This window comes from Celerinatantimonas diazotrophica (assembly GCF_004339545.1).
Classification (GTDB): Bacteria; Pseudomonadota; Gammaproteobacteria; order Enterobacterales; family Celerinatantimonadaceae; genus Celerinatantimonas; species Celerinatantimonas diazotrophica.
Genome location: NZ_SMGD01000017.1, coordinates 57,672 through 173,014, shown reverse-complemented (window position 1 = coordinate 173,014; position 115,343 = coordinate 57,672). Strand labels below are relative to the sequence as shown.

The following is a 115,343-nucleotide window of genomic DNA, read 5'->3' as shown; positions in this document are numbered from 1 at the left end:
TTGTTAAACAATAGCGCTATTATACGTATTCAGTCGATTAACCGATAACAAAAAGTCGGTCAATGATAACAGTTCAAATATCAGAGGATACATGAGTATTCGTCTTTTAATTCATGTCAATATACCTGCTTCCCCCATCGAAAATGAAGATTAATTAAGTAATACCGAATAGCCACTATAATTTGATTCAACTTTGACTCTCTCTTCGATTGCACCATAATAGCACCATTGCAGACGCGCCAAGCACTATCTTTGAGTCTACCTAAGCCCCCCGTAATTATATTCGAAAGGTTATTCATTACGATCGAAACTAATAATTGATTAATCACATATTTAAATGTAAGTAATTATGTAAAAGATGGCATTGAATTAAATGCAGTTTGAAATGACTTTACTATAATAACAAGCAAATTCGCGACCAACACTCTCAACTAATCTTTAGCGAAAATAGACAAATACGAACTCGAACCAAAATCTGCGCTCTTGAGCAATCCGGCTTAAGTGGGGCTTCCTAATGTTGAAAAAGAGTTATTGAATTAATTATCTATACTTCGAAATAGGAAAAAGCGATAAACTGCATCAAAAGCAGCTATTAAATCTAGACTAACTAGATTTAATCTTAAATGTGAGTCGCAGTGATGGTCAATAAGTCATGGAGAAGTGATGGAAAAACAAAATAGGATTTTACTTCCCTGCGTTAATCTGAATCAGGATGACATAGGGAGCAGTGAAGAAACCTTCGAAATCTGGCGAGCAAGTGTTACACCCTATTTTCAATGCTATCCTATTTCGAATTTTTCTGAAAACCAGAAACTGTCTTTCACGCTGATAAATGCCGGGAAATTCCTTTACTCAGATGTAACGATGCCCGCTCAGCAATATACACGCAACCATAAAACCCACAAAGATTTTACAGAAGCCGATCATATATTATTGGATACATATGCAGCCGGATATAACTGTGTCCGGAATGGGAACTCTGATTTTATTGAAGATGGCGGCATCTCAGCAATTAACTTGAGCCAGACCATTGAGGCCTCGAGTAATGAAAATGCAAGAAGTATAGCCATTGTCCTACCAAGACCATGGGTGTTGGAAAATATTCCCCGTTTGGCGTTAGCAACCGGTCATATTTTTGAACGTCATAGCATTCACGAGCGGCTATTCAAAGACTTTATTACTATGATGAAGGAGCAGTTACTAATAGCCGATGCCAAAGAATCTTTAATCCTAGCGGATAGTTTAATGGCAATGTTAGATGTACTTTGTTTGAAAAACGACTTTGATGCCTCTGAATCTATTGGTGACAGTATAAAATGGTCTATCAAAAAATATATAAATGAGCATATTGGTGAACTATCACTAACGGCTGATACAATTTGTAACCAATTTTTTATGTCGCGCTCGACATTATATCGACTTTTTAAAGAAGAAGGGGGTATCACAGCGTTTATCCGCGAGTGTCGATTAGCAGCTTGCTTTAAAGCGCTTCATAATCCAATCAATATGGGAAATAGCGTTGCTGAAATTGCATTAAAATGTGGTCTGTCTAATAGTAATTATTTAAGTAGCCAATTCCGAGAAAAGTACGGCTTAACACCACGACAAATTCGAGAGAGGCAACATGAAGTCGAGTGGTCTAACAAATATCGGCTCCCCACAGATAAGAGAGCAGAGCAGGTTATCAATCAGATGATTCATTGGGCCCGATGCTTAAGCTAATGGCCAAGAAAACCCCAGAAATATTCTCTTCACATCTATTCTGGGAAAAGGAATATATTCACAGCTCGATTAGATCGCCAACGCGATCCAAATGAGTTAAAAATGTTCGTGAGCTCGCTCTCAATACCATGAGCGACTCTATTGTAAACAACCGAAACTTACTTACTGCTTAGGTTATCCGTTCGGATGCTCTATCTGCGTCATTCTGGCAAACCAGCGTTTGTTATAAAACCAATAATGGGCTATCAAAGTCACACCACGGGCTAGCATAAAGCAACATAACGCAAACCACAGCCCATGGTTCCCAAAGCTACGAGTCAACCACCAAACGGGGAAAAAAATTACAAATGTGGAGATGATCATACCGTTGCGCATGACATTCCCTTTGGTTAAGGCGACATAAACGCCATCAAAGATATAACTCCACACCGCCACAATAGGCATAAAGACCAGCCATGGAAGATATTTATCGGCGCTTTGCCGAATAGCATCAATACTGGTGAGTAATGCAACAATCTGCTCGCCAAAGATCTGATAGATAATAGCAAACGCAATACTAATTAACAGCGCCACCGACAGTGTTGCAAAGACACTTTGATTAAATTGCTGGCGATCTTTACGCCCCACCGCATCGCCTGCCAGCGCTTCGACCGCATAGGCTAGACCATCAAGCGCATAGGAGGCAAACATCATAAAGTTCATCAACACCGCATTGGTAGCAACGATTACCGTTCCCAGTTTCGCACCTTCAAAGGTGATAAAACTAAAACATATTTGCAAAGATAAGGTACGCAAAAATATATCGCGATTTAAACGCAATAATTCATTGAACTGTGACCACCGTAAAAATCCAAGCCAGTGATTAGGCAGCAACGATTCACCGCGATTACGCCAAGCGCGATGTAGTAACCATAACCCAAGCAAAGCTCCGGTATAATCGGCAATTAATGAAGCACTAGCCGCGCCAGCCACATTCAGCTGTAACCCCATGACCAATACCAAATCCAAAGCGATATTGACGACATTTGTCACAATTAACAAGAACATCGGTATTTTCGCGCGCTTCATTCCCAGCAAGCACCCTAGCGTCGCATAATTAAGTAAGGCCGCCGGGGCTCCCCAGATTCGAATCAGATAATAAACATGGGCATACTCGGCAACCTTGGGATCAGCCCCCGCTAATTTAGCGGCGAACAGCCAGATAGGGTATTGGCAAACAATCAGTACGGCAGCAATAAGCAATCCCATGCAGGCACTATGACGCCATGTTTGAATCGCATGAGCATTGTCATTGCGACCAATAGCTTGAGCAACTGTGCCAGTGGTCGACATTCTTAAAAAGCCGGCCATCCAAAATAAAAAACTAATAATAGTCGCCCCAACTGCGACGCCACCTAAGTAATAACTATGCGAAAGATGTCCAACAACAGCCGTATCAACAAGTCCCAGCAAAGGAACAGTGATATTGGATAAAATCATAGGGATAGCTATGGCAAAAATAGCTTTAAGCTGTTGGCGGTCAAATAGTTTCATTACAACCTATTGCATTGCGTAAGATAAAACAAAACGCTGCCAAAGCAGCGTTCGTGACGCGAAAAATCATGCCGACAAAGCAACTAGAACCAGTCGCTATTTCGAATAATACCAACCGCTAGCCCTTCGATCGCTAATTCCTCACAAGAGGGGTCAACAACAATCGGAGCAAAATCATCATTTTCGGGATACAACATAACTTTATCAGATTGTTTTTCAAAACGTTTTACCGTGACATCATCCCCGACACGGGCAACGACAACCTGACCATTGTATATATCCTGCGTTTTGTGGACCGCCAGCAGATCCCCATCCATAATACCGATGTTCTTCATACTTTCACCACGAACTCGTAGTAAAAAATCAGCATGAGGATGAAACAAAGCAGGATCAACTTTATAGTGCGACTCAATGTGCTGCTGAGCTAAAATAGGTTCACCCGCGGCAACCTGCCCCACCAGCGGCAGCCCTTGCTCATCATTGGCGGCCGTCGATTCTTGCACCAAGTCACGATGGGCATCCAGCTCTTTCTCAACGAGGCGAATGCCACGGGAAGCCCCCGGAACCATAGTGATCACGCCTTTACGAGCTAACGCTTTAAGATGTTCTTCCGCCGCATTGGCCGACCGAAATCCTAACTCTTTTGCGATTTCAACTCGAGTCGGCGGCATCCCCGTTTCGCTTAAATGGGTTTTAATTATATCCAAAACCTGACTTTGACGTTTAGTAAGAGCTTTCATATCGAACCTGTTTTTTTATACAGCAACTGTTAGTATATACAGTAGTTCATGAAGTGCAACTATTTAAAATCATGTTCACTGAACAATTAAATTTCCCTATAAACAAATAAGTTAGCTTGTGATCGACGATTACAGAGGGTACAAAGATGAAATTTTTCGCAATTGGCGATAAAATAAACGTATTCATCATTAATTTGTCATGGTTATGATTATAAAAGGTCGCGTGATTGATGTAGCCCAGAATAACCTTACTATTTGCCCTAGAGCGAAGAAACAGTGGATCCGCTGCAGTTATATCGCCCTAGCCAATAAGCAAGTTATTGAAGGGCCATTACAGATGAGCGAACAAGTTTATCAGGCGTTGCAAAGCGGGCAGAGTGTTGAATTCCATTTAGGCCATAGGCATACCCGCAAAGCCGTAACCCGTGTTCGCTTAGAAGATGGAACGACTGTCGGGCGCCATAATTTTTTAAGTGCGCGACTCGCTTTGTCGGTACTCACCGTTAGCTTATTTTACTCGGTTATTCGTGGGATTTTGCTGCATCTTGGTTAACCCGAACTGAACGTCTCATGCCAGGAAGTTCTGAGCGCTCCCAACCTCCCCCTAATGCAGCAATGAGTTGCACACTATTAATCAGCTGTGTTTGTTGTAGTGATAACAGGCTCTGCTGCTGATTGAGGCTAGTTGCCTGCGTTGTTGCCACGTTCAGATAATCAATCATTCCTGCCACATATTGGTTATACGTAATTCGAGCTGACTCTTTTGCTGAAGCCGTTGCTTGTTGCTGTTCTTTGAGCTCCTGAGCCAAAACGTGCGATTCGATCAAATAGTCTTCAACCTCTTTTATCGCATTAAGCACACTCTGACGGTAGCTGGCAACACTCGCACGATAACTGGCCTTGGCTTGACGAACTTCGGCGCGGGTTCGGCCAAAATCTAACAGCGTTTCGGTAATACTTGGCCCAATCGACCACATCCTCGCAGGCCATTTTAGCAAATCCGCCCAATGTGAACTGGAAAAGCCGCCACTGGCACTTAAGGTAACATCCGGGAAGTAGCCTGCTATCGCGACCCCAACAGCTGCATTGGCCGCGGCAACATTGCGTTCAGCCTGAGCGATATCGGGCCGTCGCTGCAACAACTGCGATGGCAGCGCGGTTGGGATCTTGGGTAACTCATATTTAAAGTCCACCGGTTTTATTGAAAAGTTCGAAGCAGAGCGGCCAATTAACACCGCAATAGCATTCTCCATCTGCGCCCGCTGCCAAACTAAATTTAATTTTGATGAGCGCGCACCATGCAACTGAGTACGAGCCTGAGCAAGGGCATCGCGAGTCTCTTTGCCAGCTTTATACTGATTTTCAACAACGTTTAGATAACGCTGGTAGATCTCAATATTCTGCTGATAAAGCTTAATTTTTGCATCGAAAATACGCAGCTCAAAATAATCCTGTGCCAACTCAGACTGTGCGCTTAATGTGGCTGATGCCAACTCGGCAGCACTTGACTGAGCACTAGCACGTTCCTCTTGGCGTGTTCGGCGAAGTTTCCCCCACAAGTCAACTTCCCAGCTCACATTCCCTTGTAACGAATGGTTATTACTGAGTATTTGTCCTTTCTGCGCGCGAGAAGAGCTTAAAGATAACGACACGTTCGGAGCTAAATTAGCCCCAGCGGCTTGGGCTAGCGCTCGCGCTTTTTGATACTGAGCCAGATATTGCGCAACATTTTGGTTATTGATCGCGACCTGCTTCATTAACTTATTAAGCGTTGCATCGTGATAAACCTGCCACCATGGGCCTTTATTTTGTGCAGCTTGCGGTGTTGCAACCGACCAGCCTTTCGCCGCTTTGTATTGGTTGCCAAGAGTGACCGTTTTTGGCGGCTTATAATCTGGCCCAACCATTGCACACCCTGTTAGGCTCGCCATAACAAGCCCCAGAATAGTCAGGCGCCCTAATGCGGTTATTGTTTGCAATCTGTTATCTTTCATAACTTAATGGTTCTCTATGGACAATACGCCGCCATAAGCGCCGAGTATTAAAGCTGAGTTTATCCATATACAGATAAACCACTGGCGTGGTAAACAACGTTAACAGCTGACTGAGCACCAACCCCCCACAAATAGCAATACCGAGTGGACTACGCATGTCTGCATCGCCTCCATGTTCGATGGCCATTGGCAATGCCCCAAAAAAGGCTGCTAATGATGTCATCAGAATGGGCCGAAACCGCTGACAACACGCCTCATAAATCGCCTCTTCAGGGCTGAGATTCTGCTGACGCTGAGCCGCGAGCGCAAAATCAATCATCATAATGGCATTTTTCTTCACCACGCCAATCAGCAATAAAATACCAATAAGCGCCACAACCGTCAGTGGTGTTCCGGTCATTTCCATCAATAGCAACGCCCCTACACCAGCTGATGGCAGAGTCGAGAGAATGGTTAATGGATGGATATAACTCTCATAAAGCACTCCCAATACAATATAAACAGCCGCTAACGCAGCCAATAATAGCCAGGGAATATTGCCAACAAACTGATTAAACAGCATCGCATTCCCCGCAAAATCAGCGACAACATCACTTGGCATCCCAAGTTTAGCAATGGCGGTTTTAATAGCCTGCTGAGCGGCCTGAAATGTGACGCCATCAGCGGTATTAAAGGATACCGTAATCGTTGCTGCATGGCCTTCATGGTGAACAGATAAAGGGGCATTAGAGCTCGTTAAAGAGACAAAATCCTTAATCGGGATCACCTTCCCATCGCTATTCACAATTTTAAGATGGTTAAGCACGTCGCTGTTATCGGTGTAGTCGCTGGTCAACCCCATCACAACCGAATATTGGTTAAGTGGCTCATAGATATTGGCAATCTGTCGCTGACTAAACGAGTTATTCAAAAACGCATCGATATCTCTAACAGAAACCCCCAAGCGTTTCGCGGCAGCGCGATCGATCACCAACTTAATCTGTTGCCCACCCGTTTGCTGGTTAGAGTCAACGCCAGATAGTTGCGGTAATTTCGCGAGTGCTGCACGCACTTTGGGAGCCCATTGGCGTAATCGCGTTAGGCTGTCTGACTGTAAACTTAACTGATAGCTGGCGTTAGAGTCCCGCCCACCAAACATGATATCGCTGACCGCCATCAGAAACAGATCGCCACCAGCCATCTTCTTTGATTTCGCATACAATCGATTGGCAACCTCAGATGCCGAAGCTTTGCGTTGCGATAGCGGCTTCAAACGCACAAAAAAACGCCCTGAGTTACTTCCCCCTCGGCCACTACTGCTGACCGAGCTCATCACACTTGCTACCGCCGGGTCACTTAAAATAAGCGCTGTATAACGGCGCAATCGCGGTTTCATCTGAGCAAATGAGGTACTTTGATCGGCGCTCAATTCCCCCCAAATCATGCCGGTATCCTGAGTAGGGAAAAAGCCTTTAGGCACCACGGCAAACAGATAAAAGTTAAGACCAATCGTCACCAACAAAGACAATAAAGTAATCCGGCGATGTTTTAAACACCAGCGCAATCCTCGCTGATAGATCCACTGCATCCCGTTAAAACCACGCTCAATCCACTGATACAGACGTGGTTGGGCACAGCCCTGTTGTCGACGCCGTAACATTCTGGAACACAGCATGGGAGTGAGAGTCAACGAGATCAGCATCGAAATGAGCAAAGATACAGTCAGAGTCACCGCAAATTCGCGGAATAATCGACCTATAATTCCCCCCATCAAGAGCAGCGGAATAAACACCGCAATCAGCGATAAGGTCATCGACAAAACAGTAAAACCGACCTCTTTGGCCCCACGCAGTGAAGCTCGAATCGGCCCATACCCATCTTCGAGGTGGCGCGAAATATTCTCCAGCACGACAATCGCATCATCCACAACAAAGCCGGTTGCCACAATCAGCGCCATTAATGAGAAGTTATCTAAGCTGTAGCCAAGTAGATACATGACCGCAAAGGTGCCAACCAACGACAACGGCAGAGCAACGGCGGGGATCAATAACGCTCGGCCATTGCGCAGAAACAGAAAAACCACCGCAATCACTAATGACACCGCAATAATCAGCGTCCGTTCAGTCTCATGTAACGATGAGCGAATCGTTGGAGAACGATCTAGAGTCGTATGTAATTGCACGTCACCGGGTAGGATCTTATGAAACATCGGTAACTTTGATTTAATTGCATCAATCGTTGAGAGCATATTGGCACCAGCCGCCAATGTGATCCCAATGTTGATCGACGGTTGGTTATTGTAATAACCGACATTAAAACGGTTTTGCACCGAATCATAGACATTGGCAACATCTTTAAGGCGAATCGCAGCCCCATTTTTATAGGCAATAATCAACGGCCGATACTGGCTGGCTTTCGTCAATTGTCCATTAGAATTAATCATCCAGGCAAAGCGGTTGCCTTGAATCACACCTTTGGGATAAACATTCGTCGCGCCAACAATTTTCTGGCGCACAGTATCCAGCGAGATACCATAATGGGTGAGCGCCTGAGGATGCAGGTCAATACGCACTGCCGGCAAAGAAGCCCCATATAAGTTCACTTCACCGACCCCTTTCACCTGTGCAATACGCTGCTCTAGCTGACTGGAAGCTAAATCATACATTTGCCCAGTCGATAGTTCATTGGAGGTGAGTGATAACATTAAGACCGGTGCAGCAGCAGAGTTTGCTTTAAAATAGCTCGGCAAGGTGCGCATACTACTTGGTAATAGGCTACGAGAGGCGTTAATTGCAGCCTGAACATCACGGGCTGCACCGTTAATATCGCGGTCTAAATCAAATTGTAAAAAGATGCGAGTCGACCCTTGAGAGCTGGTCGAACTCATCTCATTCACCCCAGCGATCTCTCCAAATGCCCGCTCAAGTGGGGTGGCAACTGTTGCCGCCATGGTTTCAGGATTTGCCCCAGGAATCGATGCGCGCACAATAATGACCGGGAATGACACCTGCGGCAACGGCGCCACAGGTAATAACCGAAAACCAATGACTCCCATAGCCATCAGCGACAAACTTAAAAGCCACGTCGCAACTGGTCGCAGAATAAACGGACGAGAAATATTCACCCGTGCCTCCGCCGGCGCGTTAGACGATCAAAGAACAAATAAATTACCGGAGTGGTAAAGAGCGTCAGCACTTGGCTCAAGATCAACCCACCGACAATAACCACGCCTAATGGCGAGCGCAGCTCTGCCCCAGAACCGTGGGCGAACATCAAAGGCAAAGCCCCTAACAAGGCGGCCATCGTCGTCATTAAAATTGGTCGAAATCGCAGAGAACAAGCTTGTGCGATGGCCTCTTTGGGCGATAGTCGTTGTTTTTGTTCAGCCTCTAACGCAAAATCGATCATCATAATGGCATTTTTCTTCACAATCCCAATCAACAGGATGACCCCAATTAACGCGATCATACTAAACTCTGAATGATCAAAAATTAGTGCTAAAAATGCCCCTACCGCCGCTGTTGGTAATGATGACAAAATGGTCACTGGATGAATAAAACTTTCGTATAAAATACCCAGCACCACATACATGGTTAAAAGTGCCGCCAGAATCAGATACAAAGTATTGCCAGTTGCTCTATCAAACGCCGATGCAGCCCCCTGATAAGTCAGGCTCATTCCAGCTGGCAAATTCAGCCGTTGGCTCATCGCACTCAGCTGCTGCTGGGCCTGTTCAATTGACTTATCAGCCGGCAAATTAAATGACACCGTAACCGTAGGGATCTGATTTAAGCGCGCCTGCATCAGCGAGCCGGTTTCCAGCTTGACCGATGCAACGTCAGTCAAACGGATCATAGGAGTTGAACTTGCCCCTGAACTGTTCGATGAGAGGTTCTCTCCGGCGAGATAAATATCTTTCAAACTGCTCGGATTCAATTGCTCATTTGGACTAACTTCAAGCACCACTCGATACTGATTAGACTGGGTAAAAATGGTCGAAATCAAACGCTGACCAAAGGCATTGTATAGTGCTAAATCGATATCATCGGCGGTAATGCCGTAACGAGCCGCAATATCACGATGAATATGAATATAAGCAATTCGCCCTTGCGTCTGTAGATTGCTTACGACATCTTTAAACAAGCCAGTTTGACGCATCGCAGCTATCAATTTAGGTGTCCACGTCACTAATTCACTACTATCGGTATCAGATAGGTTAAATTGATACTGGCTTGGCGTGACCTGGTCATCAACAGTTAAATCCTGGAGCGACTGCAAATACAAATGGATTCCAGGAATATCAGCAACTTCTTTATCCATCCTTTTAATAATCGCTGGCGCGCGCTCGGAACGCTTGTCAAAAGGCTTTAAGTTAATCAGTAATCGTCCCCGATTTAAGCTGACATTTTGGCCATCGACGCCAACGGTTGTACTAATACTCGCCACTGCTGGATCTTTTAACAGCTTATCGACGATTAACTGTTGCCGACGCGCCATCTCTTTAAAGGAAACATCATTGCTGGCAATCGTAATACCACGCAAAGCGCCTGTATCCTGCGAAGGGAAAAATCCTTTGGGGATCCACCAATATAAGACGGCGGTCAACCCCAATAAAAAGACGAAAACCCCTAGTGTAATACGTTGATGATTAAGAACCACATCGAGACATTTCTCATAACCATGCAACAATTTATCAAACAGTTGCCCGCCTTTTTTATAAAACTTACTCTGCTGATCTTCTGGAATATGACGCAATAAATAAGCACACAGCATCGGGGTTAGCGTCAGCGATATGACCATCGAAACGGCAATCGCTACCGCCAAAGTAATGGCAAATTCACGGAACAATCGTCCAACGACATCGCCCATAAACAACAGTGGGATCAGCACCGCGATCAAAGAGAACGTCAGCGAAATAATAGTAAAACCGATCTGCTTTGAACCTTTAAGGGCGGCATTCATGGGAGTTTCGCCCTGTTCAAGGTAACGAGCAATGTTTTCCACTACCACAATCGCATCGTCAATCACAAACCCAGTGGCAATGGTGAGCGCCATCAACGTCAGGTTATTTAGGCTGAAGCCAGCCAGATACATCACGCCAAAAGTCCCAATCAAAGATAAAGGGACCGCCACACTGGGAATAAAAGTTGCGGCGATATTGCGCAAAAACAGAAAGGTGACCATGACGACCAACGCAATGGATAGCATCATTTCAAACTGCACATCAGAGATAGATGCCTGAATGGTCTGCGTACGATCAGAGAGAATCGTCATTTTGACACTGCCGGGCAACAGCTGCCTTAAGTGCGGCAACAGTTGTTTTATCCGAGAGACAACCTCAATAACATTGGCCCCAGGCTGACGTTTAATCTGAATAATAATGGCCGGTTTACCATTCGCCGTCGCCGACTGATACTCATCCTCACTGCCATAAGTAACTTTAGCAACATCCTTTATCCGCAGTGCTGAGCCATTTTCATACTTAATGATGAGATTGGCATATTGCTGAGGATCGTGTAATTGATCGTTCGCATCAATGCTGACGGAGTGATACTTGCCGTCAAACCCACCTTTGGAACCATTAACATTTTGCTGGTTAATAACGGCGTAGATATTTTCAAGCGTCAGATGATGCGCGGCTAATGCCATGGGATTAGCCTGAATGCGCACAGCCAGTTGGTGTCCTCCGGCTAAGGAAACCATCCCAACCCCAGAGACCTGAGAGATTTTCAAGGCAATTCGCGAGTTCACCAAATCCTGCACTTTATTTAATGCCATCGAAGGAGAGGTCACGGCGATCGTCATTATGTCGCTATCAGCTGGGTTCACCTTTTTATAAGTCGGAGGGGTCGGTAGATCACCAGGGAGCAGTGAATCTGCAGCATTCAGCGCTGCTTGTACTTCTTGTTCAGCAATATCCAGTTGGAGTGACAAATTAAATTTTAGCGTGATAATCGACGCCCCATTGGAGCTGGTTGAATACATCTGATTCAACCCCGCCATCTCCCCTAACGCGCGTTCAAGCGGCGCGGTCACGGCAGTTTCCATCACCTGAGAACTGGCTCCCGGATAAAGCGTTGTCACTTGAATCGTCGGATAATCAACCTGTGGCAGCGCCGAAACAGGCAACATTTTGTATGCCAATAATCCACTTAATAACACCCCGACCATCAACAAAATGGTCGCAACAGGCCGATTGATGAATAATCGGGAAGGATTCATTGAACATCCTTGGACGGTGCTTTGACAATTGTCACTTGACTACCTTCGAAGAGATCATCGATCCCAGTGGTGGCAACCTGCTGCCCCGCTTTAAGTCCTTTAACAATCACAATCCGATCATCCCCATCAGGGGGACCAGTAACGACCACTTTCTTATGGGCTTTATCTTTTTTATCAATCACATATACAAATTTGCCAGAGCTACTTAACTGCACTGCGGCCTGCGGTGCAACAATCGCATCTTTTAAAGTCTTAATTTGCAATCGCACATTAACGAATTGATTGGGATAAAGGATATTTTTGCGGTTGGGGAAAATGGCTTTGAGCTTCACAGTTCCCGTACTTGAATCAATCTGGTTACTGACAAACTTAAGTTGGCCCTGACCTAATAACTTTTTCCCTGTCTGATTGTAAGCATTTACGGGGAAAGTGTCCCCTTTACGAAGCCCAGGCACCACATCAGATAGATTGGCCTGTGCAATGGAAAAGACCACTGCAATCGGACGAGTTTGTGACACATTCAAAATCTCAGTGTTATCAGCATTAACCAAATTACCTGGGTCCGTCAATCGCAACCCCGCATAACCACTAATAGGAGAATGAATGCGAGAATAATCAATGTTCAGCTTTGCCGAATCAATCTGCGCCTGATCCGCCTCTACCAATCCAAGATACTGACCAACTTCGGCGATCTGTCCTTGCAGATCCTGCTTAGACAGTGAATCTTGCTGATAGAGCTTTTTATAACGTGTTAGGGTCAGTTTGGCATTTTGCAATAACGCTTGATGTTGGGCTAAATTTCCTTGGTACTGTTTTAAAGTCGCTTGAAAAGCGCGGTCATCAATGCGCGCCAAAAGCTGGCCTTTTTTCACATATTGCCCTTCCGTGAAATAAACCTGCTCAAGCGTACCACTCACTCGGCTCGTAATGGTGACCGAAGAGTTCGCTTGCACACTGCCTAACGCATTAAGATACACCGGCACATTCGCCATTGTGACAGCCCCGACATAAACAGGCTGAGCTTGTCTCATGCCCATTCGATGCTTATGCCCACGCCCTTTGGCCTTGTTTTGCTGGGTTTGTGCTGACGATGTCGTTTGCGTATCACTCTGGTGATACCAATACCAACTCCCGCCTGCCACAATCATGATTAAGACAACAATAACAGGCAATAAAATCTTTCCAGATGATCGATAAGAATTTGTTTGCATTACAATCCTTTTTGGCGCCATGGACTATCAAGAATCGATAAACAAGACGAGTTATTAGGCATATAACTATAGTGATATGGCCACAGGGAAACATCAAAGAAAATAACAATTAGAGGCTATATTTTACGCTCCTTCGCCGCCATTATAAATGGCTTAAAATCGATGCATTTCGCTTGCTGTGAACGATTTTAACGATCAATGAGTGTTTTCATCACTAAATGTGTACGCACTAAGGTCACCCCATTTAATTGTTCAAGCTCAACGCGAATTTGCTCTAAGCGACTCATTTTAAAGGTCTCGACATAGATCATTAAATCAATCTGACCACTAATAAACTGACAACTGCGCACCTCAGGAATACTCGCTATCAGAGACTGGTAATCATCCCACTGACACTCATGGGCGTGTACCTCAAAATAGGCACATAACGCTTCACCATGCTCCGGATCGAGCACTTTAGCATGATAGCCCGCCAAAATTCCCTTGCGTTCGAGTTGGTGGATCCGCTCTTGAGTTGCCGAACGCGACAAGTTAATCGAACGCGCAATCGCACTGACAGAAAGCCGAGCATCTTGAGCTAATAGCGCAACAATCTGTTGATCAAATTTATCCATATTATTTTTCGCCACGGTTTTATCTCTTATAACAAGGCCTTAGAAGTGTATCAAGAGGCCTTTTTACACTCACCAACAATTTGCAGCCCAAAGACGCCAAATTCATTACTAAAACCGCAAATTTAACGCCTATGAATCGGTTCAAAATCGCTTATCATTCTCCCATATTTTTTTTATTCAACATGCTGGAATTGGAACGTTAATCATGAGTCGTCTGAAACCCCAATTAGGCCTATTCCAAGGCATTGCAATGCTAGCCACAACTATGCTTGGGACCGGCATTTTTGTCGTCCCTGCCATTACCGCTGAGCAGACTGGCGCAGTCTCTCTATTGGCCTGGGGTGTCTTACTCATTTTAACATTGCCAATTGCGTTTACCTTTGCCGCATTAGGTAAAAAAGATCCTCACGCTGGCGGGGTTCCTCATATTGTCGGTAAGGCTCTCGGACGTTCCAGTGAAAGACTAACTGCATTTTTATTTTTTACTATTTTACCCGTCGGCATGCCGGCATCACTGGTCATTGGCAGCCATTTTGTGCAAGCTTTAATTCCCTTAAATGCTTGGCAAGACTTACTGCTGCAGTTAGCAATGCTCGCGGCTATGTTCGTATTAGGATTAATTGGTGCTAAAGCAAGCGGTCAATTGCAGGTGCTGATCGCTGGTTTAATCATCACTCTCGTGGGGGCATTGTGGATCACAATGGCTCCTCATGGTGTGGATTTTGAGGTTCCTTCTTTGAGTCACGCTGGCTCATTAATGGATGCACTGGGGCTGATGTTCTGGTGTGTTATTGGCATAGAAGCCTTTTCGCATATGGGAGAAGAGTTCAAACGTCCCGAGAGAGATTTCCCGCTAGCTTTGATTATAGGGACTCTCGTCACGCTATTCATCTACTGGGCAGCCAGCGTACTGATACTCAAAGATTTACCGCTACTGGCAGGAACCCCGAGCTCAGCATCACTTGGAAAAATGGCCACTATTCATTTAGGACCAGTCACTGGCTCATTGGTTACCGTGCTTGGTTTTTTTGCTTGCTTTGCCAGCACCAATGTCTATGTACAGGGGTATGCTCGATTATTATGGAGTTTGGCCGATGAAGGTAAACTGCCAAGATATTTGGCACAACTCAACCACAACAAAGTGCCGGTCGTCTCGCTCATGACCATTTGTGGATTATCGTTCATTGTCGTTATTAGTGTGTGGGCATTAGGGCTTAAACTGCCGCAGCTGTTACTTTATACCAATGGCAATTTTGTGGTGATCTATCTGCTGGCAATGATAGCCGGAGTCATCATGCTAAAAGGACTCCAACGTTTGGTTGCGCTACTTGCTGCGATTGTCACATTCATATTCTGTTACAGTCTTGGCCAGTCGATAAGCTATGTCATCTATTTGAGCATTGCTTTTTTAATCGCAGTCAAACTCTGGCAACTATTTAAGCATTTGGGGCAAAACGCGTCGCAGCAAAACAATTAAGTAATCGATGCATCGCATAGACGGCCATCAGCCCCAAAAAGGCAGCAACCGCCACACTCGTAAAGCGATATAATGCGCTAAAGAAGATATCACCACCGGCAGAAAGATACTGACCAAATAAGATCCCGGTGGTGGTCATGGCTGAAAAGCCAATTCCCGTGCCTTTGCCCTCTTTAAGATGAGCATGACAAAACCAGAAAATCCCGCCCCACAACAATGGCGCATAGAGTAATAACGAATTGTTGTGGTTATATAAAAGCAGTTGTACACACAATCCAAAAGAGACGCCAATTAATGTGCCTAGAGTCCGTTTTCGCGCGTACGTTAGTGAGCCATTCCAGTGCATGGGAAACAACAGTAAAATAGTGGTGACCTGGGCAGAGAGTGAATCTTTAAGATCAAAGATCTGAAACGCTAAAAACGACCCCGTTGCCACAACCGAGCCCATTAATATTTCGTGACGCACCCGCTGCACATTTTTATCAGGCTTAGGGGGCAAAGCGGGTCGCTCAATGGGCGGAATCAACTGTATCAGTACGAGCGCAATGGCACTGGTAACGACCGAAGCCCACAGGTTGTTAGCGATCATATTGTTGACATCTACATTGTGATAACTGGCAAAATGCAACAATACGCTTAAATAAAGGACCCCATTACAACCAAATGTCATAAACCCTTGGGACATCATCCAGAACCAGAAAACAAACATTGCAAAGGCTAAAAGAGTCATTGCCAATGGATGAGAGCCAAATATCCCAGCAATAATCCCTGCCTGTAAACAGGCAACAACCGCCGAAGTAATATTTTCTTTGACCGTTCGCCAAGTAAATACAGGCACTACTGCCAGCAACAGCACCGGCGTGACCGTATAGAACACGCCATAATGCCAGTTCATCGTCTGACAGAGAAGAAAACCAAACATACAGCCAAAAGCGACCCGCAACATGCGCCGCAGTTCATCATCGCCAAGTGCTCGTTGCCATTGTTGCATCCATACACTCCACAATTAGTAAATAAAATGTAAGGCACTAATGGCCCAGATTTGCGCCTTGGCAACCGCTGACAGGAGCATGGAAGATGGTAACAATTGCACAGTCGCTCGAGCGCCTGATGCCAGCTCCGGCATATCTTTCACTTTTAAGTGCACTCGCAGACGCTGTGCATCGCGAACCCAACGATTCGATGTACTCGGCGTTGCCAAAACTCCATTTGCACTAAACTGGCCGCTGCTCACCCCGGCATCAATCCCCTCTACGGTGGCGTCATAAAGCACGCCAGGATGAGAGTCAAAGGCAACCAGCGCTTTTGAGCCAGCAATCACATGGCGCAGATTTTTTTCACGAAAATCAGCTACGACATCGATTTTATCGGCCACTATGGCAAGTAGCGGTTTCCCTGAATCAGCCATCGTTCCCGTTTGTAATTGCATATTACTGACGACACCAGCTTGCGAAGCTTTAACCTCGGTGTACGACAAATTCAGCTTGGCACTCTCTAACTGATTATGTGCCTGCTGCAGTAACAAATTATTCGGTCCCTTAATCCCGCGCTGAACGGTCAAACCTTGTAATTTAGCAACCGCCATATCATAAGAAGCCTTTGCGGTTTGTTCTTCGCTAATCGCTTGATCTTCACGCGATGAAGAAACTGCATGCTGGCGGTAAAGTTTGGCAATTCGCTGGGCATCACGTTGCCGCTGATGCAATACTGCGGCAGTTGATTTAATTTCTGCCCGAGCCGATTGAATCGACGCATCTAATTCATCATTCGTCAATTTGGCCTGACGCAAAGCCAATTTAGCCTTATCGAGTGCCAACTGATAAGGCCGGGCATCAATAGAGAATAACAGCTCCCCAGCTTTGACCTTCTGGTTGTTCACCACATCAACCCGCGTCACATTGCCACTCACCTGTGGGCTGACCTGAATCACAGGACGCTCCACCATAGCCTGCGGTGTCACTGGCATTTTAAGGTCGGCAATCAGGTAATAAACAAATAGCAGGCAAAATAAAATACAAACACGCCGAACCCAGCGACTAAATTGCTGGTCAGCCGTTAATTGAGGTTTTGTCATAAAAATTTTAGATAACTTATAGTTCTTTATCGAGGCTCAGAGCATTACTAGAGAGTTGTGCAAGAACGGCTTCAAACTCTTTGAGTTGGCATTCATCAATATTCTTAAGCAGTGCTCTACGTATTTTCAAGATACGCTGGGCAATTTCACCGAGTAGCTCGGCGCCTTGCTCCGTCATGCAGACGATCCGAGCACGTTTATCATGTGGGCTGATATGGCGAATAATATAACCTTGCTCTTCGAGTTGTCCGAGCGTGCGCATCAGAGAAGGCAGCTCGATTTCGAGTGCTTCGGCTAAGCGTTTTTGGGTTACCTCACCTTCGAGGCGCGCCAATTTCCACAAGGCAGTCCAACGAGGATGCGTCAGTCCCAGCGGGTGCAGACCACGGTCAGCGACACTGCGCCATAACCGACTGGCACGCCCTAATTTTTCCGCCAAGGCATGCTCCATTAATTGGTCAGATGCTAATTCATCCAAGCTCATTACGATCTCTCATGTGTTACAGAGGGTAGCATTATAATTAATTAGCAAGCTAAGTAAATAACTAGTTAAAAAATTATCTATTCAGACAATACGGTCACCATAAAATAACGACTAAAATATTAACTCGCTGTTTTTTTATTCAAAATTAAGTATTCCTATGAACGATTTATGTTCATTTACTGATATCAAATAGATTAATTGAGAATAATAATCATTATTATAACTAATTGATTTTATTAAATTTTATATTTTTTAACTTGGTTGTAACAAAATAGTCGGTATGCTAGTGTAATGTACATATTTTACCCTTTAGGAGGCCTCTATGCAGGGAAATCCACAGGTCGTTCAGTTACTCAATAAAGTTCTGACCTACGAGCTAACATCGATCAACCAATTCTTCCTCCATGCCCGAATGTTTGGTAATTGGGGATTTGAAGAGCTCAACAAAGCTTGCTACAAAAAATCGATTAAAGATATGAAGCAAGCAGACAAACTCATTGAGCGGATTTTATTTCTCGAAGGGTTGCCGAACCTGCAAGCCTTAGGGGCTCTGAGGATTGGCGAGCAAAGCAAAGAAATGCTCGAATGTAATCTGCAGTTTCTAAATGACCAATTGCCTTTGTTAGCTCAGGCGATCAGCCTTTGTGAACAACAAACAGACTATGTCAGCCGCGACCTTCTTCAGGATATTATTCATGAAGAAGAGGAACACATCGACTGGCTAGAAGCTCAGCTTTACCAAATCTCGATACTCGGAGAAGAAAAATACCTACAAACAAAAATTTCGGAGGATGAGTAATTATGCAAGGCAAACCCGTGGTTATTGATGCACTGAATCGATTACTTGCCAATGAACTGACGGCAATGGATCAGTATTTAATCCATTCGCGGATGTATGACGATTGGGGATATACCAAGTTATTTGAAAGAATTGAACATGAATCACTTGAAGAGCGCGAACATATCTCCATCCTCATCGAGCGGATCTTGTTTTTAGAAGGTACACCCGATATGGCAACTCGTGATCCAATTAAGGTCGGTCACGATGTTCCCAGCATGCTAGATAATGATCTACAGGTTGAATATCGCGTCGATGATATGCTTAAAGAAACAATGCAATTGTGTGAAAAAGAACAGGATTATGTCACCAAAAAAGCACTTCAACGCCTAATTGATGACACTGAAACTGATCACGCACACTGGTTAGAACAACAGCTCAGACAGATAAAACTGTTGGGGCTTGAAATATATTTACAAGCTCAGTTATAGCCCAATAGCAGACGGTTCTTCTACCGTCTGCTCTATTTTATTAGGCTGAAATAAGACATCCCATTGCCACTGCCACGAAAATAATCATCCCTGCGTAATTATTATTTAAAAAAGCTCTAAAACAGTTTTCTCGCTCCCGAAAGCGAGCTAAATACTGCTGATAAACGAACATGCCAGCCGCGGCGAGTAACCCCACAAAATACACTGGAGAAAGGCCATGTAACTCCCCGACCACCGCCAGTAATAGTAGGGTCGTCAGTTGTAAAACAGCAATCATCAGTTTATCGAAGCGTCCAAATAATACCGCTGTCGACTTAATGCCAACTTTTATATCATCATCGCGATCCACCATCGCATAGAAGGTGTCGTAAGCCACCGTCCAGCAAAAATTAGCGACTAACAACAACCAGGCTTCAAGTGGCAAATGACCACTTTGTGCTGCATAAGCCATCGGAATCGCCCAGCTATAGGCAAGTCCTAAAAACATCTGCGGCAAATTCGTATACCGCTTCATAAATGGATAAATCGCTGCCAACACCACGGCAATGAACGATAACTCAATCGTCAGTCGATTCTGAGTCAATACCATTAAAAACGAGGCCACAACCAGAGCCCCAAATAAACAAAGCGCTTGCCAAGTTGCGATCTGCCCCGATGGGAAAGGCCGAGAACTAGTTCGTTTAACAAAACCATCTATTTTACGATCGGCAAAATCATTGATGACACATCCGGCCGAACGCATCATCACCACCCCAAGAACAAAAACAATCAGAACCCCTGGATTAGGAAATCCATCGGCAGCCAGCCATAATGCCCATAGTGTCGGCCACAGCAGCAACAAAGAGCCAATGGGTTTATTCAATCGCATCAGTTGCACATATACCAACCACCTGGGTTGTTCACTGACCATTAACATGCCTCCTATACGCCGGACTTTCTGGTAAAAACAATTCCTGAACTAACACCGGAATACTCCGATATGAATAGATACTTAAACGTGCCCACAATGTCTGTTCAGCGAGCTCGAGATAACCATAATGGCGGGCAACATTTCCCTTCTGCTCACTGGCAAATAAGAGTGAACCGAGTGGCTGATTCGCCAATTCATTTAAAACTGTACAAGGTGCCACGTCGGGCCACAAGCTCCGAGCAAAAATCCAGTCAACCCCATCACCTTGTAGATAAACTTCTCTTGACCGATAGTGCGAAAAATCCCCGAGCAGTGCAACCTCATACTCATATGGTTTGGCGTGCTGAACGGGTATCTGACGTACCGCAAATTGCTCACAGCATGATTTTAAACGCATCGTTAACGAGCCTTTGTCACTGAGCCAGTGGCAAAGGGTTGGTGCAATCTTCACCGGCAATGAACTTTGCCAATGAATAGAGGTAAATAGTGATGAATAGTTTTCGTGGCTCATCCGCTCTGTTATCTTAAGTTTATTAAACTTTCATGTCAGATAATGCAAGCCTAATCGTTGTCCGATGCAGCGTCAAGAAGAGCGCTGAGGAGGTTAATGCTATTGGCTGTAGGCAATATTTTACAATTTATGCTTTAATAAATCCTGAAGATGAACTTAAAGTATTGACCTCAAGAAGATATCAGCGACAATACAGCGCAATTTATCCAACGACAGGTAGAGCAATCAATGAAATGGTTTAAGTGGATGTTTTTATTTGGGGTGTTAGCCACAACCAGCATACCGGCCAGCTTTGCCGCTGATGATCAACAAGCGCAGGATTCATATGCCTATTACAGCCTCGAACCGGATATTGTGACCAACTATATCACCGCTGGTAAATCATTAGGCTATATTCGCGCTAGCATTGAGCTTCGCGTTTATCACGAGAGTAAGCTCAAAGAAGTCGAACATAATGCGCCACTCTTACGGGATGCCATCATTGAAATTCTGGGGTCGATGGACTCGCAACAGATCAAATCGCTATCTGGTCGTGAGAAACTCAAAACGCAATGTCTTAACGCCGTGAATAATCTGTTATTTCAGGAAACTGGCGACAAAGATGTTGTCGCCGATCTCATTTTCACGAAATATCTTTATCAGTAAGTCGATCAAAGCCGGCCTGCACACAGCCAACAATCAGACCAAACAGGTGGGCAAGATTGGCTGTTGCCGGAAGCAGCCCTTGACTTGAGGAACTGAGTGATGTGATGAAAAAGCCAAATACCATCCATAGAAGCATAAAGCCGACAATCATTCGATTGAGATGAATACCGACATGCGGCCGTAACCAAGCTGTCCACCATAAATATCCCAGCAACGCATAGACGACCCCCGATAAACCACCAAATAACGGCCCTGTTGACCAAAATTGCATAAAGTTAGGAATAATCCCACTAACCAGTGTGAGAATAATCAATTTACCAGTGCCCAACTTGCGCTCAATCTCACCGCCAAACTCCCACCACCACAGCAAGTTAAAGAGAATATGGGTAATACTAAAATGCAATAGAATGGGGGTAATAATACGCCACGGCTGTGCGTAAAACGCGGCCATTGAACTGGGGAAAAACAGCGCCTGATAGACACTATTGCCCATAAACATCTCGGCTAAATAAACCGCAACGGCAGCCGCTATCATAAGCAGCGTAAATGGTCCGCTATGGGCTAAAAATCGCTGTTTAATTAATGAGGATGAGCTGCCATAACTGAACCGAACTTGATGCTGATCGCCCACCTGCCAAGATGCTTGCTGATATTTGCGCGCCATCGGGTCATGCACAAAAGCCTGCCATTCACGTTGAACCTGTTGCAAATGAGCGTCATCGACCAACCAGATAACCACCCCCTGCTCATGGGCACTGAGTTGACAGGTAATTTTCTGGGTCGCCATATAATCGACAAACGACTGCGCTAAACGGGGATTATCGACAATTGCTAACTGCTGCATTACTAATCAGATCCTGTGACTGGATAAATTTTGGCCCACGCTTCAAAGCCACCATCGAGCGAGTAAACCTTTTCTAACCCTTGGGTTAATAAATACTGGGCTGCCCCTTGGCTGCTAATGCCGTGATAACACATGACAATGACGGGAGCATCAGGGTCGTGCTCCTCAATCAACTGTATCAGAGTCTGATTAGTCAGATGCATCGCACCTGGAGCATGGCCGCTAAGATACGACTTTTCATCGCGAATATCGGCCAACAGAGCACCTTGCTCATCTAGTAGTTTTTTGGCTGCAATCACATCGATATGCTCAAACTGTTCCATAGGCTCTCCAACATTAGATTAAAACTCATTGTAACCTGTTTTAAGATGAAGGGAACCGCACAAACGCGATGGCCTCGCCAAGCTTTGTTAGTATGATGCACTCGCGCCGTGAAGAGAGTAATCGGCCGCGAACTGCTGGACGCTTTGATAGAGAACCTGCCAACCTATCGCCAGATCATTGGCCGTCACCGCTTCGCTAGGGTGATGACTAATGCCTTTTGCACAGCGTAAAAAGAGCATAGCCACCGGACACAGTTTGGCGATTGCCATCGCATCATGCCCCGCGCCACTGGAAAGTGTCATGGAACGTCCTTGTATCTTTTCACAGGCATCGTTCAGCAGTTTTTGCAAATAACTATCACACTCAGTGGCATCTGACTGATAAAAACAGTGTTGAGAAAACTCAAGCGAACGATGAACCGCTATCTCACGGGCACGCTCAATAATTTGAGCGAGGACCCGGTCACGATGCGCATCGTCACTCGAGCGAATATCTAAGCTAAATTGCACTTGTCCCGGAATGACATTGACTGAATCAGGCAAGCACTGCAATTGACCAACGGTTGCCACAACTTGTTGCTCTTTAGCAATTTGCTCAATGCACAGCACTATTTCACTTGCCCCCACCAACGCATCTTGACGCATATTCATGGGCACCGTGCCCGCATGTCCTGCCTGACCAGTGACACTCATCTGCATGCGTTTCGCCCCATTAATCGCACTGACTACACCAGCGGCTAGATTAGCGCACTCTAATTGCGGTCCCTGCTCAATATGCACTTCCATATAACCGATGAAATCATCAGCCGAACGCGTCGCTTGGGCAATTTTTTCAGGAGCCAAACCAAATGTTTCGAGCGCTTGGGCAATGGTGATTTTTTCAGCGTCTGGTAATTGCAACCATTGCGGTTGCCATTGGCCAGTCAAACCGCGGCTTCCCAACAATGTCGAACCAAACCGCGTCCCTTCTTCGTCGGCAAATCCGACGACTTCAATGGCAAATGGAAGGCGAATATCCAATTGCTGTAACTTGCCAACAACCTCAATGGCGGTCAATACGCCCGCAATACCGTCGTATTTTCCAGCATTGCGCACGGTATCTAAATGGGAACCAAGCAGTAACGCTGGTGCACCACTTGTTTGACCTTCATAGCGAGCGCACAAATTGCCAACTGCATCTTGCCAGGTGCTCATTCCAGCTTCATGCATCCAGCGCGCCACTTGCTGATTACACTGCGCATGCTCTTTAGACAGATAAACACGAGTCAGTTTGTCGCTAGATTCGGAAAACTTGGCCAGCTTCTGACAACGCGCATAAATGCGCTCACCGATCTCTTTAGTATGCCAGTTATTGTCCATAGTGATCCCAAGCTGCCTGCAGAGCAGCGCCTTCGTTTGCCACATATCCGAGATGGCGCAACACCGCTTCCAGTGCGGCTAAAGTTGTCAATACGGTATCTTTACGAGCGTTATAGCCCATCACCCCAATACGCCAAATTTTTCCATGTAGCGGCCCGAAAGAAGTGCCGATCTCAATCCCAAAATCATTCAGCAATAACTGGCGTACCTGTTCCCCGTTAATCCCTTCTGGAATAATCACTCCGGTCACATTACTCATTTTATGGCTCAGATCGCCAAATAGCTCAAGTCCCATCGCGCTGAGCCCTTTGTCCAAAGCAGCGCCGTGTAACTGGTGGCGGGCCACACAAACATCGATGCCTTCTTGGGCAATAATGCGAGCACATTCACGGGCTGCAAATAACATGGAGGTTGCTTCAGTATGATGATTCAACCGCTCTGGTCCCCAGTAATCCATGATCATGCCCAGATCGAAATAATTGGAGTAAATCATTTCATCTTCACCGTCTTGATGCTGCGCCGATTTAATCCCCTGTTCAATATGCCGCCGGGCTCGAACTTGTTGGACAAACGCATCACTTAACGTCACTGGAGCACTGCCTGATGGGCCACCTAAACATTTTTGTAGGCCCGCCGAAACCGCATCTAAGTGCCACAAGTCAGTCTTTAATGGATTCCCTGCAATCGAGGCAGTCGCATCGCAATAAAATAAGACCTGGTGTCGCTGGCAAATTTCCCCTAACTGCTCCAATGGCTGTAACATGGTGGTTGAAGTATCACCTTGCACCGTCAATAAGATGCGTGGATGAACCGTTTTAATCGCATCTTCAATCTGCTGTGGATCAAAGACTTCTCCCCATGGAATTTCCAGTGTATGAACCTCTGCACGGCAACGCCGAGCAATTTCACATAATAGATGGCCAAACCGCCCAAAAATCGGGACTAAAACTTTATCGCCAGGGCGAATAATCGATACCAGCACGGCTTCAATACCGGAACGAGAGGTTCCATCGACGAGCATGGTCCATTCGTTATTTGTACGAAAAACCTGCCGATAAAGCGCCATCGTTTGGTTCATATATTCGGTCATAGCGGGGTCGTACTGCCCCACTAATTGGCTTGACATGGCTCTTAACACACGCGGATCGGCATTGATGGGGCCGGGGCCCATCAACAACCGAGCAGGTGGATTTATCTGTTCCAGAGAACTCTTGGTTAACATATGCTGTCCTTAATTCTGTTATTTGATTAATGCCAAACCATCACTGCGCGGATCACTTGCCGCGGCTATTACTTGGCGATGTTGAGTCACAATGGCCCCCGCATGGCCCATCATTTCGCTATGGATAGGAACGCTTTGGGTGCGGTGGCCCAAATGGCGCAAAGGCACTAAAACATCTTCTAGAGGCGCTTCAAGTTTTAGATCATAATTGCTCTGGCCCCAGGTTCTGCCCAACAACCAACGCGGTGCACTGATCGACTGCGCCAGAGATTGCCCTAAATGCAGATAACGCCATAAAATGGCGGCCTGCGTCTGCGGTTGTCCCTCACCCCCCATCGTGCCATAGACCATCGAGCGACCATCATAGAGGTTAGCTAATGCAGGGTTAAGCGTATGAAAAGGAAGACGTTTGGGAGCCAGAGCCAGTTGCGCATCGTTATCTAGTGAAAAACTCACGCCACGATTATTCCAGAGAAGTCCAAATTCAGGGATCACCACACCACTCCCAAATTCCCAATACAGGCTCTGGATAAAGCTCACCATACGACCTTGGTCATCACAGCAGCCCATCCAAACGGTATCCCCCGGTTTAGCGATTTGTGGCCAAGGTAGGGCTCGCTCAGGATCAATGGCTTTAGCCATCGAATCCAAGGCATCATCTGTGAGATAATCCGTAATGGGTTGACTGCAAATGGCGGGATCACAAACCCATCTATCACGAACGAGAAAAGCTTGCTTGGTTGCCTCAACCAACAGATGTATTTGCATCGCCTCGCTCTGATGAGGTTTCACAAGCCTATCCATCAAAGCAACAATAATCAGCGATGCACATCCCTGAGTTGGCAGTGGCAAATTGTAGAATTTCCCCATGCGGGTGGAAACACAAAGCGGCTGCATCATCTGTGCTTTATGTGCAGCAAGATCAACCTGGCGAAGTGGCGAACCACTACACTCTAATGCCCCTGCTATCTGTCGCGCGGCCTCCCCGCGATAAAAATCATCTAGGCCATGCTGCCCCAGATGCTCTAATAATGAGCCAAGCGCACCGTTACGAAATAGCTCCCCGGTTTTAAGTGTTTGGCCGTTCGGTAAAAAACATTCGGCAAATGCGGGCAACTCCCCCAGTGCAGGATGCGTGAGTCGACTGGCTGATTGCAGACTCTCGCTGACCGTAATACCGCGGTGGGCCAGTTCAATAGCTGGTGCTAAAAGTTCCGCCAATGGTAGCGGCGTTTGCCAGTGTTGACTGAGCTCTAGCGCTTGCTGCCAAGCACTAATAGTGCCGGCCACACTCAGGGCACTGGCGCCACCGCGTTCTGGAATCGCCGAAAAACCTTGCTCGCGATACCAATCGATCGTTGCACTGGCGGCGCTTCGCCCCCCGCCATTGATGGCAATGGGTTGTTTTCCTGGTTCCTGAATGAGCCAAAAACTATCGCCACCTAAGCCATTCATATGAGGATACAACACGCTGATAGCAGCAGCGGCAGCAACCATGGCCTCAGTGGCTGACGCGCCCTGACGCAGCAATTCTAAACCAACTTCACTCGCCTGATGGTGTGGCGCACTAAATGCGATCTGATGTTTCATAATCTCACAACTGACTAAAAAGACGAGCGAGCGCTAACAGCTGCATATCACTATCGCGCGGCCCGATGATAGAGAAACCAAACGGTACCCCATCGCACGCCAGCAATGGTAGATGCAACTGCGGACAGCCTGCCAACCCTGCCATGGCGGTCATTCCCATCAACCGCATACGAAACTCACCAAGCGCCAAACTGTCAGCTGTGCGTAATGGAGAGAGATCAGGAGTGGTCGGGATAACAATAAAATGACTGAGGGCGAAACAACTGTGTAATTGAGAAAGCCATTGTTGACGTTTTTGCTCTGCATCGTGCTGTGCTGCTGCACTTAAAGTTGCAGTCCAACTTAACCGTTGATCAATATCTTTACCCAACGCATCTGGATGCATTTGATGCCAATGGTGATAGAGCGAAGCAATTTGACGGCCCTGCAATATTTGAAACACGTCACTTAATGCATCAATTTGCGCAGCAGAGAACGGCGCTGCAACTGTTGTAAACTGACTCGAGATTGATTTGAAAAAGCTTTGCCACAAGAGAGCTAATGGCTCAGGAAGTCGTGCGAATAAGGGCTCAACAATCGCCAATGAGGGAGCGTTTAGTGACGCTTTCGGCAGACCGAACAAAACGCTGCCAACCTGCTCTAGAGTTTGCGCATCTCGACTTAACCAGCCTGGCGTATCAAAACGCGGAGCCAGTGGCAAAACACCAGCCATGGGAAGTCGTCCATGAGTCGGACGCAGCGAATATAAGCTATTATAGGCGGCAGGGATACGAATCGAGCCACCAGTATCAGTGCCCAGAGCGAATTCAGCATCGCCGCGGGCAACGGCAACCGCACTGCCGCTAGATGATCCACCAGGTAAACGATCCGGGGTCATAGGGTTAATCGGTGTGCCGAAATGAACATTGCAACCATTTAAGCTATATGCCAGTTCATCGGTCTGCACCCGTCCAACCGCCATTGCCCCCGCATAACGCAGCATCTCGATAAGCGGAGCGGTGTAACTTGCCGGGGCGTGTTCTTGAAACCAGCTAGGGTTACCGGCGCCAGTTGTGAACCCTGCGACATCGTAGAGATCTTTGTAGACAAACCGCAGTCCATCCAGCGGCCCATCGGCAAGACTAGCTAACTGATGAGGGCCATGAGCACAGTAAACACTGTCATCATCCATTTTTCAGAAACCATTGCGACGTGATTCTTTATTAATACAACTTTGGTTTCTAATTGTAAATGAATAGAAATATAAATTTCTAGTTATCTAGAGATGACTCTAACTCGTCAAACTGCTGATAAAGTGCATCAATCGCCTCAATACGTGCCCGATGTTCACTCTCAAGACAGATGTTACATAATACACTCACCAGTGCCATCGCACTCGCATACGACGCGAACCCGCCCGGACTCAGTTGATGACAAGGCAGCGTCCAATTGGCGTAAGTTGTTAACGCTAATCCAGACGGATCGGTGATCAGTAACACTTTAGCAGGACGTATCGATAGCTCACGCATCAGTGCTTTGATCACTTTGGCTCGCCGCTGCAAAGCAATCACCACCACTAAATCAGAATCGGTTAAGTCAACGATCTCTTCAGCGAGCGTTTGCCCAGGTTGCGGAAACAGATACACATTTTCACGCATCTGAATTAACTGTTCCCGACAATGCAGAGCCACCGGATAACTATTGCGCAGTCCAAATAAAAAAACTCTTTTTGCGGTTTTAAAAGCGTCGCTAATCTGTTCCAGAGGCTGACTCTGTAAACCACTGAGGGTCTGTTGTAAGTTGCGCTTCTCTTGGGCAAAATGACTATTGAGCAGTTGGTTTAAATCTTCGTCAAGATCAACAAATTGTGGTGTCCCACTGGTGACCTGGCGGCGCAACGCTTCACGAACCTGGGCAAACCCATCATATCCTAATCGCTTAAAAAAACGACTGACAACCGGTTTAGAAACCTTTGCTAAACGTGCCATATCAGCGCTTGAATACATGGCCAATTCAGCTTCATGAGTTAACAAAAAGTCCGCCAGTAATCGCTCTTTAGGACTTAAATGGTCCAGACATGCCGAAATGCGTTGAACCAATTCTGAAGTTGGCATAGTTATATCCTTGTAAAATTAGTCAAATGCATAAAGCGGCTACGTTAACTTTTTAGAGTCGAAACATGCGCACTCACAATACGCCATTGCTGATCTATTTTAACCCAAGTCTGACTTTGACGCCCGAGAGGCTGGCCAGGACGGGAGAATATCACATGGGCACAGGCTAGTTGCTCTGAAAATGTGCTCACAGTGACTTTTTCAACCGTTCGCTGCAACCCTTTTGTTGGGCGATGAGAGCGAAACTGGGCAATGGCATCATAACCAAACAGATTCTCTGAGGCCCCTAAACGCACCGTATGAGCACTGTGCCAAAACAGTTCATTGAGCACAGCTATCTCATTATTAACCAATGCTTGTTCATAACGCATCACTTGCTGGGTCACCTCAGCAACAATTTCCGGTTCATTAATTTGCATCGTTCTTGTCCTCTCACCAAAAAGATCCACTCGCACTGATTTAGGGCGAAAAATATACCATTGCCCATTCGACTTTGAGAGCCAAAACCCGTGCATTCACTCACTTACTTACATGGTATATATATTGCTTTAGGATTGAAACTAAAGTTATTAATTTAGTTTTTTAAAAACTTTAGTTTCTTTTCCATGACCTACAACTAGGAGTTACTGATGAAATTCAGCCTAAGGACGCTACTGCGCAGTTCACTGTTACTAATTGCGCTAGTCACAAGTTATGCTCATGCCAATAAACTTAATGAAATCCATCAACGTGGGGTTCTCAAAGTCGCTGTCCCCCAAGACTTTCCGCCATTTGGCTCAGTCGGAACCGACATGAAGCCCCACGGCTATGATATCGATATGGCAACCTATCTAGCAAAACAGATGCATGTAAAACTCAAACTCATTCCGGTCAGCAGTGCCAACCGCATTCCTTATCTGCTTTCAGGACGAGCAGATCTAGTGATCTCCAGTTTGGGTAAAAATAAAAAACGCGCCAAAGTGATCGATTTCAGCCATGCCTATGCACCCTTCTTTCTCGGTGTGTTTGGTTTAAAAAGCATCGATGTCACGAAACCTTCTGAGCTAGCAGGAAAGACCATTGGTGTGACACGTGGCTCAATTGAAGATCTGCAGCTTAGTAAAGTAGCGCCACCCTCAACGACTATCAAACGCTTTGAAGACAACAACACAACTTTGTCCGCATATCTCTCTGGCCAAGTCAACCTGATCGCAACCGGTAATCTGGTGGTCGCATCCATTGCTCATCGCAACCCTGCACGAGTACCGAATGCAAAATTCCCACTCAAAAATTCGCCTTGCTATGTCGGACTGGCGAAACACGAACCAGCTCTTAAAGCCGAGGTCAACAAACTCATTCGTGAAGGACTCCAAAACGGTACATTGAACAAGATGTCTGAAAAGTGGCTTAAAGAACCACTACCCAAAAACTTCGGCCAGAATAGCTAAGGTAACAAATGAGTTATCATCTTAACTTTGTAGATCTTTTACCGTATTGGCCGCAGTTCCTCAAGGGACTGTGGCTAACCATTGAACTGACGGTAATCGCCACTATAGGTGGGCTAGTAATTGGAACCCTAACTGCAGGCGCTCGAGTCACCCGCAACAAATCGGCTCGAATAATTTCAGGTGTTTATGTCGAGCTCATTCGCAACACACCGTTCATTGTGCAGTTGTTTTTCATCTACTTTGGCATCCCATCGCTGGGCGTAAAACTCTCAGCTATGGAAGCAGGGTTAATTGCCATGGTAGTTAATCTTGGCGCTTACAGCACGGAGATTATTCGCTCAGGCATTGAAGCCACCCCACGCGGGCAGTATGAAGCTGGGCGAACGCTTGGCTTAAATCGTCTGCAAGTCTTTTGGCGAATCGTCATTCCACCTGCGTTTATGCGTATTTACACGCCGCTGATTAGCCAGTGCATTATTGTCATGCTAGGGTCCTCAGTCGTTTCACAGATCTCAGTTGAAGAGCTCACCTATTCTGCCGACTTTGTCCAGTCACGAACGTTTTTAAGCTTTGAATCCTATTTTGTCGCCACAGCGATATATCTCATCTTAGCCGTGCTAATGCGCCAATTATTGAATCGATTAGCCAAGCGCGCCTTTCGGGGGGCACCATTATGATGCAATTTAGTAACTGGGACATATTGCACAATCTGCTGATGGCAACCCGTTGGACACTGTTGTTATCGCTCATAGCATTTGTTGGTGGGTCCATCGTCGGGATGATTCTGACCTTCTTACGTCTTTCTCGCAGCCCGACATGGTCACGCCTCGTCCGACTTTATATAGAACTGTTTCAAGGCACCCCTTTGTTAATGCAGCTATTTTTGACATTCTTTGGATTGTCTTTAATTGGCATTGATGTCAGTGCCTGGACCGCTGCCAGCACCTCTCTCATATTATTTAGCAGTGCCTTTCTCTCTGATATCTGGACGGGTTCTGTTCAATCGCTTCCCAAAGGCCAGTGGGAAGCTTCTCGCTGCTTGGGCATTAACTTTATCCAAACCATGCGCCATGTCATTTTGCCCCAAGCTCTGCGAATTGCCCTCGCACCCACAGTTGGTTTCACGGTGCAAATTGTCAAAGAAACTGCACTAACCTCAATTATCGGCTTTGTGGAATTAACCAAAGCGGGAACCATGCTTAATAACGCGACATTTCAGCCGTTTAAAGTGTTCGCGATGGTTGCCTGTATTTATTTTATGATCTGCTATCCACTGTCATTATTTAGCTCGTACTTGGAGAAGAAGCTCAATGTCGCTCATTAGTATTGAACAAGTCCATAAATATTACTCAGATAATCACGTACTCAAGGGTGTTGATCTAAAAATTGATGCTGGTGAAGTGATCTCAATCATCGGTCGCAGTGGTTCGGGGAAAAGTACCTTATTACGCTGTATTAATGGTTTGGAACAGTTCAGTCAGGGGGCAATTATTATCGATAAAAAAGCGGTCGATAATGATGAAAAACACCTGTTAGAACTGAGCCGTAGTGTTGGCATGATCTTTCAAAATTTTAATTTATTTCCTCACTTAACTGTTGCGGAAAATATCATGTTGGCTCCCAAATTGGTGCTTAAGCTCTCAACCTCTAAGGCAAAAGAACTTGCCCAACAAGTTCTTGGCAAAGTGGGCCTCTCGGATAAAGCGGAACAATTCCCCGGCAATCTCTCAGGCGGACAACAACAGCGAGTAGCAATTGCACGAGCACTGGCTATGCAGCCTAAAGCGCTGTTATGTGATGAGATCACATCGGCATTAGACCCTGAATTGGTAGGCGAAGTCCTTAAAGTACTCGAGCAGCTTAAACGCGAAGGCATGACATTAATCCTCGTTACTCACGAGATGAATTTTGCTCGCGATGTCGGCGACCGCGTAGTGTTTATGCATCATGGTAAGGTCTGGGAAACTGGCCCGGCTAAAGAAGTGTTTAACAAGCCCCAGACCCCAGAGTTACAAAGCTTTTTAGCCGCTGTTTTATAAAAAGGTCTGTACAAATTCACTCACTAATAATATATATGTTATTATTACCAACCATGTTATTGACTTAGTCTTCAAAGGAACAACCAATCATGGGGTACTTAGTGCATTTCCAAGTTCTCATGCCTTACATACCACAGTTGTTAATTGGGTTAAATCAAACAATTCAGTTAACTATTCTAGCAATTATTAGTGGAGGTATTATAAGTATACTGATTTTATCACTCAGAGTCAGCCGATTTTTGCCGCTTCGAATCATAGCAGTAACATTCATAGAAGTTATTCGTAATATTCCATTTATTGTCCAGATGCTATTGCTGGAATATTTATATATTTATTATGCGAATATGCTTAACCCACTCAACTTACCTACTTATAATACTGAATTTATAGCCGGACTAATGGCAATGGTTTTAAATTTTAGCGCCTATAGTGCCGAGAGCATTTATCGGAGCATTCCTGTTTATAATAAAAAAGTAGGTAAATTCCAAATACTCGGTGAACCTTATAAAATTTCAATGTTTTGGAATTTTTTAATACCAGTTGCATTGAAACACAATTATTCCAAACTAGTCAGACAATGTGTCATCGTTATGCTCAGTTCGTCATTGTTATCCGTGATTGGAGTACACGAACTTACTTATCAAGCAAAATATATTGACTATCAGACATTAAACCCAGTTTTACCATATCTAGCTGCTGCTTTAATTTATCTCATTCTGGCCTGGCTGCTCCAATTTCTTTTAGGTCGTTTAGGTAAGCGGCTCTTCCAGGAGGAAAACCATGTTTAATGATAGAACTTGGATAATGATTCACCCACTACTACTTGCTAGCCGTTGGACACTATTACTAACGCTAATTAGTTTTATAGGGGCGGTTATATTAGCCTATTTGTTACTCAATGTGCGAATTTCTAAACTACCGATCCTTTCACATATTGCTTACCTATATATTGGGATTTTTCGGAATATTCCATTTATATTGCTATTATTTTTAGTATATTGGAACATCAGTTTTATAAATTCTAAAGAAAATTTATGGGTAATTGCGAGTATTGCACTCATTCTGAGCAACGGTTCAAAGATAGCAGAACTCTGGCTTAACTCGATAATATTAGGCCACAAGATAGAATCTAAAAAACATACTGCACTTCATATAAAAGATATTCTCTCACCTGATACATTCCGACATTTAATCTCGCCTTTAATCGGCAGTATCATCATGATTATTCATGATTCAGCAATTACATCCGTAATAGGATTTGTCGAATTAACTAAAGCCGGTTGGATTTGGTATAGCACAAATTTCAAACCAACATCACTCATCTGGGTAGCATGCATCTATTTTGTGATGTGTTATCCGCTGTCACTACTCAGTTCCTATTTCAGAAATAAACATCACGCTGACCGTCAGGAAGTTCTTGTTGAGGCTACACAGATACCATACAAAAGCAAAGAACAAAAAGCGAATCCATAGTCTAATCAGATAAGGGAGGTAACGTCCCTCCCGATAACCTCTATTTATTAAGAGCATGATAAGGATAATGTTCAGTCCAATAGCGCGCAATATCGATCCGCTGCGCTATCCAGACGTCGGGCTTACTCTGCACATAATCTAAAAATCGTTGTAGACCACTGATTCGACCGGGACGGCCACTGATTCGGCAATGCAACCCAACCGACATCATTTTGGGATGATCCGCACCTTCAGCATACAAGCAATCAAAACTATCTTTTAAATAATGAAAGAACTCATCCCCATGACTAAAACCATATGGTGAATAAAAGCGCATATCATTGTTATCAAGAGTATACGGGACAACGAGGTGCGCTCGATCTTCACCATCCTGTTGATAGGGCATCCAAAACGGCAAGTCATCCGCATACGAGTCTGAATCATAATAAAAGCCGCCTTCTTCGAGTAGCAGTTGGCGCGTATTCGGCGAGTCTCGTCCGGTATACCAGCCCAACGGACGAGAACCGGTTAATTGCTGATACAGTGTCAACGCTTGCTGCAAATGCTCTCGCTCCATCGCTTTGGAAACATTTTGGTAATGGATCCACTTTAGACCATGGCCACAGATCTCATGACCATTGGCGAGAAGTGCATTGGTGACGGGAGGATTTTTGGCTAAAGCCGTGGCAATGGCAAAGACCGTTAATGGCAACTGCCGCTGTTCAAATTCTTTGAGCAGCCGCCATACACCGGCCCTAGATCCATAATCGTAGAGCGATTCCATGCTGAGATGGCGATCGGCATAGGGCTCAGCCCCATAGATTTCCGACAAAAAAGTTTCAGCATGCGCATCACCATGCTGCACTGAATTTTCGCCACCTTCTTCATAATTGAGAACGAATTGCAGTGCTAACCGAGCTTGATTTGGCCACTGGACGACCGGGGGCTGCGCACCATATCCGACATAGTTCCGGTCATTGCCAAATTTTACCGCCATATTTCCTCCTAACGGTCACACCAATGTTGGTAACGACCGGTGAATAATTTCGGGTAAGCGGCGGCATACTGACCTCGTTTGGCCGCCTTTAATTGCAACGCATTAAGCGATTCAGCCAATTTCACCGCACAAACCACACCATCGATCACGGGTATCTGAAATTTATCCTGCAAACTCTGACACAGCGTTGCCATTCCCGCACATCCCAGAACAATCGCCTCGGCCCCGTCATCAATCGCTTTTTGACAGTCACTGAATAATAACTGTTGATAATGGCTGGATAGATCTTCCAAAGCCAACACAGGGATGTCACTGGCATACACACCACTACATTGCTGTGAAAATCCATAACGACTGAGCAATTCTTGTGCTGTCGCTATCGTGCGACGCATAGTGGTGACCACGGCAAACCGATAACTGATTAAACTGGCAAAATGAAATGCCGCCTGAGCAATTCCTATCACGGGAGCATCCGCAACTTCACGAGCGGCGCTGAGCGATGGATCGCCAAAACAAGCAATAATATGGGCATCAACCCCCTGCTCTTTTGCCCACTGGATTTCATCCAGCAACGCGGCCCCTGCGATGGCTTCATCTCGAGCTGACTCAATGGAAACAGGCCCATGCTGTGCAGTACTTGCAATAATCTGGGTATCCGATAAGGCAACATCTCTAGCAACCAACGTCATCTGTTCTGTCATAGCAGCACAGGTATTAGGATTGAGTAGCTGAATGCGCATATAGCTCTCCAATTAACTTAATGGGGTAAAAATGCGGGTAAAATCAACATCACGATCATGAGACGTCGCAAAATTAAGAGACGCTTTAATGGCCTGAAGATGCCCCCTCATCCATTGGATAGATGGTGCCACTTGCTGTTCATCTAACAGTGTCAAAAGCTCTTGATGATCACCGCAATCGCATCCAACACTGCGCCGAGAGCCATAAACAGCCACAACTAGAGACGAACGATAAGCCAATTGCTGAACAAAATCAGCCATCACCTGATTTCCTGATAAACTCGCTAATTCAATATGAAATTGCGCAGTTAAATCGATCTGTTCAGCTAAATCATCGGCATGTCGCGCTTGATGCTCAACATCAATGAGCTGCTGCAACCGGCATTTGGCTGATTCATTCCAGTGAGCAATAACCGCTTCAAGTAAAAGCGGCTCCAGCATAATTCGACTATCAATCACCTGAATGGCTTCTTCCACACTGGGCTCGCTCACATGAGCCCCTTTATTGGGTTCTATCGTGACGAATTTTTCTAATGCCAGACGTTGCAATACTTTGCGCACGCCCGTGCGACTAATCTCAAATGTCGTGGCCAATCTATCCTCGGGTAACCGAAGTCCAGGGGGAAGTTGATGCTCAACGATAGCTTTTAGCATCTGCTGATACATTTGTTGGTGACGATCTTTTCTCATATCGGATACGAATATTAGCTTTATTTTGTATACAATTTATCACAAATTATTCTTTCATGTCCTGCCATTTATTGGCTAATAAATTGTCTGACGATCCGGAAACGATCAAAAAAAGCACAAACCCGACCATTTAGTGTTCTATAAAAGTGCAATATCTGGCTCGATTTAATCCACTCCAAGCTAAAAATCATTGTTTTCATATCGTTATAAAAATGGCATCAGAATTGTATGTAATATTGTATACAATATACAAGGGTATGATTATGAATAAACAGCTTCAATCAATGAGTCCTCAATTAAGTAACGCTGACCTAGCCCCCGAAACAAATCAACAGTGGAGCTGGTATAGCATTTTCGCTTTTTGGATGTCAGATGTGCACAGCGTTGGAGGTTATGTTTTTGCTGCAAGTCTATTTGCACTAGGGTTAGCAGGATGGCAGGTATTTGTCTGCCTACTAGCCGGGATTATGATTGTTTATCTATTTGCTAACCTAATGGGCACTCCCGGGCAAAAAGCTGGCGTCCCCTTCCCTGTGGTCTGTCGTTTAGCCTTTGGGGTGAAAGGCGCTAATATCCCAGCCATTATTCGCGGCTGTATTGCTGTCGTGTGGTATGGGATCCAAACCTATTTAGCTTCCAGTTCTTTTATCATTCTTGCTTTGTACTTTTTCCCAGACCTGAAAGACCTGCAATCAGAAAGCTTTGTTGGCTTATCGTACCTAGGCTGGATGGGATTCTTATTCATGTGGATAGCTCAGGCACTGGTCTTTATGTTCGGGATGCCGATGATCCGCAAAGTCATTGATTACAGCGGCCCAGCAATTTATGTAGCAATGTTTGCCCTGTGTGGTTTTATGCTCTATCACACCGGCTGGGGAGCGATTCACTTTAACTTATCGAGTCACTCATTAGTCGGTTGGGACAATGTAAAAGAGATGGTGATAGCCATTGCCCTAGTCGCAGGCTATTTCGCAGGCCCAACACTTAATTTCAGTGATTTCGCTCGCTATTGCAAAAATAAGAAACAGATGAAAATAGGTAACTTACTCGGTCTGCCACTTAACTTTATTGTTTTCTCCATCTTTAGCGTATTGATTGTATCCGCATCCATTCCCATGTTTGGACAGATGATCACCGACCCCATAAAAACGGTTCAGATGCTGGATTCAGCCACAATTACCATACTTGGGGCTCTGACATTTATTCTAGCGACCATCGGCATTAACATCGTTGCGAATTTTGTCTCGCCCGCTTTTGACTTTTCGAATATTGCCCCGCAAAAAATCAGTTTTAAATGTGGCGGTTTTATCGCAGCCATTGCATCACTGCTAATGACACCATGGAACTTATTTAACAATCCAGACATGATCCATTACACGGTTGATTTACTTGCCGCCTTAATTGGCCCGTTATATGGCATCGTTTTAGTCGATTACTATAAAATTCGGAAACAAAAAATCCATCTTGCCGATCTCTATAATGACACAGCAAGTGGTCAATACTGGTACAACAATGGCTGGAATACTCGCGCGATTATTGCCCTCATCATCGCGGGATGCGCATCTATTTTGACCTCCTTTATCTTCACCGAACTGGCTAATTTCTCACTATTTATCAGTGGTGCAGTCGCCGCATTCAGCTACCATTGGCTGATGCTAAAGAGCACTGCATCTATTAGCATCATGAAAGCTGAAGCCAACCTTTAGCCATAAAAAAACCGGATAACTTTTGTTATCCGGTTTTTAGCTCAAAACTTGCCATCGATGTGGTCGCTTAATGCCTCAACGAGGTCACACCAATTATTTAACCTGTTTGACCTGGCCGTTTTCCACATGCAGCTTCGTTGAATAACGCTCAGTCGCTTCATCGTAGTTCAAATAGCCAGCGTTAACTTGGCGTTGTAGCATACGGGTCACAACATTCATCGCCCGTTGAGTCCGAAGTTCTGTGGTTTGTTCACTAGGTGAGAACACACTGATCACCGTAGTTGCAAGTTTCTTGGCCATTTGCGTATCGATAGTCATATCCACATTAGCAACCAAGTTCTTAGCCGTTCCCAGAACAATCCCTTGGAACCCTAATAAATCAACCATTTTAGGGTTAATTTTACCAACAGTGCCATTGCCACTAATAGAGATCTCTTTGCCGTTATCATCAATTTTCACCGGATCCCATTTGAATTTCATTCCTTGGTAGAGTGGTAAAAATTTCTTGGCGAGAATTTTATCTCTCTGATATCGTGGAGCTTTTTCAAATTCACTGCCTTCGTGAAAGATAGCAAGCAGGTTATCCATCGCCTTAATGTTAAGATTACTAGCGGTGATATTCGCCTGACCATCGGCAATCTTATGGCCTTTGATATCAACGTTGGATAATTTCCAATCTATTTTTGAGGTTAATGTTTTACCCTCAGTATTTGAGGACATGTCAACATTAACGCCACCAATTTGATAGGTATTATCATTACCTGAATAGTCTGCCTTGACCAATTTAGTCGGTGCAATGTGGATAGAATTGGAACCAACCCACACATATTTAGTGCCACTGACAAGACTTTGATTTGATTTAGAATCAACCGCACCCAGAGAAAAATCAGTCCTAACCTTCCCTGGAGCACTGGCTCTATAATCTTGGTAATGGAAACCATCCCAGTGGAATTTACTTTGTAATTTATCGTGTGCAGAATTGAAATGGAACATCAGCTGAGCGGCTTTAATTTCAAACACATCACCTTGCCCCTCATCCTTATTCGGTTCATGAATCGTACGAGGAGCAATGTTAATAGTGCCCTGATTCACATCCCCTGACCATCCCAAAACAGAGCTTGAAGTAATCGGAGAGCCACCTTTAAATAGCTCGCTAAACAGCTCATTTACACCAGGTTTATTTTTAAATAGAGGGTTATCGACAAATCCACATTTTGGATCTTGTGATTTAGCCAATAATTTCGAATCAACTTTCGCTAAATTACCCGAGAAAACCGTGCTATACCCAAAATCGAGTTTACTGCTAATATCAAAGCACAGAGAATCACTTGGATGATCGATACTGTGAATCATCACGCGAGTAACTGTATCAGCCGTTAAACCATGATCTTCATAGCTGACATCTTTTATTTCACCGGTTAACCCACGTTTAGCTAAATTATCCGCAATGTTTTTCGGAACTTGAATATTAGTCAACTTAGATTTAGCGATTGATTTAACAACATAAGGCGCTGCAACTAGCCCTGCTGCAACAACGACAACAACCGCTGCCGATATAGTAACTTTTTTATTCATATATATCTCTCACCAACATCCCTATCCAGATGGAGGGTCATCCGGTAAATGATGCAAATTGATCTTTTAATCCATTTATTTCTTAATTTTTTATTTTCTAAATTAGAGTAAAGCTCCATCTAATTAGAAAAGCGTCCTAAATAGCCCGAAATAACAAGCTATTAATTTAACCAACGGCATCATACCGACTAACCAATCGCATATCTATAGGTATATCTATAGAGTGGTGTATCAAAGGAACTGCTATAAAAATAATCAGCCCTTTTTAAAATCACAAAAATTCCTAATAAACAAAGAACTATATAGCTTATTAGTGAATCACAAAACATGAAAAATTTTTGCGCTAAACAAATCGCCGGAGCCTATATAAACTCCGGTTTTTACTCCGTATTCGTAACGCTATATTAACCGCCCAAATAGGCGTTTTGTACTTGAGGATTACTTAACAACCTCGCCCCGGTATCTTCTAAAACGATTCGGCCATTTTCTAAGACATAACCACGATCGGCGAGTTTCAAGGCTTGATTCGCATTTTGTTCGACCAAGAATATGGTCATCCCATCTTTGCGTAGCTTTTCAATCGTTTCAAAAATCTGCGCAATGATAATAGGGGCAAGCCCCAAAGACGGCTCATCCAATAGCAACAATTTAGGCTGACTCATCAATGCCCGAGCCACAGCCAGCATCTGCTGTTCACCTCCAGACATTGTTCCCGCACGCTGCGAGCGTCGCTCTTGCAATCGGGGGAAGAGATCAAACATCTGATGCATGAGTTCCTGCTTTTCACTCACAGTGGCAAAAAATGCCCCCATATAGAGGTTTTCTTCGACCGTTAACCGCGAAAATATGCGTCGACCTTCAGGCACAATCGCCACTTGAGAACGCATGATTTCAGCCGTTTGCTGATGAGTTATGTTGCGCTCACCCAGAAAAATATCACCGCTAGTGGCTCTCGGATCGCCACACAAGGTCATCAATAACGTGGTTTTCCCAGCGCCATTGGCACCGATCAAGCTGACAATTTCACCTTCTTCAACATGCAATGACACATCATCTAACGCCCGAATTTGTCCATAATGAGTCGATACATTCGTAAATCTCAGCATACTCATTATGATTCTCCCAAATAGGCTTTAATGACATCAGGATGAGCGCGAACATCCTCAGGCGTCCCATCGGCCAGAGGCCGCCCCTGATTGACCACATAAATATAATCAGAAATATCCATAACCAGTTTCATATCGTGTTCAATCAGCACAACTGATATTTTTTCATTTTCACGTAAACCGACAATTAGCTCATTTAAATCAGCCGTTTCTCGCGGGTTTAACCCTGCAGCAGGCTCATCCAACATCAATAGTTGCGGTCCGGTAACCATACATCGCGCAATTTCAAGCCGCCGCTGTTGACCATAAGCCAAATTGCCCGCCAAACGATTGGCGTAATCCAGTAAATCAACTTTTTTAAGCCAGTATTTGGCCTGTTCCAGCGCTTTTTTCTCACTTAAGCGAAAACTAGGTGTTTTAAATAATCCCGATAATAGATTGGTATTCAGATGATGATGCTGGGCAATCAGTAAGTTTTCAATGGCCGTCATCTCTTTAAACAAACGCACATGCTGAAAGGTGCGAACCATCCCTTTTCGAGCAATTTTATAGCCAGGTAAACCTTGTACCGCATCGCCATTAAAGAGAATTTCACCCGCAGTGGGTTTATAAAACCCAGTAATGCAGTTAAAAACGGTCGTTTTCCCCGCCCCATTAGGGCCTATAATTGAAACGACCTGCTGCGGGTTAATCTCAAGCGCCACGCCATCGACTGCGAGCAAGCCCCCAAAGCGCATGCTCAAGTCCGTAACTTTTAACAAACTTTCACTACTCATCGGCACTCAGCTCCATGCGAGGACGGCTCATTGGTAATAATCCTTGAGGTCGCCAGATCATCATCAATACCATCATCAAACCAAATAGAACCATCCGATATTCACTAAATTCACGCGCCAGCTCTGGCACCACCGTCATAATAATAGCGGCCAACACAACGCCAACCTGAGAGCCCATTCCCCCTAAGACGACAATCGCCAGAATGATCGCCGATTCCATAAAAGTGAACGATTCAGGACTAATAAAGCCCTGTCGAGCTGCGAAAAAGCTGCCAGCAAATCCGGCAAAACTTGCCCCAATAGTAAAGGCCGTCAGTTTAATGACCGTTGGATTTAAGCCTAATGAGCGACAGGCAATTTCATCATCGCGCAGTGCTTCCCAAGCACGGCCAATCGGCATTCTGAGCAGACGATTAATCACAAATAAGGTAAATACCACCAGCAACAATGCCATCAAATATAAAAAAATCACTTTATGATCGGAGTTATAATGCAGGCCAAAGAAATGATCAAAAGTATCCCATCCTCCATCACGAACATGACGGCTAAACTCCAGACCAAATAAGCTTGGCTTTGGAATGCCTCCAATCCCATTTGGGCCGCCGGTCAGTCCGGTTAAGTTATTGAGCATAATGCGAATAATTTCACCAAACCCGAGTGTCACAATCGCTAAGTAATCGCCCCGCAAACGCAAGACCGGAAAGCCCAATATAAAACCAAAGAATGCAGCTAAGACCCCCGCAATGGGCAAACAAGTCCAAAAACCGAAGCCTGCATAGTGGCTGAGCAACGCATAACCGTAGGCTCCGACCGCATAGAACCCGACATAACCTAGATCGAGTAATCCAGCCAAGCCGACCACGACATTCAACCCTAAACCAAGCATCACATAAATAAAGGTTAACGTAGCTAAATCAACCGCACCACGTGAGACAATAAAAGGCCAAACAATTGCAGCAGCAGCTAAAAAACTAATTAAATAACGGTAAAGTTTAGGAGCTTCTTGAGGCGATGGCACCTTGTATGATTTGCGGGGTTTGATATGTTGCCATCCATGCCGCAGCGGTTGGGCAAACAGTTGAAATAAAAAAACCAACACACAGCCCATACCCAGCAATAACCAGCGAGGGCCATCAGACCAGGCCAGCAGGAGTCCAGTCGGATTTTGTTCAAGACGGATTCCGAGTAACCATCCGGCTAAAACCAGAAAAACGAGCACCGAGATCAGCGCTGACTTAACATTTAAATGCGTCATACTTTTTCAACCTCCGGATGACCCAGAATGCCCGTTGGCATAAACAACAGAACAAAGCACAACAGCAAAAATGAAACGACATCCGAATATTCAGGGCTTAAGTAACCGGCAGTTAATGCTTCGGTAATGCCGAGCAACATGCCACCAAGCACCGCACCAGGAATAGAACCAATTCCACCGAGCACCGCCGCGGTGAACGCTTTAATCCCAGCAATGAAACCGACATACGGATTCACGACCCCGTAATAAACCCCTAGCAGCACCCCAGCCACTGATGCTAACGCGGCTCCAACCACAAAGGTAAACGCAATCACCTTATGGGTATCGATTCCCAGTAAAGCCGCCATCCCTAAATCTTCAGAGCAAGCGCGGCACGCCTGCCCCATTCGCGAACGGGAAATATAAGCCGATAGAATCGTCATGGCTAAAAATGTGACCGCAAAGATCACCACTTGCATATAGGAGATCGTTAAATGAAATCCTTGCGTAGGACCGATGACCCAGCCGCCGCTGACCAATGTAGGTAATGCAATATCACGGCTCCCCTGTGCGGTTCGAACGAGATTCTGCAAAAAAATGGACATGCCAATCGCCGAAATCAACGGGATCAAACGATTACCACCACGCAACGGGCGATAGGCAATGCGCTCAATACTCCAGCCATAAACACTGGTCACCAACATACTAATCGCAAAAGCTCCGATAAACAGCAACGGCACATTATCAATACCGGCCATCATCAAAGCCGAGAGCACTATAAACGCAATGTAAGTGCCCACCATATAAATTTCACCATGGGCAAAGTTGATCATGCCAATAATGCCGTAAACCATGGTGTAACCAATGGCAATTAACGCGTAAGTACTCCCCAGCGTCATCCCATTGACCAGTTGTTGAATAAAATAAAAGAAATGTTCAGACATAACCGCCTCAAACGAACAATACGTTAAGATTGAGGCTGGATTTGCGCCAAAAAATGCCACAGCGAACTCAATCGCTCAAACCAGCCTCAATGTAATCAACTGCTTGTAACCTAGTTTTTTGAGCTAAGTCTTATTGCAGTTCGGTTGAGGTAGCGTCAGCATGCCAACGGAAAACGCCGAAAGAAAATCCTTTCAGATCCCCTTTTTGGTTCCAACTCAAAGGTCCCATCACCGTTTTAACGCTGTGAGAGCGCAGATAATCGGCCGCGGCTTCAGGGTCATCGCCTTTCGCTTTGATCGCACTTGCGATCGTTTGTACCGCAGCATAAGAAGTCCAGACAAATGGGCCGCTTGGATCTTTGCCTTCGCTTTGCAGCAATTGCACGATTTTGGCGTTTTCAGGAGATTTATCGTATTTTTTCGGCAATGTGACAATCAATCCTTCTGAGGCTTTCCCGGCGATGGCGGACAAGTCTTTATTCCCAACCCCTTCAGGCCCCATAAATTGTGCTTTAAAGCCTTTTTCAGCCGATTGACGGAGGATTAAACCTAACTCAGGATGGTAACCACCATAATAGACAAAATCGGCTTTTTCCTGTTTGAGTTTGGCGATCAGTGCAGAAAAGTCTTTGGTACCACTGGTGATCCCATCAAAGGAAACTACTTTCACACCCGCTTTGTCCAAACTTGCCTTAACGGCCGTGGCAATCCCTTCACCATATTGCTGTTTATCATGAACAATCGCGACCCGCTTAGGTTTGATATGTTCAATGATATATTTACCCGCCGTTGGCCCCTGATCACTATCTAAGCCGATGGTCCGAAAGATCATCTGATAGCCACGCGTCGTAATTGCTGGACTTGTCGATGCGGGAGTTACCATCAAAATACCTTCATCCTCGTAGACGTCAGAGGCAGGCTGAGTCGCGCTAGAACACAGATGACCAACCACGAAATGAATATCATCATTCACAACTCGGTTTGCAACAGCAACGGCCTGTTTGGGTTCGCAAGCATCGTCGTAATCCACTTCTTCAAGTTTTTTACCGTCGATACCGCCCTCTTTATTAATCATTTCAATCGCGGCATGAGCCCCGTTAAATTCCATATCACCGTATTGTGCAACAGGCCCAGTTTCGGGTCCGACAACAGCAATCTTAATGGTATCAGCGGCATTCGCGTATGAGGTGCATCCAAACATAGCCAAAGAAACAGCCAGAGCAGCTGTTGAATAAGTCCATTTTTTCATGTGATTCTCCGTATAATCACTGTGTAGTCATATTGATGTGATGTTGTGTATTTGCAGGACATTAGATTTATAGTGGGTCCTGTCATGGCAGCTTTATCCTAAAATACTCTGCCTTAATAGCATTTTTACCCTAAACCGGTGCACCGGAGCAAGCGCAGAATACTGGCCCAGAGTGGCTGCAAGGATATATCACAGGGCAATCCTCTATATTTTTAGATAAATAAATTTGATGTTTTTAACAAAAAGTAAAGATTTGAAGCTTACCGCTAGTATTGAGCAAAAAATCAGCACAACTCTCTTAATTTTTCATTTGCTAAAAAACTATCAGAAACGACACGTGCGGAGATTAACAATAAATAGAGGATGATCTACTACCAAATGGCAGTAGATCATATAGATGACTAGGCTTGAATGCCGCTGTGACGCAATAAAGCATCCACTTTAGGCTCACGACCGCGGAAGTTTTTAAACAGCTGCATGGGTTCTTCCGAACCGCCTTTTTCTAAAATATTATGTAAAAAAGATTGGCCCGTCTGTGCGTCAAAAATACCATTTTCTTCAAACATTGAAAACGCATCTGAGGAGAGCACTTCAGCCCATTTATAACTGTAATAACCAGCGGCATAGCCACCGGCGAAGATATGGCCGAAACCATTCTGGAACCGGTTAAATTCAGGCACATCAAGCACCGCAACTTCATCACGCACATCATTAAGAACTTGCTGAACCCCCAGTGTTGCAGGGTCTTGAGCGTGCAAAGTAAAATCAAACAAGGAAAATTCTAACTGCCGTAGCATCGCCATTGCCGAATGATAGTTACGTGCTGCAAGCAATTTTTCCAGCATATCTTCGGGCAGTGGCTCAGCGCTTTGATAATGTCCTGAGATAAAGCTCAGCGCTTCACTCTGCCAGCACCAGTTTTCCATAAATTGACTTGGCAGTTCGACCGCATCCCAAGCCACACCATTAATGCCAGAGACATCAGCCACATCAATCTGCGTCAGCATATGATGCAAGCCATGGCCAAACTCATGGAACAATGTCAGGACTTCATCATGGGTAAATAGTGCCGGTTTATCACCGACCGGACGATTAAAATTACAGGTCAGATAAGCCACTGGCAGCTGGATTGACCCATCAGGGAGTTTGCGCCGCACCTGACATTCATCCATCCAAGCTCCACCGCGTTTGTGTTCACGCGCATATAAATCCAGATAGAACGAGGCTCTCAGGTGGTTCTGTTGATCATAGATCTCAAAATAGCGAACCTCTGGATGCCATAACTCAACGCCGTCGCCGGGTCGAACGTCAATCCCATAGAGCCGATGTACCGTTTCAAACAATCCAGAGAGAACCTTATCTTCGGGGAAATAAGGGCGCAATTGCTCATCGGAAATCGCATACTTATGCTGCTTGAGTTTTTCACTGTAATAAGCATTATCCCAAGCCTCAAGTTCTTCAACACCATAATGCTCGCGAGTAAACGCTTTGAGCTCAGCAAGTTCTTGTTCACCTTGAGGTTTAGAACGTTTAGCTAAATCATGCAAAAAGCCCATCACTTGCTCAGTACTCTGTGCCATTTTAGTGGCTAATGACAGCTCGGCATAATTAGCAAAACCAAGCAGTTGTGCTTTTTCATAGCGCAGTGCCAGAGTTTCTTTAATCACTTCAGTATTATCAAATTCGCCAGCATTCGGCCCCAGCTCAGAGGCACGGGTGCTATAAGCACGATACATCTCTTCACGCAGAGCGCGATTATCGGCATAAGTCATCACTGGCAGATAACTTGGGATATCTAGCGTCAACACCCAACCGTCGAGCTCTTTGGTTTTCGCTACGTGTGCCGCAGCCTCAAGTGCCGACTCTGGCAACCCAGCCAAGTCCTCTTTATCTGTCACATGTTTAAACCAAGCATGGGTCGCATCCAAAACTTGATTAGAAAATTTAGATGCCAACTCAGATAAACGCTGGCTAATTTCACCAAACCGTTTTTGTTTATCGGCTGCTAACCCTATCCCGGATAATTCAAAATCACGCAGCGAGTCAGTAATCGTTTTTTGTTGTGCTTTGGAATAAGTTGCAAATTCTTCACTCTCTTTAAGAGACTGATATGCTTTATAAAGCCCTGCATGCTGGCCTAAATAAGTACTTAATTCAGATAACAGTGGTAAACAGCTCTCATAAGCTTCACGCAGTGGCTCCGAGTTCATCACCGAATTCAAATGGCTCACAGGCGACCAAATTTTACTCAATCGGTCAGAAACTTCCGTCAATGGCGAAATAAAATTTTCCCAGCTGTAATGGTTGTTAGCGACCACTTTTTCAACGACATTGCGATAGTCTTTAATCACCTGTTCGACAGCAGGTTTCACATGTTCAGGACGGATCTGTGAAAACGGGGGTAACCCTTTTGCTTCTAAAAGCGGATTGGACATACCAACTCCTTTATATTCGGCGGGATTTTATAGTTAATGACTCAAATATGGGGGTAACCGAGGCGTAAATCAACTGTTTACGGGGGAAGTTAAAACGATTTAATTAATCGGTTTACCCGATAAATCAATTTACCAAGAACCATATGATCTGCCGATGAGTTCTCGTTATACTCAAGGGTATTTAAAACCAAACTTATTATCAGGAGAGAACTCCATGACACAGTCTGTCCATGAGTATGACTATTTATGTATTGGCGCTGGAAGCGGTGGTATTGCCTCGGCAAACCGAGCCGCAATGTATGGTCAAAAAGTCGGAATCATCGAAGCCAATGAAGTTGGCGGTACCTGTGTCAATGTCGGTTGTGTGCCTAAAAAAGTGATGTGGTTTGGCTCTCAGGTAGCCGAAGCGATTACCAAATACGGGACAGATTATGGCTTTGATGCCACCTTGAATCAGTTTCATTGGTCAACCTTAGTGAAAAACCGCCAGGCATACATTGACCGTATTCACGGCTCCTACCAACGCGGTTTTGACAACAACGGCGTTGAGCGAATCAATGGCTTTGCCAAGTTTGTCGATACCCATACATTAGATGTGAATGGCCAACTGTATCGCGCTAAACATATCCTGATCGCCACCGGTGGACGGCCACAACTTCCGAACGTACCGGGTGTCGAGTACGGCATTACCTCTGATGGCTTTTTTGCCCTCAATGAACAGCCCAAACGCGTCGCTGTCGTCGGTGCGGGATATATCGCCGTAGAATTAGCCGGCGTTTTACATGGGTTGGGCAGTGAAGTGCATCTGGCGGTGCGCAAACATGCACCACTGCGTAATTTTGAACCTCTGCTCTATGAAACACTCGTTGAGATCATGGCGGAAGAAGGCCCAACATTACATACCCATAGCATCCCGGAAAAACTGGAAAAACAGTCTGATGGCAGCCTGACATTAACCTTTGAAAACGGGAATAGTCTAAATGTAGACTGCGTGATCTGGGCCATTGGCCGCGAACCGAATACCGACCAACTCAACCTTGACATCGCCGGCGTTCAAACCGATGAAAGTGGCTTTATCAAGGTTGATGAGTACTCCAACACGGCAACCGATGGCATTTATGCTTTGGGAGATGTGATTGGTGAAATTGAACTTACCCCTGTGGCAGTCAAGGCCGGACGATTGCTCAGCGAGCGCCTATTCAATAACAAACCCACCGCGAAAATGGACTACAACCTAGTCCCGACGGTGGTTTTTAGTCACCCCCCAATCGGAACCATTGGCCTTAGTGAACCCCAAGCTCGAGAAACATATGGCGATGACAACGTCAAAGTCTATACCTCTAGCTTTGCGGCCATGTACACCGCCGTAACCAGCCATCGCCAAGCGACCAAAATGAAACTGATCTGTGTCGGTGAAGATGAGAAAGTCGTTGGCTTACATGGCATTGGCTTAGGCATGGATGAAATTCTCCAAGGCTTTGGCGTTGCCATGAAAATGGGGGCAACCAAAGCCGATTTTGATAGCTGTGTCGCCATTCACCCGACCAGCGCCGAAGAGTTCGTGACTATGAGGTAATGTAAAACCCACCTACACACGTTCGTACTGTAGAAAAGCTGATAGGCCAGAGCATCATTCTCTGGCCTTTATTTATCGACTCATCGATATACTGCCTCTTCTAAAACGTTTATGTCCCTTTTTTTGCTAGAGTCATTACTCACAACATTCCTTGGTATCAATATTTGACCAAATTTTTCTAATGAATTAATGTGATTGTGGTTACACAATTGTGCGAGCTATTTTGGGGACCACTATTTGGTGACGATTCAGAAAATTGCACTGCTCTGGGCAATTTAACATAGGTGGCTTTATCAACGCTGAAGTCGTTGAAACAACGATACGCTACCAGATAATTCATACACCTGTTGTCAACTGACACTATTTATTAAGACGCGTAAAAGGTAAGACCAACCTACTGAAAACCCGTTCATCTGGAAGATGATATATAAAAGCTTTTATCTAAAAAAGAGAGTAAAAACGCAAAGGCTTCGGCGAAATACTTGAAACTAGAGAGCCAAGCGAATCCTTCTCATGGCTTTAGGCATACCTTTAAGACACTCTTCTGTGAAGCGGGTATTGAGACAGCAGTGAGTGACTGGATCACAGGTCACGCTTCCACAAACGTTGGTGCGACTTACGGGACGAATCCACTACAACGAATGGCGAATGAACTGAAGAAGTTCTCAAGTATTGTGAGAGGGGTAAAGTAGTTACAAAATAAGTAGGGCACCAATAATCCTCTTTGTCGATCAAGTAACATGAAATATAAGTTTCGATTTTCAATTCATCTTTAATCAAATGATGAAGGGTTAGTATAACAAGATATGTTTTCTATTTTATATGCAGAAGTGCTAGTATAATCCCAACATGTTCACCGTAGATGATCATTATGGTTTTATCGGTGAAAGTAACCTTTAACTAATAGATGAATGAAGGGACAAATGAGGGAACTACTTTCACATCCTACAAAAAATGAGTTTACACAAGGCAGTATTTTTGAAGGTTTAACTATTAATTCTTATTCCTTATATGCTAACGGAATTATTATTACAGCACGGTGTGATATCGCTAATGATAAGGCTAGGAAGATACTCTGTTTACCAATTTATAAAGCAAGCGATTGGCTCAATAGTCAAGGTGATGAAATAATCTATAGAAGGGTTGAAAGTAAACTTTTGCAGAAAATCGAAATCGAATTGAAAAAGTTTAAACTTTCATCAGAACTCATACCTATTTACCCTATTGAGAACATAATAGCAATAATAGATGAGGATAAAAAAGTACATCATAAAGAATATATAAAAAAAATGTTGTACATGTATAGAAGTAAGAGTTGTGACCACACACTAGATTTTGTCAGTAAGGAAAGAAAAAATCTTGTAAGTGAAATAATAAGAAATACGGAAGCATCGACTTATTTTATTGAACAAATTAATTTTGATAATGTTCTAGAACCATATGTCATCGACTTAGCTGAACCAATTTCGATACCTTTTGAAGTGGCGATGAAGCTTTCAAGTGGAATAAAAAAAGACAGGAATAGTGATGACTCTGTTAACCAATATCTTACTTTATATAAAGATGAAATATCATACATCTCTTTGTTGAAATCTCCATATATTGAACATGTTCTTCAAAAATTTTCCAGTTATTATAGCCGAATTGGGACAGATGACATCTGTAAAGAAGCCGCAACCATTCTAAAGGAACAATTAAATGAAATGTGAATTTATTTGTCTGACTTATCAAGCTGTAAGTGCCATAATTAATTCAAGAACATTACAAAGTGCAGATTTTGATAATTCGTCCATTATAACAAATATAGCAAATGGTGAATTAATAAAAATAGATGATTCTAGTGTGCCAGTTTATAGTGTTAATAAGAATAAGGGCTTGTTTATTCTTCATGATAAAGACACTTATGAGTCAGAAAGAAACTCAGTGACTTTAGACTTTAGAACGCTTTCTTTTGATGGTCTTGATGACCAAATGAAGATTACATGTATCCAGAAAGCGTTGAGATTCTGTATCAAATTTTGGGATAATCATACCTATAGTTCATCAGAGATGATACCTCTAGATTCCACTAAAGGAATTATATTTCCATTTCCATCAAAAAATGGTAGCTCATATAAAATTGTTGTTGAATTGGCTCCATTTAAGAATAAGGCTAATAAAGAGAGAAAATATAAAGGGAAACATATTTGCATTTATAAGTTCGATCAGACTTCAGGATCAAAAAGAAAAGATGAATGTGAACTTGTAAATTTAAAAAAAGCTTTAGATGGTATTTTTAATGTTAATACTTTTAAAAGTTCTTCAGATAAAGGTTTTAATAGTAAAGAGGTTAACGATCTAGGGGCTGTGGATCTTGGTGAAAAAGAATTACTGAATACAACATATCTTTTAGGGCGGAACAACCCTTTTGAATTACTTTCAGATAAGCAGTTATCGTTTATTAACTCTGATTGGCATTATCCTGCAAGGTTGCATGGTCCAGCTGGTACAGGGAAGACAATATGTCTTGTATTAAAAGCGTTAAAAGTGGCTTCTGAAGGTGATCCCAAGATGAAAGTACTTTTCATTGTGCCAAGTACCTCAATAAGAAATACGGTTGAATATTTCTTAAAAGTCACTTCACAGTCAACTGAAATGTTTGATAGTTCATCGTTGTCGAAAATAAAGGTAAGAACAATTCAACAAGTTTGTATGGAGCTTTTAGGTAATGATATTAGTGAAACTGAGCTTATAGATGAAGATAGCTATGAAGCTAAACAGACTCAGCTTCTCTATATAATGGAACTTGTTGAAAACATAAAACTTAATTTAAAAAAACACAAAAGGATGATTTCTGACGAACTTTATACCCTTTTTGATAGTGAAGATTCACTGGCACTCTCTGAGTTATTAATTCACGAGTTTGGTGTGGCAATCAAAGGTCGGTGTAATGGTAATAAAGAATTCTATATTAAAAATAAAGACAAGTATTTCTGTGTCCCTACCATTAAGGAGAATGATAGATATTTTATATTCCAAATATTCGAAAGTTACCAATTAAAACTAGACAATTTAAGTCAATTTGATCCAGACGATATAGCCATATCATCTATGGGGCGTTTAGAAACCCCGCTTTGGAAACGACGTCGAGCAACTGAAGCTTACGATTTTATACTTGTTGATGAGTTACATCTACTTAATTTTAATGAGTTAGGTATAGTTCATTATTTAACAAAACAAAGCAACATTGCTCCAATATCATTTGCTGTCGATGCTACACAGGCCGTTGGAGATATTGCATGGAAAAATGATTCGGTTTTAGATTACTTAAATATTGAAGACCATATGAAATCTGAGAAGAAAACAGATCTTACTGCTGTTTTCAGGTGCTCTGCTAATATAACCAGACTAGCATCGATAATTACCAGTTCAGGAACTGCGCTATTTACTAATTTTATCGATCCATTAGCACATGCATCTGGTGTTCAATATGATATAGAAGAGTTTCAACCAGAATATATTCTATATGATGAGTCAACTTTATCGATACACCAAAAAGCTATTTCAATAGCTAATGATGCTCAGGATGAATTAGGCTGCTTGAAGCATAAAATAGTGATCATATATTTTGACAGATTACTATTTGAAGAGGCTAAAGAAGAGTTTAGTCAGTCGAATAAAACAGTTAGTTGTTTGCTTGAACGTGGTGATATTAGTGTCATCGAAGAAGCTAAAAACAAAAATGATTTTATTATTGCTATGGCAGATTACGTTGGTGGTCTTGAATTTGATGCGGTAATCCTTGTTGGTGTAGATAAAGGACGTCTACCAAGAGAAGATCGATCAATTAGTAGCACGAGTAGAATTTTTAATAATTATACTTCTCACAACAAAATGTATGTAGCCATTACTAGAGCTACGAAAATGGTAAAAATTCTTGGGGATAGCCGAAGAGGGATTAGTCCATTACTTGATAGTGCAGCCAATGATGGTGCTATAACTGTAGTGACTAGGTAAACTTGGCCACTATTGTAGAGGTTTCCCATATATAAAGTAATCCGTAGTTAGCTAAATTAAGAAGAAAATCTAACGCGTGTTTCTGTCCAAACCTGAGCTACAGCTCTTTAATACTCAGCTGTGGTCAGGCTCAGATAGGATGTCTACAGCCAGTATGAACCTATATCTCTTTCCTACATATATCCCAAAAACTTTCACATGTGAAAGTTCTAACAGCGTTCTCTAATCACAGCAAGCGCTCAAACTGCCCAAATTGGTACATTACAGGCCTTAGGATCTCAGGACTATTTCTGCTCGGCCTGCTCAGATAATGATTTAACGAGCGCCGATATTTTTTGGCGGTGGCCCACCTGCCACTCAGCAAGCGATATATTACTTTTGATCGCATCTTTTTTGACTTTTGCCAGAATAGCTTCGGCTTCACTGCGCTCTAATACCACAATGCCCTCTTCATCGGCGATCACAATATCCCCGTTGTTAACGGTAATACCACCACAAGTAATAGGCTGCTCAACTTCACCGAGCTTTTCTTTTCTGCCGGGTTTGGGAACATGGCCACGGGCATAGACGGCAAAGCCCATCTGTTCGATCTCAACCACATCGCGGATCTTCAGCAAACGCGTTGAGATCAATATAAACGATGGGTCAAGTGTCTGAACAAGCCAGACACCGATCAATATAGAATATGCGGAACGATTTACGCTTCGTTCACTAAAAAGCCTGCCTCGCGAAGCGCGGCCACGCCTTCATCCATCATCTGCTGTGAGGGTGCACACAAAGTGTGTAAATGAACACCACCAGTTAACTCAAACAGATAAGATGCCCCAGAGCTACGCATTTTTTGCATAAATGCCTCTACATCTTTACGAGTTCGAATCTGCAGTTGTGCGGTAATTTCACCGTATAAGGCATGTTCAACAATGACATTTTTAACGCTTAGCCCATAATCCACCATCAGTAACAGTTCACTTTCGGTGTGAGCGGCATCATGCTGACAGGCCACAATCTGTTCCACCTGCACGGGGGATGCGTCATTTAAACGGTGGTAAATATACCCCTGACTGGTTGGAATAATCGGCTCATTACGCGCTTTTAACAACGCGATATCTTGCACGATAACCTGCCGGGAAACCGACGCGTTTTGCGCCAATTCACTGCCAGTCAGCGGGCCTGAACTCTGCTTTAAAAGCTCTAAAATTCGGGCCCGACGCTGTTCGCCGATTAATTTTTGTCCCATAAAATCCTATCTTCATGATGTTGGCCGTAATTGCTCAAGCACGCTGACAAACGCGGTGATATCTGAAGCTTGAGTATCCTTACCAAAGGATACTCGAAAAAACTGTGCAGCTTTTTCAACACGATATCCTAATGCTTTAAGCGTCGGGGACATCTCATCGAGACCGACCCGACACGCACTACCTGTAGCAATACAGATCCCATACCGATTACTCTCTAGCATAACATATTGCCCCGGCAGACCTTGATAAAAAGCCCCAAAAATTCCCGGCAAAATCGACGCATTGCTATCGTCAAATAGCTCAATGGGTAAAGCGCTGGTGCGGATAGCAGCCACTAACTGCGCTCGCAAATCACGAACATGAGCATTAATCCGCTCTCGCTCTGGCCACAGTTGCTCGCAGGCTGCAACAAAAGCCCCAATCAGTGGCACATTGATGGTGCCGGGATAAAAACCACGCTGTTGATGGTTACCCGGAAATACACGTTGCCAAGGCACATTCGCATTGATCGAGACGACCCCAACCCCTTTGGGAGCATAAACTTTATGGCCAGCTAAGGTAATCACATCGGCGCCCAACCCTGAATGCGAGGCATCGAGTTTGGAAAAGCTCTGCACTGCATCGGTGTGTAACAAGACGCCGGCCCGCTTTAAGATAGCGGATAACCGCGCCAGTGGCTGAATGATGCCTGTTTCTGAGTTCACGTGCTGGATGCTCACCAGACCCGTTTCAGCACGCAACGCACTGATTAGAGATTGCTCATCAATCTCGCCATTGCGATTGGGTGCAATAGTCTCAACGTGATACCCCTGAGCCATAAGCATCTGCGCAGCGTTTAACACTGACGAGTGTTCCATCTGGCTGATAAGAATATGTTTTTTATGTGCCGGGAGGGCTTTGGCTAACGAGAGCAACGCATATAGATTGGCCTGTGAACCACTGTCAGTAAAAAATATCTCCCCCCCAGCATTACCTAGCCAGCCGGCCAGTTGCTGACGAGCATAACTCAAGACAGCGTCTGTCTGGGTCCCCAGATCATGTAAACTGTTAGCATTGGCAAAGTAGTGACGGCTCAGCTGAGTAAATGCCTCAAGGGCCGCCTCACTGACGGGAGTTGAAGCCGCATAATCTAAGTAAATCAAAGTGATTGCTCATAGTTCAATAAATCTCGTTGAGATTATCCTAGGGCTATGACATTCTATGTGTCAAGACACATGTATACACATAAAATTATGCCAACTCGTATCCTTGTTATTGGGGCCGGGATTGCCGCTTTGTCACTCGCCGCACATGCCAATGATGACTGTGAAGTGATTATTCTGACAAAGACAACCCCCGCTGATAGCAATTCCATGCTAGCACAAGGGGGCATCGCCAGCGCCTATCTGCCAGATGACTCAGTTCAGCAACATCTACAAGACACTCTTGAAGCGGGGGCCGGACATAACGACGCAATCGCCTCAGAGGCCATTATCCGCGAAGGTAAAGCCATCGTACTCAATCTGTTAAAGCATGGTTGTCCGTTTGATCGATCTCCTTCGCAACAGCCATATCTTGGCAAAGAAGGGGCTCACTCGCAAAACCGGATCTTTCATGCTGGTGGGGATCAAACGGGCCGAATTTTAGTGCAATATTTAATCCAGCAGTTACCTAAAAATATTCAGTTTATTGAATCGGCACAAGTCTTGGAACTGATCAAAAGCGCGGATCACCAGCGCTGTATCGGCGTTGTTTATAAAAATAGTTTAGGAGAACTTATCTCCATAAAAGCCGATGCCGTCGTACTTGCTACTGGCGGCTGTGGTCAGCTCTATCCGGTGACCACCAATAATAAAACGCTCACAGGCGATGGTTTGATGATGGCCTATCGGGCTGGCGTGAAGTTGGTGGATTTAGAATTTATTCAGTTTCACCCCACCTTGCTAATCAACCACCACCGTGTATTTGGGTTAGTCTCAGAAGCCGTGCGTGGCCAAGGTGCTATTTTAGAAGATGAGCACGGTCGCGCCGTTATGGCCGGCATTCATCCCATGGCGGATCTTGCGCCTCGTGATGTAGTTGCCCGAGCGCTGCAGCGCGAAGCCCTCAACGGCCACCAAATCTATCTCAATATTCGTCCAGTTCAACATTTTCGGGATCACTTCCCAACCATCAGCAAACTGTGTGACCAAGCTCAAGTCAACTTAGATGAGGGCAAGATCCCCGTCGCTCCGGGAATGCATTTTCTAATGGGCGGGATAGCGGTGGATGACAATGCTCAAAGTTCGCTGCCCGGACTCTATGCCATTGGTGAAGTCGCCTGCACCGGACTGCACGGAGCCAATCGATTAGCCAGTAATTCGCTTTTAGAAGGGTTGGTGACTGGCAAGCGAGTGGCCATGGCACTCGGCACATGTCAGATTGCGAACTCGCCAACCGCTGAATTATCCCCCTCACTGCAAATTGAGGTTCCCAATCTCAGCTTGCCAACATTACAAAACTGGCTTAACGAGGCGTTGGCGATTGAACGAAATGCCGCAGGGCTTATCGCTCTTAGCAAAAAGTTAGAACAGCTCCATTGTCAAATCACTCACTATGCAGACGCTTCCCCTGAACAGATAGAAATAGCCAATGCCTATGCACTTGCCAAGCTTATGACCCAATCAGCCCTGCTTCGCGATGAAAGTCGCGGCAGTCATTATCGAACAGACAGCCCTCAACGTTGCGATAAATGGCAGGGCCAACAAATTGTCCACCAGCGTGGACGCATCAGTATTGTCGAAAACCCAAGGATCTTAAACTCATGTACCACTTCCAACTTCGCACATTGCTAAGTCAGTTTTTTCAGGAAGATATTGGTTTTGGCGATCTTTCTGCTGAAGCAATCTTTGCCAATGAGCAAGCCTCTGGCAGCATTGTTGCCAAACAACCGGGCGTTTTTTGCGGTAGCAGTCTGATAACGCAAGGCTATAAACTACTCAACGAGCAGATTAACATCACGACATTGGTTAACGATGGTGAGGTTCTTAACCAGGGCAGTGTCATTGCCAAAATCGAAGGGCCGGTGCGTGAGATCCTAACGGGCGAACGGGTCATCCTCAACCTGATTCAGCGCCTGTCTGGTATCGCCAGTGCAACGGCGCAAGCGGTCACTATTCTCGATGATCCTAACATTCGTATCTGTGATACCCGCAAAACGACCCCAGGACTGCGCATGCTCGAAAAATATGCGTTCAAAATGGGAGGCGGACACAATCACCGGTTTGGTTTAGATGATGGGGTGATGATTAAAGATAACCACATTGCTGCTTGTGGTTCTATCGCCAATGCCATGGCACGGGTTCGTAAAGCAGTCGGACACATGGTGAAAATTGAGGTTGAAATTGAAACCCGCCAACAGCTTGAACAGGCGATCGCCGCCAAAGCGGATGTCATCATGTTCGATAACTGCTCAGCCGCCACCGTTCGAGAATTTCGCGCCCTGACACCGGCGAATATCATCACCGAAGCCTCGGGTGGCATTACCTTAGAAAATTTGGCCGAGTTTCGTCACAGCGGTGTCGATGTTATTTCTCTGGGCTGTTTAACCCACTCGGTTAAAGCCCTTGATATCAGCCTAGATCTATAAGTTGTAAGGAATTTTTTATGGCTATCTTGGATTTAATTGAAAACCCAGAACAGATGCCACAAGGCTATAAAGCCCTTAGTCAAACGCAGATGGCTGAGCGAGTCTGGCAAATTAAAGAATCATTCGGCAATAAACTCTTTTTGCCCGCCCACCATTACCAAAAAGATGAAGTCATTCAGTTTGCCGATGCCATTGGCGATTCATTGCAACTGGCGCAAATTGCGGCAAAAAATACCCAAGCCGATTATATCGTCTTTTGTGGTGTCCATTTTATGGCTGAAACCGCAGATATGCTCACACAACCCCACCAGAGGGTCATTCTCCCCGATATGCGAGCCGGCTGTACGATGGCCGATATGGCGAACTTAATACAATTAGAACGGGCCTGGGATAAACTTGAGTCACAACTTGGACAAACCATTTTGCCGCTGACCTATGTGAACTCTACCGCTGAAATTAAAGCGTTTGTTGGTCGGCATGGCGGGGCAACAGTGACCTCTTCGAATGCCAAACGGATTTTAAGCTGGGCGCTTGAGCAAAAACAGCACGTGCTGTTTCTCCCTGATCAGCATCTGGGCCGCAACACGGCCTTTGATCTGGGCATTGCGCTTGAACAAATGGCGATTTTTAGCCCAGCACAAAACCAGCTGCTGGGTGAACAGGACATTTCGCAACTGCGCATTATCCTCTGGCAAGGCCACTGTTCAGTCCATGAAAAATTCACTCTTGAAAACATCCAGAACATTCGCCAAAGTCACCCAGAAACGAACATTATCGTCCATCCAGAATGCAGTCATGAAGTCGTGGTTGCCGCTGATTTTGCCGGCTCAACGAAATACATTATCGATGTAATAAATGATGCCCAACCGAACACGCAATGGGCCATTGGCACTGAGATGAACCTAGTCAACCGGTTGATAGCCCAGCATCCAGATAAACAAATTTGCTCGCTGAATCCAAATCTGTGCCCCTGTTTGACCATGAATCGAATCGATCTGCCCCATTTGCTGTTTGCATTGGAAAGCTTGGTCAACCGTGCGCCGATTGGCGTCATTCAAGTGGATGAACAAACCACCACCGATGCCTTAACAGCACTCGAACGAATGCTTAACATTTAAGTGCATTCGGAGCTATCAGGACAGTCAACCGAGGTAGTTACGCACGCAAGGGCGAGGCCAATATCCGAGCTCATTAAGCACGTGGAACAACGTCTTGGGGAATTGGACAAGTATAAGGATGCCGTTTAAGCTCCGCCATTAATTCCTGCTGGGCTCGCGTTACATGCTCAGGACACAGCAGGACCTCTAATCCAGTGGCGGCCATCACTTTTGCGGCCGAAAACAACCCTTTAAAACCAACGGAGCTGTTCCCTTGCGATACCGCTTGCCATGTGTGTAATGGCGTGCCAAAGGCATAACTAGGCGCGCAGCACTGCACCGTCGGGACCACCCAACTCACATCCCCAACGTCGGTTGAACCATATAATACTTCGTAACACGGTTGGTAGGGCAATGGGGTATCCATCACGGGTGAATCATATAAGTACTCGAGAGTGCTCGGATCTAAACTGCGATTGGCGACCAGTAGTTGATCAATATTCGCTCGAATATCCTCCTGACTCAGCGTTTGCTGCATTTTCGCCATATATCCCTTTTCATCCGGCGTATACTGGGGAATGCCCAAACATTCGATATGCTGTGACATCAATTGCTCAAGATAGCGATTGGGCTGATAACTGGAACAGGCTTTAATAAAGTCCACTTCGACGGATGTTCCACTCATCAGTGCCGCCCCTTGAGCAATTTGCTGTATTCGCTCATAGATACCTTGCACATCTCGTACTCTGGGAGAGCGCACTAAATACCGTACCGAAGCCTGTGCTTGTACCACATTAGGTGCTGAACCGCCGCTTTCGGTGATCGCATAGTGAATGCGAGAATCGCTCGGAACATGTTCGCGTAAATAATTCGCGGCGACGTTCATTAACTCCACCGCATCTAACGCGCTACGGCCCAGATGGGGTGCCGCTGCAGCATGCGCAGCTTTGCCCTTAAAGTGAAATTCAGCTTGAATATTGGCTAAGCTCGGCGTGTTAAATATTCCCATGAAGGTCTGCGGATGCCAGGTAATTGCGATATCTGTATCAGCAAATATGCCATCACGTACCATAAACGTTTTTCCAGAACCGCCCTCTTCGGCCGGACAGCCATAGAAAGTGACTCGGCCAGGCAACTGATGCTGTTCCATTTCTTGCTTCAGTGCAAGCGCTGCCGCAACGGATGCGACCCCAAGCAAATGATGGCCACAACCATGGCCGTTCCCACCTTTTTCAATACACAACGGGTGGGTTTCATGCGCCTGTTGGCTTAATCCGGGAAGAGCGTCATACTCACCTAAAAATCCAACATGTGGATATCCTTCGCCATAGGTCGCAATAAATGCTGTATCAAGGTTGGCAACCGGCGCCGTAATCGTAAAACCTTGTGCCGCTAAAAAGTCTTTAATTGCGGCACACGATTGATGTTCTTCAAAACGAGTTTCAGCAAAGCCCCAAATATCTTGGCTTAACTGCGTTAAGCTATCAGCATGTGCATCAATACGTTGCCAAAGGCAGTGATAGATAGTGTCATTATTTACGCCAGACATCATGATTCCTTTCATAATAAATATCGGGAAAAGTAACGGCAGTCCCTTGCCTGATTAAGCGAATTCTTTCGCCTCTATCACAACTTTAGACAGTAAAATCAAGGCGTTTTGGAGTACGGATTCATTAAAATCAAACTTATCGTTATGATGTCCCGCTGCCAGCTCGGTCCCAAAAATCATATAGGTGGCTTGTCCGCCATGCTGCTTTACACGTTCCATAAAATATGTGGCATCTTCAGAGCCTGCGGCACCTTTTCGCCCATGATGAACCTTGCTGAAGCTTTGTAATTCATTGGCTTTTTGTGCAATAAAAGTAACCCACTCTGGCGATGGAATACTGCGCTGTGCGGCCCCCACAACCTCGATGTCATATTCAACTTCGTACATTTGAGCCACACCTTGAATAATCGCCTGACTACGCGCAAACATATAATCATTGATGTCATTGTTTTCACCACGGCACTCAACTTTTAAATGCGCATGTTGCGCAATCACATTACGCCCAGTCCCCCCATTAAGCACCCCGACGTTAATGCGTGATGCCCCATCACAATGACGGCTAATACTGTACAAACCAATCGTTGCTTGCGCTGCAGCTAGAATGGCGTTGTGGCCTTTTTCTGGATTACCCCCCGCATGAGCAGGAACCCCATGAAAATTCACATCAAATTTGGTCGTCGCCAGAAAATTATCGCTACCACAAATGACTTCACCGTCGGGGACACCCGTACCAATGTGAATCGCGATAAACAGATCCACATCATCGACAACCCCCGCATCGGCCATGGATTTAGCGCCACGCGTCCCTTCTTCGGCAGGCTGGAAAATCAATTTAATTTTGCCGCACAATTGTGCTTTGTTTTCCATCAAATAGTGCGCAACACCTAAACCAATCGCCGTGTGGCCATCGTGACCACAAGCGTGAGCCATATTATGATTGATAGATGAGAACCCGCATTGCTCCGGGACATGCTGACAATCTGAAGATTCTTCTAAATCCAATGCATCCATATCCACACGCAGACCCACCGTAGGCCCCGGTATGCCGGTATCTAAGGTCGCCACAATGCCAGTAAATCCTCCGTCAAACGCATCAATCCATTTTGCTAAAGCCCCCTGTTGCAGCGCCCGTTCTTTTTGTGCCTCTAAGAATTCCTCTTCTGGCACGCCCATACGAGACTCAGCACAAATCACATCACGTCCCACGGCCAATTCGTAACCGAGCTTGTCGAGCTTATCGGCGACCAGGGTCGCAGTGCGAAACTCGACCCAGCCAGATTCTGGGTGCTTATGTAAATCACGACGCCATTCGACCATTTTTTGGGTAAGCGTGTTAAGTTGAGATTCCTGCTCTGTTACTGACATAGTTTTCTCCAAATTCATTGGACTCGTTACTGACTAACGCAAGATATAAGGGAACGTGGGCTCTTAGCCGATATAGGGACGACAGTGCCTGCCCTATTGCAACATTGGGTAAATACCCGGACCAATCGGTAAATTAAACGTAAAAAAGAGGAATAGCATGACCAGCCATGCGCCTAAGAAAGCCAAGGTATAGGGCATTAATAACGCGATCATGGTCCCCATTCCGGCCTCTTTATCGTACTCTTTCATCATGGAGAGAATGACGACAAAGTAAGGACTTAATGGCGTGACAATGTTGGTGGATGAATCTGCGACACGATAGGCTAACTGAATAAATGCAGGGTGATAGCCTAACTGCATAAACATCGGGACAAAAACGGGCGCTTCCAATGCCCATTTGGCCGAACCACTCGGAATTAAAAAATTCAAACCTGCTGTGAATACACAGTAACCGAGAATCACCGCAATCCCATCAAAGTGGATGCTAGAGAGAAAATCCGCACCATTGACGGCGATCCAAGTCCCTAAATGGCTCCAGTTAAAATACGCGATAAATTGTGAACAAAAGAAAATGAGCACGATATAACCAGACATATCTGCAATCGCTTCTGACATGTATTTGGTCATATCTTTACTATTTTTAATCAGCCCCATGGTAATGCCATAAGCTAATCCGACCGCAACAAAAAAGAAGAGGATAATAGGGATAATCCCTTTTAAGAATGGCGATGGAATAAGCCCGCCCTCTGCGTTTTGTAACGCCGAGTGAGGCCAGACAGCTAAAGCGACGATGGCAGATAAATAGACAACGGCCGTGATACCGGCATTACGCAATGCGCGCTTTTCTATGCCAGGGGCATGCTCTTTGACAACTTTGCGTTTGCCTTGATATGTACCGAACTTCGGTTCTATCACTTTATCGGTGATGAAGACCCCGACAGCGGTCAGAACAAACACCGACACAATATTAAAATACCAATTATCGACGGGGGTCACGGTGATATTACTTGAAACCGCTTTTACGGCTTCCGATGAAATCCCCGATAATAAAGCATCGGTTCCGGCAATCACTAAATTTGCAGTAAATCCCGCACCAGCACTAGCATAACCAGCGATCAAACCGACAATAGGATGTCGACCGACAGACATAAATACCAAGGCCGCCAAAGGTGGTAAAACAACCATTGCCGCATCTGAGGCGATATTCATCATAATACCGGCAAAAACTACGGTCGTGGTGATCAAGGCTTTGGGAGCATTTAAAATAGTATGCTTTACCACACTCTCTAATAAGCCAACCCGCTCTGCGAGTCCAACCCCTATCAGCATGGCGAGCACCAATCCAAGCGGCGCAAAACCCGTAAAGTTTTTCAGCATATGAGTGAAGATAAACACAATACCATCGTGAGATAGCAAACTGCGGATGGGTAACTCTTGGCCGGTTGCTGGATGAATCACCGAGGCCCCTTCACTCGCTGCCCATACAGAGGCAGCAATCACGATTAGCGCAAGCGCAAAAAACAATACAATAGGCTCTGGTAACTTATTACCTAACCTTTCAATCGTTTTGAACACCCCACTGGAGCTCGATGCTTGGTCCTCTTTTGTAATTTCAACTTGAGACATATCAACATTCCCTTGCAATATCATCATGTAATTTGACGTTTCAGGCTTTCTTCCTGATACCATTGGACGAAGCGGTCAATGTATGCTGTCAATGTATTGACTCAAGGAATGGGCGACAAGACAACCAATGTGATGGGGAGATAACCAATAGTTATCACGGACGTAATATGACGATAAAAATCAACCAGTTAAAATGCCTTGTGATGATTGTTGAGCACGGTAGCATCCGAGCGGCGAGCCGTGCACTGAATATCTCTCAACCTGCGGTCACACGCGCGATCAAAGAGCTAGAAGTTTATCTGGGCGCACAAATTGTGCACCGAAGTACCCAAGGGATTACGCTCACTGAACCCGGTCAGCAACTGCTCTGTCATGCTAATTTGGTCCTCAGAGAGCTACATCTCGCTGAAGAGTCATTTAAACAAGCCTCAGGCCATCAATATGGCAGTATTAATATCGGTATAGGAGCCAGTATTGCGTGCGAGTTGATGCCCCAAGTCATTCGCAAATTCAGAGAAAAATACCCTTATGTCAAAATCAAAATACAGGAAGGCCAACTAGAAGCTCATATTGAAAATTTGCGTCATGGGAAGATCGATTTCGCGATAAATACACTGCAACCCAATATGGAACTACATGATTTTCAGCGTGAAAAGATTATGGAGATTCCATTTAAGTTAGTAGTGCGTAAACACCACCCCACACTCGGTGGCAGCTATTCTATAGAAGACTTACAAGATTATGATTGGGTTATGCCCACTACCCGCAGTAGTTATCTCAATACGGTGTATGATGCCTTAAGTAAACATGGCAAGCATTTAAACAATCCCATTACTTGCGAATCCTACCTGTCAACCTTAGCTATTATTAGTCAAACGGATTGTATTGGTCTTGTCTCAGAAACCGCATTAGAGCATTACAGTTATTCGAGTCTACTCGATGAAATTCCTTTAAACCCACCGCTGCCTCATGCAACATATTATCTGGTCTCAAGAAGATCGAGCCAACTGACCCCTGTCGCTCAGGAATTAGCACAACTATTTATGTATCAGGCCCGGCCGCTGTTTACCGGCCGAGAACAACCATAGCAAGCAAACCCAAGGCCAGTTTGCTAAACAAGCAGGAGCAATCGCATTTTCATTCGAGCGAGCTTGAGTATGTACACTTTTTCAGCATTCCTACCTACTCACGCACATGATGGTTCACCCACTCCAAGATATCAATTAAGTCATGATCCGCCATCGCTAATAACCGATCCCCCACATAACACTCAATAAAACACTGCTCAGGTTGTGGTGCTGTTTGCGGATGACCGAGCCAGATGCCCTTGGTTTTAGCCAGGTTATCACGCAACACTAATGCTTTTTCATAGCTTATCGGTAAGTACCAATGGAACATATTAGCCTGAGGCTCATGGGGATTCAGCGTAAAGTCCGGGTAATTGCGGAAGATTTGGTAAACTTGCTGAGTACGCGCAAACAATTCCCCCATACGAGCAATGCGCTCATCAAACTGCATCGCAGCAGACACGATATAGGGTGTACGATGATACACATTGCCACCTTGGCGACGCATCCATAATCTGGCTTTTTCAATAAAGCCCGCATCGCCCAGTAGTATAGAGCCCCCTAACCCATTAATACCTTTATATAAAGAGACATACACCGAAGAAAACCCCTGCGCGATCTGAGCATAAGAACACTCATAATATGCAGCGCTTTCCCATAAACGGGCACCATCCATATACAGATGAATATTCTGCGCGTGACAATACGACTTGATTGCCTCTAGGTTATCCCATGTAGGTAACTGTCCACCCAGCTCACGCATGGGTAATTCATAAACAGCCGCAGCAATCTCATCGGGCCACGCTTTTAAATCTTCTAGCAACCAGGGGCGATAAGGGTTCCCCACAGGTAGAACATGAAAGCGCCGTTGTTGTTGATAGCCTTGAGCTTCATGGTTCATAATATGACAGGTTTCATGCATCGCGACATTAAAGCAACGTCGTTGTTGACAGACCAACTGTAAGGCTGTGGGCTGCGTCATGGTCCCCGATATCACAAACAGTGCCGATTCAAATCCCAAGAGTTGCGCAATTTTCTGTTCAAATGCTTGAATAGTTGCACCTTCACCATAAATATCATGCATCACATCATGCTGCTCACACCACTTTGCCATTGCCGCAAATAGCTCAGCTGGCTGCGCTTCTCGGTTACCAGAAAGAAACGTGTGACACTGTTCGCGTAAACTCGCTGTCATCCTCATACTCCAATATTTTTCATTGTTTGCTCATGACCATGATGGCTTACCTTAAGTTCAGTCACATGATAAATACCATCGAACTGATGGCGGAAGCGCCGTCGCTAGCCTTTTGGTGAGCTGCAATTTTGCTAGAAATACCGCACAACCATAACTGTAAATGTTATTGATGACTACTATACGCAGCCAATCCTTCACGCGACGGCTTAACAATTAACTTGGCCTGTTGCGCTTCCAAGATTCAGCATGCCTATCCAGATCCTCACGCTCGAACGACCAATCCCTTTAACCATTGCCGCTCGCCCCGCTCTCTTTCATATAAAAAACAATTAACTATCGCTGTGTGCAAAGCGTGGGCATTCGCTGAACAAGCGGTTGATTTTATCAAATATCAGCCATTATTAATTTTATGACTTTACATTCTGAACAGTGTTCATTAAAATCCATCTAAACATTAATTGAACAGTGTTCAGTTTCAGGAGACAACAATGGCCCGACGCAATGATCACAGTCGTGAACAACTCAAAGAACTCGCGCTCATCGCTGGCGAAGAGTTGATTGATAAACAAGGTCTTAGTGCCCTGTCCACACGCAAAATAGCCAATCAAATCGGTTATTCTGTCGGGACACTCTATCTGATCTTTAACAATCTTGATGATCTATGTTGGCATATCAATGCACGCAGTATGGCAAAACTCGATGAACTGCTGAGCCGCAATATTGGCTCAGAACACCAGCAAACCCCTAGTGCAACGCTCAAGATAGTCGCAGACAGCTATCTCGATTTTGCCGCTCGTTGGCCAAACCGCTGGACCTTGATGTTCGAGCATCACACCAACGATGAAATTAGCACGCCTCAGTGGCTCAACGACGCAATTGAGAAGCTTTTTGGCTATGTAACCGAGCCTCTTAAAGCCTTGAATCCACACGCCAGCGAAGCCTCCTTAACCTTAGCAACCCGTTCACTATGGTGCGCCATTCATGGCATCGCTGCCTTAAACGCACAGGGAAAACTCTTTTTAACCGATATCAACCAAGAGCCATTGGTCAATGACTTATTAACGCGTTATTTATCAAGCTGGCAGCAGGAGACCTTCGCATGAAAAGCTTAATTCGTTCCCGAGGATTTGCCGCTTATGTTGTGGTGGCTTTTCTGAACGCTTTTGTCGATCTCGGCCATAAAATTATCATCCAAAATACGCTATTTAAAAGTTTCGATGGCAATCTCCAAATCGAGCTAACAGCGATTGTGAATGCACTAATTTTATTGCCATTTATCTTACTTTTCACACCCGCGGGCTTCATCAGTGACCGCTATAAAAAACAACGAGTGATGCAACTAAGTGCCGCCGCTGGCGTTGTAATCACCGTTCTGATTACTTGGTGTTACTACCATGGCTACTTTATTGGCGCATTTATTCTCACCTTCTTACTCGCTTTGCAAAGCGCTATCTACTCGCCCGCTAAATATGGCTATATCCGGGATCTGGTAGGGGTCGAACGGTTAAGCGAAGGAAATGGCTGGATCCAAGCCGTTTCCATGGTTGCAATTTTATGCTCAATCGTTGTGTTTTCAGCATTGTTTGAGTCACTGCTCCCCGCAGCAACGAGCTATGTTCCAGCCGATGTTTTGCATTCTGTCGCCCCTCTTGGTTGGGCCTTGGTGATTCTGGCAAGCTTTGAGTTTCTGACATCTTTAATGCTCAAAGACACTCACACCAGCGTTCGAGAAACGTCATTTAACTGGCGTAACTATATGAAAGGACAAACGCTTCGTGCCAATTTGCACCTATTAGGTCAGAAAAAAGCGATTTGGCAATCGGTCCTCGGGCTGACGTTGTTTTGGGCGTTGTCACAAGTAATGTTGGCCGTCTTTCCCGCTTATGGCAAAGCCCATCTAGGCATCGATAACACCTTTGTATTGCAGGGTATTATGGCACTTTCTGGGATTGGTATTATTGTCGGTTCGATGTTAGCCAACCACCTATCACGCAAACAGATTAATTTAGCGTTAATTCCAGTTGGGATAGCCGGTGTTGCCCTAGGGTTACTGGCTTTGGTCCAAACTCAGTCGCTCAGTATTCTTGGTGGCGAGTTCTTCATCATTGGGATGTGTGGGGCGCTGTTTTGTGTGCCATTAAATGCACTGGTGCAGTTTCACGCCAAAGAAGATCAGTTGGGCTCAGTACTCGCGGGCAATAACTTTATTCAGAACATTGGAATGCTCGCATTTTTAGCCTTGACCGTGCTTTTTGCACTGTTTGCATTCAACATGAGTTTCCTCCTGTGGGCACTGGGCATTCTAGCGATAGTTGCCACCATTGTGGCCATTATTGTGCTACCCGAGGCACTCCTTCGCGCCTTGGTGAGCACACTATTGCAACGAAAATATCGGCTCAAAGTGCTGGGACTTAGAAATATACAGCAGAGCCAACAAGGTATATTACTGCTCGGCAACCACATTAGTTGGCTCGATTGGGCGATGCTCCAGATGGCCTGTCCTCGTCATATTCACTTTGTCATGGACCGCAGTATCTATCAGCGTTGGTATTGCAAATGGTTTTTCGACCTCTACAAAGTGATCCCCATCTCAGGTTCGCATAGCCGTGATGCACTGTCGCAAATCAGCACACTTTTAAATAATGGTGAAGTCGTTTGTCTGTTCCCCGAAGGGGCAATTAGCCATCTCGGGCAGTTAGGCGAATTTAAACGCGGCTATGAAAAAGCCTGCGAAGGAGCATCCGGCGTCATCATTCCTTTCTACCTGCGTGGGCTCTGGGGAAGCGCCTTCTCCCGCTCCTCAGACAAACTAACCCAGCTACGCTCACAGGGGCTAAAACGGGATGTTGTCATTGCGTTTGGCAAACCATTATCGATGCAAACGAAAGCGAACGAACTCAAACAACATGTTTTTGACCTGTCGGTTTCAACTTGGAATGAATATGCCGACACTCTCGAACCACTGGCCCAATCTTGGATCCAAACGGCTAAATCCAAACCAACCGAGTGGGCGCTGGTTGACAGCAAGGGCAAACCACAGTCGCATCAGCGCTTGTTAACCATGAGTGCCTTAATGCGCAAATCCATCAAACAGTTACCGGGGCAAAATTTAGCATTGTTAGTCCCGACCTCGGTCCCTGGATTGGTGGCCAATATGGCCGGGCTAATGGCTGGTAAAACCATCGTTAATATCAACTATACGGCGGCAAAATCAGCTCAAATCGATGCTCTGGAACAGGCACAAGTGCAAAGTATCGTCACCTCGCGAGTGTTTATAACCAAATTGGAAAAGCGTGGCATCGATTGTCAGCCGCTACTGGCTAACAAAGACGTTTTATATCTAGAAGACTTCGCTAAAAACGTTCGTAAATCCAGCGCGATTACTAGTGCGTTGATGGCCAAACTGCTGCCAACCAGCTGGCTCCAACTGTTTTGGTGCGCACCGGTAAGCTTAGATGATACTGCTGCAATTTTATTTTCATCAGGCAGTGAAGGGGCGCCGAAAGGGGTCATGTTAAGCCACCGTAATATCATGGCAAATATGCGCCAAGTCTCGGATGTTCTAAATGTGCAAAGCCAAGACCGAATCATGGCCACATTGCCACTATTCCATGCTTTTGGCCTGACCGTCACCGGCTTACTGCCGATGATTGAAGGGATCCCAGCGGTCTGTCACCCTGACCCAACGGATGGCTTAAACATTGCCAAGGCAGTGACCAAGTATCAGGCCACAATCATGTGCGCAACTTCAACCTTCTTACGCTTATATATCCGTAACCGGCGCATTCATCCGCTCATGTTGGCAAGTTTACGAGCGGTAGTCAGTGGCGCGGAGAAACTCGATCCACAAGTGCGTGATCAGTTTGCTCAACGCTTTGGTAAAACGGTCTTGGAAGGATACGGCACGACAGAAACCACTCCCGTTGCGAGTGTCAATCTTCCCGGCCATATCGACCTAGATACCGCGCAAGTCCAAGAAGCGGCCCGCCCAGGCACCGTCGGGATGGCCTTGCCGGGGACGACGTTTCGCATCGTTGACCCGAACACGCTTGAGCAACTACCAACCGGAGAAGATGGCCTGATTCTGATTGGAGGTGCGCAGATTATGAAAGGTTATCTGAATAATCCGGAGAAAACCGCCGAGGTAATCGTCGAATTAGATGGACTGCGCTGGTATAAAACCGGTGATAAAGGCCATCTTGATGAAGACGGCTACCTGTGTATCGTCGATCGCTATTCGCGGTTTGCCAAACTCGGTGGCGAAATGGTCAGCTTAGGAGCGATAGAACAGCAGATCAAAACCATCATCGATGAACCTGATTTAGCCATGGTTGCAGTCAATATCCCCGATGAGAAAAAAGGTGAAAAAGTAGTTTTGCTAACCACTAGCAAGATGGCACCAGAGCAGTTCCGGGCGCAATTGATTGAGCATAAAATGCCAGCACTGATGGTTCCATCAGAAGTGATTCAAGTGGATGAACTGCCCATTTTAGGAAGTGGTAAAGTCGATTTTACCGCGGCCAAAGAACAGGCGTTAGCGAATCGGTAACCTCTAAGCGCTGTATTCAATGAAAATACAGCGCAGGTTGCATCTTTCTCTTGGGCAATGAAGCCGCTCGCCGTCCATTGGCTAGGGACTGTTGACCTTTCGTGATTAGTTTTGCAGAAATCTGAGAGGGATTTAGGCAAGGCAAACGTTGTGCCGTGTAGTTATTGGCCACAAAGAACATTTAACGCTGGATAAATTCCTCTCAGATACTGCCCTTGGGGTTCATTTAAACGCATCCTGAACTTTGTTGCCCCCTGCTTGCTTCACTCATAAGCGACGCAGGAGGCGCCGCGTTCAAAATGCGTTTAATTTGAACAAAATTCAACCACCAAAGGTCAACAGTCCCTAGGACAATAGCGAAAAAATACGCCACCTCAATAAGGTGGCGTTTAAAAATTTATTCATCCCATTGCGGCGCAAAATCGGGATTAGCTAGACGCTCAGCGCGCTCCAAGGTACTGATCCGTTTCATCTCTTGACCACTTAATTTAACTAAGCGCGCTTCTAAGTTCGCGGCCAAATGTTCCGGTTTGGTTGAGGAGGGAATGGTTATTAACCCTTGTTGCAGCTGCCAGGCAATCGCAACAGATGCCGCACTCGTGTGGTGCGATCGAGCAATTTCTTGCAGCAATGGATCATCATTAACCTTCCCGACAGCCAATGGCATATAACCGGTAATACGGATGTCGTGTTGTCGGCAATGCTCAATTAGCTTGCGATTTTGTAAGTATGGATGCACTTCAATCTGATTGGTCAGGATTTTCCCAGCGCCTAAAATACTCAGTGCTTGGTCAATCTGAGCCATCGTAAAATTGGAAACCCCAATAGTGCGAGTTAACCCTTGCTCTTGGGCTCGAGAAAGTTCAGTTAAATATTCCTGCATGGGAACATGGCCCGACTCATCTGGCCAATGTACCAGTAATAAGTCAACTTCACTGACCTGCAATTTTGCCAAGCTTTCTTTCACACTGGGGATAAAAGACTCTTTCGGATAATGATCCATCCACACTTTCGTGGTTAAAAAGATATCATCTCGATCGACATGGCTGTCAGCTATCGCTTGGCCAACTTGAGCCTCATTATCATAAGCCTGTGCCGTATCAATGTGCCGAAAACCAACTTCCAAGGCCATTTTAACGGAATTATAGGCATCCTCTCCTTTAAGGCGAAATGTACCAGCTCCAAGTGATGGAATCGTATTCATAGCAACTCCCATTGGTTGGTGAATGGTTAGGACAAATGACTAAATCCGTCCGTCATACCTTTTCAGGGTAAAACGCTGCCGGGGGATAATGCAAATCGTTCAGTTCGCCCCTCGATGGAGGTGCTCGCCAGCAGCGACGGATATAATGATATTATAGTTAATATAAACCTCGCTCAGTCAAGAGAGGCTGCGATACCCCCAAAGCTCCCCTTTCAGAGCAATCGCTATCAATAATCACTAGGTGAAGAAAGTTTATTTTAATGCGATCTAGCGAGAAAAATTCGTTACAATTCACTCCCAGATTTCCCCCCTTTTGATATCTCTTAACTGTTAACAGCAAGGAATAGTTATGTCCAGTGAAACCCTAGATGAACCATTAGTACACTCCCGCGGCTACCCATATAAGGCGTTAGCGGGCTCAGCCATGGGCTATGCGATGGATGGATTCGATCTATTAATCCTCGGATTTATGCTAAATGCCATCGCCAGTGGCCTAGGACTGACCAGCACTCAGGCCGGTTCATTAGTCTCATGGACTCTCATTGGTGCCGTTGCCGGAGGCGTAATTTTCGGTGCATTAAGCGACCGTTATGGTCGAGTCAAAGTCCTAACCTGGAGTATTGTATTATTTGCCGTGTTTACCGGTCTTTGTGCTTTTGCCCAAGGCTACTGGGACTTACTGATTTATCGCACCATTGCCGGGGTTGGTTTGGGTGGTGAATTTGGTATTGGCATGGCTCTGGCCGCTGAAGCATGGCCGGCTAACCAACGGGCTCGCGCCTCATCGTATGTCGCATTGGGTTGGCAAGTCGGTGTTTTGCTTGGGGCCGTCCTCACCCCCATGTTACTCCCCAGTATTGGCTGGCGCGGCATGTTTATGGTTGGCATTATTCCAGCATTTTTAGCCTGGTTTATGCGCCGTCAACTACACGAACCCGAACTATTTGCGCAAAAGCAAACCCAGCAATCATCGATGCAGCGCTTTGCACTGCTGGTTAAAGACCGTGAAACCCGCCGCATTAGTCTCGGTATTGTCATTCTGACCAGTGTGCAGAACTTTGGTTATTACGGCATGATGATCTGGATGCCCAGCTTTTTATCCAAACAACTCGGCTTTAATTTAACAAAATCATCACTGTGGATGTCGGTGACTATCCTCGGCATGATGAGTGGGATCTGGGTATTTGGCCAGTTAGCCGATCGCATCGGTCGTAAACCGAGTTTTATCCTATTCCAAACAGGTGCCGTGATCATGGTGATTGTCTATGCACTCATTAGCCAGCCAACGGTCATGCTTGTTGCGGGTGCGTTTCTAGGGATGTTCGTCAATGGAATGTTAGGCGGTTATGGTGCCTTAATGTCTGAGGCTTATCCAACTCAGGCTCGAGCAACTGCGCAAAATGTGTTGTTTAACATCGGTCGTGCAGTTGGTAGTTTCGGGCCATTGGTCATTGGTGCCCTGGCCAGTTTATATTCATTTCGGATCGCACTGGCACTACTCGCGGTGATTTATATCATCGATATTTTAGCAACGCTGATACTCATCCCAGAGTTTAAAGGCAAAGCGCTCTCATAATCTCAAGCCAGTCTTAGACTGGCTTGGTTCATTATGCAGATTGCGCAGGCTCTAAGTGTTTCAGCCAACGCCGCTCAGCTTGGCGGAACAAACCAATCAGCGAAAATGAAATACACATATAGATAATCGCGGCAATCCCAAACGCATCGAAGGTCATATAGGTCTGCGAGTTCATATCACGAGCGATTTTCAAGATATCTGGAACAGTTGCCGTAAAAGCCAACGATGTTGCATGCAGCATTAAAATCACTTCGTTACTGTATGCAGGGATTGCTTTACGTAAAGCCGATGGAATAATCACATAACGATACAATTTCCAGTTGGAAAATCCGTATGCATGCGCCGCTTCAATTTCGCCTTTGGGAATAGAGCGAATCGCTCCGGCAAAAATTTCAGTCGTATACGCACAGGTATTTAACACCAACGCTAAAATCGTGCAGCGATAACCACTTTTAAAAAACCAGTTTAAAAATTCATGGCTGCGAATCGCATCCAAAGAATACAAACCAGAATAGATAATCAGTAACTGCACATAAAGTGGCGTGCCACGAAAAACATAGGTAAATAACCACACCGGAAATTGCAGCCATTTATGTTCACTTACTCGCGCAATTGATAAACCAATTGAGATGACGAAGCCACACGATATCGAAATCACCAGCAACCACAGCGTAACTGCAACCCCGGTAAAATGATAACCATTGGTGTACAGCAACTGCTGCCAATATTGTTGAATCAGATCAATCATAATGATGGTTTTTTCAGTTCAAATTGATAACGACGTTCCAGATACCACAACACGCCATTTGAAAGCGTCGTAAGTAGCAAATAAATCGCGCCGGCCAGTACAGTAAAGAAAAACAAATTATCGGTCCCTTTCCCGGCATCTTGAGTCACCTTGACCAGATCGGATAATCCAATCAGCGACACTAGCGCCGTGGCTTTGAGCGTCACCAGCCAGTTGTTGGCAATCCCCGGCAGCGCATGACGCATCATCTGCGGAAATAAGATCAAGTGGAACACTTGCCAACGACTGAATCCGTAGGCTCTACCCGCTTCCAGCTGTCCATTAGGCACCATTAAGAAAGCACCGCGGAAGGTTTCGGTAAAATAAGCTCCATAAATAAAGCCAATCGTTAACACACCTGCGCTAAAAGGGTCAATTTGCAATGTCGGCAGCCCCAGCCAATCTGTAATCTGGTTCAGCCAAATCTGTAAGCTATAAAAGATAAGCAACATCAAAACGAGATCAGGAACACCTCGAATAATGGATGTATAAACTTGTGAGATCCCTCGGAGCAACCGGTTACCAAATAGCTTGCCACAGGCACTAATTAACCCCAACACGACAGCAACAAGCACCGAGAGAACAGATAGTTCAATTGTGATCAGCGTACCTTGCCAAATCTGACCACCATAATTATAAAACATGCACTATTCCAACTAGCTGAAAAATAATGACTCGCGATAGCTTACCAAGCTTCTTCAAAAATAAAAAACCATAGCCGCCAACCGCGGCTATGGATTGAATCAGTTTTACAAAAAAACGTTAGTTTTTCTGCGGTAAACTCACATCAACGTTTTTAAAATATTTTTTCGATAACTTATGGATAAGCCCTTGAGCTTTGACTTGAGCAATGGCTTTATTGAGTCGGCTTAACAGTGCTTTGTCATCTTTACGCAGGCCAAAACCAATCCCTGGCCCGAAAATGGCTTTATCATAAACCGGCTTGCCAGAAAAACCATATCCTTTACCCATCGGCTTATCCAGGAATCCGGCCTGGCCTGATGATGAATTAACAAGCGTTCCATCTAACCGAGAAGAAACCATATCAAAATAGACCTGAGTTTGATCTTTGTATGGAACCACATTCACACCATGGTTTTGCCAATGCTTCATCGCATAACTTTCTTGACTTGAGCCTTGCAAAACACCAATGGTTTTCCCAGCCAACGAAGCAGCTGTTGGTTTTAAACCCGAACCATTACGTACAATAAGCTGTGACGGTAACTGATAAATTGCATGCGTAAACGCAATGACCTTAGCCCGTTGCGGTGTAATATCCATCGATGAGTTAATGACATCGAATTTCTTCGCTTTAAGCGCTGGAATTAAGGTATCAAATGAGCTTTCAACCCAACTACATTTCAATTTGGCTTGAGCACAAATCGCATTGCCCAAATCGATATCAAATCCGACCAACTTACCATCATCAGTTTTACTCTCCATCGGTGGGTATTGCGGTTCCACCCCAAACTTAATGCTGGTTTGTTCTGCCAGTGCGCTAACACTACCCATAAGCGCGACGGCGGCAATCACTAACTGAGTGACTTTCATTGTGTCGTCCTTTCCTTTTATTTATACCTATTTAAAACGCAATTGCCATATTGGCATTTGCTTTACTTATCGATCAGTAAGATATTCTTACAATGTGGTTATTATATCGTACCTACTCCCACATATGCGAATAAATATTCAAAAGAAAAATATAATTATTTTAGATTTACACTTGGGCAGTCGATCACTTGGGGAAGGAATCGCATCCACATTAAACGCCTTTTGAACGCGGCGCAGTCGGTACTATTCAGGATGCGTTTAAATAAACCTGAAGGACAGGACCTGAGAGCGATTTAAGCACAGCAAATGTTTTGCCGTGTAGCATTCAACGCTGGATAAACCCCTCTCAGACGGTAGCAAAACCAATTACAAAAGGCCAACAGACCCTAGCTAATCCACAGCTCACAAGCCTGTAAAAGTGCGATCTGCTCAACCATCCACGGACTAAAAACGGTCGGCATCAGCTCACTTGCTTTGGCTAAATCGTCAGGGTTAACCCATTGGTAATCCATGACTTCATGCCGGTTTATAACCACTGGACTGATTGCCCGAGCCACCCAGATTGGGCAATACTCATATTCAACAACACCACTGACATCTTTCGCCCGGTAGCGATAATCAGCGACTAACAGTTTAGGCGTCGTGATATTCAGTCCCAACTCTTGACGGCTACGGCGCATCACCGCCTGAGGGATCGGTTCACCGGGCGCCGGATGGCCACACACCGAGTTTGTCCAAACCCCAGCCCAAGTTTTTTTACTGAATGCTCGGCGAGTAATCAGCAACTGTCCCAAACGATTTAAAATATAACAGGAAAACCCCAGATGAAGTGGAGTGTGCTGATGGTGAACATCCTTTTTACTCATCTGGCCGATGGGCTGGTGCTGTTCATTTAATAATACAACTTGCTCTGAATACATGACGTTCTCCGACAATCACCGCCCCTCTCGATGAATAAGTTTAGTTAATAATGTGGATAACTGCGCCTGATCACTCTGCGATAATTGCTGCAGGAATAATTGATCGACATATTCCCATTTTGGCTCAAGTTCATTGACCAATTGCTGCCCCTGTTCAGTTAAAAAAACAAACCGGCGGCGTCTATCTTCGGGATCAAGCTGCCGATAAACTAGCTCTCGCTGCTCTAACCGTCTTAACATTTCCGCAAGAGTCGCCTTAGAACTGACAGCGGCACTCATCAGCTCGACCTGTTCAATGCCAGGGCATTCTTGTAGTGTCCGCAATACAGCGGCCTGGGGTTTAGTCACATCTGGCATCTCTTTTTGCCAAGTTGCCGTGTGCATTTGAAACACTTTGCGCATTAAGTGAAATATCTCTTGGCTAACAGGTTTACTCATCCGTTCTCCTATCTTTAAAATCCGCGTTGACCCATTTCACTAAATCTCTATGCAACATAGACACTTTCGGCCTAAAAGGATATTGATTTTTACCTTTGTGGCGCTCACAATGAGGAGTAAATCGTTCTTATAAGAACATTATAATACACACCGTCGACAAAATGGATAAAAACCTTGCTCAGTGCTTCGGTTGGTATCCTCTTTAATATAGATTAAATAATAGATTGAACAACAGCTTTGCTCCCTTTAGATAGTTCTTACAAGAATGGTACAAGGAACATATGATCAAACTTATTATCGCGATGACAGGCGCAACGGGTGCCCCTCTGGCCGTAAAGCTACTTGAAACGTTGCATGACACCCCCGATGTAGAAACCCACTTGGTCATATCCAAATGGGCAAAGACCACTTTAGAGCTCGAAACTGATTATCGAGCCAGCCAAATACGAGAACTCGCCGATGTCGTCTATCGCAGCGAAGATCAAAGCGCAGCAATCTCATCTGGCTCATTTCTCACCGACGGTATGGTTATTATCCCGTGTAGCATGAAAACCCTCGCCGGGATCCGTTTAGGTTATGCCGAAGGGCTGATAGGCCGAGCAGCCGATGTCATTCTAAAAGAACAACGCAAATTGGTGTTAGTCCCCAGAGAAACACCACTATCGACGATCCATTTAGACAATATGCTAGCACTGTCCAAAATGGGCGCGGCAATCATTCCGCCAATGCCAGCCTATTATAACCATCCACAAACCATTGATGATGTGACCACACACATCGTCGCTCGAGTCTTAGACCAATTCAAGATTGCCCTGCCAGAAGCGAAACGTTGGCAAGGACTCAACCATTCCCCGACTAAAAACCAAAAATAAGGAATCTTATGGCTTATGATGATTTACGAAGCTTTTTAAAAGCTTTAGAGCAGCACAATCAGTTGCTCAAAATTGAAGAACAAGTGAAAGCAGAACCCGATATTGCAGCTGCAGCTAATGCGACTGGACGGATTAGCAATCCAGACACGGCCCCAGCATTATTTTTTAACAATGTGGAAGGCTTTAACAGCGCACAAATTGTGATGAACACCTTAGGGTCATGGTCTAACCATGCAATTGCGATGGGGTTGTCTGCTCAAACCAGTACCAGAGCCCAGATTGATGAATTCATCCGTCGCTGGGACAACTACCCGGTTGCCCCAGAACGTCGTGAGCAGGCGCCGTGGTCAGAGAACACTGTTGATGGCGATGACATCAACCTATTTGAAATTCTACCACTGTTCCGCCTTAATGATGGCGATGGTGGCTTTTATCTGGATAAAGCGAGTGTCGTCTCACGCGACCCAACCGATCCTGATCATTTTGGCAAACAAAATGTGGGCGTCTATCGCATGCAAGTCAAAGGCAAACGCAAACTTGCATTGCAGCCCGTCCCAATGCATGACATTGCGATTCACTTGAATAAAGCCGAAGAGCGAGGCGAAGATTTACCCATTGCCATTACTTTAGGCAATGATCCGATCATCACATTGATGGCTTCAACCCCCCTTCGCTATGACCAAAGTGAATATGAGATGGCTGGCGCGCTGCGTGAAAAAGCCTACCCAATCGCCACCGCCCCCTTGACCGGTTTTGATGTGCCATGGGGCAGTGAAGTGGTCATTGAAGGCGTAATTGAAGGACGTAAGCGCGAAATCGAAGGACCATTCGGTGAATTTACTGGCCACTACTCCGGGGGACGACAAATGACCGTCATCCGGATCGATAAAGTGAGCTACCGCACAAACCCGATCTTTGAATCGCTATATCTGGGCATGCCTTGGACTGAGATTGATTATCTGATTGGCCCGGCAACCTGTGTCCCTTTATACCAGCAGCTCAAAGCAGAATTTCCAGAAGTTCAAGCGGTAAACGCCATGTATACTCATGGTTTGCTGGCAATTATCTCAACCAAGAAACGCTACGGCGGTTTTGCCCGAGCTGTAGGATTACGGGCAATGACAACCCCTCATGGTTTAGGCTATGTGAAAATGGTCATTATGGTTGATGAAGATGTTGACCCATTCAACTTGCCTCAGGTGATGTGGTCCATATCGGCGAAGGTCAATCCGAAAGGCGATCTCGTGCAGTTGCCCAATATGTCAGTACTCGAGCTCGACCCAGGATCAGAGCCTGCCGGGATCACCGACAAATTGATCATTGATGCCACCACTCCGGTTGCTCCCGATGACCGCGGCCACTTTAGCCAACCCGTCAAAGATCTACCAGAAACCGCTAAATGGACTGAAAAACTCAACCAAATGCTCGCCGATCGCGCCAAAAATCAAGGAGAACAATGATGATTTGCCCACGTTGTGCTGAAGAACAGATTGAAGTAATGGCCGAATCACCGGTCAAAGGGGTGTGGACCGTTTATCAGTGTCAACACTGCTTATATACTTGGCGCTCCACTGAACCATTGCGTCGGACCAGCCGAGAACATTACCCTGAGCAATTTAAAATGACTCAGGCTGATATCGATAATGCACCCGTTGTACCAAGTATCCCCGCGCTCTTAAATGAGCAGGAATAAGTGAATAGTTTAGCCAGCTTTTTGTTAAAGGCCGCGTCATGTCAGCGCCATTCCCCGGCATCTCGCGAATGGTAGCCTCGACATGATAAAAAAATCCGATACCAAACGCTGGTATCGGATTTTTGTTCGCTTTAAAGGTGACAAACCAAGCCCTTTGTAAAGGGCCGGCTAACCCTGATTAGTGATGAATGCTCACATCCACGCCACCGAAGTACTCTTTAGACAATTTAGGAATGATTTTGCCCTGTTTTTGAATGGCACGAATCGCCTTATTCAGACGCTCTCTGAGTTTGTTGTCTCCTTTACGCAGACCGTAACCGATCCCCACACCCAAGATTTTTTTATCCACGACCGGTTTCCCAACAAACTGAAAATTTTTGCCTTCAGGCTTGTTTAAAAAACCCTCCTGGCCAGCTGTAGACATCACTAAAGTACCGTCCAGACGCCCAGAGACTAAATCATCATAAACCTGATTTTGATCTTTATAAGCAACAACATTCACGCCTTTCGGCTGCCAGTGTTTTACAGCGTACATCTGTTGAATAGACCCCTGTAACACCCCGATATTTTTGCCTTTTAGCGATTTAGCATTGGGTAGCAGCGCCATCCCTTTATGCACAATCAGCTGGGTAGGAACCTGATAAATAGGAATCGTAAAATCGATCGCTTTAGCACGCTGGGCGGTGATATTCATCGCCGAGTTGATGACATCAAATTTACGGGCGTTAAGCGCTGGGATCAGTGTGTCAAACGCCCCTTCAACCCAGCTGCATTTAAGATTCGCCTGTTTACAGATGGCATTGCCCAACGCAATGTCAAAACCAACCAACTTGCCATCGGGAGTTTTACTTTCAAATGGTGGATATAAAGCTTCCAAACCATAACGGATAGAATCTTGCGCTAATGCCTGTTGGGAGAGTAATAATCCCATCACTAACCCAATAATATTGCGTAATTTCATAGTTACTCCTGTATTAAGATGGGATAGATCCCTTATGTTTGTTATAAAACCCGGTGTGAAAGTGCCGGTAGTTTCTGGCGAATCTGTGTTAAATGTTCCAGATTGAACTCAGCTATCGCCATGCCATTGCCACTGACACATTCATCTAAGATCGTCCCCCATGGGTCGATGATTAAACTGTGTCCAAATGTTTGTTTGCCCCCCGGATGGGTGCCAGTTTGCGCACTTGCCACCAAATAACATTGGTTTTCAATCGCTCTGGCTTGCAACAGCGTATGCCAGTGGGCCTGCCCTGTTGGATAGGTAAATGCGGCAGCCATACTGATCAACTCGTAAGCGCCTGGATGGCGATACAATTCAGGAAACCGCAGGTCATAACAGATACTCGTGCGCACCCGAGCAAAGTCCAGATTATAATCCGTGACTTGCCGCCCTGAAGCCAGTACATCCGACTCCTGGTAGCGAAGTGTGCCATCATCAAATCCAAATAGATGAATTTTGTCGTAGCGGCTCAAACAATCCCCTTGAGGTCCAAACAATAGCTGCGAGTTATAAACATGGTTCGCAAGCGGTGACACAATGGGCAAAGTTCCAGCGGCCAAATAAATTTGGTGACGCTTAGCAAGATTACTCATCGCTTGCTGCAGTGGACCATGACCAAACGGCTCACCTAAATCCACCCGTTGCATCTCATCTTCCCCCATCCAGTAAAAATACTCAGGAAGAACCACATAACGAGCTCCAAGGCTGGCAGCTTGGCCAACCCAATCGCTGGCGAGTGAGAGATTGGCTGCGACATCATCGCCACTGTTGAGCTGTATGGCAGCAATTAATGTTGGCTGGGTCATTCGTTGTCCTTAGAAAATTGAATCAAAGCAGCGGCTCCTTGGCGCAAGGTCTCATCATCCTTGGCAAATGACAAACGTAATATTTTCGGATCATAACCATCTGAATAAAAAGCAGACAGTGGAATCGTAGCCACATGATAGTCACGAATTAAACGTAACACGAGATCTTTATCAGCTTCATCAGTGAAAGCCTCATACCCTGCCAGCATGAAAAAAGAGCCCTGGCTCGGATAGAGCTTAAACTGAGTTGCGGCTAACGCATCGAGCAAAAGGTCTCGTTTATGCTGGTAAAATTCAGCAAGCCCCAAATAAGTCTGTGGATCTTGCATATAATCAGCAACAGCATGTTGAAATGGCGTATCTGCGGCATACATTAAAAACTGATGAACTTTACGCACCTCCGCCATAATCTCTTTTGGCGCCAAGCAATAACCCACTCGCCAGCCTGTCACGTGAAACGTCTTGCCAAATGATGAAACAATCACACTGCGCTCCGCTAGTTGCGGATGACAGGCCATGCTCATATGTTTGACGCCATCGAAGATAATATGCTCGTATACTTCATCGGAAAGAATCACGATGTTGGTGTTGGCCGTCAACGCCGCCAATTTATCGAGATCTTCAGCACTGAGGACTCGTGCCGTCGGATTATGCGGTGAGTTGATGATGATCATCTTGGTTTTTGAGTTAATCGCCGCACTTAGCTCATCCCATGGCAGCGCAAAGTCAGGGGCTTTGAGCTGAATGGGTACCGGTTTACCACCTTGCAAACGAACATTCGGCACATAAGAGTCAAAAGCAGGTTCAAAATAGATGACCTCATCACCACTATGAATCAGAGCCGTGATCGCAGCATAAAGCCCTTCACTGGCACTGCCGGTAATTGTGATTTCTTCACGGGGATCATAATGGCGTGCGTATAGGTTGGCGACTTTCGCACTGAGTAACTCTCGCAGCGTTGCGATGCCATCGGCCGGAGAATACTGGTTAAAACCATTTCTCATCGCTAGGGTGGCACCATCAATCAACTGAGGGCTCACCTTAAAATTAGGCGCCCCCTGTGACAGGTTGATCGGTTTATATTGCTCTACTAACGCGCCAATCACACTAAAAATGGTGGTCCCGATATCGGGTAATTTAGAGGCTACGGAGACGGCCGAAGGCAGTGCCATAATAACTCCTTAAAATAAATAGAAACGCACACCAATCTTTACAATTTGTATAGATAATCAAAAATTATGCTGTTTTATTCATTAGAACGAAGTTCTATTGTCTTAACAAACAAGTTATGAGCATAATAGCCATGAGAAAAACGCATGGCTATAACGATAATGACAGAGACCCCAAAAAGACGAACGCCCCCTTTTTATGCAATGTATGTTTTTACTGTTGCGGCAGAACATCTGAACCTGACTCGCGCAGCAGATGAATTGTGCCTTACCCAAAGTGCGGTCAGTCGTCAGATTGCTGGATTAGAAGAGTTTCTCGGTATTCGGTTATTTAGCCGCCATGCTCGCGGACTCACCCTAACTCAGGACGGTAGTCAGCTACTTGGCCAATATCGCCAAGCTTTTACGCAACTTCGAGAGGCTCACCAATTGCTGGAACAAGCCCAACAAACACAAGTTCGGCTCAAAGCCCCCACTTGTGTATTGCGCTGGCTGTTACCCGTATTAATGCAAATCGAACAAGAGCTGCCGCATTATCAAGTCAACCTGCAAACCTATCACAACCATAATTTAAGTCCGTTTCAAGATAACGCCGACGCGGTGATTATCTACACCAACAAAGCGGTACAAGTTCCACACCTAAAACTCTTCGAAGAATATATTATCCCCGTTACCCATCCGAACCTCGGCAAACTTAGTTCGACAGCCCACTGGCTTGACCAAAATTTCACGTTTTTGCATCCCACCGAAGATGGCAAAGATTGGCAACTCTGGTTAACGAATACAGCGCTAAGTTATCGGCCCAAACGCAACCAATACTTTCAAACGATGGATCTAGCCATTAATGCAGCCTTGCAGGGATTTGGCGTCACACTTGCCGATCCGAACCTCATCACGGAGGAACTTAATACCGAACGTTTAGTCCAAATTGATGCACAGTCGGTGGCAACCGGGTTTAGCTATTACCTAATTTATTCACATTGGGCCGAAGAAAAATTACGGCCGTTAATTACGGCGATAAAGAAACGTTCCTGTAGCACCAACGTTGCGGGCTGAAACATTTAACCAATTTAATTGTTCAAATCAGTTACAAACAATTTACCATTTTCACAAAATTTGCTGTACATCAAACATTTTCTGCTCAAGCAGTGCCAAAATCAGTCCTTGAATTAAACCATACACTTAAAAAGGTGATTTCCATGAGCAGTGCTTTTTATATTCCTGCCGTAAACATTATGGGTGAAGGAGCTCTTCAAGATGCCGCCCAACAAATTCAAAACTTAGGCTTTAAACAAGCCTTAATTGTAACCGACCCTGGAATGACCAAATTAGGGGTTACTAGCGATATCCAAGCTCTTTTAAAAGAATATGACATTAGTAGCATTGTTTATGATGGAGTTCATCCAAACCCAACAGTAACGAATGTCAATTCTGGCCTAGAAGTTTTGCATAATAACAAATGTGATTGCGTCATCTCTTTAGGGGGCGGTTCTTCACATGACTGCGCTAAAGGGATTGCCTTGGTAGCATCAAATGGCGGAAAAATTAGTGATTATGAAGGCGTTGATGTCTCAAGCAAACCGCAGTTGCCATTGATTAGTATCAATACCACTGCTGGTACCGCCTCAGAAATGACTCGTTTTTGTATCATTACTGATGAAGTTCGTCACGTTAAAATGGCCATCGTTGACACGAACGTCACACCTGTCCTATCAGTCAATGACCCTAAACTGATGGCAGGTATGCCACCATCACTAACCGCTGCAACCGGAATGGATGCCCTGACTCATGCGATTGAAGCGTATGTTTCAACTGCCGCCACCCCAATTACGGACGCTTGTGCAATTAAAGCAATTGAAATTATCCGTGATTATCTGCGTGAAGCTGTTCACAATGGCTCTAACATGGAAGCTCGTGAACAGATGGCATATGCCCAGTTCATGGCGGGTATGGCATTTAACAACGCATCATTAGGTTATGTACATGCGATGGCCCACCAATTGGGTGGCTTCTATGACCTCCCTCATGGTGTTTGTAATGCGGTCTTACTGCCACACGTACAGCGTTATAATGCACAAGTTGCAGCCCCACTATTAAAAGATGTTGCTAAAGCATTAGGGGTCGATGTTTCAGGTCTTGATGATAAACAAGGTGCTGACGCTGCAATTGAAGCCATTTGCCAGTTGTCAAAAGATGTGAATATTCCTGCCGGCCTTAAAGAGCTAGGCGCTAAAGAAGAAGACTTTGATATCTTAGCCGATAACGCAATGAAAGATGCATGCGGTGTAACAAACCCTAAACAACCAACTCACGAAGAAGTGGTTGCCATTTTTAAAGAAGCAATGTAATTTTTGCCTCTGCGTATAAAAAGCCTTGCTTATGCAAGGCTTTTTTTATGGATGGATGCAACAACTGTCAAGCCACTTATACTCGAGAGCTTAATGCATCGACTCTCTGGCAAGCTTGCGCTAACGATTCGATAGTAACTTTAAATGGTAACAATTGCGCATCTGGCGTGGCGAGCGTCGCTTGATAAACCTCATCCAATTCAGCTTCACTCCAATCGGGTTTAATTTCAGCCAATGTGGTGGGGATCTGACAGTCCTTAGCCAACTGAATTGCTTCAATCAATTCATCATCACTGCGCTGTTCAAGAGCCAGTAACACCAAGTTTCCATAACCGACTAACAGCCCATGACCAAATTCGCGAACATCATCATTCACGGTTAGTCCTTCGAACAGACCATGCGCTATCGTGGCATGCGCACCACTGGCCATCAGAGAGGTCATCCCCGCATACAACATAATGGCATCAACTACCTGTTCTAGCGCTTCATTTGATTGCCCTTGATTAAGCGCGTGACAAGCATCCGCACCATAGGTTTGAATCAGGTCAAAACACAACTGGCTGGTAAATGCCGTTAGTTTCTTATCACCGATAACGATGCTGTTATCATGCCGCAGTGAACGATATTCGTATAACTTCGCCAGCGTATCGCCCAAGCCTGCTGCTAACCAGCGCTGCGGAGAGCGAGCTAAAATAGCAGTATCAACCAAAATGACCTGAGGGGCACTGGGCAGATGATACAAATCTAAAAAATGACCGTTATCTAAGTAACGAATCGACAGCGGTGTCACCGCAGCACAGGTCGCTGCAATCGTTGGAATAGTAATAATCGGCAGACCCATTTCAACTGCAACCGCTTTACCTGTATCCAGTGCCTTGCCACCGCCCACAGCGACAATCACCTGCGCTTGCTCTGTTTCTGCAATCGCTTTTAACTTATTGATATTATTAATAGAACAAACACCACCGAACCAATGATACGATGCGTTCGCAATTTCTCCAACATGCTCTTTCAGAACTTTTAATGCAGTATGACCACCAAGCACCATCGCCTTAGGACCTAATTGTTGGCAATATTTTGCTAACTGCTGAGCAACATCCGGACCTCTGTGATAATGGGCCGGGAAATGAAATTCAACGGACATAGTGACAAACTCCTGTAGTCAATGACGCCCCGCTAGAGGCTTTATTTTTTTATTGCTTATAATTTAAAATATTGAGCAAGACTGACTCAATATAATCCATTTAACCAAATAAATGCCGCCATAGATATGAAAAAGGCAAAACTAATATCAAAGCAGGCAAAAAGTTTACCACCGCAAAATTCATAATTTTGGCAATTCTTAAACCAACCGCCACCATAACAATGCCGCCCACAGCCGAAAAATCAGCCATGGCAATGGGATCCATGTAATGGTGAATCGACGTTGCCAAAAAGAACAAAATTCCCTGAACTAAAAATTGGATAATGGCGATCAACGCAACACTTGGGCCAAGCGTAATCGAGAAAATAATCGCAGTGACAAAATCCATCATCGCTTTGACCAGCAGTAACTGATAATTGCCTGTTAACCCTTCGGTCATAGCTCCTATCACACCGAGGCCACTAGCGCCAAAAACCACGATTAGTGCCGTAAATTGCGAGCTATATTCTTCGCGGCTCAGGCTGCAAGGAACTGGCAGAATCGATTTTAATCGCCGCTGCACCCACTGAGCCCCTTTACTAATACCCGCTTCTAAATAAATAAGCTCACCAACAGCCGTTCCCAAAATCAGAGACATCACCACAACGGGTATGAAATGAAACTTCATGATCATTGTGACCCCAATCGCAAATGAGGCCAGCGCAAAAGTTGGAGGAAGTCCGCGTTGTAATCGCTTCGGTATAAAACGGGCCAAAAGAGGACCTAGCAGTCCCCCTAAAATGATCCCACAGCTATTAATAATAGGGCCCAACAGCATGTCCATTTCTCCTTTAAATGACTTCTAATGTTTTCCGTCTCACGCATTCATGCAAATGCTAAACGTTACCTAGGGACTGTTGACCTTTGGTGGTTGAATTTTGTTCAAATTAAACGCATTTTGAACGCGGCGCCCCCTGTGTCGCTTAATGAGTGAAGCAAGCAGGGGGCAACAAAGTTCAGGATGCGTTTAAATGAACCCCAAGGGCAGTATCTGAGAGGGATTTATCCAGCGTTAAACGTTCTTTGTGGAGAATAACTACACGGCACAACGTTTGTCTTGCCTAAATCCCTCTCAGATTTCTGCAAAACTAATCACAAAAGGTCAACAGTCCCTAGTCAAGCAAACCATGATTACAAAGGCACAAAGAGCGACGTCTCAATAAACAACAAGCCGTGCATGAGCACGGCTTGTTCATCCCACGGAAGAAGAGCGTCATTTAATGGTGGTCAGGATTACCATTAATAATCTCATTTGGTGTCTGCTCGCCTGCAAACAGGATTTTGGCGTTATCAAGCGTCACTTTCGCAATAGCATCTAATGCTTCGAATGTTAAAAAGGCTTGGTGACCTGTAAAAATGACATTATGACAAGCAGAGAGCCGTCTGAAGACGTCGTCTTGAATCACCTCATCAGAAAGATCTTCAAAGAACAGATCCTGTTCATTTTCATAGACATCCAACGCCAATCCCCCCAAAACTCCCTGTTTTAGAGCATCGATTGCGGCGACGGAGTCCACTAGTTTACCACGGCTGGTATTGATAAGGACGGTTTTAGGCTGCATCAATGAAAATGCCTGACGGTCAATTAGATAAGTACTATCGGCAGTTAATGGACAGTGCAAACTAATCACTTTAGATGAACTTAATAGCTCCTCTAGTTCAACGTAGCGCCCACCAATTTTCTCAAATTCTTTATTCGGATATGGGTCAAAACCTAATAATTGACAGCCAAATCCCCGGAAAATTCGAGCAGTGGCCAGGCCAATTTTCCCAGTCCCGACCACTCCGACCGTGCGGCCATGCATATTAAAACCGGTTAACCCTTCCAGATTAAAGTTAGCATCTCGGGTTCGCAGATAAGCTTTATGGATCCTGCGGTTCAGTGTCATTAACAAAGCAATGGCATGCTCTGCTACCGCTTCAGGAGAATAAGCAGGAACTCTCGCCACATGAAAGCCAAGACGCTTGGCACACGTTAAATCAACGTTATTAAATCCAGCACAGCGCATCAGTAACACTTTAATTCCCAGCTCATGCAAGGCCTCTAAAGTTTCTTTACAGAGGTCATCGTTGACAAAGGCACAGACCGCATCCGCTCCTTTTGCCAAAGCGGCAGTGTTTGGCGCTAAACCGATAGAAAAATATTCAATCTCAAACCCATACGAATGGTTTGCAGAATCAAAATACTCGCGATCATATTTTTTCGAACTAAATAAACAAATTTTCATGACATGCCCTCAATCATCAGCATGGGGGCTCAACTGAGTCCTCATATAAGGGATCATTGCAAGATTTTCAGGAAACTGCAAAAACTCATCACATCGGCTCTGAAATACCGGCTCGCTCAGCGCAATAAAACTGTTGATACGCCTGAATCATGGCTTGACCACTGCGTTGGGTAAACCAGTAGTTCGCACCGCCCCCCACTGCAGCCCCTAGCAATGGAATAACCTTAGCCGCTTGCTTACGGGAAAGTTTTACCGCCAGATGTTTCGCCACTTCTTTAACCAGTTGCACTGCGAAACTTTTAACGGCTTCATGCCCCAACACGTTCTGGTCAATCTTAACTTTACCTAAAATCACTTCCTGCGCTTTATCATTAAAGCCTAATGATTGCAGATAAATTTGTTGCAGCCGATGTTGGAGTGCAGCATGGGTAATATCCTGACCGTGAACCAGCGCGAGCTTCTGATTCAAGCGATAAAGCTGTGCGGCAATATTCACCAGATCAGCACTGGCAAACGTAACAGCCGAAACAAAGCCACCGAAACCGCTACTGGCGCCAGTCAACGCACTATACCGAGAAGCAGTCTTAACATATTGATTCATCAATGGTTGCAATCGTGGATAGATATCTGAACGATGGGCTAAATCAACCAATGATGAAGCAGCAACGCCATGACCATGAACATCATGTAAAATCCGGTTTGGGTCAATATTCCAGATAGCTTCTTTTATTTTGCGCATCAAGCCGGCGTTCAATTCACTCATGACATCCCTTTTCGATTTGACGGTATTATTATGACTATTTTAACTATAGATAATACCATCAATTTTTAAACAGCTCGATATAAGACGCTTTGATCGCTCGCTAAACGTTTTAAATTGGCAATAACTGCCGCCAAAATACCCTGCTGAGAAAGGTCAGTAACACCACCAATATGTGGCGTAGCAATTACGTTTTCTTGAAATAATGGGCTCTTCGGATCAGGCGGCTCTTGTTCAAAAACATCAAGCCCCGCCCCAGCCAACTGGCCGTTATGTAGCGCCTTGACCAACGCCTCGGTATCAATTAATCCACCGCGCCCCAAGTTAATCACAAAAGCACCGGATTTAAATTTTTTAAACCGCGCTTCATTAAAAAGATGATGAGTTTGGGCTGAATCAGGCAGGGTTAACACCACGTGGTCACTGATGGCTAACAACTCATCGAGTGAATCCATGCTGCGACACCAATCAAGCGAGAATTGCTCCGCTAATTGAGGATCTGCCGTCCGCTTAACAGCCACCATATTCATACCAAAACCACTGAGACAGCGGGCAATCGCCTGGCCCAATCCGCCAAAGCCAACTAATCCAACCGTATGGCCTAGCAGCGTCTGCCCACAGGGCGCACCGAGCTGTTGTTCAGCAATTGCCTGCGGGATCTCTTTAAAACGCCGCACTAAACTAAGCATCATAAAAACCGCTAATTCGGCAACCGAATCGGCATTTCCACTATCGGCGGTCGGCACATTAGCCACCGGGATATTCAATTCTTTCGCGGCAGCTAGATCAACGCCTTCAAGACCCGCCCCAACTTGCTGGATTAATTTAAGCCGATCGGCTGTTGCTAAAAGCTCTTGGGTCACGCGCGTCATGGTTGGAATAAAAATATCCACACCTTTCAGACTTTCCAACTGATACTGCCCTAGCGCTTGCCAATTAAATTCTGGTAAAGCTTGCTGGTAGCGATAAAAAATACCGCCCCAGGCGTCTGCCGGTGCACCAAATAAGACATTCATGCAGGCCTCCTTATTGTTTATGCACCTTTGAGCCACTGAATCAAGATGCTTGTACTAGCCTATTAAAAATACATAGTTACGGTTTTTAACAGCTAAATCAAGTTAACGCATCTACACGCAACAAACATTAACTCCGACAACATGCCCATCCTATAGACCATAAAAAAATCCGGAACAAAGTCCGGATTTTAAAAGCAATAACGAACGATGGAACGACACTTAAGCCATCGAATTACGGGCCGCTTTGATGTTATCGGCGATTAAGAATGCCAACTCCAATGCCTGGTCAGCATTAAGACGCGGATCGCAATAGGTGTGGTAACGTTCTGCCAAGTCATGTTCGGTAATATGGAAAGCCCCACCGACACATTCGGTAACATTGCGACCGGTCATTTCAAAATGCACCCCACCCGCATATGAACCTTCACTGGCATGAATCTCAAAGAAACTGCGAACTTCGCGCAACACATCATCGACACGACGAGTTTTATAACCATTCGGCGCCTTGATGGTATTGCCATGCATTGGATCGCTGCTCCAAACAACCTGTTTGCCTTCACGTTCAACGGCACGAATCAAACTCGGCAGATGTTCAGCGACATTGTCAGCGCCCATCCGCACGATGATATTTAACCGTCCGGCTTCGTTGTTAGGATTGATGATATCAATCAGTCGCAGCAACTCGTCAGGGTCAGTGGTTGGGCCAGCTTTCAAGCCAATCGCATTTTCAATCCCGCGAGCAAATTCAACATGCGCGTGATCCACTTGGCGAGTTCTATCGCCAATCCACAACATATGCGCCGCACAGTCATACCATTTGCCAGTCAGGCTATCACAGCGCGTCAGCGCCTGTTCATAAGGCAATAATAATGCTTCATGCGAGGTATATAATGTCGTTTCTCGAAGCTGCGGCGCGGTCTGCGAATTAATCCCGCAAGCATTCATAAATGACAACGATTCATCAATACGCCGGGAAATACTCTGATAACGCTCTGACAAAGGGCTTTTAGCAACGAAATCTAAGTTCCATTTGTGGACCTGTTGCAGGTCAGCTAATCCACCTTGCGCAAATGCTCGTAACAGGTTAAGAGTCGATGTTGATTGATGGTATGCCATGAGCATCCGCTGTGGATCGGGCACGCGCGATTGCTCATCGAAGTGGATTGCATTAATGATATCACCACGATAAGACGGCAATTCGACACCTTTAATAGACTCAAAGTTAGAGCTACGCGGTTTCGCAAATTGTCCAGCGACACGACCAATCTTAACCACTGGCTTTTGACCACCAAAAGTTAACACAACCGCCATCTGCATCAGCGCTTTAAAGAAGTCCCGAATGTGAATAGTGCTAAACTCATCAAAACTTTCAGCACAATCGCCGCCCTGAAGCAAAAAGGCTTCCCCTTTGGCAACTTTGGCCAATTGGCTACGCAGTGCGCGTGCTTCGCCGGCAAAGACGAGCGGTGGCTGCCCTGCTAATTCCTTTTCAACACGCTCTAAGGCGGCTTTATCCGGATAGTCCGGAATCTGTTTGGCTGGTTTTTGCCGCCAGCTGGACGGTGTCCATTCGGTCATTCTCTTACTTCCCCGAGATCTCAATAAAAAGCTAATAATAGGGGATCTAATGAGCTTGAAAACCCCTAATTACAAATTAAATAGCGATACCGTAAAAATGGTCAAAAATAGGTGTTTTTATGGGATTTATATGCATTAAGCCCCTGTTTAAACACTTTTTATAGAAAATTTTCGTAATACAACTAATTATCTTCGTTGCTATCTTCAGCTTCCGTCTTCTCTTGCGTCGGAGCTAATTTAGCTTCCAGTTCACTTAAACGCTGCTCAAGTTCGCTAAGCTTTTCTCGAGTGCGCAGCAGAACCTGTGCTTGCACATCAAAATCATCACGGCTCACCATATCCAACTGATTCAGTTTGGCCTGCAGCAGTTGTTTGACACGACGTTCAAATTCATCCCCAGCGTTGCGCACGCCAGATGGAACCATGTCGCGGATCTGTTTGGCTAATTCTTCCAACTTATTTGGATTTAACATATACTCGCCTTCACTAGTTGTTAATTATTGACCTGTATTGTAGTCAGTCTCAAAGTTTTTTAACACCAACAATCTGTGCATCTGATAAGGATCTTTATGTTTGAATGGGCCTGTAAGTCATTTTGCCAACTCAGTGTGGATGAACTGTATCAAATCCTCAAACTGAGAGTTGATGTTTTTGTCGTCGAACAACACTGTCCCTATCCAGAGCTTGATGGCCACGATACTTATTCTGAAGTTCGTCATTTAATGCTTTACCAGCAAGGCAAATTAAGTGCCTATGCTCGCTTGCTTGCCCCAGGCATGACTTACCCAACCGCAGCCATTGGTCGTGTTATTGTCGCCGCTCATGCCAGAGGCGAAAAATTGGGCCGCGTGTTGATGAATGAAGCGATAGACCAATGCAAAAAACTCTGGCCAGAACAGCCCATCACCATTGAAGCCCAAGCTCATCTGCAAGCCTTTTACGAATCGGTCGGATTTCGCGCCATTTCCGATATTTTTCTAGAAGATGGCATCGAGCATCGCAATATGCAGCTTGATTAATCAATCGGTTGCGATTGCGGCAAACTCACCTCGTAGCAGAGACAACATCGGCGCAGGAGCAACCTGAACCGTCAGTCCGCGTTTACCACCACTGACATATATGTGAGCAAGCTCTTTGGCCGAACTATCTAAAAAGGTCGGCAACCGTTTTTTCTGCCCTAATGGACTGATGCCGCCTTTGACATAACCAGTAGTGCGCTCAGCCTGTGTTGGGTCCGCCATGGTCATTTTCTTCAGCCCCGCGGCTTTAGCTAGTTTTTTTAAGTCTAAATGCCCCGCAACCGGAACCACCGCCACCACCATCTGCTTAGGATGATGCTCATCACAAGCGACGAGTGTTTTATACATCGCCGTCGGCTCAATTCCCAGTTTTGCAGCGGCCTCATCGCCAAAATGGCGACTATCAGCATCGTGTTCATAATGGTGCAAAATAAAATCAATTTTCGCGCGTTTCAGCGCATTTATAGCAGGAGTCATAATAATTTAATCGTGATTAAAAGGATGATGCGCCGCCAGTTGCCAAAAGCGTTGTAACAAAGGTTCATGCAACCGCTTTGACAATGCACAAACGCCCATATCAAATGGCTCAATGGCCACATCAACACGTACTTTCTGAATCCGGTCACTCACGGGGCTGTTGGCTAAAACCACATCAGGTGCAATCCCTGCGCCACTGCCCAAAGCCACCATACTCACCAACGCTTCGTGCCCCGCCACGGTGGCAACAATCGGTGGATCAATATTCATCAGTGCAAACCAATGTTCAAGTCGGCGCCGAGCCGGACCATGTTCAGGAAGAATAAAAGGAACCCGTTGCCAGTCAACGATCGGGGCATCAAGCATTTCGCGAGCAACACAATTCACGCGAGGCGCAATAATTGACAAAGGCACAGTTGTCATACTGGCAAAATTCACCGACAACGGCAAGGATTCTGGCCGAGCAGCAAGCGCAATATCCGCTCGTGCATCCCGCACCATCGCCACAGCCAACGCCACATCGCCAGTCAAAAGCTTAATTTCTGCTCGGGGGCAAAGGATCCGAAAGCGATCTAACAATTGCGGAAGATGGCTGTAACTAGCAGTCACCGAACAATAGACGCTAAGCTCCCCGGCTAAATCAGCAATTTCGCCACAAAGGTCGGTCTGCAACTCTCGCCACTGGCCGAGCCACTGCTCGACAAAGCGCCGAACTCGAACACCCGAAGGGGTTAACGACACCGACCGTTTATCTCGCGTAAACAAACGAGCGCCTAGCTCATCTTCTAAACGAGCAATCACTCGACTTAGCGTTGACGGGCTCACATGCATCTGCTCACTCGTGCGAGCAAAATGCAGGCTATTACATAAATGCAGAAAAAGCTCAGCGCTACGTTGGTCCATAATTCATCTCATTCCGACTGTATTGCATTTTTTGCAATACGATATTTCGAATATATCATTTTACGCAATAGATCCTAGCTTTTATATTGAACAGATAACAATGACTCACTGATCAGATTTGGAGAGCAACACACATGGCCAATTATTTTAATACCCTTACTTTGCGTCAGAAATTAGCCCAATTAGGAAAATGCCGTTTCATGGCACGTAGCGAATTCGCCGATGGCTGTAGCCTGATTCGCGACTGGAAAATTGTGATCGTCGGATGTGGCGCTCAAGGTTTAAACCAGGGCCTGAACATGCGTGACTCAGGACTCAACATTTCTTATGCACTGCGTGAGCAAGCCATTGAGCAAAAACGTAAATCGTATATTCAAGCCACTGAAAATGGCTTCACTGTTGGGACTTACGAACAGTTGATTCCCGATGCCGATATGGTATTGAACCTGACCCCAGATAAACAGCACTCAGATGTGGTTGGCAAAGTGATGCCATTGATGAAAAAAGACGCTGTTTTAGCCTACTCTCACGGGCTTAACATCGTTGAAGTCGGCATGCAGATTCGCCCTGATATCACCGTTGTGATGGTTGCGCCCAAATGCCCAGGGACTGAAGTCCGTGAAGAGTACAAACGTGGCTTTGGCGTACCAACACTGATTGCCGTTCACCCAGAAAACGACCCAAATGGGAACGGTCTGGAAATTGCCAAAGCGTATGCCAGTGCAACAGGTGCTGACCGCGCCGGGGTGTTGGAATCATCTTTTGTGGCTGAAGTAAAATCTGACTTGATGGGTGAACAGACAATTCTGTGTGGTCTGCTGCAAACTGGTTCTATTTTGGCTTACGATAAAATGGTCGCAGAAGGCACCGACCCAGGTTATGCCGCTAAACTGATTCAATATGGCTGGGAAACCATTACCGAAGCGCTCAAACATGGTGGGATCACCAACATGCTGGATCGCTTGTCAAACCCTGCCAAAATTAAATGTTTTGACCTTTCAGAACAGTTTAAAGAGCTGATGACACCGCTTTTCCAAAAACATATGGATGACATTATTGAAGGCAAATTCTCAGCGACCATGATGGCCGACTGGGACAAAGGCGATGTCGATCTGCTGAACTGGCGTGAAGAAACCGGCCAATGTGGATTTGAAAATGCGCCTCAGTCAGATGTTCAGATCAGCGAACAGGAATACTTCGATAAAGCCACTTTACTCGTTGCTTTTGTTAAAGCGGGTGTTGAACTGGCGTTTGATACAATGACTGCCTCTGGGATCATTGCTGAATCGGCTTATTATGAATCCCTCCATGAAGTTCCACTGATTGCCAACACCATTGCCCGTAAACGTCTGTACGAAATGAATGTCGTCATCTCAGATACGGCAGAATATGGCTGTTACTTATTCTCTCATGCAGCCGTTCCGCTGCTGCGCGACTTAGTCAATGGCTTAGATTCAGATGTCATCGGTGCAGATGTTAAATGGACGGACACAACAGTTGATAATATGCGCTTGATTGAAGTGAACCAAGCCATTCGCAACCATCCCGTTGAAAAAGTTGGTTATAAATTGCGTAGCTATATGACCGACATGAAACGGTTAGTCGCAAATAGCTAATCTCGAATTAAACTTCGAGAACCATACAGCTCTTAGATCAAGCAGCCATTGTTGTAAAAAATGGCTGCTTTTCCCTAAAATTTTTGGCCATTTAAGAGACAGAAACGCCCAATTCTAATAGGGTAATAGTTGATTCTCTTTGCTGTTCACTGCTAATAACTCATGGCAGTTGCCTCTTTTAATTTACCCAACATCACATACTACTTTCAGCAGTTAGTCTCCTCCACACCTCTTTATGAGTGTTACTGTACTATTTAACAACCAGATATAATGATAAAATCATTAATATAAGCCATCCATTATCTGTCCAACAGAACTCGTTGAAGCGCCTCTAAACAAGGCTTAAATATTATTGCTATTCGCTTTTAACTTTATATCAGACCTGTATCTTCATGCTAAAAATACTAACTAAAATCAGCCTGTTTTAATCATAGAAAATCTTATAAGTTCAGCTTATTCAATATGTTTAGCCTCCTAATACAGCCTAATAAAAATATTGACAAATAGATTATCTAAAGGTATAAAACACATCCTCACCATCAAAATTCATAAAATTACTGCCCAATAATTAACAAATAAAAACATGCAAAATTCAGATAAAAAAATAATAAATTACTTATTAGTTATATTTTTCTCAGCGGTCCTATATGGTGGTAACGCATTACATAGTGGGCTCCGCCTTGATAGTGTTATGTATGCAGACATTGCTAAAAATATATTGCTATATAAGTCATATTTCATTTTACACCTCAATGATAATATCTATTTGAATAAACCTCCGCTATTATTCTGGATCGTAGCATTTTTTATAAAAATATTTGGCTCGTCACCATATGCAATACAGATATCAGCCATGTTTAATGCTATATTGATGAATATAGCTGCATATCATTTATTCAAAATAATATTTAAAGAATCAAACTTATCCTTTTTAGCTCTATTTTGTATGAATTCTACGTTTGTTATTTACAAGCATACACATTCATTAAAGATGGAAAGTTTAACTTCATTTTTCATTTTGATTTCTTTAATTGGATTCATTCATTATTTAAACAAAAATAAAATCGCTTATCTTGCTTTATTTGCATTAGGTATCGGTGGAGGAATTTTGGCAAAAGGGTTTTTAGGTTTAGTTCCTATTCCTATCACAGCCCTATTTTTTATATTTTCAAAAGAAAAATATAATCTAAAAACATTTTATTACTATATTTTAGCTATATTGGCTGGAATTTTAATTAGTGGTTGGTGGTATGTTTATATCTCTTTGCATAGTGACTTCTTCCACGTATTCTTTGTCAGTCAATCAATTGATAGGCTCGCAGGCAATGCAAGCAATACCGTAGGTACACATTATGATGCAATGCCTATATATCAGTATATAAAACTAATGCTAAGAGATTATTTTTATTACCTCCCATTTTTTATTTATGGTTGTTATAAATTTTATAAAGAAAGAGCAAATTTCGATTCTATCGGTTTAAAAGTGGTAGTCATTAGCACAATATTCAACTTCATAATTATTCATTTCATAACGACAAGAGATGAGCGATACATGTTTGAATTCTACCTAACTGCGAATCTATTTACTGCATATGGCTTACATCATGTCGTTAAAAAATTAGGTTTTAATTACAGAAACCTTATTAAAGTCATTCCAATTATTTTTCTGTGTGTCATCGCTTGGAGTCCATCACCTCTATCCAAACCCACATACAACCATTTAAGTTTACTACCAAGAATAAGTAAACAATCTCATTTGCCTATTTTAGTTGACTTCAGCCTATTAACTGGTGACTATAATCGCTCTGCTATAAACTACTTTTTATCCGGAAAATATTCACGAATAACAAAAATACAGCCAGGACATTACATTACTGTTTATGATATTAATAAACATCTAAATATTCCACATAAGGTCCTTTTTAAGGATGATACGGTTAAAATAGCAGTCATAGATAGTAAATAACTATTCCATCGTATAGTTAAACTTTTATAACGCATTTTAAATGTTATAATTAACTTTTTATAGATAACGCTCATGTCATATCAACAACGTTTTGGTGGAATTGCACGACTTTACGGCAATCGAGCTTTAGAACAATTTCAAGCAAGCCATGTCTGCGTCATCGGGATCGGTGGCGTCGGCTCATGGGCAGCGGAGGCTCTGGCACGCAGCGGCATCGGTCAGATCACTCTTGTTGATTTAGACGATGTCTGCGTCACCAATACCAATCGCCAATTGCATACACTCACTACCACCATCGGTCAGCCAAAAACCGACGTCATTCAAGCGCGAATCCTACAGATTAACCCTGAGGCGAAATGCGCCATTATCGATGACTTTATTACCGCTGATAATGTATCGGAGTATATAGATAACCGGTTTGATTATGTGATTGATGCGATTGACAGTGTTAAAGCTAAAACAGCACTGCTGGCCCACTGTAAACGCAACAAAATTAAGGTAATCACCGTGGGGGGTGCGGGCGGACAGATCGATCCAACTCAGATCAAAGTGGCCGACTTAGCCAAAACAATTCAAGATCCATTGGCTTCAAAAGTGCGAAGCGAATTAAGACGCCGTTACAATTTCAGTAAAAACCCCAAACGTAAATTTGGCATTGAATGCGTGTTCTCTACTGAACAGTTAATCTATCCAGATAATAATGGCGAAATCTGTAGCACCAAAAATACCGATGGCAGTATGCGGATGAACTGTTCTGGTGGGTTTGGCGCCGCAACGCATGTCACTGCATCGTTTGGCATGATCGCCGCAGGCCAGGTGCTAAAAAAACTAGCCATGCAAAGCGTACCAAATCGTTCTTCGGATTCAGAAAAATCTGAATAAAAGCAACTTCGCCCGAACGCTATCACATCGTAGCCCGGCAGTAACGAAGTGAATGCCGGGATAACCAACAGCACTTTGCCCAGCGTAGCCCAGCACTAGCGAAGCGGATGCCGGGACAATCCACGACACTTAGCCCATCGTAGCCCGGCAGTAGCGAAGCGGATGCCGGGACAATCCACAGCTCCTTGCCCAGCGTAGCCCGGCAGTAGCGAAGCGGATGCCGGGGCAATCCACAACACCTTGCCTATCGTAGCCCGGCAGTAGCGAAGTGAATGCCGGGATAACCAACAACAAACACCTTGCCCATCGTAGCCTGGCAGTAGCGAAGTGAATGCCGGGACAATCCACAACACCTTGCCCATCAGAGCCCAGCAGTAGCGAAGTGAATGCCGGGATAACCAACAGCACTTTGCCCAGCGTAGCCCGGCAGTAGCGAAGCGGATGCCGGGACAATCCACAACACCTTACCCATCAGAGCCCAGCAGTAGCGAAGTGAATGTCGGGATAACCAACAACACTTTGCCCAGCGTAGCCCGGCAGTAGCGAAGCGGATGCCGGGACAATCCACAACACCTTACCCATCAGAGCCCAGCAGTAGCGAAGTGAATGCCGGGACAACCAACAGCACTTTACCCATTGCTAAAGGCCTATAAAAGAAAATGCCAGTCAATTTAACTTAACTGGCATTCACCTGATATAAAACCTTTATAGCCAAGCGCTGTGCTTATAACGCCAGATCGTGACTGGTGACAACGTTGGCAATGCGCGGAAAAATCACATCCATCGACATTTTATGTTGATCGGCGGCAAATGTGGCACAAGCGTCTTCAACCACCACCATGTTGTAGTTTAATTCCCAACCATGACGAACCGTTGATTCAACCCCTATGTTCGTTGCCACACCACCAATCACAATTGTATCGATACCGCGACGGCGTAATTGCAGATCCAAGCCTGTCCCCGTAAAGGCTCCCCACTGGTGTTTAAGGACAACGAGATCACCTTCTTGTTGTAACCCATCCGCAAAATCCATCCAGCCTTCAGGTAACCCTCCGTCAGGATGGGCCGCAGCTTGATCGGCGTTCCCTTGAGGGGCATCAGAAAATTGCGCATTCCAGCCTACATGCACTAACACAACCGGAGCTCCCGCATTTCTAAATTTTTCAGCCAGATCCTTACCTTTTTGTAAAACGGCATCAGAGCTATAGGGGGCGGTTTGCTTAGCCAAAATTCCTTTTTGTAAATCGATTAAAACTAAAGCGGTTTGTTTTGGATTAAGCGTTAACATAGAGTCTTTTTCCTGTGCAGTATTGAATAATCAAAGGATGCGGCTTTAAAATAGCGAGTGATTATTATGCACCATACAACTAGTCAGTCAATTTCTACAAGCGAGTAACAACCTAATAATAATAGGGTCAGCCTGCATCATACTGGCCATTTGAAAATAAAATTAAACGGCTCATAACCAATACAGGGGCACAATGATGAATATTCACCGCTACAAAATATCACTCATGTTTCTGGCCTTATTCCCGTTCACGTTTCTCGTGTTAACCAGCACCGCTCAAGCTGACCCGCAACACCACTCAAATCATGCCGTAAAAATTGATCCGCTACTCACCATACTACTTCATAAAAGAGCGAAAGAGCATATTGTTAAACCCGTTGTTGCCAGTGTCTTACTGAAAGAAAACTCAGCTGCTGTACTCGAACAAATTCGCCAAAGTGGAGCCAGCGTAATCTCGCATTCAAAAAATTATCCACTGCTCACCATCGGCCTTGAGAGCACTCAACAGCTACATGCACTGGCCCACATCGAAGGAATTGAACAGATCCACTCGGTCTATCCATCGGTTGGTGATTCTGATTTTGATCCCGGCAAATAATTCGCCGGGCAATTGCAACGCGACCCTATAACCACACGATTAGTGAATATAAATTCATTTTAAAAGAATAAAAAGCGGTTGTTCATCGGTTCAATTGATCATAAGCTTTGAAGTAATTGATTCGTTAATGAAGAGAAGTTTTGTGGAAAAAATTAACTCAGTCGCCATCTTAGGTGGCACTCATGGCAATGAATTTTCGGGAATTTATCTATTAAAAAAATGGCATAAACATTCCGAGCAAATTTCTCGCCCCACACTGAATGTTGAAACACTGCTAGCCAATCCAAAAGCCTTTGCGGCCAACAAACGTTATCTAGATGCGGATCTCAACCGCCAGTTTCGCACCGACCTGCTCGCCGATCCCACCCTTGGCAATTACGAACAATCTCGCGCTAAAGCGTTAAGTTTGTATTTAGGTAGTAAAGAGCAACCTAAATTTGATTTTGTGCTGGATCTTCACAACACCACCAGCAACATGGGCCCCTGCCTACTATTGGTTCAACAACACCCCATGTACAACCTGATGGCAGGCTACGTGAAACTCAAAATGCCGCAGGTTAATATCTCTCGCGATGAAGATCATAAAAGCAAAGATGAACACCATCTGTTAGCCACAATGGGCAAATTTGGCGTCATTGTCGAAGTAGGGCCACAGCCACAAGGTTGTCTGCGCCATGATGTGCTGGCGTGGATGGAAGAACTCACCGGGCATATACTCGATTTTCTAGAGCTGTATAATAATGACCAGCTGCCTGAACTGCCTAAAAGTGTCGAAGCCTATCGCTTTATAGAAGAAGTGAAAATTCCACTGGATGAAAACGGCGAGCGGGCCGGCATGGTTCATCAGGCATTAGAAGGCAACGATTTTAAACCGCTGAAAAAAGGTGACCCAATGTATATCACCTTTGATGACGAAGTGATCCCTTACCAAGGCGAACAAACGGTTTATCCAAACTTCATCAATGAAGCGGCTTATTATGACAATAACCTAGCAATGTCTCTTTCAGAAAAAGTGACTATCGACGTTTATAGCACCCAGTAATCGCTGTGCGTCGAGCTCACTCGGCGCAAGTGAATGACTGATTTATCTGTAGAATTACCGGCGGATTACTACCTCACCAATTTTTGGCGGCTCGTTGAAGGGGTCGTCGAACGCTACAACGATCTACTCACTGAGCAAGAGTTACAACTCTTAGCAACACTGCGCTCCTTATCACTCGATGCGCAAAAGCTATATGTGCGAATGCTCTGCCGCAAGGGTGAACTGTTTCGTTCTGATAAATTTAATTATCCGGAAATAGCCAATATTCCGAGCGCTATCGATCAACTCAGTGAGCATTCACTTATTCAGTGTACGCAGCCACAGGACTGGGAGATATTAGGTCAGCTATTAACCGCTAGTGAGTTAAAAACTCAGCTTAAAAAATGTCCTGAAAAGCCAAAATTAACCGGCCTTAAAAAAGCCGACCTGATCGAGCAGTTAGCCCACCAACCGATCCCTCGATTTAAATTTACCATCATTCAACTGCTTGAGAATCACTGGTTAAAGCTCTTTGACTTATTGTATTTTAATAACACTCGACAAAGTCTGACTGACTTTGTGCTCTCAGACCTGCAACTGGTCCGTTATGAGCACTATCGCCTCGACCAACAAAACCGTTTGTATCAAAGCCGAGCGCAGATAGACCAGGCCCTGCAACTTAGCGAAATTGCCGATGAATTAGAAACCCAACCTAAAAATGGCGATTGGTCAGTGGGTGAATACTTACAGCGCATCCCCGCTAATCTAGATCATCCGGCCCTGTTAAGGCGAATGGTCCGGCTCACAGAAAAGCTGGCACGCGAATACGAGCGCCGTGCTCAACTTAGTGAAGCACTGGCCCTGTACCGAGACATCGACAGTATTTTTAGCCGCGAGCGCGAGGTTCGGATTTTATCCGGACTGGCCCCATCCCAAGCATTGGCAAAACTCGATGCGATGTTGGCCGCGCCAGCCAATTTAAGTGAGCAACAATTTGCACAGAATTTTGCTTATCGGTTGCACAAAAAGCTAAAACAGCCGGTAACCGAACCTGAAAATATCAACTATCAGCGCATTGACTGGCCAGCCCCAGTGATAGAACACGCCCCAGAAGCCAGTGCTTTGGTCCTTTTAAACGCCCAAGGCTGGCAAGGGGTACACTGCGAAAATGCCTTGATTAACGGCATACTGGCGCTGACGATTTGGCCGGCGTTATTTAACGATGAGATCGAGGGCGTCTTTTTTCATCCGTTTCAGGCAGGCCCAGCGGATCTACATGCCCGCGATTTTTGTGACAAACGCCAACCCATGTTGGATGACTTACTCAATCAAATAACCTCAGCCAGTTGGCCTGAGCAAGTTTTAAAACGCTACCAACAAAAACAGGGATTTGCCAACCCCCTATTTGACTGGCAAGCTCTGCCAAAGAATTTGCTTGAAGCAGCTCTTTGGCACATCCCGGCTCGCATTTGGCAGCAACTTTTTCGCTATCAACTCTTTGACCTGCGCCTGACCCGAGCCGGTATGCCCGACTTATTTATCTGGAATGAGCACAATTATGGCTGGTTAGAGGTCAAAGGCCCCAACGATAAACTGCAAAACAACCAGTTATTATGGCTCAAACAACTGATGAAATTAAATCAGCCCGTCGCCGTTTGTTACCTTGGCCATCAAAACGTTACAGAAATTTGCCCAATTGAATTCGTGACAGTTCGACCATAATATTCTTTGGCCACTTGCAAATAAGCATAATCATTTTAACTGCCCCCCAACCACGCATAAAAACATCTCGCAGCCATGATGATTTGTGAGAGCTAAATCGTATCGTCATATAATTTATTACTACTTTTGACTTAACTATTAATTATCAGCGAGTTATTGAGGGTGAATAGCGTCTGATCCCAATCAAAAAATGACCAATTAGACATAGAATTCTATATTGAGCGCTTTACAATGAAAATAATCAGTTGCCTCCCCTCGCCGTATTTCGCTGCTGGATTGCACATTCAGCTCAGCGCTCTGATCGGTCGCAATAGCCTTTAATCGACATCGTCCGACAGGAATCGCTATGATTTTCTGGGGCGGTAGCGTGCCGGTTACAGCTGAACATATAACTTGCATGCGCACTGGCGCATCTACCTGAATCGCCTTAACAGCGTGATGTCCGAGTTAATTGAAAAAACTGTATCAGTCCACAGCATTATTTTGATGGATAGAAAATCAAAGCGCATTTTGTAACCTTGTTTGCACACTTTGCTTTTAAGAAGATGACTAAAATACTTATAAATCATTGGATTATAAAATATGACTGGATAGTTATTGTGCATGATAAGAAGAAATATCGTGCGTGCACACTTTGCTCCTGAGTGTATTTAAACAATAGCGGATAACTATTTGATAAATCATTAGTTATCGAAATTTAGAATAAAAGTGTACAGGCAGTTTTTGAGTGTGCACGATATAAAAATGTTAGAAATCTAGGAGGATTTTTGGATATACAAAATTTAATACCATTGATTAATACAGTAATGTTATTAGTAATCTTCTTTTACCAAAAGAACAAAAATAAAATTCTGGTAGATCGAATAGCACAACAAGAAAAAATCCTAAGTGAAACCAAAGGGATCATTCTTCACCAATCTACAGCGATAGACAGTCAAAGTAAGGTTGTGGATACAGCAATAAAATATTCGGAATCTTTCTCAGTTGAAAAATTGGAAATGCTAATCCGTAAGGAAATTAGTTTAGAGCAGAAAGAAGAACAAGGAAAAATTAAAAATGCATTAGAGAGTAAAGTAAGAGCAAAAGATGAACGAATAGAAAAGCTAGAGCTAGCTTCACAAAAGGTGATGGATATTGCCAGTAGAACTATTAGCGACCTGTTATTCCCAACTATGGGGGCGTTGGTGAAAGTATTAATTATTCTGCCAGATGAGCTAAAGAATAAAATCCTTAATGACATAGATGATGGTTCAGCAAAGGAAATGTTGGTATCAATCCTTACCGATGTAGAAAAACAAATGGCGGAGAAAATTTCTAACAAGACGAATAAATTGACAAAATAATTGTCACGAATTTTGTTTCCCAAAATATCGCGACAACTATTTTGCAACTGTTCTATGCGTTATGCAATGAGAGATTTCTCACAGACAAACTTTAAGAGATATAAAATAGACATGGTCGATATAGAAGGAATTCTGACTAAACTTAAAGAAAATGAATCATCATTTTATAGGGATTCAGATCGGGTTTGGTTGTTGAAGCTAAAAGATTGTAAAAATATAACTGATGAACAGAAGCTAAGAATAGATCAGATAATCGAAATGTAACGAGGCGAAGCAAATACAATGAAAGTAAAACTTACAATTATTGAAAGTAAATGCAGAGCACATCATCATAAGACTGGTGAAGAATATATAGTAGAAGACCTTTGTCCACCAATATGTCATGAATTATGGCAATGTATTTATCCTTGCGTGTATACATTATTAAATGGTGGCAATCTCGATTATGGAAATAAAAAAGCGAAGCAATTTTGTTTCAAATGTCCGGATCAAGGACGTGTAACCATACACGGCGAGTTAATTGAAGAGTAATGATAACCTACACGTTAATAGAAAATAAAAACAGGGAAAAAATAACTCAGTTATGATTGGGGAAATCTTTTTGGCTTCTATCGGACATTTTCTGTAAGGGTTATCTGGCTGACAGTTTCGGGATCGGACTAAGAGGCGATTGATTTATATCGGGTAGAGCTGGTGAGCCTGATTTCAGGATTGGTTTGTGTAAATACAGTTTACTTCGAAGAAAGAAAATTTCTAGCCTAATAAAGTTACGGTAAATTAATACTGGGCAAAAGAAGTAAGCCGATAATTCTTAAATGTAAAATTGTTTTGTTGTGGAGTAAAACAGTTTAAATGGATGTCCCCTACTCAAACAAAACTTGCATGTAAAACATCAATTTTGACAAATCTAACAATTACAACATTAAGGTGAATAGGTTAAAATGGCTGAAATTCTACCGATAGCAGCAAGTTGTATCAAATCCGGTAGAGCTGGTTTTCAGTCTTCTTACTTCTATCATATTCGCTAAATAAGTTTATTGAAGGAAAATGAAGTCAGACAATATCTGCCTTTATGACATTCCCCCAATGAATGCATGTCAGCTGGTTACTCTTGCGACAATGCACGCTCAATGAGCATAATAGGCAAAGCGGCGGCACCTAATGGTGCGGCATCACGGCCAGTTTTCCCCACTCGAATACGCAGCTCATCCGGCAATTTAGAGCGTACCGAACGATGCAAAGGGCTTAATCGTTGCACCAATTTAGTTAGAATCGCTTCAGGGATCATTCCGCCAATCACAATCGATTGCGCATCAAACAAACACTCAATGATATTAATCGCCTGGCGGGTCGCGGGGATAGCTGAATCCAACCACAAATTTAACTGCTCATCATCAAGTGCTAATAAGCCTTCCGGTGTTGCTTTTTCACCAGTTAATCCGCACATTTCATAGGCAGCTTGCAAAGACAGATAACGCTCCAAACAGCCATGATTACCACAGAAACAAAGTCTTCCATCGCTTTGCACTATAATGTGGCCTATTTCACCAGAATTGTGCGAACAGCCGTCATAAATTTGCCCATTCAGGTACAATCCTGCCCCTAATCCTTGGTTAATACATAGGTAAACAAACGAGTGTAATTGGGTCGCAGCACCATACAATCGCTCCCCTAAAGCAGCGGCAGTTGCATCATTAGCGACCCATACTGGAAGGTGAAATTCATCCTCTAATTCATTGTTAATATTTACCTTTTCCCAACCATGCAAAGTCGTTGGGCCTTCACTGGTAATGCCTTCGACATCAAAAGGTCCGGGCATCACCCAGCCGATTCCGAGCAATTTTTCCCAATCAAATTCAGTACTATGGCGCAATTTATGCAACAATTTTTTAACCTGAGATAGAATTTGCTCGGGTTGGGAGCTTGGCAGCGTTATTTCGTGACGTTCAAGAGGATGGCCAGCTAAATCGACTACGATCAGAGTTAACAGCCCTTGATCAACGTGGATCCCAATCGAGCAAGCACCATCAGGGGCAATAGACAGTGGTATCGCGGGTTGTCCTCGCCCGGAACGTAGCGGTTGATGGGATTTAAGCCATCCGGCCTTTTCTAATTCGCGTGTAATGTTCGAAACCGTTTGCGGTGTTAAATGAGTCAGGCGCGCAATTTCAGCCCGAGTCAGTTTTCCATGTAAACGAACCGTTTCAAGCACAACTCGGCGATTGTGTAATTTGGCATGTTCAAGGTTAGTTCCTGATAGTGTCATTTTATAAAGCCCGGTGCACTTAAGCCCAAAGTAAGGACGATAAATTGCTTAAAATATGAAGGCATTATTATGCTAGAAATTAAAGCAATCAAATTGATTTAATTAATAGTACTTAGACTGCAAAAAACGGATTTATCAAAAGGAGTTAAGCTATGACATTAAATAAAAGTTGGCTGGCACTATCGATGACAGCCGCAATGAGCGTCAGTGTTTACGCTCATGCCAATACGACCATCAACGCCTTGTTTATGTCTCAAGCTGCCTATAGCAAGAGTGACATTCAGGCGATGACCCAAGGATTCGAAAAAGCAAATCCAGATATTAAGGTCAATCTAGAATTCGTTCCCTATGAAGCCTTACACGATAAGATTATCGCGGCCAAAGGTGCCGGCGCTAACGGTTATGATGTGGTGCTTTATGATGTCATTTGGCCTGCTGAGTTTGCCAAATTTGGCATTTTAAAAGATGTCACCAAGCGAATTAAGCCCTCCTGGCAAGATAAAATATTTAAAGGGGCCTGGACAACCGTTAAATATGACCATAAATACTGGGGGATGCCCTGGATTTTAGATACCAAATATCTGTTCTATAACAAAAAAATGCTTAAAGAAGCAGGTATTACCCATCCCCCGAGAACGCTCAGCGAGCTTTCTGAGCAAGCTAAGATCATCAAAGATAAAGGCTTAGTAAAATATCCTATGGTCTGGAGCTGGGCACAATCAGAAGCGCTGATTTGCGATTACACCACCTTAGTGTCTAGCTATAACGGTGTATTCTTCAAAGATGGTAAACCGCAGTTTGCTTCTGGTGGTTCACTTAAAGCGGTTCAGTTTATGAAAAAAACGTTAACTGACAAGCTCTCCAACCCCAACTCGCGAGAATACTTAGAAGAAGACGTACGTAAAGTCTTCTCAAGCGGCGATGCAGCCTTTGCCCTGAACTGGACCTACATGTACAACCTTGCAAACGATCCAAAACAAAGTCAGGTTGCCGGCGATGTTGGCGTTGAGCCTATGCCCGGGGAACATCTTGGTGATGTGGGTGCAGTCAATGGCTCGATGGGACTTGGGATCACCAGCAATAGCCAACATCCAGATGCTGACTGGAAATTTATCAGCTATCTGACTTCACAAAAAGTTCAGGACAAATACTCAAAACTGAGCCTCCCCATCTGGAAAGCCTCTTATGACAAACCCGCCGTTCTAAAAGGCCAGAAAGAACTCGTCGAAGCAGCGAAAATATCCATTGGTGCCATGCTTGCGCGGCCTCAGACAGCACAATATCCACGTCTGTCTAATACGCTTCAGCAAGCGATTCAACGTGTCCTGCAAAATAAACAAAGCGCTAGAGATGCGATGCAACAAGCTAACCAGGTTATTTCGCGGTTGCACTAAGGGGTGAATAAATGCTGACTTTGCCGCAAAGGGATCGTCGCAAAGCTTGGGGGCTTATGCTCCCAATGCTGGTGATGATGGCCTTATTAACGCTTTATCCGCTGATTCGCACCGTTTGGCTCAGTTTTACCGATGCCGCACTCATCAGCAATGGCACGGCAATCCACTGGGTGGGCTGGGAAAATTACTACTTTGCCCTCACCGACCCGGGGTTTCAGGCGGCCTTTGGTCGAAGCCTTTGGTTTACCATTTTGTCGGTAGGGATCGAGGGCATTATCGGTGTCTTGGTCGCGCTTTTGCTCAATCAGAAATTTGTCGGTCGCACACTGCTGCGCATTCTGGTGATTTTGCCATGGGCACTCCCGACGATTGTCAATGCCATGATGTGGCGGCTGAACTTTAACCCTGATTTTGGCAGTATCAATGCGCTCTTAAGTCAGTTAGGCATTATCAGCCACTATCAGAGCTGGCTGGGCTCGCCGGATCGGGCACTCTACGCAGTCATGTTTGCGGATATCTGGAAAAACTATCCACTGGTTACGTTGATGGTGTTAGCTGCCCTGCAAACCATTCCACAAGAGCTATATGAAGCGGCACGGATTGATGGCATCAAAGCCTGGATGCGGTTTAAATCGATTACCCTTCCTGCAATTCTGGCCCCACTCTGTGCGGTGTTAGTGCTGCGCACCATCGATGCTTTCAAGATTTTCGACATTATTTACGCCATGACGCGGGGCGGGCCGATGAACTCAACCAAAACGGTCAGTTTTTATGTTTACCAGCAATCATTTACCTACTTAGAAGCAGGTAGCGGAGCCGCTTATGCGCTACTTATGACGCTGGTCTGCGCCGTTTTAATCTCGCTTTATCTGTTTATTTTAAGAGCTCAGCAAAGGTGACCCCATGCCAACTCCTTTATATAAACGCATATTCATTTATTTAGCGGCACTGCTCGTTGCCATTTCGATCTTGGCACCGCTGTTATGGCTGTTTTTAATGAGTGTCAGTTCAGCCAAAGATCTCACCCAGATCCCGCTGCACTGGTTTCCTAAACACTGGGATTTCAGCCGCTACAAAGTGTTGTTAACGCTTGCGCCCAACAGCCCAGGGAGCTTGTTTCTAAAAGCCATGTTCAATAGCTTGATCACCGCCACCGGTGCAACACTGATATCGCTCTTGCTAGCTATTCCCGCAGCGTATAGCTTCTCCCGGTTCCCCGGCCGGCAATCGTGGTTAATGGCAAGTTTAGGGATGTATATGGTTCCGCCGGTCGCTTTTATTTTACCGATGTACTTTATTTTACAACGGTTAGGGCTACTCAACACTCACTGGGGGTTGATCCTCGTTTACTGCTCATTAATTTTGCCGTTTCTGACTTGGATGATAAAAAACCAATTTGATGAAATGCCACAAGATATTGAACAAGCAGCTCAGCTCGATGGCTTAGCAACCCATGCGATTCTGATCAAAATCACCTTGCCACTAGCAAAACCTGCGCTTGGCGCAGCATCGTTATTTGGCTGGTTACTCGCTTGGGATGAATTCTTCTACGCCCTACTGTTTACCAATAACGCCGATGCCAAAACATTGCCTGTAGCCATTGCTGATTTTATGGCAGGCCGCGCGACCGATGATGGCCTGATTGCCGCCACTGGCATTCTCGCCTCCGTGATTCCATTGGTCATCGCCATCGCATTGCAAAAAACACTCGTTCAAGGACTAACCGACGGTGGGACTAAAGGATAACCAAGGATATAAAACAATGGCTTTTGAGTATAAAAAAGACAAACCAATGCAAACAATAACAACATCGATAGCAAGTGCACAGGTGATTATTTTATGAGTGACAAAGCGCAATCCAATCCACTTTATATCGTTGGCAACGTTAATATCGACTTGATTATGGGCCCCTTAGATAGCTGGCCACAGCGTGGTACTGAGGTGCTTTTGCCATCCAACACCTGGCGAGTCGGCGGGAGTGCTGGCAACAGCGCCTTAGCCGCCGAAGCATTGGGGATCCCATATCGGCTTATCGCCAATAAAAGTGATGACATCTTTGGCGACTGGTTGGCTGGGCATTTTGCCAATAGCCAAAGCTGGCCAACAACACAACAGTCCACCTCGGTCACCGTTGGGATCACCCACAACGATCACGAGCGAACCTTTCTGACCGGGCAAGGGAATGTTGAGCAATTAAGTATCAATGATGTGTTAAGTCAACTACCAGAACAAAGCCACGGTCATGAGATCGTACTGCTGAGCGGCGCCTTTTTAACACTCAACCTACTGAGTCATTATCAGCAGCTGATCCAGACTTTGAAAAACCGCCAATTTAAAATTGCGCTAGACTGCGGCTGGCCTCCACAAGGATGGCAGGCGGTCCGGCCTATGGTGCAAAAATGGTTACCATGGGTTGATTTTTTACTACTCAATGAGCTGGAAGTGCTTGAACTGAGCGCTCAGAAAAATATCGAGCGGGGGGCACAACTACTTCATTCATGGCTTCCCCAACTAGCACATCTGGTCATCAAGCAGGGAGCTCAAGGGGCCAGTTGTTATAGCAATGGCCAGCTTTACCACTGCCGAACGGCGTCGGTCAATGTAGTCGATACGGTCGGCGCCGGTGATATTTTCAATACTGGTTATCTCGCTTCGATCAATGAATCGCATTCAGTTGATCGAGCATTGCAATGGGCGACGACCTTGGCAAGTTCGGCCATTTCAACTCATCCCCGGCACATTTTAAGTCGCTCACAGTTAATTTCAGACAGCAAATCAGGAGAGAAGGTCTATGGCTAACCTAGAACTTTGTCAGGTGAGTAAGAACTATGCACGTGCGCAGGTTATCAAGCCATTGGATCTGCACATTGAAGATGGCCAGTTTACGGTGTTGGTAGGCCCATCTGGCTGTGGCAAATCAACACTACTTCGCCTAATTGCAGGCCTTGAAGCGATCAGTGGCGGCGATATCTCAATTGGCTCACAAATCGTCAATCATATTGAACCGGCCAAACGCGATGTTGCGATGGTATTTCAAAGTTACGCGCTCTACCCGCACTTAACCGTCAGTGAAAACATGGCATTTCATATGAAGAGCAAAGGTGTGGATGCCGCCACCCGCCAAAAGAAAGTAGCAGCAGTGGCTCAGATTCTAGACATCACCCCACTCCTTGATCGGTTGCCAAAAGACCTCTCCGGCGGTCAACGCCAACGCGTCGCCATGGGACGCGCGATGGTACGCAATCCCAAAGTATTTTTGTTTGATGAGCCCCTTTCTAACCTTGATGCTCAATTACGCATGGAACTTCGCGCGGAAATTAAATCGCTCCACCAGCAGCTTAAGACAACCATCGTTTATGTGACGCATGATCAAGTCGAAGCGATGACACTCGCCGATAAAATCGTAGTCATGAAAGATGGTTATATCATTCAGCAAGGCTCACCGCTGGAAATTTATGACCAACCTAATTGTACCTTTGTCGCTCAGTTTATCGGCTCGCCCCCGATGAATTTGCTCGCTGGGACATTAACCCAGCAGAACGACAGATGGGTCGCAGATTGTCAGGGAATTAGGCTAGAAGTGAGTGCTAAACACGTTGCAAATCGCTTAAGTGAACAGCCGGTCACATTAGGGGTTCGTCCTAATCAGCTAAAAATTGTTAACCACAGTGACCATCCTCTTGCTACCGTGAAAGTTGTTGAGATGATGGGGGATGTCACACTGTTACATTTAGATTGGCAAGGCTATGCCATCTATTTACAACATTATGGACGCTTTGACGCAAACCCTGACCAACAACTAGCCATTGAAGTAAACGCTGAAGCGATTCATCTATTTGCCAGTGATGGAGCGCGACTATAAAAATAAACGTATGATTGATGTGATCTAGCAACCCAGATAAATCGATTTATGTAAAGAAAAGTAAGTATCCACTATCATTATACAGATTGGTAGCTATAGCCTTGATCTATACCTCTTGAGTTCGTTAGGATGGCCGGGCTGACAAGTTCAGCCTATTTTTTAATCACAAGAGAGGTATTCATGAAATCGATCCACAAGATTGCACTTAGCGCAGCCCTGGGAACGAGTTTATTCACCACAGCCATCACAGTCCAAGCCCAACCATCTAACCCGCCTTCGGCTCAGAGCAAATCACCAGCGGTTCATATCTCAGATAGTCAACTCAAACGATTTGCCCACGCTTCTGAAAAAGTGAGTCAGATATCTCATGATGCGATCAAACAATTACGCGCCACCAAAGATGCCTCAAAACAGCAAGGGATCCGCAAAAAAGCAAATAACGAAATGATCCAAGCAGTTAAAAACAACGGCTTAAGTGTGCACGAGTATAACCTCATCAGTAAAACGGTTCGCTCCCACCCAAACCTTCAGAAAAAACTACATAAAATGCTTAACTCCTAATAAAAAATTGGGGGCATTATTGGCCCCCAATCCAAGCCACATTCTACGAGTAATCAATGCACAAAAACTGATAAGACCATCGCAATGACGGCTCCGGATGTACCGATAATAGTTTCCATGACGGTCCATGTCTGTAGCGTTTGTTTTTCAGTCATCGAAAAGAAACGGTTCGCTAACCAAAATCCAGAGTCATTAACGTGCGAGAAGACAATCGCCCCACCGCCAATCGCAATGGTGACTAATGAAAGCTGCGCTCCGCTTAACCCTAAAGGTTCCAGCATCGGTAAAATCAAACCGCAAGTGGTCAGCATAGCAACCGTTGCAGAGCCCTGAATCAGGCGAACTGCCGCCGCCAAAATAAAGGCTAACAAGACCACTGGCAGGCCACTTGAAGCCAGCATGTGCCCCAACGCGCCACCAACGCCTGAATCAATCAATACCTGTTTGAAGACCCCACCGGCTCCAGTCACCAAAATAATCACGCCAGCGGGCTGAATGGCTTCGTTACACAATTCCATGATCCGGCTGGGAGCCATGTTGCGGCGAACCCCAAGCAGATAGAATGCAGCTAAGCAGGCGACGATAATCGCAGTAAACGGATGACCAATAAATTGGAGCCAGCCGTAAGCACTGGAATGGGGATCAATAAAGCGAGATGCGATGGTTTTAAGGCCAATCATCACCAACGGCAACACAACCAAGCCTAATGCTAGCGTAAAGGTTGGTTTACCGTCACCTTCACGCCCTACTTCATCGGATTTGGCATGTTCTGGTAATTCCAGATGGACTTTTTTAGCAATCAAAGCCCCCCAGATCGGTCCTCCCAGAATCATCGCCGGAATCCCGGCCAGCAAGCCGAATAAAATCATGTAACCGAAATTGGCATGCAATTGAGCAGCCACCAGAATCGGCCCAGGCGCGGGGATCAAAAAAGCCTGACACGAGGCAATCCCAGCCAACAGCGCAATCCCAATTTTCACCATGGAACCCCCACCGCGGCGGACAATGGCAAATGCCAGACCAATCAACAAGACCACAGCCACATCAAAAAACAGTGGCAAAGCACAGATAAAACCGGTTACCGCAATGGCCCAATGTGCTCGCTTTTCACCAAAGTGGTTGAGCAAAGTATGCGCGATTTGATCCAAAGCACCAGTGGCTTCCATCACCTTTCCGAACATCGCGCCGAGTGCGACAACAACAGCGACGAACCCAAGTGTCCCCCCCATCCCTTTTTCGATTGTTTTGGCTATTTGGCTTGGCTCCATTCCGGAACAAAGACCAGCGAGCATTGCCACGATGATCAATGAGACCACGGCATGCAGGCGCACCTTCATCACTAAAAAAAGCAGCAAGACTATCGAGCCAACTGCCGTGAGGATCAATGAAATATCAGACATGACCAAAATCCTTATTTTTGCTACAGACTTCACATTCTCGTAAGTTACCGGTAACATGATACGGGTAACAATAATACCATTGGAAGCAGAGATACTTATTAACTTTCAAAAATGCGGTAGCTGTCAAAAAAATGGAAAAATTATGACTTTCCAGCGAATCACTTACACCTCTTTCGCTTGCTATGACAAAGCCCTTTTTTGATTCAAGCACCAGCGCATTGCGGCTTGGTTCGAGAACAAAGTGTCGAGACTAATTGTGGTATCTAAAACTGGTAAAGGGTAAAAAATGGAAAATTCAACACGCGGATTATGTGTCGTTCTGATGGGAGTCTCCAGCAGCGGTAAATCATCAGTCGGCAGCGCTCTGGCCAAGGCCATTGACGCAAAATTCATCGATGGTGATGACTTACATCCAAAAGCGAACATCCTGAAGATGTCAGAAGGGGCGCCTCTTAATGATGATGACCGCTCCCCGTGGTTAGAACGCATTCGCGATGCGGCCTTTAGTATCGGCCATAAAAGTGAACAAGGCGTCATTGTCTGTTCGGCATTAAAGCGCCGTTATCGGAATACCATTCGTGATGGCAACCCGCACCTTATTTTTTTACACCTTTACGGCGATATCGAGCTGGTCAGTCGACGGATGCGTCAGCGTGAAAATCACTTTATGCCGCAGAGTTTACTGCAAAGTCAATTCGACGCGCTAGAAATGCCAAGTCATGATGAGACCGATGTGTTCACGATTAGTATTGATGGTGACTTTAACCAGGTCGTGGATCGCTGCGTCAGTGCTGTCGCTAAACATATCGAACAATAATCGGAGTTGCATCATGAATCCAACCATTGTGGCGGTCACCGAGCGGATTGCCAAACGCAGCCACAACTTGCGCCAAGCCTATCTGCAACGGCTTGATGCCGCCGCGCAAGAAGGGCCCAAACGTGGCCAGATTAGTTGCGGAAATCTCGCGCACACCGTAGCGGCCTGTAGTCATAGTCAAAAAAATCAGATTCTTGATTTGACCCGGCTCAACATGGCGATTGTGACCGCCTATAACGACATGCTCAGTGCTCATCAGCCTTATCAGTATTATCCTGATGAGCTGAAAAAGGTACTCACTGATTTAGGTCATAGTGCTCAAGTGGCTGGCGGCGTTGCAGCCATGTGTGACGGCGTTACCCAAGGCCAAGATGGCATGGAGTTGTCGCTGTTTTCGCGCGATAACATTGCTCAGAGCACCGCAATTGCGTTAAGCCACCAGACCTTTGATGGCACGTTACTTTTGGGAATTTGCGATAAAATTGCCCCGGGGCAATTGATGGGGGCACTGAGTTTTTCACATCTGCCCACCATGTTCGTGCCTGCTGGCCCGATGACGACCGGCATTAGCAATGAAGAAAAAGTGACCGTGCGCCAACGTTACGCGGCCGGACAAACCGATAAACACGCACTGCAAGAAATGGAATGCCAAGCTTATCATTCCCCTGGCACCTGCACTTTCTATGGCACCGCCAATACCAACCAGCTGGTTTTTGAAGCAATGGGGCTGATGCTACCAGGCAGTGCTTTTGTCCATCCCGACAGCCCGCTTCGCCACGAACTCACCGCCTTCAGCGCCCGCCAAATGGTAAAAATTAGTCGCTCGGGGGACTATCGTCCAATTGGCCGCGTCGTCGATGAAAAGTCCTTAGTCAATGGCTTGGTTGCGCTGTTAGCTTCGGGGGGTTCAACCAACCACACGATTCACATGGTGGCACTGGCGCGAGCTGCGGGACTTATTTTAACTTGGGACGATATTGCTGAGCTCTCTGCAGCCGTGCCACTGATGGCCCGCATCTATCCAA

General features: G+C 45.1%; 103 protein-coding genes (1 of these 103 only partly in view). 45 read left to right on the top strand and 58 right to left on the bottom strand.

All coding sequences use genetic code 11. The features are described from left to right. Positions 1-663: 663 nt before the first annotated feature. Positions 664-1,722 carry a helix-turn-helix transcriptional regulator gene (locus EV690_RS16465; RefSeq protein ID WP_224054975.1) on the top strand — a complete coding sequence of 353 codons (1,059 nt, stop codon included), beginning with the start codon at positions 664-666 and terminating at the stop codon, positions 1,720-1,722. A 174-nt stretch (positions 1,723-1,896) separates the two neighbouring features. Here EV690_RS16465 and dinF read toward each other — a convergent pair whose 3' ends face one another. Further along, positions 1,897-3,255, bottom strand: a complete 1,359-nt coding sequence (gene dinF / locus EV690_RS16460; protein WP_131914111.1) for an MATE family efflux transporter DinF — start codon at positions 3,253-3,255, stop codon at positions 1,897-1,899. An 83-nt stretch (positions 3,256-3,338) separates the two neighbouring features. After that, positions 3,339-3,995, bottom strand: coding sequence for a transcriptional repressor LexA (gene lexA / locus EV690_RS16455; protein ID WP_131914110.1), 657 nt, complete (start codon positions 3,993-3,995; stop codon positions 3,339-3,341). 199 nt (positions 3,996-4,194) lie between these two features. Between lexA and EV690_RS16450 the strand changes: the two genes are divergently transcribed. Further along, positions 4,195-4,548 carry a hypothetical protein gene (locus EV690_RS16450; RefSeq protein WP_131914109.1) on the top strand — a complete coding sequence of 118 codons (354 nt, stop codon included), beginning with the start codon at positions 4,195-4,197 and terminating at the stop codon, positions 4,546-4,548. Here EV690_RS16450 and EV690_RS16445 read toward each other — a convergent pair. The 5 genes from EV690_RS16445 to EV690_RS16425 all read right to left on the bottom strand — a co-directional run bounded on the left by EV690_RS16445 (position 4,517) and on the right by EV690_RS16425 (position 14,030). Next, positions 4,517-5,989 (bottom strand): efflux transporter outer membrane subunit, encoded by a 1,473-nt coding sequence (locus tag EV690_RS16445; RefSeq protein WP_131914108.1) that lies wholly within the window; start codon positions 5,987-5,989, stop codon positions 4,517-4,519. The genes EV690_RS16450 and EV690_RS16445 overlap by 32 nt on opposite strands. Beyond that, positions 5,979-9,092 carry an efflux RND transporter permease subunit gene (locus EV690_RS16440; protein ID WP_131914107.1) on the bottom strand — a complete coding sequence of 1,038 codons (3,114 nt, stop codon included), beginning with the start codon at positions 9,090-9,092 and terminating at the stop codon, positions 5,979-5,981. Before EV690_RS16440 ends, EV690_RS16445 begins: the two co-directional genes overlap by 11 nt. After that, complete coding sequence (locus tag EV690_RS16435; protein ID WP_131914106.1) at positions 9,089-12,190, bottom strand: efflux RND transporter permease subunit; 3,102 nt, start codon at positions 12,188-12,190, stop codon at positions 9,089-9,091. Before EV690_RS16435 ends, EV690_RS16440 begins: the two co-directional genes overlap by 4 nt. Further along, entirely contained in the window at positions 12,187-13,401 is a 1,215-nt protein-coding gene (locus EV690_RS16430) for an MdtA/MuxA family multidrug efflux RND transporter periplasmic adaptor subunit (RefSeq protein ID WP_131914105.1), read from the bottom strand. Before EV690_RS16430 ends, EV690_RS16435 begins: the two co-directional genes overlap by 4 nt. 188 nt (positions 13,402-13,589) lie before the next feature. After that, complete coding sequence (locus EV690_RS16425) at positions 13,590-14,030, bottom strand: Lrp/AsnC family transcriptional regulator (protein WP_131914104.1); 441 nt, start codon at positions 14,028-14,030, stop codon at positions 13,590-13,592. Positions 14,031-14,220: 190 nt separating this feature from the next. Between EV690_RS16425 and yjeH the strand changes: the two genes are divergently transcribed. Then, positions 14,221-15,492: an L-methionine/branched-chain amino acid transporter gene (gene yjeH / locus EV690_RS16420; RefSeq protein ID WP_131914103.1), complete on the top strand. Its 1,272-nt coding sequence runs from the start codon at positions 14,221-14,223 to the stop codon at positions 15,490-15,492. Here yjeH and EV690_RS16415 read toward each other — a convergent pair. Genes EV690_RS16415 through EV690_RS16405 form a run of 3 tightly spaced genes read right to left on the bottom strand, consistent with a single transcriptional unit; the run spans position 15,452 to position 18,050 of the window. After that, entirely contained in the window at positions 15,452-16,483 is a 1,032-nt protein-coding gene (locus EV690_RS16415; protein WP_131914102.1) for a DUF2955 domain-containing protein, read from the bottom strand. The two genes, yjeH and EV690_RS16415, sit on opposite strands and share 41 nt — an antisense overlap. A gap of 15 nt (positions 16,484-16,498) precedes the next feature. Beyond that, the gene (locus EV690_RS16410; RefSeq protein ID WP_131914101.1) at positions 16,499-17,566 is read right to left on the bottom strand and encodes an HlyD family secretion protein; all 1,068 of its coding nucleotides are present in this window, start codon (positions 17,564-17,566) and stop codon (positions 16,499-16,501) included. A 16-nt stretch (positions 17,567-17,582) separates the two neighbouring features. Beyond that, positions 17,583-18,050 (bottom strand): MarR family transcriptional regulator, encoded by a 468-nt coding sequence (locus EV690_RS16405; protein WP_131914100.1) that lies wholly within the window; start codon positions 18,048-18,050, stop codon positions 17,583-17,585. A 322-nt stretch (positions 18,051-18,372) separates the two neighbouring features. Between EV690_RS16405 and bfr (EV690_RS16400) the strand changes: the two genes are divergently transcribed. Together bfr (EV690_RS16400) and bfr (EV690_RS16395) are read left to right on the top strand one after the other, a co-directional pair. Next, positions 18,373-18,849, top strand: coding sequence for a bacterioferritin (bfr, locus tag EV690_RS16400; RefSeq protein WP_131914099.1), 477 nt, complete (start codon positions 18,373-18,375; stop codon positions 18,847-18,849). A 2-nt stretch (positions 18,850-18,851) separates the two neighbouring features. After that, positions 18,852-19,319, top strand: coding sequence for a bacterioferritin (bfr, locus tag EV690_RS16395; RefSeq protein WP_131914098.1), 468 nt, complete (start codon positions 18,852-18,854; stop codon positions 19,317-19,319). Positions 19,320-19,359: 40 nt separating this feature from the next. Here the strand turns inward: bfr (EV690_RS16395) and ubiA are convergent, their stop codons facing one another. Both ubiA and EV690_RS16385 read right to left on the bottom strand, forming a co-directional pair. Further along, positions 19,360-20,229 (bottom strand): 4-hydroxybenzoate octaprenyltransferase, encoded by an 870-nt coding sequence (gene ubiA / locus EV690_RS16390; protein ID WP_396022814.1) that lies wholly within the window; start codon positions 20,227-20,229, stop codon positions 19,360-19,362. Next, complete coding sequence (locus EV690_RS16385; protein WP_131914096.1) at positions 20,219-20,740, bottom strand: chorismate--pyruvate lyase family protein; 522 nt, start codon at positions 20,738-20,740, stop codon at positions 20,219-20,221. Before EV690_RS16385 ends, ubiA begins: the two co-directional genes overlap by 11 nt. Before the next feature lie 228 nt (positions 20,741-20,968). On the opposite strand from EV690_RS16385, the gene EV690_RS16380 reads away from it, so the two are divergent. Next, entirely contained in the window at positions 20,969-21,385 is a 417-nt protein-coding gene (locus EV690_RS16380; RefSeq protein WP_224054974.1) for a flagellar basal body-associated protein FliL, read from the top strand. Here the strand turns inward: EV690_RS16380 and glpG are convergent. The 8 genes from glpG to hpxZ form a co-directional block, all read right to left on the bottom strand. Then, positions 21,363-22,229: a rhomboid family intramembrane serine protease GlpG gene (glpG, locus tag EV690_RS16375; protein ID WP_131914095.1), complete on the bottom strand. Its 867-nt coding sequence runs from the start codon at positions 22,227-22,229 to the stop codon at positions 21,363-21,365. The two genes, EV690_RS16380 and glpG, sit on opposite strands and share 23 nt — an antisense overlap. Before the next feature lie 2 nt (positions 22,230-22,231). Further along, positions 22,232-22,552, bottom strand: coding sequence for a thiosulfate sulfurtransferase GlpE (gene glpE / locus EV690_RS16370; protein WP_131914094.1), 321 nt, complete (start codon positions 22,550-22,552; stop codon positions 22,232-22,234). A gap of 87 nt (positions 22,553-22,639) precedes the next feature. Then, positions 22,640-23,911: an allantoate amidohydrolase gene (locus EV690_RS16365; RefSeq protein ID WP_131914093.1), complete on the bottom strand. Its 1,272-nt coding sequence runs from the start codon at positions 23,909-23,911 to the stop codon at positions 22,640-22,642. Beyond that, on the bottom strand, positions 23,901-25,133 hold the full coding sequence (locus EV690_RS16360; RefSeq protein WP_131914092.1) for a pyridoxal-phosphate-dependent aminotransferase family protein: 1,233 nt from the start codon (positions 25,131-25,133) through the stop codon (positions 23,901-23,903). Before EV690_RS16360 ends, EV690_RS16365 begins: the two co-directional genes overlap by 11 nt. Positions 25,134-25,151: 18 nt before the next feature. Then, positions 25,152-26,723, bottom strand: coding sequence for a gamma-glutamyltransferase family protein (locus tag EV690_RS16355; protein WP_131914091.1), 1,572 nt, complete (start codon positions 26,721-26,723; stop codon positions 25,152-25,154). Positions 26,724-26,727: 4 nt separating this feature from the next. Then, complete coding sequence (locus tag EV690_RS16350; protein ID WP_131914090.1) at positions 26,728-27,894, bottom strand: amidase; 1,167 nt, start codon at positions 27,892-27,894, stop codon at positions 26,728-26,730. Between the two features lie 79 nt (positions 27,895-27,973). Beyond that, on the bottom strand, positions 27,974-28,816 hold the full coding sequence (locus tag EV690_RS16345; protein ID WP_131914089.1) for a MurR/RpiR family transcriptional regulator: 843 nt from the start codon (positions 28,814-28,816) through the stop codon (positions 27,974-27,976). A gap of 44 nt (positions 28,817-28,860) precedes the next feature. Continuing rightward, positions 28,861-29,235 carry an oxalurate catabolism protein HpxZ gene (gene hpxZ / locus EV690_RS16340; RefSeq protein WP_131914088.1) on the bottom strand — a complete coding sequence of 125 codons (375 nt, stop codon included), beginning with the start codon at positions 29,233-29,235 and terminating at the stop codon, positions 28,861-28,863. A 210-nt stretch (positions 29,236-29,445) separates the two neighbouring features. Here hpxZ and EV690_RS16335 point away from each other — a divergent pair, with 210 nt between their 5' ends. The 6 genes from EV690_RS16335 (at position 29,446) to EV690_RS16310 (ending at position 33,755) form a co-directional block, all read left to right on the top strand. Beyond that, positions 29,446-30,243: a transporter substrate-binding domain-containing protein gene (locus EV690_RS16335; RefSeq protein ID WP_131914087.1), complete on the top strand. Its 798-nt coding sequence runs from the start codon at positions 29,446-29,448 to the stop codon at positions 30,241-30,243. Between the two features lie 8 nt (positions 30,244-30,251). Then, entirely contained in the window at positions 30,252-30,920 is a 669-nt protein-coding gene (locus EV690_RS16330; RefSeq protein WP_131914086.1) for an amino acid ABC transporter permease, read from the top strand. Continuing rightward, positions 30,917-31,567 carry an amino acid ABC transporter permease gene (locus tag EV690_RS16325; RefSeq protein WP_131914085.1) on the top strand — a complete coding sequence of 217 codons (651 nt, stop codon included), beginning with the start codon at positions 30,917-30,919 and terminating at the stop codon, positions 31,565-31,567. The genes EV690_RS16330 and EV690_RS16325 overlap by 4 nt, the downstream gene beginning before the upstream one ends. After that, positions 31,554-32,282 carry an amino acid ABC transporter ATP-binding protein gene (locus EV690_RS16320; protein ID WP_131914084.1) on the top strand — a complete coding sequence of 243 codons (729 nt, stop codon included), beginning with the start codon at positions 31,554-31,556 and terminating at the stop codon, positions 32,280-32,282. Before EV690_RS16325 ends, EV690_RS16320 begins: the two co-directional genes overlap by 14 nt. Positions 32,283-32,371: 89 nt before the next feature. Beyond that, positions 32,372-33,070, top strand: coding sequence for an ABC transporter permease subunit (locus EV690_RS16315; RefSeq protein ID WP_131914083.1), 699 nt, complete (start codon positions 32,372-32,374; stop codon positions 33,068-33,070). Beyond that, positions 33,063-33,755 (top strand): ABC transporter permease subunit, encoded by a 693-nt coding sequence (locus tag EV690_RS16310; RefSeq protein ID WP_131914082.1) that lies wholly within the window; start codon positions 33,063-33,065, stop codon positions 33,753-33,755. The genes EV690_RS16315 and EV690_RS16310 overlap by 8 nt, the downstream gene beginning before the upstream one ends. Before the next feature lie 40 nt (positions 33,756-33,795). On the opposite strand, the gene puuE is transcribed toward EV690_RS16310, so the two are convergent. From puuE to EV690_RS16295, 3 genes are read right to left on the bottom strand one after another with little or no spacing between them, the layout of a single operon-like run. Beyond that, positions 33,796-34,731 (bottom strand): allantoinase PuuE, encoded by a 936-nt coding sequence (gene puuE / locus EV690_RS16305; protein WP_131914081.1) that lies wholly within the window; start codon positions 34,729-34,731, stop codon positions 33,796-33,798. An 8-nt stretch (positions 34,732-34,739) separates the two neighbouring features. Further along, complete coding sequence (locus EV690_RS16300) at positions 34,740-35,471, bottom strand: aspartate/glutamate racemase family protein (RefSeq protein WP_131914080.1); 732 nt, start codon at positions 35,469-35,471, stop codon at positions 34,740-34,742. Positions 35,472-35,483: 12 nt separating this feature from the next. After that, positions 35,484-36,161 (bottom strand): GntR family transcriptional regulator, encoded by a 678-nt coding sequence (locus tag EV690_RS16295; RefSeq protein WP_131914079.1) that lies wholly within the window; start codon positions 36,159-36,161, stop codon positions 35,484-35,486. 263 nt (positions 36,162-36,424) lie between these two features. Here EV690_RS16295 and EV690_RS16290 point away from each other — a divergent pair, with 263 nt between their 5' ends. Further along, a complete protein-coding gene (locus tag EV690_RS16290) occupies positions 36,425-37,867 on the top strand; it encodes an NCS1 family nucleobase:cation symporter-1 (protein ID WP_131914078.1) in 1,443 nt (480 codons plus the stop codon). A 93-nt stretch (positions 37,868-37,960) separates the two neighbouring features. Here the strand turns inward: EV690_RS16290 and EV690_RS16285 are convergent, their stop codons facing one another. From EV690_RS16285 to prlC, 7 genes are all read right to left on the bottom strand, one after another. Beyond that, complete coding sequence (locus tag EV690_RS16285; RefSeq protein ID WP_131914077.1) at positions 37,961-39,442, bottom strand: DUF945 family protein; 1,482 nt, start codon at positions 39,440-39,442, stop codon at positions 37,961-37,963. A gap of 404 nt (positions 39,443-39,846) precedes the next feature. Further along, positions 39,847-40,548: an ATP-binding cassette domain-containing protein gene (locus EV690_RS16280; protein ID WP_131914159.1), complete on the bottom strand. Its 702-nt coding sequence runs from the start codon at positions 40,546-40,548 to the stop codon at positions 39,847-39,849. A gap of 5 nt (positions 40,549-40,553) precedes the next feature. Then, entirely contained in the window at positions 40,554-41,324 is a 771-nt protein-coding gene (gene livG / locus EV690_RS16275) for a high-affinity branched-chain amino acid ABC transporter ATP-binding protein LivG (protein ID WP_131914076.1), read from the bottom strand. Then, positions 41,317-42,579, bottom strand: coding sequence for a high-affinity branched-chain amino acid ABC transporter permease LivM (locus tag EV690_RS16270; protein WP_131914075.1), 1,263 nt, complete (start codon positions 42,577-42,579; stop codon positions 41,317-41,319). Before EV690_RS16270 ends, livG begins: the two co-directional genes overlap by 8 nt. Next, complete coding sequence (livH, locus tag EV690_RS16265) at positions 42,576-43,502, bottom strand: high-affinity branched-chain amino acid ABC transporter permease LivH (RefSeq protein ID WP_131914074.1); 927 nt, start codon at positions 43,500-43,502, stop codon at positions 42,576-42,578. Before livH ends, EV690_RS16270 begins: the two co-directional genes overlap by 4 nt. Before the next feature lie 130 nt (positions 43,503-43,632). Beyond that, on the bottom strand, positions 43,633-44,751 hold the full coding sequence (locus EV690_RS16260; RefSeq protein WP_131914073.1) for a branched-chain amino acid ABC transporter substrate-binding protein: 1,119 nt from the start codon (positions 44,749-44,751) through the stop codon (positions 43,633-43,635). 401 nt (positions 44,752-45,152) lie between these two features. Then, positions 45,153-47,186, bottom strand: coding sequence for an oligopeptidase A (gene prlC / locus EV690_RS16255; protein WP_131914072.1), 2,034 nt, complete (start codon positions 47,184-47,186; stop codon positions 45,153-45,155). 214 nt (positions 47,187-47,400) lie between these two features. On the opposite strand from prlC, the gene gorA reads away from it, so the two are divergent. The 3 genes from gorA (at position 47,401) to EV690_RS16240 (ending at position 52,758) form a co-directional block, all read left to right on the top strand. Continuing rightward, positions 47,401-48,762 carry a glutathione-disulfide reductase gene (gene gorA, locus EV690_RS16250; protein ID WP_131914071.1) on the top strand — a complete coding sequence of 454 codons (1,362 nt, stop codon included), beginning with the start codon at positions 47,401-47,403 and terminating at the stop codon, positions 48,760-48,762. Between the two features lie 923 nt (positions 48,763-49,685). Beyond that, on the top strand, positions 49,686-50,471 hold the full coding sequence (locus EV690_RS16245) for a hypothetical protein (protein WP_131914070.1): 786 nt from the start codon (positions 49,686-49,688) through the stop codon (positions 50,469-50,471). Beyond that, positions 50,461-52,758 (top strand): UvrD-helicase domain-containing protein, encoded by a 2,298-nt coding sequence (locus EV690_RS16240; protein ID WP_131914069.1) that lies wholly within the window; start codon positions 50,461-50,463, stop codon positions 52,756-52,758. The genes EV690_RS16245 and EV690_RS16240 overlap by 11 nt, the downstream gene beginning before the upstream one ends. 284 nt (positions 52,759-53,042) lie before the next feature. On the opposite strand, the gene EV690_RS16235 is transcribed toward EV690_RS16240, so the two are convergent. The 3 genes from EV690_RS16235 to EV690_RS16225 form a co-directional block, all read right to left on the bottom strand. Next, positions 53,043-53,357: an RraA family protein gene (locus EV690_RS16235; RefSeq protein WP_131914068.1), complete on the bottom strand. Its 315-nt coding sequence runs from the start codon at positions 53,355-53,357 to the stop codon at positions 53,043-53,045. Between the two features lie 98 nt (positions 53,358-53,455). Beyond that, on the bottom strand, positions 53,456-53,995 hold the full coding sequence (locus EV690_RS16230; RefSeq protein ID WP_131914067.1) for a transcription repressor NadR: 540 nt from the start codon (positions 53,993-53,995) through the stop codon (positions 53,456-53,458). A 12-nt stretch (positions 53,996-54,007) separates the two neighbouring features. After that, positions 54,008-55,138, bottom strand: a complete 1,131-nt coding sequence (locus tag EV690_RS16225) for an IscS subfamily cysteine desulfurase (protein WP_165872788.1) — start codon at positions 55,136-55,138, stop codon at positions 54,008-54,010. 72 nt (positions 55,139-55,210) lie between these two features. Between EV690_RS16225 and nadB the strand changes: the two genes are divergently transcribed. Genes nadB through nadA form a run of 3 tightly spaced genes read left to right on the top strand, consistent with a single transcriptional unit; the run spans position 55,211 to position 58,721 of the window. Further along, positions 55,211-56,809 (top strand): L-aspartate oxidase, encoded by a 1,599-nt coding sequence (nadB, locus tag EV690_RS16220; protein WP_224054973.1) that lies wholly within the window; start codon positions 55,211-55,213, stop codon positions 56,807-56,809. Then, on the top strand, positions 56,779-57,603 hold the full coding sequence (gene nadC / locus EV690_RS16215) for a carboxylating nicotinate-nucleotide diphosphorylase (protein WP_131914065.1): 825 nt from the start codon (positions 56,779-56,781) through the stop codon (positions 57,601-57,603). The genes nadB and nadC overlap by 31 nt, the downstream gene beginning before the upstream one ends. Positions 57,604-57,620: 17 nt before the next feature. Next, complete coding sequence (gene nadA / locus EV690_RS16210; protein ID WP_131914064.1) at positions 57,621-58,721, top strand: quinolinate synthase NadA; 1,101 nt, start codon at positions 57,621-57,623, stop codon at positions 58,719-58,721. A gap of 73 nt (positions 58,722-58,794) precedes the next feature. On the opposite strand, the gene EV690_RS16205 is transcribed toward nadA, so the two are convergent. From EV690_RS16205 to EV690_RS16195, 3 genes are all read right to left on the bottom strand, one after another. Next, complete coding sequence (locus EV690_RS16205; protein WP_224054972.1) at positions 58,795-60,252, bottom strand: amidohydrolase; 1,458 nt, start codon at positions 60,250-60,252, stop codon at positions 58,795-58,797. Positions 60,253-60,303: 51 nt separating this feature from the next. Further along, positions 60,304-61,614 carry a M20 family metallo-hydrolase gene (locus tag EV690_RS16200; protein ID WP_224054971.1) on the bottom strand — a complete coding sequence of 437 codons (1,311 nt, stop codon included), beginning with the start codon at positions 61,612-61,614 and terminating at the stop codon, positions 60,304-60,306. A gap of 93 nt (positions 61,615-61,707) precedes the next feature. Beyond that, positions 61,708-63,240 (bottom strand): AbgT family transporter, encoded by a 1,533-nt coding sequence (locus tag EV690_RS16195; RefSeq protein WP_131914062.1) that lies wholly within the window; start codon positions 63,238-63,240, stop codon positions 61,708-61,710. A 167-nt stretch (positions 63,241-63,407) separates the two neighbouring features. Here EV690_RS16195 and EV690_RS16190 point away from each other — a divergent pair, with 167 nt between their 5' ends. Continuing rightward, positions 63,408-64,328 (top strand): LysR substrate-binding domain-containing protein, encoded by a 921-nt coding sequence (locus tag EV690_RS16190; RefSeq protein WP_131914061.1) that lies wholly within the window; start codon positions 63,408-63,410, stop codon positions 64,326-64,328. A gap of 94 nt (positions 64,329-64,422) precedes the next feature. Here the strand turns inward: EV690_RS16190 and EV690_RS16185 are convergent, their stop codons facing one another. Further along, the gene (locus EV690_RS16185; protein WP_131914060.1) at positions 64,423-65,502 is read right to left on the bottom strand and encodes a threonine aldolase family protein; all 1,080 of its coding nucleotides are present in this window, start codon (positions 65,500-65,502) and stop codon (positions 64,423-64,425) included. Between the two features lie 488 nt (positions 65,503-65,990). Between EV690_RS16185 and EV690_RS16180 the strand changes: the two genes are divergently transcribed. Together EV690_RS16180 and EV690_RS16175 are read left to right on the top strand one after the other, a co-directional pair. Beyond that, positions 65,991-66,605 carry a TetR/AcrR family transcriptional regulator gene (locus EV690_RS16180; protein WP_131914059.1) on the top strand — a complete coding sequence of 205 codons (615 nt, stop codon included), beginning with the start codon at positions 65,991-65,993 and terminating at the stop codon, positions 66,603-66,605. After that, positions 66,602-70,051 carry an acyl-[ACP]--phospholipid O-acyltransferase gene (locus EV690_RS16175; protein WP_131914058.1) on the top strand — a complete coding sequence of 1,150 codons (3,450 nt, stop codon included), beginning with the start codon at positions 66,602-66,604 and terminating at the stop codon, positions 70,049-70,051. The genes EV690_RS16180 and EV690_RS16175 overlap by 4 nt, the downstream gene beginning before the upstream one ends. A gap of 397 nt (positions 70,052-70,448) precedes the next feature. Here EV690_RS16175 and dkgB read toward each other — a convergent pair whose 3' ends face one another. Next, a complete protein-coding gene (gene dkgB, locus EV690_RS16170) occupies positions 70,449-71,255 on the bottom strand; it encodes a 2,5-didehydrogluconate reductase DkgB (RefSeq protein ID WP_131914057.1) in 807 nt (268 codons plus the stop codon). Positions 71,256-71,604: 349 nt separating this feature from the next. Here dkgB and EV690_RS16165 point away from each other — a divergent pair, with 349 nt between their 5' ends. Then, positions 71,605-72,831: an MFS transporter gene (locus EV690_RS16165; RefSeq protein WP_131914056.1), complete on the top strand. Its 1,227-nt coding sequence runs from the start codon at positions 71,605-71,607 to the stop codon at positions 72,829-72,831. A gap of 31 nt (positions 72,832-72,862) precedes the next feature. On the opposite strand, the gene EV690_RS16160 is transcribed toward EV690_RS16165, so the two are convergent. The 5 genes from EV690_RS16160 to EV690_RS16140 all read right to left on the bottom strand — a co-directional run bounded on the left by EV690_RS16160 (position 72,863) and on the right by EV690_RS16140 (position 76,527). Further along, positions 72,863-73,579: an ABC transporter permease gene (locus EV690_RS16160; protein ID WP_131914055.1), complete on the bottom strand. Its 717-nt coding sequence runs from the start codon at positions 73,577-73,579 to the stop codon at positions 72,863-72,865. Continuing rightward, complete coding sequence (locus EV690_RS16155) at positions 73,576-74,262, bottom strand: ABC transporter permease (protein WP_131914054.1); 687 nt, start codon at positions 74,260-74,262, stop codon at positions 73,576-73,578. Before EV690_RS16155 ends, EV690_RS16160 begins: the two co-directional genes overlap by 4 nt. Positions 74,263-74,380: 118 nt before the next feature. After that, positions 74,381-75,169, bottom strand: coding sequence for an ABC transporter substrate-binding protein (locus EV690_RS16150; RefSeq protein ID WP_131914053.1), 789 nt, complete (start codon positions 75,167-75,169; stop codon positions 74,381-74,383). A gap of 386 nt (positions 75,170-75,555) precedes the next feature. Next, positions 75,556-76,089 (bottom strand): isopentenyl-diphosphate Delta-isomerase, encoded by a 534-nt coding sequence (idi, locus tag EV690_RS16145; protein WP_131914052.1) that lies wholly within the window; start codon positions 76,087-76,089, stop codon positions 75,556-75,558. A 15-nt stretch (positions 76,090-76,104) separates the two neighbouring features. Continuing rightward, positions 76,105-76,527 (bottom strand): MarR family winged helix-turn-helix transcriptional regulator, encoded by a 423-nt coding sequence (locus EV690_RS16140; protein ID WP_131914051.1) that lies wholly within the window; start codon positions 76,525-76,527, stop codon positions 76,105-76,107. 284 nt (positions 76,528-76,811) lie between these two features. Between EV690_RS16140 and EV690_RS16135 the strand changes: the two genes are divergently transcribed. The 3 genes from EV690_RS16135 to EV690_RS16125 are packed head-to-tail and all read left to right on the top strand — an operon-like array spanning position 76,812 to position 79,092. Continuing rightward, positions 76,812-77,399 (top strand): non-oxidative hydroxyarylic acid decarboxylases subunit B, encoded by a 588-nt coding sequence (locus tag EV690_RS16135; protein ID WP_131914156.1) that lies wholly within the window; start codon positions 76,812-76,814, stop codon positions 77,397-77,399. A gap of 8 nt (positions 77,400-77,407) precedes the next feature. Beyond that, positions 77,408-78,859 carry a non-oxidative hydroxyarylic acid decarboxylases subunit C gene (locus EV690_RS16130; protein ID WP_131914050.1) on the top strand — a complete coding sequence of 484 codons (1,452 nt, stop codon included), beginning with the start codon at positions 77,408-77,410 and terminating at the stop codon, positions 78,857-78,859. After that, complete coding sequence (locus EV690_RS16125; protein ID WP_131914155.1) at positions 78,859-79,092, top strand: non-oxidative hydroxyarylic acid decarboxylases subunit D; 234 nt, start codon at positions 78,859-78,861, stop codon at positions 79,090-79,092. The genes EV690_RS16130 and EV690_RS16125 overlap by 1 nt, the downstream gene beginning before the upstream one ends. A 178-nt stretch (positions 79,093-79,270) precedes the next feature. Here the strand turns inward: EV690_RS16125 and EV690_RS16120 are convergent, their stop codons facing one another. Genes EV690_RS16120 through EV690_RS16110 form a run of 3 tightly spaced genes read right to left on the bottom strand, consistent with a single transcriptional unit; the run spans position 79,271 to position 82,067 of the window. Continuing rightward, positions 79,271-80,053 carry an ABC transporter substrate-binding protein gene (locus EV690_RS16120; RefSeq protein WP_131914049.1) on the bottom strand — a complete coding sequence of 261 codons (783 nt, stop codon included), beginning with the start codon at positions 80,051-80,053 and terminating at the stop codon, positions 79,271-79,273. Positions 80,054-80,094: 41 nt separating this feature from the next. Next, complete coding sequence (locus EV690_RS16115; RefSeq protein WP_131914048.1) at positions 80,095-80,901, bottom strand: carbon-nitrogen hydrolase family protein; 807 nt, start codon at positions 80,899-80,901, stop codon at positions 80,095-80,097. Further along, a complete protein-coding gene (locus EV690_RS16110) occupies positions 80,898-82,067 on the bottom strand; it encodes a methionine aminotransferase (protein ID WP_131914154.1) in 1,170 nt (389 codons plus the stop codon). The genes EV690_RS16115 and EV690_RS16110 overlap by 4 nt, the downstream gene beginning before the upstream one ends. Positions 82,068-82,217: 150 nt before the next feature. On the opposite strand from EV690_RS16110, the gene EV690_RS16105 reads away from it, so the two are divergent. Both EV690_RS16105 and yiaY read left to right on the top strand, forming a co-directional pair. Next, positions 82,218-83,126, top strand: coding sequence for a LysR family transcriptional regulator (locus EV690_RS16105; protein WP_131914047.1), 909 nt, complete (start codon positions 82,218-82,220; stop codon positions 83,124-83,126). Positions 83,127-83,269: 143 nt separating this feature from the next. Next, positions 83,270-84,418, top strand: a complete 1,149-nt coding sequence (yiaY, locus tag EV690_RS16100; protein ID WP_131914046.1) for an L-threonine dehydrogenase — start codon at positions 83,270-83,272, stop codon at positions 84,416-84,418. A gap of 76 nt (positions 84,419-84,494) precedes the next feature. Here yiaY and EV690_RS16095 read toward each other — a convergent pair whose 3' ends face one another. The 7 genes from EV690_RS16095 to ubiK all read right to left on the bottom strand — a co-directional run bounded on the left by EV690_RS16095 (position 84,495) and on the right by ubiK (position 91,656). Next, a complete protein-coding gene (locus EV690_RS16095; RefSeq protein WP_131914045.1) occupies positions 84,495-85,562 on the bottom strand; it encodes an iron-containing alcohol dehydrogenase family protein in 1,068 nt (355 codons plus the stop codon). A gap of 100 nt (positions 85,563-85,662) precedes the next feature. Further along, the gene (locus EV690_RS16090; protein WP_131914153.1) at positions 85,663-86,376 is read right to left on the bottom strand and encodes a DUF554 domain-containing protein; all 714 of its coding nucleotides are present in this window, start codon (positions 86,374-86,376) and stop codon (positions 85,663-85,665) included. Between the two features lie 442 nt (positions 86,377-86,818). Then, complete coding sequence (locus EV690_RS16085) at positions 86,819-87,829, bottom strand: 2-hydroxyacid dehydrogenase (protein WP_131914044.1); 1,011 nt, start codon at positions 87,827-87,829, stop codon at positions 86,819-86,821. An 88-nt stretch (positions 87,830-87,917) separates the two neighbouring features. Beyond that, positions 87,918-88,592: an EcsC family protein gene (locus tag EV690_RS16080; RefSeq protein WP_131914043.1), complete on the bottom strand. Its 675-nt coding sequence runs from the start codon at positions 88,590-88,592 to the stop codon at positions 87,918-87,920. A gap of 65 nt (positions 88,593-88,657) precedes the next feature. Then, a complete protein-coding gene (locus EV690_RS16075; RefSeq protein ID WP_131914042.1) occupies positions 88,658-89,605 on the bottom strand; it encodes a 2-hydroxyacid dehydrogenase in 948 nt (315 codons plus the stop codon). Between the two features lie 219 nt (positions 89,606-89,824). Further along, positions 89,825-91,183, bottom strand: coding sequence for a class II 3-deoxy-7-phosphoheptulonate synthase (locus tag EV690_RS16070; protein ID WP_131914041.1), 1,359 nt, complete (start codon positions 91,181-91,183; stop codon positions 89,825-89,827). Positions 91,184-91,365: 182 nt separating this feature from the next. Further along, positions 91,366-91,656, bottom strand: a complete 291-nt coding sequence (gene ubiK, locus EV690_RS16065; protein WP_131914040.1) for a ubiquinone biosynthesis accessory factor UbiK — start codon at positions 91,654-91,656, stop codon at positions 91,366-91,368. A gap of 96 nt (positions 91,657-91,752) precedes the next feature. Between ubiK and EV690_RS16060 the strand changes: the two genes are divergently transcribed. Next, entirely contained in the window at positions 91,753-92,202 is a 450-nt protein-coding gene (locus EV690_RS16060) for a GNAT family N-acetyltransferase (RefSeq protein WP_131914039.1), read from the top strand. Here the strand turns inward: EV690_RS16060 and ybaK are convergent, their stop codons facing one another. Continuing rightward, positions 92,203-92,679, bottom strand: coding sequence for a Cys-tRNA(Pro) deacylase (gene ybaK, locus EV690_RS16055; RefSeq protein ID WP_131914038.1), 477 nt, complete (start codon positions 92,677-92,679; stop codon positions 92,203-92,205). It abuts the gene before it with no gap. Positions 92,680-92,685: 6 nt separating this feature from the next. Continuing rightward, the gene (ilvY, locus tag EV690_RS16050) at positions 92,686-93,582 is read right to left on the bottom strand and encodes an HTH-type transcriptional activator IlvY (RefSeq protein ID WP_131914037.1); all 897 of its coding nucleotides are present in this window, start codon (positions 93,580-93,582) and stop codon (positions 92,686-92,688) included. A gap of 134 nt (positions 93,583-93,716) precedes the next feature. Between ilvY and ilvC the strand changes: the two genes are divergently transcribed. The 3 genes from ilvC to tcdA all read left to right on the top strand — a co-directional run bounded on the left by ilvC (position 93,717) and on the right by tcdA (position 98,046). Beyond that, positions 93,717-95,198: a ketol-acid reductoisomerase gene (gene ilvC, locus EV690_RS16045; RefSeq protein WP_131914036.1), complete on the top strand. Its 1,482-nt coding sequence runs from the start codon at positions 93,717-93,719 to the stop codon at positions 95,196-95,198. A gap of 583 nt (positions 95,199-95,781) precedes the next feature. Further along, positions 95,782-97,164 (top strand): ArnT family glycosyltransferase, encoded by a 1,383-nt coding sequence (locus tag EV690_RS16040; protein WP_131914035.1) that lies wholly within the window; start codon positions 95,782-95,784, stop codon positions 97,162-97,164. Positions 97,165-97,236: 72 nt separating this feature from the next. Next, positions 97,237-98,046 (top strand): tRNA cyclic N6-threonylcarbamoyladenosine(37) synthase TcdA, encoded by an 810-nt coding sequence (gene tcdA, locus EV690_RS16035; RefSeq protein WP_131914034.1) that lies wholly within the window; start codon positions 97,237-97,239, stop codon positions 98,044-98,046. 724 nt (positions 98,047-98,770) lie between these two features. Here the strand turns inward: tcdA and EV690_RS16025 are convergent. Further along, entirely contained in the window at positions 98,771-99,334 is a 564-nt protein-coding gene (locus EV690_RS16025) for a hydrolase (protein WP_131914032.1), read from the bottom strand. A 193-nt stretch (positions 99,335-99,527) separates the two neighbouring features. Here EV690_RS16025 and EV690_RS16020 point away from each other — a divergent pair, with 193 nt between their 5' ends. The 5 genes from EV690_RS16020 (at position 99,528) to EV690_RS16000 (ending at position 104,549) form a co-directional block, all read left to right on the top strand. Further along, positions 99,528-99,932 carry a hypothetical protein gene (locus EV690_RS16020; RefSeq protein WP_131914031.1) on the top strand — a complete coding sequence of 135 codons (405 nt, stop codon included), beginning with the start codon at positions 99,528-99,530 and terminating at the stop codon, positions 99,930-99,932. Positions 99,933-100,074: 142 nt separating this feature from the next. Next, entirely contained in the window at positions 100,075-100,974 is a 900-nt protein-coding gene (locus EV690_RS16015; RefSeq protein WP_131914030.1) for an aspartoacylase, read from the top strand. A gap of 33 nt (positions 100,975-101,007) precedes the next feature. Next, positions 101,008-102,675, top strand: coding sequence for a VRR-NUC domain-containing protein (locus tag EV690_RS16010; RefSeq protein ID WP_131914029.1), 1,668 nt, complete (start codon positions 101,008-101,010; stop codon positions 102,673-102,675). Positions 102,676-103,442: 767 nt separating this feature from the next. Next, positions 103,443-104,018, top strand: a complete 576-nt coding sequence (locus tag EV690_RS16005; protein WP_131914028.1) for a hypothetical protein — start codon at positions 103,443-103,445, stop codon at positions 104,016-104,018. Between the two features lie 282 nt (positions 104,019-104,300). After that, positions 104,301-104,549 carry a TIGR04076 family protein gene (locus EV690_RS16000; protein WP_131914027.1) on the top strand — a complete coding sequence of 83 codons (249 nt, stop codon included), beginning with the start codon at positions 104,301-104,303 and terminating at the stop codon, positions 104,547-104,549. Between the two features lie 574 nt (positions 104,550-105,123). On the opposite strand, the gene EV690_RS15995 is transcribed toward EV690_RS16000, so the two are convergent. Further along, positions 105,124-106,284 carry an ROK family transcriptional regulator gene (locus EV690_RS15995; RefSeq protein WP_131914026.1) on the bottom strand — a complete coding sequence of 387 codons (1,161 nt, stop codon included), beginning with the start codon at positions 106,282-106,284 and terminating at the stop codon, positions 105,124-105,126. Positions 106,285-106,436: 152 nt separating this feature from the next. Between EV690_RS15995 and EV690_RS15990 the strand changes: the two genes are divergently transcribed. The 6 genes from EV690_RS15990 (at position 106,437) to EV690_RS15965 (ending at position 112,101) form a co-directional block, all read left to right on the top strand. Then, complete coding sequence (locus EV690_RS15990; protein WP_131914025.1) at positions 106,437-107,678, top strand: extracellular solute-binding protein; 1,242 nt, start codon at positions 106,437-106,439, stop codon at positions 107,676-107,678. A gap of 11 nt (positions 107,679-107,689) precedes the next feature. After that, positions 107,690-108,577 carry a carbohydrate ABC transporter permease gene (locus EV690_RS15985; protein WP_131914024.1) on the top strand — a complete coding sequence of 296 codons (888 nt, stop codon included), beginning with the start codon at positions 107,690-107,692 and terminating at the stop codon, positions 108,575-108,577. A 4-nt stretch (positions 108,578-108,581) separates the two neighbouring features. Then, positions 108,582-109,424, top strand: coding sequence for a carbohydrate ABC transporter permease (locus EV690_RS15980; protein WP_131914023.1), 843 nt, complete (start codon positions 108,582-108,584; stop codon positions 109,422-109,424). A gap of 93 nt (positions 109,425-109,517) precedes the next feature. Next, the gene (locus EV690_RS15975) at positions 109,518-110,477 is read left to right on the top strand and encodes a carbohydrate kinase family protein (RefSeq protein WP_131914022.1); all 960 of its coding nucleotides are present in this window, start codon (positions 109,518-109,520) and stop codon (positions 110,475-110,477) included. Beyond that, positions 110,470-111,540, top strand: coding sequence for an ABC transporter ATP-binding protein (locus EV690_RS15970; RefSeq protein ID WP_131914021.1), 1,071 nt, complete (start codon positions 110,470-110,472; stop codon positions 111,538-111,540). Before EV690_RS15975 ends, EV690_RS15970 begins: the two co-directional genes overlap by 8 nt. A 180-nt stretch (positions 111,541-111,720) precedes the next feature. Next, a complete protein-coding gene (locus EV690_RS15965; protein WP_165872787.1) occupies positions 111,721-112,101 on the top strand; it encodes a DUF4168 domain-containing protein in 381 nt (126 codons plus the stop codon). Between the two features lie 53 nt (positions 112,102-112,154). On the opposite strand, the gene gntU is transcribed toward EV690_RS15965, so the two are convergent. Further along, a complete protein-coding gene (gene gntU, locus EV690_RS15960) occupies positions 112,155-113,501 on the bottom strand; it encodes a gluconate transporter (RefSeq protein WP_131914019.1) in 1,347 nt (448 codons plus the stop codon). Between the two features lie 286 nt (positions 113,502-113,787). Here gntU and EV690_RS15955 point away from each other — a divergent pair, with 286 nt between their 5' ends. Together EV690_RS15955 and edd are read left to right on the top strand one after the other, a co-directional pair. Next, positions 113,788-114,318 carry a gluconokinase gene (locus tag EV690_RS15955; protein WP_131914018.1) on the top strand — a complete coding sequence of 177 codons (531 nt, stop codon included), beginning with the start codon at positions 113,788-113,790 and terminating at the stop codon, positions 114,316-114,318. Between the two features lie 10 nt (positions 114,319-114,328). Continuing rightward, positions 114,329-115,343: the 5' portion of a phosphogluconate dehydratase gene (gene edd / locus EV690_RS15950; protein ID WP_165872794.1), read on the top strand. The gene runs 788 nt beyond the window's last position; the window shows 1,015 of its 1,803 coding nt (coding positions 1-1,015); its start codon is at positions 114,329-114,331; its stop codon lies beyond the right edge, outside the window.

Coding starts and splice junctions, on each gene's coding strand:
- EV690_RS16060 (WP_131914039.1), top strand. CDS start 91,753: ATGTTTGAATGGGCCTGTAAGTCATTTTGCCAACTCAGTGTGGATGAA.
- livG (WP_131914076.1), bottom strand. CDS start 41,324: ATGAGTAGTGAAAGTTTGTTAAAAGTTACGGACTTGAGCATGCGCTTT.
- EV690_RS16320 (WP_131914084.1), top strand. CDS start 31,554: ATGTCGCTCATTAGTATTGAACAAGTCCATAAATATTACTCAGATAAT.
- EV690_RS16350 (WP_131914090.1), bottom strand. CDS start 27,894: ATGGATGATGACAGTGTTTACTGTGCTCATGGCCCTCATCAGTTAGCT.
- EV690_RS16330 (WP_131914086.1), top strand. CDS start 30,252: ATGAGTTATCATCTTAACTTTGTAGATCTTTTACCGTATTGGCCGCAG.
- EV690_RS15955 (WP_131914018.1), top strand. CDS start 113,788: ATGGAAAATTCAACACGCGGATTATGTGTCGTTCTGATGGGAGTCTCC.
- EV690_RS16205 (WP_224054972.1), bottom strand. CDS start 60,252: ATGATGTCTGGCGTAAATAATGACACTATCTATCACTGCCTTTGGCAA.
- tcdA (WP_131914034.1), top strand. CDS start 97,237: ATGTCATATCAACAACGTTTTGGTGGAATTGCACGACTTTACGGCAAT.
- EV690_RS16245 (WP_131914070.1), top strand. CDS start 49,686: ATGAGGGAACTACTTTCACATCCTACAAAAAATGAGTTTACACAAGGC.
- EV690_RS16290 (WP_131914078.1), top strand. CDS start 36,425: ATGAATAAACAGCTTCAATCAATGAGTCCTCAATTAAGTAACGCTGAC.
- EV690_RS16405 (WP_131914100.1), bottom strand. CDS start 18,050: ATGAGCTTGGATGAATTAGCATCTGACCAATTAATGGAGCATGCCTTG.
- EV690_RS16325 (WP_131914085.1), top strand. CDS start 30,917: ATGATGCAATTTAGTAACTGGGACATATTGCACAATCTGCTGATGGCA.
- gorA (WP_131914071.1), top strand. CDS start 47,401: ATGACACAGTCTGTCCATGAGTATGACTATTTATGTATTGGCGCTGGA.
- nadB (WP_224054973.1), top strand. CDS start 55,211: ATGTATACACATAAAATTATGCCAACTCGTATCCTTGTTATTGGGGCC.
- EV690_RS16085 (WP_131914044.1), bottom strand. CDS start 87,829: ATGAAAATTTGTTTATTTAGTTCGAAAAAATATGATCGCGAGTATTTT.
- EV690_RS16300 (WP_131914080.1), bottom strand. CDS start 35,471: ATGCGCATTCAGCTACTCAATCCTAATACCTGTGCTGCTATGACAGAA.
- EV690_RS16435 (WP_131914106.1), bottom strand. CDS start 12,190: ATGAATCCTTCCCGATTATTCATCAATCGGCCTGTTGCGACCATTTTG.
- livH (WP_131914074.1), bottom strand. CDS start 43,502: ATGTCTGAACATTTCTTTTATTTTATTCAACAACTGGTCAATGGGATG.
- EV690_RS16315 (WP_131914083.1), top strand. CDS start 32,372: ATGGGGTACTTAGTGCATTTCCAAGTTCTCATGCCTTACATACCACAG.
- idi (WP_131914052.1), bottom strand. CDS start 76,089: ATGTATTCAGAGCAAGTTGTATTATTAAATGAACAGCACCAGCCCATC.
- EV690_RS16360 (WP_131914092.1), bottom strand. CDS start 25,133: ATGTTAACCAAGAGTTCTCTGGAACAGATAAATCCACCTGCTCGGTTG.
- EV690_RS16120 (WP_131914049.1), bottom strand. CDS start 80,053: ATGAAATTACGCAATATTATTGGGTTAGTGATGGGATTATTACTCTCC.
- EV690_RS16105 (WP_131914047.1), top strand. CDS start 82,218: ATGGCTATAACGATAATGACAGAGACCCCAAAAAGACGAACGCCCCCT.
- EV690_RS16365 (WP_131914093.1), bottom strand. CDS start 23,911: ATGGACAATAACTGGCATACTAAAGAGATCGGTGAGCGCATTTATGCG.
- EV690_RS16310 (WP_131914082.1), top strand. CDS start 33,063: ATGTTTAATGATAGAACTTGGATAATGATTCACCCACTACTACTTGCT.
- EV690_RS16380 (WP_224054974.1), top strand. CDS start 20,969: ATGAAATGGTTTAAGTGGATGTTTTTATTTGGGGTGTTAGCCACAACC.
- EV690_RS16075 (WP_131914042.1), bottom strand. CDS start 89,605: ATGAATGTCTTATTTGGTGCACCGGCAGACGCCTGGGGCGGTATTTTT.
- glpG (WP_131914095.1), bottom strand. CDS start 22,229: ATGCAGCAGTTAGCAATTGTCGATAATCCCCGTTTAGCGCAGTCGTTT.
- bfr (WP_131914099.1), top strand. CDS start 18,373: ATGCAGGGAAATCCACAGGTCGTTCAGTTACTCAATAAAGTTCTGACC.
- ubiA (WP_396022814.1), bottom strand. CDS start 20,229: ATGGTCAGTGAACAACCCAGGTGGTTGGTATATGTGCAACTGATGCGA.
- EV690_RS16190 (WP_131914061.1), top strand. CDS start 63,408: ATGACGATAAAAATCAACCAGTTAAAATGCCTTGTGATGATTGTTGAG.
- EV690_RS16410 (WP_131914101.1), bottom strand. CDS start 17,566: ATGACAAAACCTCAATTAACGGCTGACCAGCAATTTAGTCGCTGGGTT.
- EV690_RS16450 (WP_131914109.1), top strand. CDS start 4,195: ATGGTTATGATTATAAAAGGTCGCGTGATTGATGTAGCCCAGAATAAC.
- EV690_RS16080 (WP_131914043.1), bottom strand. CDS start 88,592: ATGAGTGAATTGAACGCCGGCTTGATGCGCAAAATAAAAGAAGCTATC.
- EV690_RS15990 (WP_131914025.1), top strand. CDS start 106,437: ATGACATTAAATAAAAGTTGGCTGGCACTATCGATGACAGCCGCAATG.
- EV690_RS16165 (WP_131914056.1), top strand. CDS start 71,605: ATGTCCAGTGAAACCCTAGATGAACCATTAGTACACTCCCGCGGCTAC.
- gntU (WP_131914019.1), bottom strand. CDS start 113,501: ATGTCTGATATTTCATTGATCCTCACGGCAGTTGGCTCGATAGTCTTG.
- EV690_RS15995 (WP_131914026.1), bottom strand. CDS start 106,284: ATGACACTATCAGGAACTAACCTTGAACATGCCAAATTACACAATCGC.
- EV690_RS15975 (WP_131914022.1), top strand. CDS start 109,518: ATGAGTGACAAAGCGCAATCCAATCCACTTTATATCGTTGGCAACGTT.
- EV690_RS16385 (WP_131914096.1), bottom strand. CDS start 20,740: ATGAGCCACGAAAACTATTCATCACTATTTACCTCTATTCATTGGCAA.
- dkgB (WP_131914057.1), bottom strand. CDS start 71,255: ATGAATACGATTCCATCACTTGGAGCTGGTACATTTCGCCTTAAAGGA.
- prlC (WP_131914072.1), bottom strand. CDS start 47,186: ATGTCCAATCCGCTTTTAGAAGCAAAAGGGTTACCCCCGTTTTCACAG.
- ilvC (WP_131914036.1), top strand. CDS start 93,717: ATGGCCAATTATTTTAATACCCTTACTTTGCGTCAGAAATTAGCCCAA.
- lexA (WP_131914110.1), bottom strand. CDS start 3,995: ATGAAAGCTCTTACTAAACGTCAAAGTCAGGTTTTGGATATAATTAAA.
- dinF (WP_131914111.1), bottom strand. CDS start 3,255: ATGAAACTATTTGACCGCCAACAGCTTAAAGCTATTTTTGCCATAGCT.
- EV690_RS16295 (WP_131914079.1), bottom strand. CDS start 36,161: ATGAGAAAAGATCGTCACCAACAAATGTATCAGCAGATGCTAAAAGCT.
- EV690_RS16155 (WP_131914054.1), bottom strand. CDS start 74,262: ATGTTTTATAATTATGGTGGTCAGATTTGGCAAGGTACGCTGATCACA.
- ubiK (WP_131914040.1), bottom strand. CDS start 91,656: ATGTTAAATCCAAATAAGTTGGAAGAATTAGCCAAACAGATCCGCGAC.
- EV690_RS16160 (WP_131914055.1), bottom strand. CDS start 73,579: ATGATTGATCTGATTCAACAATATTGGCAGCAGTTGCTGTACACCAAT.
- EV690_RS16270 (WP_131914075.1), bottom strand. CDS start 42,579: ATGACGCATTTAAATGTTAAGTCAGCGCTGATCTCGGTGCTCGTTTTT.
- EV690_RS16130 (WP_131914050.1), top strand. CDS start 77,408: ATGGCTTATGATGATTTACGAAGCTTTTTAAAAGCTTTAGAGCAGCAC.
- hpxZ (WP_131914088.1), bottom strand. CDS start 29,235: ATGCAAATTAATGAACCGGAAATTGTTGCTGAGGTGACCCAGCAAGTG.
- EV690_RS16150 (WP_131914053.1), bottom strand. CDS start 75,169: ATGAAAGTCACTCAGTTAGTGATTGCCGCCGTCGCGCTTATGGGTAGT.
- EV690_RS16345 (WP_131914089.1), bottom strand. CDS start 28,816: ATGCCAACTTCAGAATTGGTTCAACGCATTTCGGCATGTCTGGACCAT.
- EV690_RS16355 (WP_131914091.1), bottom strand. CDS start 26,723: ATGAAACATCAGATCGCATTTAGTGCGCCACACCATCAGGCGAGTGAA.
- bfr (WP_131914098.1), top strand. CDS start 18,852: ATGCAAGGCAAACCCGTGGTTATTGATGCACTGAATCGATTACTTGCC.
- EV690_RS16070 (WP_131914041.1), bottom strand. CDS start 91,183: ATGACCGAATGGACACCGTCCAGCTGGCGGCAAAAACCAGCCAAACAG.
- EV690_RS16115 (WP_131914048.1), bottom strand. CDS start 80,901: ATGACCCAGCCAACATTAATTGCTGCCATACAGCTCAACAGTGGCGAT.
- EV690_RS16025 (WP_131914032.1), bottom strand. CDS start 99,334: ATGTTAACGCTTAATCCAAAACAAACCGCTTTAGTTTTAATCGATTTA.
- ybaK (WP_131914038.1), bottom strand. CDS start 92,679: ATGACTCCTGCTATAAATGCGCTGAAACGCGCGAAAATTGATTTTATT.
- puuE (WP_131914081.1), bottom strand. CDS start 34,731: ATGGCGGTAAAATTTGGCAATGACCGGAACTATGTCGGATATGGTGCG.
- EV690_RS16010 (WP_131914029.1), top strand. CDS start 101,008: ATGACTGATTTATCTGTAGAATTACCGGCGGATTACTACCTCACCAAT.
- nadA (WP_131914064.1), top strand. CDS start 57,621: ATGGCTATCTTGGATTTAATTGAAAACCCAGAACAGATGCCACAAGGC.
- EV690_RS16240 (WP_131914069.1), top strand. CDS start 50,461: ATGAAATGTGAATTTATTTGTCTGACTTATCAAGCTGTAAGTGCCATA.
- EV690_RS16140 (WP_131914051.1), bottom strand. CDS start 76,527: ATGAGTAAACCTGTTAGCCAAGAGATATTTCACTTAATGCGCAAAGTG.
- glpE (WP_131914094.1), bottom strand. CDS start 22,552: ATGGAACAGTTTGAGCATATCGATGTGATTGCAGCCAAAAAACTACTA.
- EV690_RS16335 (WP_131914087.1), top strand. CDS start 29,446: ATGAAATTCAGCCTAAGGACGCTACTGCGCAGTTCACTGTTACTAATT.
- EV690_RS15985 (WP_131914024.1), top strand. CDS start 107,690: ATGCTGACTTTGCCGCAAAGGGATCGTCGCAAAGCTTGGGGGCTTATG.
- EV690_RS16285 (WP_131914077.1), bottom strand. CDS start 39,442: ATGAATAAAAAAGTTACTATATCGGCAGCGGTTGTTGTCGTTGTTGCA.
- EV690_RS16175 (WP_131914058.1), top strand. CDS start 66,602: ATGAAAAGCTTAATTCGTTCCCGAGGATTTGCCGCTTATGTTGTGGTG.
- EV690_RS16415 (WP_131914102.1), bottom strand. CDS start 16,483: ATGCAACAATGGCAACGAGCACTTGGCGATGATGAACTGCGGCGCATG.
- EV690_RS16465 (WP_224054975.1), top strand. CDS start 664: ATGGAAAAACAAAATAGGATTTTACTTCCCTGCGTTAATCTGAATCAG.
- EV690_RS16280 (WP_131914159.1), bottom strand. CDS start 40,548: ATGCTGAGATTTACGAATGTATCGACTCATTATGGACAAATTCGGGCG.
- EV690_RS15980 (WP_131914023.1), top strand. CDS start 108,582: ATGCCAACTCCTTTATATAAACGCATATTCATTTATTTAGCGGCACTG.
- ilvY (WP_131914037.1), bottom strand. CDS start 93,582: ATGGACCAACGTAGCGCTGAGCTTTTTCTGCATTTATGTAATAGCCTG.
- EV690_RS16185 (WP_131914060.1), bottom strand. CDS start 65,502: ATGACAGCGAGTTTACGCGAACAGTGTCACACGTTTCTTTCTGGTAAC.
- EV690_RS16445 (WP_131914108.1), bottom strand. CDS start 5,989: ATGAAAGATAACAGATTGCAAACAATAACCGCATTAGGGCGCCTGACT.
- EV690_RS16125 (WP_131914155.1), top strand. CDS start 78,859: ATGATTTGCCCACGTTGTGCTGAAGAACAGATTGAAGTAATGGCCGAA.
- EV690_RS16095 (WP_131914045.1), bottom strand. CDS start 85,562: ATGTCCGTTGAATTTCATTTCCCGGCCCATTATCACAGAGGTCCGGAT.
- EV690_RS16180 (WP_131914059.1), top strand. CDS start 65,991: ATGGCCCGACGCAATGATCACAGTCGTGAACAACTCAAAGAACTCGCG.
- EV690_RS16020 (WP_131914031.1), top strand. CDS start 99,528: ATGATGAATATTCACCGCTACAAAATATCACTCATGTTTCTGGCCTTA.
- EV690_RS16195 (WP_131914062.1), bottom strand. CDS start 63,240: ATGTCTCAAGTTGAAATTACAAAAGAGGACCAAGCATCGAGCTCCAGT.
- EV690_RS16430 (WP_131914105.1), bottom strand. CDS start 13,401: ATGCAAACAAATTCTTATCGATCATCTGGAAAGATTTTATTGCCTGTT.
- EV690_RS16040 (WP_131914035.1), top strand. CDS start 95,782: ATGCAAAATTCAGATAAAAAAATAATAAATTACTTATTAGTTATATTT.
- nadC (WP_131914065.1), top strand. CDS start 56,779: ATGTACCACTTCCAACTTCGCACATTGCTAAGTCAGTTTTTTCAGGAA.
- EV690_RS16200 (WP_224054971.1), bottom strand. CDS start 61,614: ATGTCAGTAACAGAGCAGGAATCTCAACTTAACACGCTTACCCAAAAA.
- EV690_RS16230 (WP_131914067.1), bottom strand. CDS start 53,995: ATGGGACAAAAATTAATCGGCGAACAGCGTCGGGCCCGAATTTTAGAG.
- EV690_RS16260 (WP_131914073.1), bottom strand. CDS start 44,751: ATGAAAAAATGGACTTATTCAACAGCTGCTCTGGCTGTTTCTTTGGCT.
- EV690_RS15970 (WP_131914021.1), top strand. CDS start 110,470: ATGGCTAACCTAGAACTTTGTCAGGTGAGTAAGAACTATGCACGTGCG.
- EV690_RS16000 (WP_131914027.1), top strand. CDS start 104,301: ATGAAAGTAAAACTTACAATTATTGAAAGTAAATGCAGAGCACATCAT.
- yjeH (WP_131914103.1), top strand. CDS start 14,221: ATGAGTCGTCTGAAACCCCAATTAGGCCTATTCCAAGGCATTGCAATG.
- EV690_RS15965 (WP_165872787.1), top strand. CDS start 111,721: ATGAAATCGATCCACAAGATTGCACTTAGCGCAGCCCTGGGAACGAGT.
- yiaY (WP_131914046.1), top strand. CDS start 83,270: ATGAGCAGTGCTTTTTATATTCCTGCCGTAAACATTATGGGTGAAGGA.